Annotated in this window: 104 protein-coding genes, 1 tRNA gene and 4 pseudogenes (2 of these 109 running past the window's edge); 68 read left to right on the top strand and 41 right to left on the bottom strand. The window is 58.4% G+C overall.

Going from position 1 to position 113,783, the window contains the following annotated elements:
- From AC0V6O_RS05690 to AC0V6O_RS05700, 3 genes are all read left to right on the top strand, one after another.
- Nucleotides 1-837 carry the 3' portion of a D-2-hydroxyacid dehydrogenase gene (locus tag AC0V6O_RS05690; RefSeq protein WP_486142290.1) on the top strand. 102 nt of this gene lie to the left of the window's left edge, so the window shows 837 of its 939 coding nt (coding positions 103-939); its start codon lies beyond the left edge, outside the window; it ends in the stop codon at nt 835-837.
- Nucleotides 838-996: 159 nt separating this feature from the next.
- Entirely contained in the window at nt 997-2,652 is a 1,656-nt protein-coding gene (locus AC0V6O_RS05695) for an acetolactate synthase large subunit (RefSeq protein WP_486142292.1), read from the top strand.
- A gap of 49 nt (nt 2,653-2,701) precedes the next feature.
- Nucleotides 2,702-4,081, top strand: a complete 1,380-nt coding sequence (locus AC0V6O_RS05700; RefSeq protein WP_486142294.1) for an aldehyde dehydrogenase family protein — start codon at nt 2,702-2,704, stop codon at nt 4,079-4,081.
- 13 nt (nt 4,082-4,094) lie between these two features.
- On the opposite strand, the gene AC0V6O_RS05705 is transcribed toward AC0V6O_RS05700, so the two are convergent.
- Complete coding sequence (locus AC0V6O_RS05705; RefSeq protein ID WP_486142296.1) at nt 4,095-4,529, bottom strand: hypothetical protein; 435 nt, start codon at nt 4,527-4,529, stop codon at nt 4,095-4,097.
- The gene (locus AC0V6O_RS05710; RefSeq protein WP_486142298.1) at nt 4,519-4,800 is read right to left on the bottom strand and encodes a hypothetical protein; all 282 of its coding nucleotides are present in this window, start codon (nt 4,798-4,800) and stop codon (nt 4,519-4,521) included. The genes AC0V6O_RS05705 and AC0V6O_RS05710 overlap by 11 nt, the downstream gene beginning before the upstream one ends.
- Nucleotides 4,801-4,966: 166 nt before the next feature.
- Here AC0V6O_RS05710 and AC0V6O_RS05715 point away from each other — a divergent pair, with 166 nt between their 5' ends.
- Nucleotides 4,967-5,665, top strand: coding sequence for a S24 family peptidase (locus AC0V6O_RS05715; protein ID WP_486142300.1), 699 nt, complete (start codon nt 4,967-4,969; stop codon nt 5,663-5,665).
- Here the strand turns inward: AC0V6O_RS05715 and AC0V6O_RS05720 are convergent.
- A complete protein-coding gene (locus AC0V6O_RS05720; RefSeq protein ID WP_486142302.1) occupies nt 5,662-6,096 on the bottom strand; it encodes a hypothetical protein in 435 nt (144 codons plus the stop codon). The genes AC0V6O_RS05715 and AC0V6O_RS05720 overlap by 4 nt on opposite strands.
- Before the next feature lie 150 nt (nt 6,097-6,246).
- On the opposite strand from AC0V6O_RS05720, the gene AC0V6O_RS05725 reads away from it, so the two are divergent.
- Entirely contained in the window at nt 6,247-6,888 is a 642-nt protein-coding gene (locus AC0V6O_RS05725) for an MBL fold metallo-hydrolase (protein WP_486145525.1), read from the top strand.
- 11 nt (nt 6,889-6,899) lie between these two features.
- Here AC0V6O_RS05725 and AC0V6O_RS05730 read toward each other — a convergent pair whose 3' ends face one another.
- Nucleotides 6,900-7,295: an MAPEG family protein gene (locus AC0V6O_RS05730; RefSeq protein WP_486142304.1), complete on the bottom strand. Its 396-nt coding sequence runs from the start codon at nt 7,293-7,295 to the stop codon at nt 6,900-6,902.
- A gap of 220 nt (nt 7,296-7,515) precedes the next feature.
- On the opposite strand from AC0V6O_RS05730, the gene rpmF reads away from it, so the two are divergent.
- The 5 genes from rpmF (at nt 7,516) to AC0V6O_RS05755 (ending at nt 10,664) form a co-directional block, all read left to right on the top strand.
- Nucleotides 7,516-7,692 (top strand): 50S ribosomal protein L32, encoded by a 177-nt coding sequence (rpmF, locus tag AC0V6O_RS05735; protein ID WP_472638385.1) that lies wholly within the window; start codon nt 7,516-7,518, stop codon nt 7,690-7,692.
- Nucleotides 7,693-7,722: 30 nt separating this feature from the next.
- Nucleotides 7,723-8,823 carry a phosphate acyltransferase PlsX gene (gene plsX / locus AC0V6O_RS05740; RefSeq protein ID WP_486142306.1) on the top strand — a complete coding sequence of 367 codons (1,101 nt, stop codon included), beginning with the start codon at nt 7,723-7,725 and terminating at the stop codon, nt 8,821-8,823.
- Nucleotides 8,820-9,797: a beta-ketoacyl-ACP synthase III gene (locus AC0V6O_RS05745; RefSeq protein ID WP_486142308.1), complete on the top strand. Its 978-nt coding sequence runs from the start codon at nt 8,820-8,822 to the stop codon at nt 9,795-9,797. Before plsX ends, AC0V6O_RS05745 begins: the two co-directional genes overlap by 4 nt.
- Nucleotides 9,798-9,926: 129 nt before the next feature.
- Nucleotides 9,927-10,229 carry an integration host factor subunit alpha gene (locus AC0V6O_RS05750; RefSeq protein WP_486142310.1) on the top strand — a complete coding sequence of 101 codons (303 nt, stop codon included), beginning with the start codon at nt 9,927-9,929 and terminating at the stop codon, nt 10,227-10,229.
- Between the two features lie 3 nt (nt 10,230-10,232).
- Nucleotides 10,233-10,664: a MerR family transcriptional regulator gene (locus tag AC0V6O_RS05755; protein ID WP_486142312.1), complete on the top strand. Its 432-nt coding sequence runs from the start codon at nt 10,233-10,235 to the stop codon at nt 10,662-10,664.
- Between the two features lie 51 nt (nt 10,665-10,715).
- Here the strand turns inward: AC0V6O_RS05755 and AC0V6O_RS05760 are convergent.
- The 4 genes and pseudogenes from AC0V6O_RS05760 to AC0V6O_RS05775 all read right to left on the bottom strand — a co-directional run bounded on the left by AC0V6O_RS05760 (nt 10,716) and on the right by AC0V6O_RS05775 (nt 16,416).
- Nucleotides 10,716-14,137 (bottom strand): annotated as a pseudogene (locus AC0V6O_RS05760) (chromosome segregation SMC family protein).
- Nucleotides 14,138-14,167: 30 nt separating this feature from the next.
- Nucleotides 14,168-14,917 (bottom strand): DsbA family protein, encoded by a 750-nt coding sequence (locus tag AC0V6O_RS05765; RefSeq protein WP_486142314.1) that lies wholly within the window; start codon nt 14,915-14,917, stop codon nt 14,168-14,170.
- A gap of 150 nt (nt 14,918-15,067) precedes the next feature.
- Nucleotides 15,068-15,793, bottom strand: coding sequence for a DsbA family protein (locus AC0V6O_RS05770; protein WP_486142316.1), 726 nt, complete (start codon nt 15,791-15,793; stop codon nt 15,068-15,070).
- Nucleotides 15,794-15,837: 44 nt separating this feature from the next.
- Nucleotides 15,838-16,416: a DUF721 domain-containing protein gene (locus AC0V6O_RS05775; protein WP_486142318.1), complete on the bottom strand. Its 579-nt coding sequence runs from the start codon at nt 16,414-16,416 to the stop codon at nt 15,838-15,840.
- Between the two features lie 41 nt (nt 16,417-16,457).
- Between AC0V6O_RS05775 and AC0V6O_RS05780 the strand changes: the two genes are divergently transcribed.
- Nucleotides 16,458-17,540: an A/G-specific adenine glycosylase gene (locus AC0V6O_RS05780; protein ID WP_486142320.1), complete on the top strand. Its 1,083-nt coding sequence runs from the start codon at nt 16,458-16,460 to the stop codon at nt 17,538-17,540.
- A 13-nt stretch (nt 17,541-17,553) separates the two neighbouring features.
- On the opposite strand, the gene AC0V6O_RS05785 is transcribed toward AC0V6O_RS05780, so the two are convergent.
- Nucleotides 17,554-17,775 (bottom strand): hypothetical protein, encoded by a 222-nt coding sequence (locus tag AC0V6O_RS05785; RefSeq protein ID WP_486142322.1) that lies wholly within the window; start codon nt 17,773-17,775, stop codon nt 17,554-17,556.
- Between the two features lie 114 nt (nt 17,776-17,889).
- On the opposite strand from AC0V6O_RS05785, the gene AC0V6O_RS05790 reads away from it, so the two are divergent.
- Genes AC0V6O_RS05790 through AC0V6O_RS05810 form a run of 5 tightly spaced genes read left to right on the top strand, consistent with a single transcriptional unit; the run spans nt 17,890 to nt 22,531 of the window.
- Nucleotides 17,890-19,197 (top strand): serine hydrolase domain-containing protein, encoded by a 1,308-nt coding sequence (locus tag AC0V6O_RS05790; protein WP_486142324.1) that lies wholly within the window; start codon nt 17,890-17,892, stop codon nt 19,195-19,197.
- A 5-nt stretch (nt 19,198-19,202) separates the two neighbouring features.
- Nucleotides 19,203-20,135: an NAD(+) diphosphatase gene (nudC, locus tag AC0V6O_RS05795; RefSeq protein ID WP_486142326.1), complete on the top strand. Its 933-nt coding sequence runs from the start codon at nt 19,203-19,205 to the stop codon at nt 20,133-20,135.
- Nucleotides 20,132-20,827 (top strand): DsbA family oxidoreductase, encoded by a 696-nt coding sequence (locus AC0V6O_RS05800; RefSeq protein WP_486142328.1) that lies wholly within the window; start codon nt 20,132-20,134, stop codon nt 20,825-20,827. The genes nudC and AC0V6O_RS05800 overlap by 4 nt, the downstream gene beginning before the upstream one ends.
- On the top strand, nt 20,824-21,630 hold the full coding sequence (locus AC0V6O_RS05805; RefSeq protein ID WP_486142330.1) for an SDR family NAD(P)-dependent oxidoreductase: 807 nt from the start codon (nt 20,824-20,826) through the stop codon (nt 21,628-21,630). The genes AC0V6O_RS05800 and AC0V6O_RS05805 overlap by 4 nt, the downstream gene beginning before the upstream one ends.
- A gap of 13 nt (nt 21,631-21,643) precedes the next feature.
- On the top strand, nt 21,644-22,531 hold the full coding sequence (locus tag AC0V6O_RS05810; protein WP_486142332.1) for a DUF1295 domain-containing protein: 888 nt from the start codon (nt 21,644-21,646) through the stop codon (nt 22,529-22,531).
- 47 nt (nt 22,532-22,578) lie between these two features.
- Here AC0V6O_RS05810 and AC0V6O_RS05815 read toward each other — a convergent pair whose 3' ends face one another.
- Genes AC0V6O_RS05815 through mgtE form a run of 3 tightly spaced genes read right to left on the bottom strand, consistent with a single transcriptional unit; the run spans nt 22,579 to nt 25,055 of the window.
- A complete protein-coding gene (locus AC0V6O_RS05815) occupies nt 22,579-23,139 on the bottom strand; it encodes a hypothetical protein (protein ID WP_486142334.1) in 561 nt (186 codons plus the stop codon).
- 25 nt (nt 23,140-23,164) lie between these two features.
- Nucleotides 23,165-23,560 (bottom strand): DUF1489 family protein, encoded by a 396-nt coding sequence (locus AC0V6O_RS05820; RefSeq protein ID WP_486142336.1) that lies wholly within the window; start codon nt 23,558-23,560, stop codon nt 23,165-23,167.
- 31 nt (nt 23,561-23,591) lie between these two features.
- A complete protein-coding gene (gene mgtE / locus AC0V6O_RS05825) occupies nt 23,592-25,055 on the bottom strand; it encodes a magnesium transporter (protein WP_486142338.1) in 1,464 nt (487 codons plus the stop codon).
- A gap of 131 nt (nt 25,056-25,186) precedes the next feature.
- Here mgtE and AC0V6O_RS05830 point away from each other — a divergent pair, with 131 nt between their 5' ends.
- The 8 genes from AC0V6O_RS05830 (at nt 25,187) to AC0V6O_RS05865 (ending at nt 31,937) form a co-directional block, all read left to right on the top strand.
- A complete protein-coding gene (locus AC0V6O_RS05830) occupies nt 25,187-25,648 on the top strand; it encodes a peptidylprolyl isomerase (protein ID WP_486142340.1) in 462 nt (153 codons plus the stop codon).
- A gap of 98 nt (nt 25,649-25,746) precedes the next feature.
- Nucleotides 25,747-25,992, top strand: a complete 246-nt coding sequence (locus tag AC0V6O_RS05835; protein ID WP_486142342.1) for a hypothetical protein — start codon at nt 25,747-25,749, stop codon at nt 25,990-25,992.
- Between the two features lie 23 nt (nt 25,993-26,015).
- Complete coding sequence (locus AC0V6O_RS05840) at nt 26,016-26,957, top strand: hypothetical protein (protein WP_486142344.1); 942 nt, start codon at nt 26,016-26,018, stop codon at nt 26,955-26,957.
- A gap of 40 nt (nt 26,958-26,997) precedes the next feature.
- Nucleotides 26,998-28,329 (top strand): tRNA (N6-isopentenyl adenosine(37)-C2)-methylthiotransferase MiaB, encoded by a 1,332-nt coding sequence (gene miaB, locus AC0V6O_RS05845; RefSeq protein ID WP_486142346.1) that lies wholly within the window; start codon nt 26,998-27,000, stop codon nt 28,327-28,329.
- A gap of 138 nt (nt 28,330-28,467) precedes the next feature.
- Nucleotides 28,468-29,514: a PhoH family protein gene (locus AC0V6O_RS05850; protein ID WP_472638406.1), complete on the top strand. Its 1,047-nt coding sequence runs from the start codon at nt 28,468-28,470 to the stop codon at nt 29,512-29,514.
- 12 nt (nt 29,515-29,526) lie between these two features.
- Nucleotides 29,527-30,015 carry an rRNA maturation RNase YbeY gene (gene ybeY, locus AC0V6O_RS05855; protein ID WP_486142348.1) on the top strand — a complete coding sequence of 163 codons (489 nt, stop codon included), beginning with the start codon at nt 29,527-29,529 and terminating at the stop codon, nt 30,013-30,015.
- Nucleotides 30,016-30,047: 32 nt separating this feature from the next.
- A complete protein-coding gene (locus AC0V6O_RS05860) occupies nt 30,048-30,971 on the top strand; it encodes a hemolysin family protein (RefSeq protein ID WP_472638408.1) in 924 nt (307 codons plus the stop codon).
- Nucleotides 30,972-31,052: 81 nt separating this feature from the next.
- Nucleotides 31,053-31,937 carry a LysR substrate-binding domain-containing protein gene (locus AC0V6O_RS05865; RefSeq protein WP_472638409.1) on the top strand — a complete coding sequence of 295 codons (885 nt, stop codon included), beginning with the start codon at nt 31,053-31,055 and terminating at the stop codon, nt 31,935-31,937.
- A gap of 30 nt (nt 31,938-31,967) precedes the next feature.
- Here the strand turns inward: AC0V6O_RS05865 and AC0V6O_RS05870 are convergent, their stop codons facing one another.
- The 7 genes from AC0V6O_RS05870 to AC0V6O_RS05900 form a co-directional block, all read right to left on the bottom strand.
- The gene (locus AC0V6O_RS05870) at nt 31,968-32,840 is read right to left on the bottom strand and encodes a lysophospholipid acyltransferase family protein (RefSeq protein ID WP_486145527.1); all 873 of its coding nucleotides are present in this window, start codon (nt 32,838-32,840) and stop codon (nt 31,968-31,970) included.
- A gap of 37 nt (nt 32,841-32,877) precedes the next feature.
- Nucleotides 32,878-33,300, bottom strand: a complete 423-nt coding sequence (locus AC0V6O_RS05875; RefSeq protein WP_472638410.1) for a Fur family transcriptional regulator — start codon at nt 33,298-33,300, stop codon at nt 32,878-32,880.
- A 219-nt stretch (nt 33,301-33,519) separates the two neighbouring features.
- Complete coding sequence (locus AC0V6O_RS05880) at nt 33,520-33,954, bottom strand: Ros/MucR family transcriptional regulator (RefSeq protein WP_472638411.1); 435 nt, start codon at nt 33,952-33,954, stop codon at nt 33,520-33,522.
- A 129-nt stretch (nt 33,955-34,083) separates the two neighbouring features.
- Nucleotides 34,084-34,563 carry a GNAT family N-acetyltransferase gene (locus AC0V6O_RS05885; protein ID WP_486142351.1) on the bottom strand — a complete coding sequence of 160 codons (480 nt, stop codon included), beginning with the start codon at nt 34,561-34,563 and terminating at the stop codon, nt 34,084-34,086.
- The gene (tsaB, locus tag AC0V6O_RS05890) at nt 34,560-35,183 is read right to left on the bottom strand and encodes a tRNA (adenosine(37)-N6)-threonylcarbamoyltransferase complex dimerization subunit type 1 TsaB (protein WP_486142353.1); all 624 of its coding nucleotides are present in this window, start codon (nt 35,181-35,183) and stop codon (nt 34,560-34,562) included. The genes AC0V6O_RS05885 and tsaB overlap by 4 nt, the downstream gene beginning before the upstream one ends.
- Before the next feature lie 67 nt (nt 35,184-35,250).
- Complete coding sequence (locus AC0V6O_RS05895) at nt 35,251-35,859, bottom strand: malonic semialdehyde reductase (protein ID WP_486142355.1); 609 nt, start codon at nt 35,857-35,859, stop codon at nt 35,251-35,253.
- A gap of 43 nt (nt 35,860-35,902) precedes the next feature.
- Nucleotides 35,903-36,481: a NifU family protein gene (locus AC0V6O_RS05900; protein ID WP_486142357.1), complete on the bottom strand. Its 579-nt coding sequence runs from the start codon at nt 36,479-36,481 to the stop codon at nt 35,903-35,905.
- 147 nt (nt 36,482-36,628) lie between these two features.
- Between AC0V6O_RS05900 and AC0V6O_RS05905 the strand changes: the two genes are divergently transcribed.
- The 7 genes and pseudogenes from AC0V6O_RS05905 (at nt 36,629) to AC0V6O_RS05935 (ending at nt 46,708) form a co-directional block, all read left to right on the top strand.
- Nucleotides 36,629-39,685, top strand: coding sequence for a M16 family metallopeptidase (locus AC0V6O_RS05905; protein ID WP_486142359.1), 3,057 nt, complete (start codon nt 36,629-36,631; stop codon nt 39,683-39,685).
- Between the two features lie 213 nt (nt 39,686-39,898).
- Nucleotides 39,899-41,273, top strand: a pseudogene (locus AC0V6O_RS05910) (class II 3-deoxy-7-phosphoheptulonate synthase).
- Between the two features lie 195 nt (nt 41,274-41,468).
- Nucleotides 41,469-42,515, top strand: coding sequence for a GGDEF domain-containing protein (locus AC0V6O_RS05915; RefSeq protein WP_486142361.1), 1,047 nt, complete (start codon nt 41,469-41,471; stop codon nt 42,513-42,515).
- A gap of 120 nt (nt 42,516-42,635) precedes the next feature.
- A complete protein-coding gene (egtB, locus tag AC0V6O_RS05920) occupies nt 42,636-43,946 on the top strand; it encodes an ergothioneine biosynthesis protein EgtB (RefSeq protein WP_486142363.1) in 1,311 nt (436 codons plus the stop codon).
- 15 nt (nt 43,947-43,961) lie between these two features.
- Nucleotides 43,962-44,948 (top strand): L-histidine N(alpha)-methyltransferase, encoded by a 987-nt coding sequence (gene egtD, locus AC0V6O_RS05925; protein ID WP_486142365.1) that lies wholly within the window; start codon nt 43,962-43,964, stop codon nt 44,946-44,948.
- Between the two features lie 64 nt (nt 44,949-45,012).
- Nucleotides 45,013-45,963 (top strand): NAD(P)/FAD-dependent oxidoreductase, encoded by a 951-nt coding sequence (locus AC0V6O_RS05930; RefSeq protein ID WP_486142367.1) that lies wholly within the window; start codon nt 45,013-45,015, stop codon nt 45,961-45,963.
- 67 nt (nt 45,964-46,030) lie between these two features.
- On the top strand, nt 46,031-46,708 hold the full coding sequence (locus tag AC0V6O_RS05935) for a retropepsin-like aspartic protease family protein (RefSeq protein WP_486142369.1): 678 nt from the start codon (nt 46,031-46,033) through the stop codon (nt 46,706-46,708).
- 71 nt (nt 46,709-46,779) lie between these two features.
- Here AC0V6O_RS05935 and AC0V6O_RS05940 read toward each other — a convergent pair.
- Nucleotides 46,780-46,854: transfer RNA gene (locus tag AC0V6O_RS05940), tRNA-Gln, on the bottom strand.
- A 90-nt stretch (nt 46,855-46,944) separates the two neighbouring features.
- Nucleotides 46,945-47,799 (bottom strand): glutathione-dependent disulfide-bond oxidoreductase, encoded by an 855-nt coding sequence (gene yghU / locus AC0V6O_RS05945; RefSeq protein WP_486142371.1) that lies wholly within the window; start codon nt 47,797-47,799, stop codon nt 46,945-46,947.
- 171 nt (nt 47,800-47,970) lie between these two features.
- Here yghU and AC0V6O_RS05950 point away from each other — a divergent pair, with 171 nt between their 5' ends.
- Together AC0V6O_RS05950 and AC0V6O_RS05955 are read left to right on the top strand one after the other, a co-directional pair.
- Nucleotides 47,971-50,103, top strand: coding sequence for an NAD(+) synthase (locus tag AC0V6O_RS05950; protein ID WP_486142373.1), 2,133 nt, complete (start codon nt 47,971-47,973; stop codon nt 50,101-50,103).
- Nucleotides 50,104-50,180: 77 nt separating this feature from the next.
- Nucleotides 50,181-52,466, top strand: a complete 2,286-nt coding sequence (locus tag AC0V6O_RS05955) for a methyl-accepting chemotaxis protein (RefSeq protein ID WP_486142375.1) — start codon at nt 50,181-50,183, stop codon at nt 52,464-52,466.
- 79 nt (nt 52,467-52,545) lie between these two features.
- On the opposite strand, the gene AC0V6O_RS05960 is transcribed toward AC0V6O_RS05955, so the two are convergent.
- Nucleotides 52,546-53,139 carry an FMN-dependent NADH-azoreductase gene (locus tag AC0V6O_RS05960; protein ID WP_486142376.1) on the bottom strand — a complete coding sequence of 198 codons (594 nt, stop codon included), beginning with the start codon at nt 53,137-53,139 and terminating at the stop codon, nt 52,546-52,548.
- Nucleotides 53,140-53,221: 82 nt separating this feature from the next.
- Nucleotides 53,222-53,935: a pirin family protein gene (locus AC0V6O_RS05965; RefSeq protein WP_486145529.1), complete on the bottom strand. Its 714-nt coding sequence runs from the start codon at nt 53,933-53,935 to the stop codon at nt 53,222-53,224.
- Between the two features lie 154 nt (nt 53,936-54,089).
- Between AC0V6O_RS05965 and AC0V6O_RS05970 the strand changes: the two genes are divergently transcribed.
- Nucleotides 54,090-54,983 (top strand): LysR family transcriptional regulator, encoded by an 894-nt coding sequence (locus AC0V6O_RS05970; RefSeq protein WP_486142378.1) that lies wholly within the window; start codon nt 54,090-54,092, stop codon nt 54,981-54,983.
- 9 nt (nt 54,984-54,992) lie between these two features.
- Here the strand turns inward: AC0V6O_RS05970 and AC0V6O_RS05975 are convergent, their stop codons facing one another.
- The 5 genes from AC0V6O_RS05975 to AC0V6O_RS05995 form a co-directional block, all read right to left on the bottom strand.
- Nucleotides 54,993-55,376: a hypothetical protein gene (locus tag AC0V6O_RS05975; RefSeq protein ID WP_486142380.1), complete on the bottom strand. Its 384-nt coding sequence runs from the start codon at nt 55,374-55,376 to the stop codon at nt 54,993-54,995.
- Between the two features lie 78 nt (nt 55,377-55,454).
- On the bottom strand, nt 55,455-56,108 hold the full coding sequence (locus AC0V6O_RS05980; protein WP_486142382.1) for a glutathione S-transferase: 654 nt from the start codon (nt 56,106-56,108) through the stop codon (nt 55,455-55,457).
- On the bottom strand, nt 56,105-57,142 hold the full coding sequence (gene trhO, locus AC0V6O_RS05985; RefSeq protein ID WP_486142384.1) for an oxygen-dependent tRNA uridine(34) hydroxylase TrhO: 1,038 nt from the start codon (nt 57,140-57,142) through the stop codon (nt 56,105-56,107). Before trhO ends, AC0V6O_RS05980 begins: the two co-directional genes overlap by 4 nt.
- A gap of 6 nt (nt 57,143-57,148) precedes the next feature.
- A complete protein-coding gene (locus tag AC0V6O_RS05990; RefSeq protein ID WP_486142385.1) occupies nt 57,149-58,243 on the bottom strand; it encodes a branched-chain amino acid aminotransferase in 1,095 nt (364 codons plus the stop codon).
- A 588-nt stretch (nt 58,244-58,831) separates the two neighbouring features.
- Entirely contained in the window at nt 58,832-59,416 is a 585-nt protein-coding gene (locus AC0V6O_RS05995) for a hypothetical protein (protein WP_486142387.1), read from the bottom strand.
- Between the two features lie 34 nt (nt 59,417-59,450).
- Between AC0V6O_RS05995 and AC0V6O_RS06000 the strand changes: the two genes are divergently transcribed.
- Nucleotides 59,451-60,278: a TlyA family RNA methyltransferase gene (locus AC0V6O_RS06000; RefSeq protein WP_486142389.1), complete on the top strand. Its 828-nt coding sequence runs from the start codon at nt 59,451-59,453 to the stop codon at nt 60,276-60,278.
- A gap of 124 nt (nt 60,279-60,402) precedes the next feature.
- On the opposite strand, the gene AC0V6O_RS06005 is transcribed toward AC0V6O_RS06000, so the two are convergent.
- Nucleotides 60,403-61,059, bottom strand: a complete 657-nt coding sequence (locus AC0V6O_RS06005) for a DUF6969 family protein (protein WP_486142391.1) — start codon at nt 61,057-61,059, stop codon at nt 60,403-60,405.
- A gap of 60 nt (nt 61,060-61,119) precedes the next feature.
- Nucleotides 61,120-61,311: a hypothetical protein gene (locus AC0V6O_RS06010; RefSeq protein ID WP_486142393.1), complete on the bottom strand. Its 192-nt coding sequence runs from the start codon at nt 61,309-61,311 to the stop codon at nt 61,120-61,122.
- A 432-nt stretch (nt 61,312-61,743) separates the two neighbouring features.
- On the opposite strand from AC0V6O_RS06010, the gene AC0V6O_RS06015 reads away from it, so the two are divergent.
- The 6 genes from AC0V6O_RS06015 (at nt 61,744) to AC0V6O_RS06040 (ending at nt 67,648) form a co-directional block, all read left to right on the top strand.
- The gene (locus AC0V6O_RS06015) at nt 61,744-62,292 is read left to right on the top strand and encodes a TspO/MBR family protein (protein ID WP_486142394.1); all 549 of its coding nucleotides are present in this window, start codon (nt 61,744-61,746) and stop codon (nt 62,290-62,292) included.
- 176 nt (nt 62,293-62,468) lie between these two features.
- The gene (locus tag AC0V6O_RS06020; RefSeq protein WP_472638436.1) at nt 62,469-62,720 is read left to right on the top strand and encodes an accessory factor UbiK family protein; all 252 of its coding nucleotides are present in this window, start codon (nt 62,469-62,471) and stop codon (nt 62,718-62,720) included.
- 90 nt (nt 62,721-62,810) lie between these two features.
- Nucleotides 62,811-64,802, top strand: coding sequence for a S9 family peptidase (locus AC0V6O_RS06025; protein WP_486142396.1), 1,992 nt, complete (start codon nt 62,811-62,813; stop codon nt 64,800-64,802).
- Between the two features lie 28 nt (nt 64,803-64,830).
- Nucleotides 64,831-65,433 (top strand): DNA repair protein RecO, encoded by a 603-nt coding sequence (recO, locus tag AC0V6O_RS06030; RefSeq protein ID WP_486142398.1) that lies wholly within the window; start codon nt 64,831-64,833, stop codon nt 65,431-65,433.
- A gap of 10 nt (nt 65,434-65,443) precedes the next feature.
- A complete protein-coding gene (gene leuB, locus AC0V6O_RS06035; protein WP_486142399.1) occupies nt 65,444-66,517 on the top strand; it encodes a 3-isopropylmalate dehydrogenase in 1,074 nt (357 codons plus the stop codon).
- Between the two features lie 21 nt (nt 66,518-66,538).
- The gene (locus tag AC0V6O_RS06040; RefSeq protein WP_486142401.1) at nt 66,539-67,648 is read left to right on the top strand and encodes a glycosyltransferase; all 1,110 of its coding nucleotides are present in this window, start codon (nt 66,539-66,541) and stop codon (nt 67,646-67,648) included.
- Nucleotides 67,649-67,780: 132 nt separating this feature from the next.
- Here the strand turns inward: AC0V6O_RS06040 and AC0V6O_RS06045 are convergent, their stop codons facing one another.
- Nucleotides 67,781-69,055, bottom strand: coding sequence for a phospholipid carrier-dependent glycosyltransferase (locus AC0V6O_RS06045; protein ID WP_486142403.1), 1,275 nt, complete (start codon nt 69,053-69,055; stop codon nt 67,781-67,783).
- A gap of 61 nt (nt 69,056-69,116) precedes the next feature.
- Nucleotides 69,117-69,527, bottom strand: coding sequence for a hypothetical protein (locus tag AC0V6O_RS06050; RefSeq protein ID WP_486142405.1), 411 nt, complete (start codon nt 69,525-69,527; stop codon nt 69,117-69,119).
- Between the two features lie 84 nt (nt 69,528-69,611).
- On the opposite strand from AC0V6O_RS06050, the gene AC0V6O_RS06055 reads away from it, so the two are divergent.
- The 11 genes from AC0V6O_RS06055 (at nt 69,612) to AC0V6O_RS06105 (ending at nt 81,421) form a co-directional block, all read left to right on the top strand.
- Nucleotides 69,612-70,172, top strand: a complete 561-nt coding sequence (locus AC0V6O_RS06055) for a TetR/AcrR family transcriptional regulator (protein ID WP_486142407.1) — start codon at nt 69,612-69,614, stop codon at nt 70,170-70,172.
- 10 nt (nt 70,173-70,182) lie between these two features.
- The gene (locus AC0V6O_RS06060; protein WP_486142409.1) at nt 70,183-71,400 is read left to right on the top strand and encodes a trans-sulfuration enzyme family protein; all 1,218 of its coding nucleotides are present in this window, start codon (nt 70,183-70,185) and stop codon (nt 71,398-71,400) included.
- Nucleotides 71,401-71,645: 245 nt separating this feature from the next.
- Nucleotides 71,646-72,374 (top strand): riboflavin biosynthesis intermediates N-glycosidase, encoded by a 729-nt coding sequence (gene ybiA / locus AC0V6O_RS06065; protein ID WP_486142411.1) that lies wholly within the window; start codon nt 71,646-71,648, stop codon nt 72,372-72,374.
- A gap of 181 nt (nt 72,375-72,555) precedes the next feature.
- A complete protein-coding gene (locus AC0V6O_RS06070) occupies nt 72,556-74,058 on the top strand; it encodes a SulP family inorganic anion transporter (RefSeq protein WP_486142412.1) in 1,503 nt (500 codons plus the stop codon).
- 327 nt (nt 74,059-74,385) lie between these two features.
- Nucleotides 74,386-75,015 (top strand): 2-hydroxychromene-2-carboxylate isomerase, encoded by a 630-nt coding sequence (locus AC0V6O_RS06075; protein ID WP_472638447.1) that lies wholly within the window; start codon nt 74,386-74,388, stop codon nt 75,013-75,015.
- Between the two features lie 34 nt (nt 75,016-75,049).
- Nucleotides 75,050-76,129, top strand: a complete 1,080-nt coding sequence (locus tag AC0V6O_RS06080) for a phosphotransferase family protein (RefSeq protein ID WP_486142414.1) — start codon at nt 75,050-75,052, stop codon at nt 76,127-76,129.
- A 1-nt stretch (nt 76,130) separates the two neighbouring features.
- Complete coding sequence (locus AC0V6O_RS06085; RefSeq protein WP_486142416.1) at nt 76,131-77,201, top strand: Rv3169 family protein; 1,071 nt, start codon at nt 76,131-76,133, stop codon at nt 77,199-77,201.
- 159 nt (nt 77,202-77,360) lie between these two features.
- Complete coding sequence (locus AC0V6O_RS06090; RefSeq protein WP_486142418.1) at nt 77,361-79,385, top strand: alpha/beta hydrolase family protein; 2,025 nt, start codon at nt 77,361-77,363, stop codon at nt 79,383-79,385.
- Nucleotides 79,386-79,530: 145 nt separating this feature from the next.
- Nucleotides 79,531-79,935: a Co2+/Mg2+ efflux protein ApaG gene (apaG, locus tag AC0V6O_RS06095; RefSeq protein ID WP_472638450.1), complete on the top strand. Its 405-nt coding sequence runs from the start codon at nt 79,531-79,533 to the stop codon at nt 79,933-79,935.
- Nucleotides 79,936-80,009: 74 nt separating this feature from the next.
- The gene (locus AC0V6O_RS06100) at nt 80,010-80,804 is read left to right on the top strand and encodes a LysR family transcriptional regulator (protein WP_486142421.1); all 795 of its coding nucleotides are present in this window, start codon (nt 80,010-80,012) and stop codon (nt 80,802-80,804) included.
- Nucleotides 80,805-80,887: 83 nt separating this feature from the next.
- Complete coding sequence (locus AC0V6O_RS06105; RefSeq protein WP_486142423.1) at nt 80,888-81,421, top strand: GNAT family N-acetyltransferase; 534 nt, start codon at nt 80,888-80,890, stop codon at nt 81,419-81,421.
- Here the strand turns inward: AC0V6O_RS06105 and AC0V6O_RS06110 are convergent.
- Nucleotides 81,402-82,451 carry an alcohol dehydrogenase catalytic domain-containing protein gene (locus tag AC0V6O_RS06110; RefSeq protein WP_486142425.1) on the bottom strand — a complete coding sequence of 350 codons (1,050 nt, stop codon included), beginning with the start codon at nt 82,449-82,451 and terminating at the stop codon, nt 81,402-81,404. The genes AC0V6O_RS06105 and AC0V6O_RS06110 overlap by 20 nt on opposite strands.
- 221 nt (nt 82,452-82,672) lie before the next feature.
- Between AC0V6O_RS06110 and AC0V6O_RS06115 the strand changes: the two genes are divergently transcribed.
- Entirely contained in the window at nt 82,673-84,472 is a 1,800-nt protein-coding gene (locus AC0V6O_RS06115; protein ID WP_486142427.1) for an SLC13 family permease, read from the top strand.
- Between the two features lie 230 nt (nt 84,473-84,702).
- Nucleotides 84,703-86,043, top strand: a complete 1,341-nt coding sequence (locus tag AC0V6O_RS06120) for an amidohydrolase (RefSeq protein ID WP_486142429.1) — start codon at nt 84,703-84,705, stop codon at nt 86,041-86,043.
- A gap of 554 nt (nt 86,044-86,597) precedes the next feature.
- Here the strand turns inward: AC0V6O_RS06120 and AC0V6O_RS06125 are convergent.
- On the bottom strand, nt 86,598-86,777 hold the full coding sequence (locus tag AC0V6O_RS06125; RefSeq protein WP_472638454.1) for a hypothetical protein: 180 nt from the start codon (nt 86,775-86,777) through the stop codon (nt 86,598-86,600).
- A gap of 22 nt (nt 86,778-86,799) precedes the next feature.
- Complete coding sequence (locus AC0V6O_RS06130) at nt 86,800-88,398, bottom strand: isocitrate lyase (protein WP_486142431.1); 1,599 nt, start codon at nt 88,396-88,398, stop codon at nt 86,800-86,802.
- A 156-nt stretch (nt 88,399-88,554) separates the two neighbouring features.
- Between AC0V6O_RS06130 and AC0V6O_RS06135 the strand changes: the two genes are divergently transcribed.
- From AC0V6O_RS06135 to AC0V6O_RS06160, 6 genes are all read left to right on the top strand, one after another.
- Complete coding sequence (locus AC0V6O_RS06135) at nt 88,555-89,892, top strand: helix-turn-helix domain-containing protein (RefSeq protein ID WP_486142433.1); 1,338 nt, start codon at nt 88,555-88,557, stop codon at nt 89,890-89,892.
- Between the two features lie 167 nt (nt 89,893-90,059).
- Nucleotides 90,060-91,445: a TIGR03013 family XrtA/PEP-CTERM system glycosyltransferase gene (locus AC0V6O_RS06140; RefSeq protein WP_486142435.1), complete on the top strand. Its 1,386-nt coding sequence runs from the start codon at nt 90,060-90,062 to the stop codon at nt 91,443-91,445.
- On the top strand, nt 91,445-93,577 hold the full coding sequence (prsK, locus tag AC0V6O_RS06145) for an XrtA/PEP-CTERM system histidine kinase PrsK (RefSeq protein ID WP_486142437.1): 2,133 nt from the start codon (nt 91,445-91,447) through the stop codon (nt 93,575-93,577). Before AC0V6O_RS06140 ends, prsK begins: the two co-directional genes overlap by 1 nt.
- Nucleotides 93,577-94,941, top strand: coding sequence for a PEP-CTERM-box response regulator transcription factor (gene prsR / locus AC0V6O_RS06150; RefSeq protein ID WP_472638458.1), 1,365 nt, complete (start codon nt 93,577-93,579; stop codon nt 94,939-94,941). Before prsK ends, prsR begins: the two co-directional genes overlap by 1 nt.
- Nucleotides 94,925-96,454, top strand: coding sequence for a tetratricopeptide repeat protein (locus tag AC0V6O_RS06155; RefSeq protein ID WP_486142439.1), 1,530 nt, complete (start codon nt 94,925-94,927; stop codon nt 96,452-96,454). The genes prsR and AC0V6O_RS06155 overlap by 17 nt, the downstream gene beginning before the upstream one ends.
- 49 nt (nt 96,455-96,503) lie before the next feature.
- Complete coding sequence (locus AC0V6O_RS06160) at nt 96,504-97,478, top strand: bile acid:sodium symporter family protein (protein WP_486142441.1); 975 nt, start codon at nt 96,504-96,506, stop codon at nt 97,476-97,478.
- Here the strand turns inward: AC0V6O_RS06160 and panB are convergent.
- Nucleotides 97,475-98,348: pseudogene (gene panB / locus AC0V6O_RS06165) on the bottom strand (3-methyl-2-oxobutanoate hydroxymethyltransferase). The gene AC0V6O_RS06160 and the pseudogene panB sit on opposite strands and share 4 nt — an antisense overlap.
- 145 nt (nt 98,349-98,493) lie before the next feature.
- Here panB and AC0V6O_RS06170 point away from each other — a divergent pair.
- The 4 genes and pseudogenes from AC0V6O_RS06170 to AC0V6O_RS06185 all read left to right on the top strand — a co-directional run bounded on the left by AC0V6O_RS06170 (nt 98,494) and on the right by AC0V6O_RS06185 (nt 102,886).
- Nucleotides 98,494-99,900 (top strand): sodium-dependent transporter, encoded by a 1,407-nt coding sequence (locus AC0V6O_RS06170; RefSeq protein ID WP_472638462.1) that lies wholly within the window; start codon nt 98,494-98,496, stop codon nt 99,898-99,900.
- 129 nt (nt 99,901-100,029) lie between these two features.
- Nucleotides 100,030-100,905, top strand: coding sequence for a recA-like protein (locus AC0V6O_RS06175; RefSeq protein ID WP_486142444.1), 876 nt, complete (start codon nt 100,030-100,032; stop codon nt 100,903-100,905).
- Nucleotides 100,799-102,446 (top strand): annotated as a pseudogene (locus AC0V6O_RS06180) (DUF6504 family protein). Before AC0V6O_RS06175 ends, AC0V6O_RS06180 begins: the two are co-directional and overlap by 107 nt.
- A 116-nt stretch (nt 102,447-102,562) precedes the next feature.
- Complete coding sequence (locus tag AC0V6O_RS06185; RefSeq protein WP_472638464.1) at nt 102,563-102,886, top strand: PilZ domain-containing protein; 324 nt, start codon at nt 102,563-102,565, stop codon at nt 102,884-102,886.
- A gap of 88 nt (nt 102,887-102,974) precedes the next feature.
- Here the strand turns inward: AC0V6O_RS06185 and AC0V6O_RS06190 are convergent, their stop codons facing one another.
- Nucleotides 102,975-103,700, bottom strand: a complete 726-nt coding sequence (locus AC0V6O_RS06190) for a carbonic anhydrase (RefSeq protein WP_486142446.1) — start codon at nt 103,698-103,700, stop codon at nt 102,975-102,977.
- Nucleotides 103,701-103,999: 299 nt separating this feature from the next.
- On the opposite strand from AC0V6O_RS06190, the gene AC0V6O_RS06195 reads away from it, so the two are divergent.
- From AC0V6O_RS06195 to AC0V6O_RS06210, 4 genes are read left to right on the top strand one after another with little or no spacing between them, the layout of a single operon-like run.
- Nucleotides 104,000-105,244, top strand: coding sequence for a putative DNA modification/repair radical SAM protein (locus AC0V6O_RS06195; RefSeq protein WP_486142448.1), 1,245 nt, complete (start codon nt 104,000-104,002; stop codon nt 105,242-105,244).
- The gene (locus AC0V6O_RS06200) at nt 105,241-106,737 is read left to right on the top strand and encodes a UdgX family uracil-DNA binding protein (RefSeq protein ID WP_486142451.1); all 1,497 of its coding nucleotides are present in this window, start codon (nt 105,241-105,243) and stop codon (nt 106,735-106,737) included. The genes AC0V6O_RS06195 and AC0V6O_RS06200 overlap by 4 nt, the downstream gene beginning before the upstream one ends.
- A gap of 1 nt (nt 106,738) precedes the next feature.
- Nucleotides 106,739-110,332 (top strand): error-prone DNA polymerase, encoded by a 3,594-nt coding sequence (locus tag AC0V6O_RS06205; RefSeq protein WP_486142453.1) that lies wholly within the window; start codon nt 106,739-106,741, stop codon nt 110,330-110,332.
- 9 nt (nt 110,333-110,341) lie between these two features.
- The gene (locus tag AC0V6O_RS06210) at nt 110,342-111,082 is read left to right on the top strand and encodes an extensin-like domain-containing protein (protein ID WP_486142455.1); all 741 of its coding nucleotides are present in this window, start codon (nt 110,342-110,344) and stop codon (nt 111,080-111,082) included.
- Here the strand turns inward: AC0V6O_RS06210 and phoB are convergent.
- The 4 genes from phoB to pstA all read right to left on the bottom strand — a co-directional run.
- Entirely contained in the window at nt 111,079-111,768 is a 690-nt protein-coding gene (gene phoB, locus AC0V6O_RS06215; protein ID WP_472638471.1) for a phosphate regulon transcriptional regulator PhoB, read from the bottom strand. The two genes, AC0V6O_RS06210 and phoB, sit on opposite strands and share 4 nt — an antisense overlap.
- A 99-nt stretch (nt 111,769-111,867) precedes the next feature.
- Nucleotides 111,868-112,536: a phosphate signaling complex protein PhoU gene (gene phoU / locus AC0V6O_RS06220; RefSeq protein WP_472638472.1), complete on the bottom strand. Its 669-nt coding sequence runs from the start codon at nt 112,534-112,536 to the stop codon at nt 111,868-111,870.
- On the bottom strand, nt 112,537-113,283 hold the full coding sequence (gene pstB / locus AC0V6O_RS06225; protein WP_472640893.1) for a phosphate ABC transporter ATP-binding protein PstB: 747 nt from the start codon (nt 113,281-113,283) through the stop codon (nt 112,537-112,539).
- A gap of 38 nt (nt 113,284-113,321) precedes the next feature.
- Nucleotides 113,322-113,783, bottom strand: partial view of a phosphate ABC transporter permease PstA gene (gene pstA, locus AC0V6O_RS06230; RefSeq protein WP_486142458.1) — the 3' portion only. 804 nt of this gene lie beyond the right edge of the window; only the last 462 of its 1,266 coding nucleotides appear in the window; its start codon lies off the right edge, out of view; its stop codon occupies nt 113,322-113,324.

The raw sequence follows: 113,783 nt of genomic DNA on the forward strand, positions 1-113,783 counted from the left end.
GAGGCAGTGCCTGAGGCAGAAATCGGCTGGTTCGACATGTATGATCAGGCCGCGATGGCCGATACATTGCGTGCGGCGAAGAAGTTGAAATGGCTCAATTCGATTTATGCTGGGCTGGATTTCCTGCCGCTGGATGTCCTGATTGAACGCGGCGTCACCGTCACCAATGGGGCCGGAATCAACGCCATTACAATCGCCGAATATGTCGTGATGGGCATGCTCAATATCGCAAAGGATTATCGCTCTGTCATGCGCGCGGCGGAGCGGCGTGAATGGCTGCTCGATAGTCCGGGTAAGCGGGAGCTGCACGGATCAAAGGCTTTGCTGCTCGGCTATGGCGCGATTGGCAAGCTGATCAAACCGCGGCTGGAAGCATTCGATGTCGATGTAAAGGTGGTGCGCCGCTCCGGCGGTGAAGGTGTGCTGACACCGGATGAGTGGCGCGCAAAACTGGGCGAGTTTGACTGGATCATCCTGGCGGTTCCAGCAACGTCTGAAACAGACGGTATGATCGCCGTGGATGAACTAGCCGCGATGAAATCCGACGCGGTCATTGTGAATATCGCGCGCGGTGCGGTGATCGACCAGCCGGCTTTGATCGAAGCGTTAAAGGCGAAGACAATCGGCGGTGCGTTTTTGGATGTCACCACTCCGGAGCCGCTGCCCGAAGATCACGTACTGTGGACGCTCGACAATGCGCATGTCTCTATGCACTTATCTGGCCGCGCACAGGATAAAATGTTCATTCGCAGCGCGGCGCGCTTCCTCGATAATCTTGCAAAGTATCGCCGCGGAGAGCCGGTTGCGCCGATTTTTGATCCAGTGCGCGGGTATTGAATCGCCCTAGCAAGATTTTTGACCGAGCTACTTTGCAATACTGATAGAAGGCCGTCACTATCGTGTTGTAACGCAGAGCCATCGCAGCGCGAATAGCACAGCGAATGTACGCATGCTGGCCGTATTGGGCGAGCCGGGTGCGATAGGAGACAAGCGCCAATGCCTGAGACAAAAAAAGCCTCTGATCTTTTCATCGAATGTCTGGAGGCGGAGGGTGTTGAATATATCTTCGGCGTGCCAGGTGAGGAAAATCTCGATTTTCTAGAGAGTCTTTCGAATTCCAATCAGATCAAGCTGGTGCTGACCCGGCACGAGCAAGGCGCTGGTTTCATGGCAGCGACCTATGGCCGGCACACGGGCAAGACCGGGGTGTTTCTGGCGACCTTGGGGCCGGGCGCGACCAATATGGTGACCGCGATCGCCTATTCACAGCTTGGCGGGATGCCAACGCTGGCGATTACCGGTCAAAAGCCGATCAAGAAATCCAAGCAAGGGCGGTTTCAGATTCTCGACGTGGTCGACATGATGGGGCCGATCACGAAATACGCTTATCAGCTGCATGCCGGCGACAATATTCCGAGCCGTGTACGTGAGGCGTTTCGCCTAGCCGAAGAGGAAAAGCCTGGCGCGACGCATCTCGAGTTACCTGAAGATATCGCTGAAGAACCAACCGATGCTGTGCCTATCGCTCGCTCTGTTGCGCGTCGGCCGTCGGCTGAAGCCAAAGCTGTGCGGATGGCGGTGGAGGCATTGGATGCCGCGCAGCGCCCAGTGTTGGTGATTGGTGCCGGTGCCAATCGCAAGATGACCAGCAATATGCTGGGCGAGTTTATCGAGAAGGTGCAGATCCCCTTTGTCACAACACAAATGGGCAAGGGCGTGATTGATGAGCGGCATCCGCTGTTCCTCGGCTGTGCCGCCTTGTCCGCGGGTGATTTCTGTCACCGCGCGATCGAGGATGCTGACCTCATCATCAATGTTGGCCATGATGTGATCGAAAAGCCGCCGTTCTTCATGAACGATAGCAGCGCGACCGTCATCCATGTCTCAACGAAGACCGCTGAAGTGGACCCAGTCTATTTCCCGCAGATTGAAGTGATCGGCGATATCGCCAATGCGATCTGGCAGATCAAAGAAGGGGTCGCCAAACGCGATGGCTGTGCGTGTGATCGCATGCTGGAATATCGTGCAGCAGAGGTTGCCCATTCCAAGCCGCTAGAGGCGGACAATCGCTTTCCAATTTTCCCGCCACATCTTGTGCGTCAGGTGCGCCAGAGCATGCCTGATGATGGCATCATCTGCCTGGACAATGGAGTCTACAAGATCTGGTTCGCGCGCAATTACACCGCTTATCTGCCCAACACGGTCTTGCTCGACAATGCGCTAGCCACAATGGGGGCTGGCTTGCCCTCAGCAATGATGAGCGCAATGCTTTACCCAGAGCGCAAAGTCATGGCGATCTGCGGCGACGGCGGCTTTATGATGAACAGTCAAGAGATGGAAACGGCGGTTCGTTTGGGGCTCAACATGACTGTGCTGATTCTGCGCGATGATGCCTACGGGATGATCCGCTGGAAGCAGGCGAATATGGGCTTTAAGGATTATGGCCTCACCTATGGCAATCCCGACTTTGTGAAATATGCGGAGAGCTACGGAGCGCATGGTCACCGCGTGACAAGCAGTGAGCATCTGACCGATGTGCTTGCCCATACGCGCGATACACCAGGGGTGCATCTGATCGATTGTCCGGTCGACTACACTGAGAACGATCAGATCCTTAATCACGACATCAAGGAACTGAGCGCCAAGCTCTGATAATCTGGTGGGCCGCACGCCCGCCACACATCGTATTTAGGGGAAAGCTATGCCCGAAGTTGTAAACCCGTTCGATCTGTCGGTAATCGGCAATGTTCCAGTGGATGATTGGTCCACGGTCGATGGGTATCTGCAGACCGCCAGTGACCTGTATCGCGATCGTTCGCGCTGGCTGCCTGCGCATGAGCGCGCCGATATCTTGAAGCGAGCGGCCAAGATCATGGAAGAGCGCAAGGATCACCTCGCTTTCCAGATCGCGAATGAAGGCGGCAAGCCGCTGATCGATGCCCGCGTCGAAGTCGACCGTGCGATCAACGGTATGGAAATCGCCATTCACGAAATGGCGGCCTTGCGCGGCACCGAAATCCCAATGGGACTGACCGCGTCCAGCGTGGGCAAGCTGGCCTTTACCACGCGTGAGCCGATTGGCCCCGTGGTTGCGGTTTCAGCCTTCAACCACCCACTCAATCTGATCGTGCATCAGGTGGCACCGGCGGTCGCCACTGGCTGTCCGGTCATTGTAAAACCGGCCGGCGATACGCCTTTGTCCTGCTTTGAGTTCGTATCGATCCTGCACGAAGCGGGTCTGCCGCCCGAATGGTGCAGAGCGACCATGGTCGGCCGGGATGAGGCCGAAAAACTGGTAACTGACCGCCGTGTTGCGTTCTTCACCTTTATCGGTTCAGGCAAGGTTGGCTGGATGCTGCGATCAAAACTTGCACCCGGTGTGCGCTGCGCGCTTGAGCATGGCGGGGTTGCACCGGTGATGGTTGATGCCACTGCCGATCTCGATCTGGCTGTTCCCAGCATGGTCAAAGGTGGATTTTACCATTCGGGCCAGGTTTGTGTCTCGGTTCAGCGCGCGTTTGTGCATTCATCAGTGATCGGAGACTTCGCCGATGCCTTCACTGCCAAAGTTAAACAACTGACGGTGGGCAATGCGATCCATGAAGACGTCGAGGCCGGACCGCTGATCCGGCCGGACGAGGTCGATCGGGTGGCAGCATGGGTGGATGAAGCCCGTGATGGCGGCGCGCAGATCCTGTGTGGTGGGGAGCGGCTGGGCGAGACGACCTATGCGCCGACCGTGCTGCTCAATCCGCCCGCTGATGCGACCATTTCACAACAGGAAGTCTTTGGTCCGGCGGTTTGCCTGTACAGTTATGATGATATGGACACCGCGATAGCGCAGGCCAATTCGCTTGACGTGTCATTCCAGGCAGCAATCTTCACGCAAGAGCTCGCCCCGGCAATGAAGGCCTATCGTGAAGTCAACGCATCGGCGGTGATGGTGAACGATCATTCGGCCTTCCGGGTCGATTGGATGCCGTTTGCCGGGCAAAAACATTCGGGTCACGGCGTTGGCGGCATTCCCTTCACCATGCACGAAATGACGCAGGAAAAGATGGTGGTGTTCAACGGGGTGTAAGTGCAGCGTGCGCTCACACTTCCTCCAGCAGTAACAGCACCGCCGTTACCTGCATGTGCGGCTCTGGCGTATAATTGCTCTCAACGCTAGAAATTGTCGCATCGGCGACGAGCTGGCTGGGAATGTGAAACTCGTGTTCGGGCAGGGCGGCAATGAACTCTTCCCCGGCCTTGCAGTCGGCGATTCCGTCAAATTCCAGCACCAATTCGTGGCGGGAGCCTGAGAAGGTGATTGACGCCCAGGGTTTCTCCTCATGCGTCAATAGATTGCCGCGCCCGCCGGCGAGCGTTAGCAATGCCTCGCGCACTCGGTCGCTGGTTGTGCGCCGGGGGCGGTAACGCCGTGCTCGCCAGGCTGCCCGCGCGCTCTGCGTGGCAGGCGGAGTGTCGATCATGTCCGTAGGAACATCAATGTCGCCGCTATCGGCGGATTTGGTTTCAATAAGCATGGACGATATCCTGGCTGAGGTTTTGAGCGAGTTTCATGCCGAATGTTCCGGCGCGATAGGTTGGGGCTAGACCGTCGCCGGGCCGGAAACTGCCGGGTATTGCCTTGAATTCTGCCACAGCTTCTTCCGAGCTGGTTACCGTTCCGACATAGTCCGACATCCATTGGCGGGTGCGCGCCTCCGTGGCGGCGCGCGGCGTGCGCCCCATCCGCAAATCGAGCACAAAGCGCGGGTCATGCGCGGCGAGCCGCCCAAATTTCGTAGCTGGCATATCGTGGTCCCTCAGGAACTTTTCGATCACTCTGATCAGCATGTGATTTCCCCTTCATCTGATTTTGAAAGAGCGAATCATCCTGTCTCGAATCGCTCAATGTTCATTAAATGTTCCACTTGATTTCCTACTTGTCTAGGAAAAATCTTGTGTGTAGGAAGGAAAAATGAGGAACTCAGAAAAGAACATCCCGATCGACCCGCGTCAGCGCCTGCAGAACTTGTCAAAGGAGCGGAGCGCGAGCCTTGCGAATCTGTCGAAAATGCTCGGGCGTAACGCGAGTTACCTTCAACAATTCATCACCAAGGGCTCGCCTAAGAAGCTTGAAGAAAATGACCGCCGCGTTCTGGCGCAGTTTTTCGGTATTGCTGAGACAGAACTGGGTGCTTTGCCTGGTGATTCGAAGGAAAATTCCTACGGTTCGCCTGCAGCAGCACAATTGGACCGGAGTAGGAGTGCAAAGGTGTGGGTTGATGTGCCGCGGCTTGATATCGGGGCCTCTGCCGGGGCGGGTACTTTGCCCGATTCAGAAGAGCCCTATGATGCGTTCCAATTCTCGCGCCGCTGGCTCACCGAGCAAGGGCTCGAAGGGGCCAAGCTCTCCGCGATTACGGTGACCGGCGATTCGATGGAGCCGCTGCTGCATGATGGTGACGAGATCCTGGTCGACCGTGCTGAGCGTCCTTTTAGAGACGGTGTGCATGTCGTGCGGCTCGGCGACAATCTGATGGTGAAACGCGTCGCCAGCGCCGGGCCAGGGCGGCTCGCACTGATCTCACAAAACCTCGCCTACCCGCCGATCGATGTGGCGGCGGAGGAATGCGAGATTATCGGACGCGTGGTTTGGAAAGGCGGCCGGATTTAGGAGTCAGGCTGTGCGAATACGGATCTTTTCCCGTCAGGATATTTGGAAGCTAGATAGTGATCATTCATCCAGTCGTCATAGCCCAATAGTTCGCCTTCACGACGTTCCTTCTCAATATCCCATCCGTGGCCAGACATTAGCTCAATCATCGCGTCGATGCGCCACTCCTCTTCCGGCAAGGCAAACAAAATGCGATGCAGATGATAATTTCTATCCTCATCAGGTGGTATGACATGATCTCTCCTCACCAGTCGGCCTGACGCAACATGCCGATCAAATAGTCTCAGATACCGTTGAACAACGGGAGGGAAGAGGTCCTTCGCGTCAGAAAAATGTGCCAGAGGTTTCTTTCCGGCAAGCATCAGGCCCAATTCCCGGTTCGTATGGATGGTGTAGGGCAGTTGAGCGAGGAATGTCGGTAAGGTGGGCATCGGTTCACGTTATCAGACAAATCGCTCAAAGCGATATAAAGTGCTTCCCCAGCGGCTAGGGGCTGCGCGCGCGACGCAGGTGCCCGCTTGCAATCTTGAGTGCACACCGCCACATCTTGAGCCATGACCGAACAGCCCAAAACTCTACCTATGAAAGCCGCGATTATTCCGGTGACGCCGTTGCAGCAAAACTGCTCGCTGATCTGGTGCACAAAGACGATGCGCGCGGCCTTGATTGATCCAGGCGGCGATCTGCACAAGCTGAAAGACGGAGTGGCTAAAGCTGGTGTGACGCTGGAGAAAATCCTGATTACCCACGGGCATCTCGATCATTGCGGGCAGGCTGGTATGCTGGCTGAGGAGCTCGGACTTCCGATCGAAGGGCCGCACAAGGATGATTTGTTCTGGATTGAGCAGCTCGACAATGACGGCGCGCGCTACGGCATGGAGGCCAAAAGCTTTGAGCCGACCCGCTGGCTGGAGCACGGTGACACAGTGACCGTGGGCGAACTGACATTGGATGTGATCCATTGTCCCGGCCACACGCCCGGTCATGTGGTGTTCTTCCACGAGTCGAGCCGGTTTGCGATTGTCGGCGATGTGCTGTTCCAGGGTTCAATTGGGCGGACCGATTTCCCGCGTGGCAATCACCAGGACCTGATCGATGCGATTACCCAGCGCCTGTGGCCATTGGGTGAGGATGTTATGTTCATTCCTGGGCACGGCCCGACTAGCACCTTTGGCCAGGAGCGCAAGACGAACCAGTTCGTGAGCGATTACATCCTGTCCTAGGCGCGCAGCCTTTAGATCATCCGCAGCACAACAAGCGTTGCGGCGACCGCCAATCCCAGCTGCGTGAGCAGTGTGATGATCGTGCCGACAAACCGGCCTTTGGCCAAGCTGCCGCCATCCATGCCAAACCCGTGCGCCACCCGGCCAAGCATATAAATACCAGCAACATAGGCGAGCCATGTTCCGCCTCTGCCGGAAAGCTCAATCGCGGCGATCAGGATCAACACGAAGGCTGTGTTTTCGACAAAGTTTAACTGCGCGCGCATCCGACGCTGGACTTGTTCATTTCCGCCATCGCCAACAAAAACCTGCGTTGCGTTTCGCACTTGCCCGATCCGTATTGATAGCCAGATGTTCAAGATTGCCGCCGCAGCCGCGGCGGCCAGAGTTACCGGAAGCGTAATCATAAATAGTTCCCTCAAAACCTGTTATCCGTGTGCTAGGCGGGTCAAGAGCGGCTTGCAACGTGCGATTTTTACGCTATAGCGCGCGGCTTGCCCGGCGGTACTGGCTTGGATTTTCGTACGAGGGAAAACTTGTGCGGCACGATGGCTTACCCTAAGGGATCATCACATTGATGCGTAACACTGCGCAAAGACACAGTTTATTTGAGAAACAGGTGCCGGAATGGCTGTCCCTAAGAGAAAAGTATCCCCACATCGCCGCGGCAATCGCCGCGCACACGATTCGCTGAAAGTAGAAGCGCATCACGAATGCAACAATTGTGGGGAGCTGAAGCGTCCTCACAACCTGTGTCCGCATTGCGGATTCTATAACGGGCGTGAGGTTGTCGCAGTCGTTTAAGGCGGCAGTGACTTTGACGGAGAACCAGCCATGAGCCTGCCGCGTATCGCTATTGATGCGATGGGCGGCGATGAAGGCGTGCGCGTAATGGTTGAAGGCGCTGCGCTGGCACGCCGCCGTCATGAAGATTTTCAATTCTTGCTGGTTGGTGACCAGGCGCGGATCGAATCCGCGCTAGAGGCGCACCCGGCTTTGCGCGGCGCGTCTGAAATACTGCACTGCGAAGATGTGATCGGCGGGGATGAATTGCCCAGCCGCGCGATTCGCCGCGCAAAGACCACGAGTATGGGCCTGGCAGTCAATGCCGTGAAAGCTGGCGACGCTGGCGCCGCTGTCAGCGCAGGCAATACCGGCGCTTTGATGGCGATGAGCAAGCTTGCCCTGCGCACCATGCCGGGCATTGGACGACCCGCTCTGGCGGCTCTGCTTCCGACACTTGAAGAACACGACGTCGTGATGCTCGACCTCGGCGCAAACACAGAGGCGAACGCTCGCAATCTGGTGCAATATGCGGTGATGGGCGCGGCCTATTCGCGGATCGTCAACGGCTTTGAACGGCCTAGAGTCCGCCTACTCAATATCGGCACTGAGGAAATTAAAGGCACGGACGCTTTGCGCGATGCGGCCGCCCGCTTGCAAGAAGCGAGCGAGGCCAGCGACGGCGGGCTCGCGCTGCAGTTTGACGGGTTTGTCGAATCCGACAAGATCAATCGCGGCGAGACCCATGTTGTCGTGACCGATGGCTTCTCTGGCAACATCGCCTTGAAAGCGATCGAAGGCTCTGCTCGCTTCGTCACCGACCTGCTACGCAATGCATTCACCAGCTCGCTGCGCTCCAAGATCGGCTTTCTGGTTTCGCGCCCCGCGACGGAGCTGCTGCGGCATCATCTCGACCCGAACAACCACAATGGCGCGGTATTTCTGGGCCTGAATGGCGTTGTCGTGAAAAGCCATGGCAGCGCGAATGCAGCTGGCGTTGCCAATGCCGTCGCAGTGACCGCCAGCCTGCTTAAGAACAACCTGACACAGCGTATTTCGCAAGGTTTGGCAGAGCTCGGCGAGGATGCGCTCAAAGAAAACGGTACTGGCACCGCGAAGGCGGTAAAACCCGATAGCGAGGCCCCTGCGTGACGCGTTCCCGCCTGCGCGGCACGGGCTCGGCATTGCCGGCGAACGTGGTCACCAATGCAGAGCTTGCCGCGCGCGTAGACACCAGCGATGAATGGATTGTTGAGCGCACCGGCATTCGCCAGCGCTACATCGCGTCGGACTACGAAACGACCTCAACTTTGGCGATTGCAGCGGCGCGTGCCGCGCTTGATGATGCTGGCATGCAGGCGAGCGAGATCGATCTGATCGTGTTGGCCACGGCCACGCCGGACAATACATTTCCCGCAACCGCGACCAAGGTTCAGCATGCGCTGGGCTGTAATGGCTGCATCGCCTTTGATGTCGCGGCGGTCTGCTCCGGCTTTCTCTATGCACTCGCGACTGCCGATTCGATGCTGCAATCGGGCATGGCGAAGCGGGCTCTGGTGATTGGGGCGGAGACATTCAGCCGAATTCTGGATTGGGAAGATCGCACCACCTGCGTGCTATTTGGCGATGGGGCGGGCGCAATCGTTATTGAGCGCGATGATGCAAACTCCAGCGATAAAGATGATGCGGCTGGCATCATTTCCACGCGCTTACATGCGGACGGCGCGCAGCATGATTTGCTGTATGTTGATGGCGGGCCGTCAACGACGCAGACTGTTGGGCATTTGCGTATGAAGGGCCGCGAGGTGTTCCGCCACGCGGTCGTCAATCTGGCCAATGTTTTGCATGAGGTGATTGAAGATGCGGGTATTTCGGCTGACGATATCGATTGGGTTGTCCCGCATCAGGCCAACGCTCGAATCCTTGATGCAACCGCGCGCAAGCTTGGCCTGCCGGCTGAAAAGATCGTGGTGACGGTTGATCAGCACGCGAATACGTCTGCCGCTTCGGTCCCACTCGCGCTGGATACTGCGCGCCGCGACGGCCGGATCAAGACAGGCGATTTGGTCATGTTAGAGGCGATGGGCGGCGGCTTCACTTGGGGCGCTAGCCTGATCCGGATTTAGTCATTCCGGCATTCGACATTTAGACAATGTGCACAATTTTGCAGCAATACTCACCACCAAGTTGCGAAAATTGCGCGATAACTCTACGATAGGCTACGCTTTGTGGTCGCACCTACAAGGAGGATTTGCATGATGCGTTCTGTGGGCACTCTTACCCGCGCCGATCTGGCCGAAACGATTAACCGCCGTATGGGCTTTAGCCGGTCCGAATCGCTCGACATGGTTGAGGCAATTCTCGACAAGATGTGCGGTGCTCTTGCCGATGGTGAGAATGTGAAGATTTCTGGCTTTGGCAGTTTTGTTCTGCGTGACAAGCGCGAACGGATTGGCCGCAATCCCAAGACCGGTGTTGAAGTGCCGATTACGCCGCGCCGCGTAATGACCTTCCGCGCCAGCCAATTGCTGAAAGAGCAAATCGCAAAGGGTGTATAATCGATGACTGACTTTGACGATGGCAAGGACGAAAGTGCGCTTCGGACTATCGGCGAGGTCAGTGATGGATTGGGCATCAAGCCTCACGTGCTGCGTTATTGGGAGCAGCAATTTACAGCTCTCAAACCCCTGAAACGCAGCGGCGGTCGGCGTTATTATCGACCTGAAGACGTTGAATTGGTTGAGAAGATCAATCAGCTCGTCAATGAAGAAGGTTACACGCTGAAAGGCGCACAGGCGGCCTTGCGAGCGAGTAACAGCGCTGGTGGAGATCGGCGCGGCCTTGATCGCCGGGTTGGGGATCGCCGCGCCGATGGTGACGATAGCAGCGAAGGCGGCAGCAGGGCTGCGGCCGCTCCTGCTAAGGATTTCAGCGAAGCAATTGCCAAGCTGAAATCGATCCGCGCGCGCCTTGCGACAGCCATCGAAGCTTAGTCATTGATTGAAGTGTTGCAGCGCTAGCCCGCGCGCTCAAATCTGCTCCAGTTACTCCGCGACCATCAGAGCCGCTTCACCCAGATCTACGCTGACTAGGCGTGAGACGCCTTTTTCCGCCATCGTCACACCGAACAGGCGATGCATCCGGCTCATCGTCACGGCATTGTGAGTAACGATCAGATAGCGCGTTTGCGTGTTTTGAACCATCGAATCGAGCAAGTCGCAGAAGCGCTCAATATTCGCATCGTCCAGCGGCGCATCGACCTCGTCGAGCACGCAGATCGGCGCTGGATTCGTCAGGAACAGAGCGAAGATCAGTGCCGTTGCGGTCAGCGCCTGTTCCCCCCAGACAGCAGTGATAAGGATTGCAAGCGCTTGCCTGGTGGCTGCGCGTAGATCTCCAGGCCGGCCTCCAGCGGATCGTCGCTATCGATCAGAGCCAAATGCGCCTGACCGCCTTCAAACAGGCGGGTGAACAGCTCGCGGAAATGCCCGTCGACCTCTTCAAATGCGGTGCGCAGTCGCTCTCGCCCCTCGCGGTTGAGATTGCCGATCGATCCGCGCAGGCGGTTTACCGCCTCGGTCAGTTCCGCTTGTTCGTTGGCGCTGCTGCCATGCTCGGCTTCGAGCTTTTCCAGCTCTTCGGCGGCTACCAGATTGACCGGGCCAATGCGTTCACGGCTGGCGCTGAGGCGTTCCATCTCATTACCCTCAGCGGTCGCATCGAGCACGGTTTGCGCTTCAAATTCAAACCGTTCGGCCAGCATCGGCGGCGGGCATTGGAACCGTTCGCCAGAGATCCGGGCCATTTCGCCGCGCCGTGCCTCTTGGCTTTCCGCCCGCGCTGCCAGAGTGGCGCGGCCTTCGCGCGCCACCGTCAGCGCTTCGCCTGCTTCTGCCAGTGCGTTGTCGCAAGTGGACATCGCCGCCTGACATTCTGCCAGCGCCGCCTCGGCCACCGCCAATTCCTCGCCCAGCCGGGTGCGCAGCGCATCACCTTGCTCAATCTCTTCGATTAGAGATGCGGGCTTGTCTGCGAAGACTTTGCGTTCTTGCTCGATCTCTTCAAGCCGCCGTCCGGCCTCGGCCATCCGCCGTGCGGCTTCGCCAGAGCGTGCCTCCCAGTTCGCACGGTCGGCCTGCTGGGCCGCGTTGCGTTCGCGCGTTACGGCCAGGCCCTGATCATGCGCAGCGAGCTCGGCCATCGCCGCTTGGACTGCGGAACGCGCCGCTTCGTGTTTCGCCTGAGCCGCCTCTAGACCCGCGCGGCCAGTGTCGGGCGAAGGCAGGGTGTCGCGTTTTTCCTTGGCGCCGGTCAGATCGCTTTCGGCTGCGCTTGTTTGCTCGCCAAGTTCCGCGCGAGAGCTGGCCAATTCTGCAAGCCGCGCGGCGATCCGTTCTTTGGCGGCTTCGGCTTGGTCAAGACGCCGCAGAGCATGGCGTTCTTCTTCGATGGCGCCCGTGATCTCGCGTTCTTGAGCGACCAGATTAGTTTGCAGCGCCGTCAGTTCCTCGCGTGCGCTGCGTTCGTTGCCTTCTGCGTTTTCCGCGGCATCTCGCAATCCGGGCAATATGCCTTCCAGCTCAGTGAGCCTGTTTGCGGCCTCCAGCTTGGCTGCCTCGGCTGCGCCTTCGCCGCGCGCAACAAATCCGTCCCAGCGGCGCAAATGGCCTGCCTTTGTAACGAGCCATTCGCCGGGATTGAGCGTTCGGCTATCGTCTTCGTCCGCAACATGGACCAAGGCAAGGCGCGCGCGGAGCTCTTCTGGGCAATGGGTGAGGTGGTCGATCAGGCTGTCTTTGACTGGCTTTGGAGCGGAACCACCGGCCCAAAACCTGCCTTCTTTGCCTTCTCCGGGAGAGCCAAGGGGTGATTTGGAATCGCGGCCCAGCACAGCGGCCATGGCGCGCTCATAACCGCGTTCAACCGCAACCTTTTCGAGCGCTTGCGGCAATCCGGCGCTGTCCTTGGTACGCTTGGCTCTTGCATCGCGGTCGCGCGCTAAAGCGGAATATTCGCGTTCGATCCCGGCCAATTCTGCTTTCGCTGCCGCAAACGCTGCCGCCGCATCATCGCGCGCTATCTGTAGATCGGACTTGCGGGCTTGGTTGGCCTCCAGCGTCTCGCGCAGCTTCGCAAGCGCCTCATCTGCTGCAGCGACATCGGCCTTGGCCGTCTCGACTTCGGCCTCTGGATCATTCCCAGAGGTCAGTTCGGCCTGCTGCCGTTCCAACCGCTCCTGCTCGCTCCGCAGGCGCGCAAGCCGGGTCTCCGCCTGCTCAATCGCGGCTTCTGCGACGCGCCATTCCGCCTCGACTCCGGCATGGTCTGCAGTCGCTTTGGCCAGAGCGAGCTCAGCTGTTCGGCTCGCGCGTTCCGTATCCTCTGATTTTGCAGCCATGGCCGGGCGCAGTTCTTCATCCCGTTTTAGCGCAGCATCGCTTGCCGCCATTTCACGGGTCAGGCGCTCCAGAGCATCGGCAGCATCGCTGGTCATCCGATCCGCATCGCCGCGATCTTCTTCTAGCCGGACGCGCTGACGCTCAAGGTCGGCGAGCCGTTGCTCCGCCGCTTCCAGCTTCTCCGCCAGAGCAGCCATGCGGTGACCATGCGCGCTGCTGTCATCACGGCGATCGGCCAGCTCATCACGGGCCTCGGCCAACTTTGCTGCGGCCTCTGCTTGTGCCTTTTGCGCGATATTGGATTGCTCTTTCGCGGCTGCGACCTTGTCATCCGCGCCCTGAGCCGCTGCACGAGCTTCCTTTGCTGCGTCGGCGGCATCGCGCCAACGTGCGAACAGTAGACGCGCCTCTGCGATCTGTATCTGATCAGTCAGTTTCTTATAGCGTTCGGCCTGCTTCGATTGCCGCCGCAGCGAAGCCATCTGCGTGTCGAGACCCGCCATCAAATCTTCGAGCCGGGCCAGGTTCGCTTCGGTCTGGCGCAGCTTGCTCTCGGCGTCCTTGCGCCGCACGTGCAGGCCGGCGATCCCGGCGGCCTCTTCCAGCATTTGCCTGCGCTCGGTTGGCTTTGCCGCGATCACTTGCGCGATCTTGCCCTGGCTCACCAATGCCGGAGAGTGCGCGCCGGTGGCGGCATCGGCGAAGGTCAGCGAGACGTCTTTTGCGCGGACATCGCGGCCATTAACGCGGTAGGCGCTGCCTGCGCCGCGTTCTATCCGGCGGGTGACGATCAGCTCTTCGTTATCATCGTCCGATGCATGTAGAACAACCTCAGCGAAATCTCGCGGCGGGCGCGAGCTCGTGCCCGCGAAGATCACATCTTCCATCCCGCCAGAGCGCATGCTCTTGGGCGAGTTTTCGCCCATTACCCAGCGGATCGCCTCCAGCAGGTTTGATTTGCCGCAGCCATTGGGGCCAACAACGCCGGTTAAGCCGGGCTCGACGCGCAATTCAGCAGGCTCAACAAAGCTCTTAAAACCACTGAGCTTTAGCCTGCTGATCTGCATATGCGGCGTGCCCCCGGCTATCCCGCTCGATTAACGAGCGCCGGCGCGTTGCAACGCGGGTTCAAGTTGATCCCAACTAAGGGCTTCGACCCGGGCGCCGTTCAAGAAGAAAGTCGGCGTGGCATTGACGTTCAGTTCTTCCGATTGCGCGGCGGATGTGTCTGCGATGGCTTGGATCCGTGCGCCATCTGCGAGGCAGGTGCGTGCCTGATCCGCGCTGAGGCCGCGTGCAGAGAAGAAGTCGATCAGGCCAGCGGCCTCTGCGATGCCGATAAAGCGTTGATCCACAGGCATTTGACCAGCAGCCTGATAGGCGGCGTTGTTACCCTGGACATTGCCCATAATGGCGGACAGCGAGGCCCATGCCTGGTCGGCCAGCGGCATCATGTTTTCTTTCTGGCCGCAGCGCACCAGAGTGGCGATGGTGAGATCAACCGGGTCGCGTACCAAATTGCGTATTTCAAAGCTGACCACACCGCTAGTGACGTATTTTTCCTTGAGCGGGACAACGCCGGTTGCGGCGAAGCTCGCGCAGGCACCGCAGGTGTGTGAGGCGAATTCAACCAGCTTCAGCGGAGCCTCAGGATTGCCGACTTGATAGCCGCCTTCTTCGGTTACGACGACGGTGTCGGTCCATGATGTGCCCTCTGGCGCCGGGATCGCGGCAATCGGCTCGCCGGACAGAACATCGTCACTGGCTTCTGTGTCATTGCAGGCAGCGAGCGCCAGCGCCAATGGAGCAGCGCAGCCAAGGGCAAGAATGCGGCGGGAAGAGGTCATGTGTTGGTTGTCCTTAAGTCTTGTCGAGAAGCGTATACGAAGGGGAACAGGCGGAAAAGTCCCCTGAGGGCCACCTGTTCACAAATGTGTGGGTTTGCCGTCAATAGAGGCATTGTAGAGCCTGAATTGTCCCGAAATTACACAATTTTGTCAGTCAAAATGGCTTTCGCCCAGTTCAGGCTCTTTGTCAGCGTTAGTTATGGCCTTGAAATGCGCAGTCAGAATAGGCTCCAGCGAACGCCATTCGTGCACATCCTTTTGCAATTCACCGTCGATCGCAAAGCTCGGCGTGCCTTCTATACCAAATTCTGCGGCATCGTCGGCTGTGTTCTGCATCAGTCGCACAGCCATCGCATCGTCGGCCAGACAAGTGTCGACTTCGATCGCGGAATAGCCGCGCTGTTTGATCATCTTGTCGGTCAGGCCAAGCGCGCTCGACATGTTCACGCGTGCTGCGCGGTCTCCGCGGCCCCAGATCGCCTGCTGAGATTGAGGCGCGCCCGCGGCGCGGGGCAGCCAGTCCCTTTGCGAGCGCATAAACATCGTGTGGTTGCCTTTGAACTTCTCAGGAGCCCCGCAAGCGGCCAGCATAGAAATGGTCAGGTCCAGCGCATTGCGAATGTAGGGCCGGATCTCGAACCGCAATTTGCCTGGTGAAATGAATGCGATGTCGAGCACCGGGTCGCCTTGCTTTGTAAAGGTGGCGCAGTGTCCGCAAGTGTAGCTGACGAATTCGCTGAGCAGCGTTTCGGCCTCTGGATTGCCCATGATATGGCCATCATCCGTTTGTTCAGCGGCGGTGTGCCACGGCCCTGATCGTGTCTGTGTCTCAGAATTCAGTTCTTGCGCTGTGGCTGGAGTGCTTGTCGCACTCATCGCCAATGCAAAGCCTACGCTAAGGCCAGCAGTCTTAAGCAATTTCACTTTTCGTCTTTCCCATTTTTCTCGCCGTCACTGAGGCTGCGGGCGAGCGATTCCAATACTGTGCGCAGTTCAGGATCGCCAATATCGCGCAGGCTGTCTCCCAATTCCATCGGGATCGGCTTCAGCGATGGCGGCGCTTTCGCAGGCTCTTTGGCATGGGTTGGCTTAACCGCGCCTTGCCGCAGCTTGATGCGAGAGACGGCCTGATATCCGAAGAATCGGTTCACGCGCTCCATAATTTCCGGGATCACCTGCTGGATCAGCGGAGCATGGGCGGGCATAACCACCAATTGCAAAATGCCGTCCGCTTTCTCGCCTGGCGGGAAACGTAACGCCTCCGGACTGCACACCTTGGCATGATGCGGGCCAACAATCTCTGGCCAGCGGGTGACGACGGAACTTTGTACAAAGCCAAACCGGCGAAAAGCGGTGCGGCCAATTTCTGGCATCAGCTCGCCAATCGGCTTTGCACCCATGCCGCGTTTGCGCGTGTATTTGCGCCCCGCAGTCTTGCGCGGGGTTTTGGCCGGATATTTCCCCGGCTTTTCACCGCCTGATGATGCGTCTTTGCTCAATGCCCATTCCGATCTGGCTCAGCCTTTGCCATAGCCTTGGCGTGACCGCTAGCGACAAGCATCAATCTTCCCCGAATGTGGGCGAAATATCTGGCGATTTGCTGGATTGGTACGATACGCATGCGCGCAAGCTGCCGTGGCGCAATCTGCCGGGTAATGCGCGGCCTAAAGATCCCGCCTGGCCATACCGCGTTTGGCTGTCGGAAGTGATGCTTCAGCAGACGACAGTGGCGGCAGTAAAGCCTTATTTTGCCAAGTTTACCGAGACCTGGCCGAATGTTGAGGCACTTGCTGACGCGAGCGAAGATGACGTCATGGCGGCATGGGCTGGACTTGGGTATTATTCCCGTGCTCGCAATCTGGTGAAATGCGCAGCCGAGGTCGTTGAGCGTGGTGGATTTCCCAGCACTGAGGCGGAACTGCTCAAATTGCCCGGGCTGGGCGCTTACACAGCGGCGGCGGTTGCAGCGATTGCCTTTGGCAAGCGGGCCGTGGTGGTTGATGCCAATGTAGAGCGCGTAGCTGCGCGCCTGTTCAATATCACTGAGCCTCTGCCAGCAGCGCGCAAGGCCATTCGCGAGTGCGCGGATCAGATCACGCCGGATACGCGGGCAGGTGATTTTGCACAGGCGATGATGGATTTGGGATCGAGCCTGTGCACCACGAAAGTGCCAAAGTGCTTGCTGTGCCCACTTGCTGATCATTGCGCCGCGCGAAGGGCCGGGGAACCAGAACGTCTGCCGGTAAAGCCAGCCAGGAAGGCCAAGCCAGAGCGTATCGGCACAGCCTATTGGATCGAGCGAGGCGATGGTGATGCGCGCGAAGTTTGGCTCGTCAAACGCGAAGGCACCGGAATGCTCGGGGGAATGCGTTCGCTGCCCGACAACGGCTGGAGCGCTCGCAATGACGGCGATCGCGCGCCGCCGTTGAGCGGCGACTGGCGCGACCTTGGCGCTGTTCGGCATACATTCACGCATGCCCACTTAACCCTGACGCTCGAACGTTACGAAGGCAGTCAAGCGCCAGTCGGCAAAGGCGAATGGTGGCCGCTTGAGCGCTTGGAAGACGCTGGCCTGCCGACCTTGTTTGCCAAGGCCGCGCGTCTGGCGCTGGCGCAGGACTAAGCCGCCGAGAGGATTAAATAATACCGCCGCCCAGCATCAATCGAAGAGAAGCGATCAGCAGCACAATCAGGCAGAAATTGCGGCCGCTGTCTTTGGATGAAAGCGCGCCGACGACAATCCCGATCACAATCAATGGCAATGCCAGCCAATTGGCCCAACCCAGGAACGGGGTCGTGGCTGGTATGACGATGACCAGTGAGAGCAGGCCGATGAGAATAGAAGCAAAATTCAGCATGTGTATTACATGACTATGACACCTTAAAATTTCAAGACCCAAATCAAGTCTTAATTGACCACCTACCTTATCTCGCGCAAACAGCGCACAATCAAAGTTTGGAGAGACCCCCTCATGGCATTTCGCGAATTTCACTCTGGTCCGACCTCGCGCCGGGCCTTGCTGCGCGGCGGCACTTATCTGGCCGCTGGCAGCGCTCTGGCGACATTGCCGTTTGGCCGGATCGCGTTGGCCCATGATGTAAGTGAGAGCTGGCCGAATGTGTCGGCGATGATCAAGAATTATGTCGATACCCGTAAGGTTGCCAATATGATGGTGACCTTCGGCAATGCTCAGGAAGACCACGCGCACACGGTCGGCGGCGGGACATTGTCTCTGCAAAGTGACAAGCAAGTCGATGAAAATTCGCTTTATCGGATTTACTCCATGACCAAGCCGATCACGGGCATGGCGACCATGATGTTGATCGATGAAGGTAAGCTGGGTCTGGACCAGCCGCTGGGTGAAATCCTGCCAGCCTTTGCCGAAATGCGGGTGCTGAACGATCCCGAAGGCGCGCTTGACGATACGGTGCCGACCGAGCGCCCGATCACGATCCGGCACCTGCTGACGCACACAGCGGGCATTGGTTACATCATCACCAGCAAGGGGCCTCTGCTAGAGGCATTTGCTGAGCAAGGCCTGGTTGGCGGACGCGTGAGCCGTTTCCCTATTCCGGGCCTTCCCGAGGTCACACCCGCGCCGAGCCTGGAGGTTTGGGCGGATCGTTTGGCTGAGCTACCGCTGATGGCGCAGCCGGGCACAAAATGGATTTACTCTGCCAGCTTGGATTTGCTGGGCCGGGTGATTGAGGTTGCTTCCGGCCAGAGTTTTGAGAGCTTCCTGCAAACGCGCATCTTCGATCCGTGCGGCATGACCAGCACCTATTTCACTCTGCCAAAGAGCGAAACAAGCCGGATGACCGATAATTACGGGATCGCGGGCGGCTTCCCTATCCCAATCGATCCGGCGGCCAATTCGATCTATCTCGATGTGCCAACTGTGCCATCGGGCGGGGGCGGACTGATCAGTTCGCCCAAGGATTATGACCGATTCCAGCGTATGCTGCTGGGCATGGGTACACTCGACGGCACCAAGGTCATGAGCGAAGAGGCGGTGCGCATTGGCACCTCCAACCTGCTGCCGGACACGGTCGACACCTCGGATTCGTGGATCGCTGGAGAAGGGCACGGTGCGGGCGGCCGCAGCGTTGGCACTCAGTTTGGCTGGGGCGGTGCGGCGGGTACGCTCGCGAGTGTCGATTTCGGCACGCAAATGCGCGTCGCCTTGTGGACGCAATATATGCCGACCGAAGCCTATCCGATCCGTAAGGAATTCTTGGCCGCACTCGAAGCCGATATGCCAAAAGCGGCAGGCGGTTAAACCGGATGCACAAACCCGTCACCGCGCCGAGCGTTCTCACCACTGGCCCGATTGCTTTTGCAGGTTCGCCGATAGACCGCGCGGATCATATACGGGTCAATAAAGAGGCGCTGGGCGCGCGGATGGATTGGCACGCGAAGGTGCTGATGCTCGATGGCCTGCTGCCGCAAATTGACGAGATGGGCAGCTTGATGTGGGGCACGCTGGCGGATGTTCCGCAAGAGGCGGAATTGGTGTTCCTCGGCCTGATGGATGACAAGGCTTGCTTTGCCGCTGTGCCAGAACAAGGCGCGACGGGCCCAGCCTATGCCATGCCGCGTGCATGGCAGGCGATCCAGCGACTTTCCCCGCCTGATCTGGCGATTTACGGCGGCGCACGCAGCCTGGTTGACTGGCATGCACGCCACCGCTTCTGCGCCAATTGCGGGCAGTCAACCAGCCCAGCGAAGGGTGGCTGGCAGCGCAATTGCGCACCGACGGACGAAGGCGGCTGCGGCGCGCAACATTTCCCGCGCACGGATCCAGTCACCATCATGCTGGTAGAGAACGAGGGGCGCCTTCTCCTCGGACGTCAGCCTCGGTTCCCGCCGCGCAGTTTCTCTGCACTGGCTGGCTTTGTTGAACCGGGCGAGACCATAGAAGAGGCGGTCGCGCGCGAGGTGCATGAAGAGGCGGGCCTGCGCGTGCGCGATGTAGAATATATCGCGACCCAGCCTTGGCCGTTCCCCAGCCAGTTGATGATCGGATGCTATTCGCAAACCGACGAAACCGAGATCACGCTCGACGTCGAAGAACTAGAGGAAGCGCGCTGGTTCAGCCGCGACGAGGTAGCGCAGGCTTTGGCCAATCCCGGCAGCGAGGAGACCGCGTTTTCCGCGCCGCCGCCCGCCGCGATTGCGCATAGTCTGCTCAAATGGTGGCTGGAGAAATCGCAATGAGTGCACCGGATCAACTGACCATCGACATCTATTCCGACGTGATGTGCCCCTGGTGCGCGATTGGCTATGGCCAATTGACCAAGGCCTTGGATGAGCTGGGCGGAGAGATCGAGGCGCAAATCCGCTGGCGTCCGTTTGAGCTGAACCCTGACATGCCCGAGACCGGCGAAGAGCAAGAGGCGCATTTGCAGCGCAAATATCGGCGCTCCGCCGAAGAAGGCGCGAAAATGCGCGGGCAGATGAAAGCAATTGCCGAAGGGGCAGGGGTCTCGCTCACCTATAAGGGTGAAGACGCAGCCAATGCGCCGCCGGCCATGATGTGGAACACGCGCGCCTGCCATGTGCTGTTGACTTGGGCACTGGAGCAGGCCGGGCCAAAGGTGCAAACCCAATTGAAGCTGGCTTTGTTTGCCGCTCATTTCAACCACCGTCGCAACCTGTCTGACCGCGAGGTCCTGCTCGATATCGCTGCGAGCGTTGGCCTGCACCGAGAGGCTGCTAAGGCGGCCTTGAGCGACGAGGCGCTGATCGCAGCAGTCGAGGCCGAAGAGCGCCAAGCGTGGGATCTCAACATTTCGGGGGTCCCGGCGATGATCGTGAATGGCAAGTTTATGATCCCCGGCGCGCAGGCTCCGGACGTCTATGTCAACGCTCTGCGCCGAGTGGCGGAGAAATCGCGGGCGGCAGTTTGAGTGATCTTTCGCCCAAGACCGCCGTCATCACCGGCGGGGCTAGCGGCATCGGATTGGCGCTCGCCAAGCGGTTGGCGGGGCAGGGCGCGCAAGTCATCATCGCCGACCTTCCCGGATCAAAGCTCGACAGTGCTGGTAGCATCGCAAACGTCACGGCTCGCGGCTGCGACGTATCAGATCTTGCTCAGGTTGAAGCGTTAGCGGCGACCGCATCCGAGCAGTTTGTGACCATTGATTTGGTGATTAACAATGCTGGACAAGGCGGCGTTCATGGGCGATTATGGGAGGTGGAACCAGAGGCCGCACGCGCGCATTTCGATGTCAATTTCTGGGGCATTTGGAATGGCTGCAAAGCATTTGCCCCGCTTCTGGTTGAACAGGGAACACCATCGGCGATTTATAACACGGGTAGCGAGAACAGCTGGTTTTGCGCGGTTAAGCAATCGGCCGCCTATGTCGCGGCAAAACATGCGGTGTTGGGCATGACAGAGAGTCTGCGCGGCGACCTACCCGATCATGTGCATGCCGGCCTGATCATTCCCGGCTGGGTCTTCACGCCATTGGGGCCAGAACGCTTCATGAAGTACGGAATGGAGGTCGACGATTATGTCGATATCATATTGCCGCAAATCTTTTCTCGCCAACGCTTCGTAACTAGCCACGGATACAATGAGGTTCGCATTGGCGAGCGGATGGACGCATTGCATGAAAGCTATGCCAAATTTGCATTGCCAGCGGACAAAGACGAAAAGCACGACGTGCAATTGATGATGGCGGCGCTTCGAAAGGCTGCTCAAGATTAAAGGAAACCGGGACGTGGGGAAATCTGCAAAAAGCCTGATGGTGACGGGCATTGTGGCTGTCATTGCATTTGGTTTTGCTGCCTTTGCGGGCAGTAATAGTGTCGAGATATTCGGATATTCGGCGTTTTTCCTGTGCGCGATCCTTGCAATGGCGGTGAACTGGCTGGTTTTCATTCCGTCGGCGGCGACGCAGTCAGACAAGTTTTACGACACCATCGGCGCGGTCACTTACCTTTCGGTAACGGCGTTTGCCTGCTGGGCGGCCTGGCCGCTTGATTGGCGCAGCATTGTGATCGCCGCAATGGTGGCGATCTGGTGCATCCGGTTGGGGAGCTTCCTTTACATCCGCATTCACGCCATGGGGGGGACCGACAGCCGGTTTGAGAAGATCAAGGTCAATCCTGCGCGCTTCCTCGTCGCATGGACGCTGCAGGGCTTGTGGGTTCTGCTAACCGCGTCGGCTGCTCTGGTCGCGATCACGGCAACGGACCGCGCGCCGATTGGCGTGTTCTTCTGGCTGGGCGCCGCGGTTTGGCTGCTCGGCATTACGTTTGAAGCGGTCGCCGATGCGCAAAAGAATGCGTTTAAGAATGACCCTGCGAACAAGGGCAAGTTCATCAATGTTGGCCTGTGGAAGTGGTCGCGCCATCCCAATTATTTCGGCGAGATCACTTTGTGGACCGGCATCTTGATTATGGCGCTGCCGGTGCTGTCTGGCTGGTCTTGGTTGGTGGTAATATCGCCAATTTTCGTGACGCTATTGCTGACCAAGGTGAGCGGTATCAACCTGCAGAACGCACAGGCCAAAGAGCGCTGGGGCGATGATCCAGCCTATCAGGAATATCGCAAGAACACGCCGGCGCTAATCCCGAGCCCGCCAAAGCTATCCAAAGCCAGCTGACTAACTTCAGTCACAATAATTTAGTTTGCCGAGTAGGGCGCTGAAACTCAATTTTTGCTATCTTTGAGTTTGGCATATGCAGTCCACAAGTATGAGAAGAAAATCGCTCCGCTGCCTAAGACGAAGACCCAATCCCCCATTGTCGAAGGTTGGTTCGCCAGAGAGAAATAGAGGGCTGCCGTGCCTAGGCATAGACCCGAAGCAACGACGGTCCATGACATTAATGCTCTTGCGGCTTTGCGCGCTTCGGAGGGGCTGCGCGGAGGGGTAACGTCCTCTCTTCCTCTGACCAATCGATTGGGCGCATAAGCATGCCAAAAAATGGATGCGCCTATGAAAACCATAATTGCTGCTACGGTCGGATACATGGTCCATTCGGGCAGCTGGAGGACCACATCGAGCACTGCATAAGTGAATACAAAAACTAAGCATAAGAGCACCACCTTCCAGTGAGCTTTTGCGCTGTTGCGCCTCATCTCATCTTGCTTAAGTGATTGATACTCTTCCGAGGTTACGAACTTTCCGCCTGACTTTCTCGACGGATAATACAAGTAGCCATCCTCAAACGGCTCAAATTGTTTGTCGAAAAGATATTCTGAGGCGAGCATATTGCGTCTTTGACTCACTTCGTATTCAAATCAGCCCAAGCCGCTCCAGCTTACCAGCGAGCTTGCCCGGCAATACGTCGCCAGCATCCTCTCCCTCAGCCAGATCGGCGGGTGCATTTTCTTCTTTGAGATAACGCCAGCCCTGATGCGCACGTTTGCGTTGTTGGTGGACCCGGATCAGCTTCGCCTCTAGCTCAATGTGCCAGCGCCCATCACCAGTCTCAGAGAAACAAATGATTGGCGAGCGCGCGACCAGCGAATGGTTCAAAATCCAGAAGAGTGATCCGCCCACCATTTCCGCATGGCGAGTTGGGCGATATTTTGTCGTCAGCAATTTGGGATTGGGGCTATTCTCATACCAACCGGCGAGGTCATCCCAGCTTTTCGCGCCGAACGCGATCTTGGTCATATGGAGCGGCATGAAGGCTAAGATAGGGCGCTGAGCGAATTGCTCAAGCGGCTGGCACCAGTCCACTAACAACTGCGAGGCCGAGGAACGCCAAAAAGCCCATTGAGTCGGTGATCATCGTCACAAACACACTGCTCGCGACCGCAGGATCCTGATCAAGCCGTTCGAAAATCACTGGTACCAGCACACCGGCTAGACCCGCGACCACGATATTGATGATCATGGCTGCGGCGATCACCGTGCCCATCATCGGGTTGAACAGGAAGGCGGCGGCAATTCCGATCAGCACGGCGATTGTCGCGCCGTTGAGGATCGCCACCCGAACCTCGCGCCAAACGGTTCGCCAGGTGTTGGCGCGGGTCAGCTGATTGGTCGCAATCGCGCGCACGGCCACGGCCATAGTCTGCGTGCCCGCATTGCCGCCAATGCTCGCCACGATCGGCATCAACACGGCCAGGGCGACCAGTTTCTCAATCGCCGCGCCAAAGAATGCAATGATCGCGCTCGCGACAATCGCCGTGCCGAGGTTTGCGACCAACCAGCGTACGCGGCTGGAATAGGCCTCTCTGATTGGTTCGTTAATGTCGCCATCGCCCGCGCCGGAGAGCAGCAGAGCGTCTTCGCCGGCTTCTTCAGAGATAATGTGGACGATGTCATCCACCGTCACCTGGCCGACCAGACGCCCGCTTTCATCGACAACAGCGGCGGAAATCAAGGCGTATTTCTGAAACATCAGAGCGACCTCTTCCTGATCTGTCGTTACCGGGATCAGCGTCTGGTCGCGTTTCATCAGATCGGTCAGTTTGATGTTGCGCGGAGTCGTCAGGATCCAATTGAGCGCGCAGGTGCCCACAGGATGGTGGCGCTGATCGACAACGAATACTTCCCAGAAATCATGCTCCAGATCGCCATTTTTGCGCAGAAAATCAATCAGATCACCGACCGTCATATGCTCCGGCACCGCCATAAAATGGCGGTTCATTAGTCGCCCGGCGGTCTCCTCTGGATAGGACAGCGCGCTGGTGACGGCGGCCTGCGTCTCCGGCTCCAGCTCAGCGATAATGGCGCGCTGGTCGTCCTCGTCCAAATCTTCCAGCAGCTGAACCGCATCATCGGTTTCAAGCTGCTCCGCAATGCTCGCAACCGCTTCCGGCTCGAGCGCCTCCATCATGTCTTCGCGGACGTGATCGTTGAGCTCGGCCACCACCTCGCTCGACATCAGATCGCTCATCGCGCCGGCTAGGCCCTGCCGTTCGTCAGAATCGAACAGTTCGAGCAAATCAGCAACATCGGCTGGATGAAGCGGCTCGACCAGTTCGTGTAGAGCGGTGTTGTCTCCGCTTTCAAACGCTTGCCGCACAGAGCGGACGAAGCGCGGCTTCAGCCGGTTTTCTTCATCGTGCCGTTCATCATCGATCCGGTCGTCCGGGCGCGCGCCATCATCGCCGCCATCTTGCGGCAGATCAGCGACCAACAGGTCTTCATCAAGGCGGGTATCATCAGACATTGGCGCAAGGTCTAGGCTGCGCTGCTTCAAAAGCAAGCGTGTAGGGGCGGCTGGCCCACCGCTATGCTGGGGGGTGACTCGGTTTCAGATATGCGTATAGCGAGGGCCAAATTCATCAGGAGACACTTTACATGGCCGAAACACTCACATTCACTCTGGACTGCGGCGATGGCAAAACCGGCGATGTCGTCATCAAACTGCGCGCAGACCTGGCACCTGGTCACGTTGAGCGCATTTCTGAACTGGCGGCGGAAGGCTTTTATGACGGCGTCATTTTCCACCGCGTGATTGATGGCTTTATGGCGCAAGGCGGCGACCCAACCGGCACCGGCATGGGTGGCAGCGACAAGCCTGACCTGAAGGCAGAGTTCAACTCAGAACCGCACGTTCGTGGCACCTGCTCAATGGCGCGCTCGCAAATGCCAGACAGCGCGAACAGCCAGTTCTTCATCTGCTTCGGCGACACCGAATTCCTCGACGGGCAATACACCGTCTGGGGCCAAGTGACTGAAGGTATGGACTTTGTCGACGCCCTGCCAAAGGGGGAGCCACCTGCGAACCCGGGCAAGATCGTCAAAGCGACCGTCGCTTAATGGTGAGGGCGGGCATTGGCTTTTGCGTCATTGCCTGCCTCTCCGCTTGTGCGGACCAGCGATCTCCTGTTGTATTCGATGGTCAGACAGATCGGTCGATGGACAGGGTCGTGATTTGTCTAGAAGGACAAATTGAATTCGACGATGTCGATCCGATTTTGACGAGGCGTTCTGGCAGTAAGGCTGCAGCGCGGTCTTACTTTCTTGCTGAAGGTTTAATCATTCATTTCTTCGACCGCCGCGGTGATGTTGAATTGATCCGGGTCCGAGGAAACCGAAAGCTGACCGATCTGGAAAGAGATGCGCTGATCCGTTGCGCGCCATATCCCCGCAATCCGCTTTGATTATCGCCGGGAGGAAATAGAGATTGTTCTTTCGTTCTATCTTGGCATTTTTGATCGCGACGACACTCTCCGGCTGCGTCACCTATCCTAACATCACGCAATCGCGCAGTCCGTGTCGGATGGATCCGGGCGGATGGTGCGGCTTTGTGCGCGAAGCAGCGGAGGTCAGCTACCCTTACGCTTTGGCCGCGACCAATGCCTATGAGGGAGACGATGACACGTTTTCCACATTGGGCGGTTCATTGGTTCGTCTTGAGCGGTTGCCTGTCGAAGAAGACGACGGCGATACTGGGTTTGACTATCAGATCTTTGGTCAGTTTAAGCAGCCTCTGAGCAGCGCAGAAGGCGATGCTGGTGGACGCCAGCCCGATGCCTATATCATGGCGTTTCGCGGCACTGACTTTGATGGCCTAGCTGATATTTTCTACGGCACAGTGCGCGACGATCAGCTAGAGCTGGCGCACAAGTATTTTGATCTTGAGCGAGCGCGGTTTGCCGAAGATGCTGAATGGATCGCCACCGGCCATTCGCTCGGCGGAGCTTTGGCAGCAGAAATCTCGATTCGCCACGCGGATGTTAAGGCGTGGATGTTCAACGTCTCGCCATTTTACCGGGGCAAGTCGATGACCAATGATAGCAATCGCACGGTGATCAATGAACGCGGTGAGGCGCTCAGAAGCCTGCGCAAATTCCGCGCTGCGCCGGCCTCTGACTTGTTTGTGATCAATTGCTGGCCGCAAGCCGGACGCTTTACCAAGCACAAAGTCCGCCCGCTGGCCGACTGCATCACTTGGATCGCCGCTTATGAGAGCAAGGATGCTCTGAGCGTTGTAAGGGCAAATGAGGTTCGCAAACCGGCGGTTGAATGCGGGGAAGATGGCAAAGAGCACCCTGGCCCAGGCACCGCGCAAACTGAGCCGTGCGTGCATATTGCCCGCCGTAAAGAGGATGCCGACGACGAGTGATTGAACGCGGGGCGTATTCCCGCTAGACGCGCGGCCAATCATGAAACCGACCAACCCTCCTAAAACGTACCGCGTCAAAAACTTCGGCTGCCAGATGAACGTCTATGATGGCGATCGGATGGGCGAATTGCTGAGCGAGCAGGGCATCACCCCTGCGCCAGAGGGCGAGGACGCTGATCTGGTCGTGCTCAACACCTGCCATATTCGCGAGAAAGCGGCGGAGAAGATCTATTCCGATATTGGCCGCCTGACCAAGGGCAAGACGCAGAAGAAAGCTCCGATGATCGCGGTGGCTGGCTGCGTCGCTCAGGCAGAGGGCGAAGAGATCATGGCGCGCGCTCCGGCGGTGTCCATGGTGGTTGGCCCGCAGGCCTATCACCGCCTGCCAGATATGCTGGACAAGGCCGTTAAGGGCGAACGCGCGACCGACACCGATATGCCCGCGATTGCGAAATTTGGCGCTCTGCCAAAGCGGCGGCGAACCGCGCCCAATGCGTTTCTGACGGTGCAGGAAGGCTGTGATAAGTTCTGCACCTATTGTGTGGTCCCTTATACGCGGGGAGCGGAAATTTCGCGCCCGTTCAGCGATTTAACTGAGGAAGCGCGCAAGCTGGTAGATGCCGGTGCGCGTGAGATCACGCTGCTGGGGCAGAATGTGAACGCTTGGAGCGGTGAGGATGATGCGGGCAGGGCGGTCGGCCTTGCCGGGTTGATCCATGAAATTGCCCGGATCGATGGGCTTGAGCGCATTCGCTACACCACATCGCACCCCAACGATATGGATGATGCGCTGATTGAGGCGCATGGCGAAGTCGAAAAGCTGATGCCCTATCTGCATCTGCCCGTGCAATCGGGCAATGATAGGGTGCTGAAGGCGATGAACCGCTCGCACACGGCAGAGAGCTATCTCAAACTGTTGGAGCGGTTCCGCAAAGTGCGCCCCGACATCGCTCTGTCAGGCGATTTTATCGTTGGCTTTCCCGGCGAAACCGATACCGAGTTTGAGGACACGCTCAAGCTGGTCGACGAAGTCCGCTACGCGCAGGCTTACAGCTTCAAATATTCGCCGCGGCCCGGAACACCGGCTGCGACCATGGACAATCAGGTCGCGAAAGAAGTGATGGAAGAGCGGCTGGCCCGCCTTCAAGACGCGCTCAGCCGCGATCAAATGGCCTTCAACGCCGCGAGCGCAGGCAAGACCTGCGATGTCCTCGTTGAGCGAAAAGGCAAACTGCCAGGCCAATGGCTTGGCAAATCGCCGTGGCTGCAAAGCGTGTGGTTCGAAGGCGATGTGCAAATCGGCGATATGGTCCGCACGGATATCGTCGAAGGCCGACCTAGCTCACTGCGCGGCGAGCTGGTCACAGGATAGCGCATTCCGCGCATACGGGACGCCAGCTCTGTGTTGCACTTGTGCGACTTTCCCCATTGGTCGTGGTGAGTGCGCTTGCCATCGCGCGCATCCGGCTTACTTTCACGACTCAGGCAATTGGCACAGATAAAGGATCCTATGGGCCGCAGACCTTCCGATACAATCGATCCGGCCGCATTGCCCGGTTCCATCAATGCTGATGATGCAGTGGCGGCTGAGGCCCACGGCGCAAAGGCTGAACTGAGCTTCGAAAATCAGTCGCTGCTCGGCCCCTTGTTTGGACAATTTGACGCCAATTTGGTGCAGGTCGAAAATCGGTTGAGCGTGATGATCCATGCGCGCGGCGATAAGGTGCTGATCGAAGGGCCAGAGGACAATGTGGCGCGGGCGCGAGAGACGCTGACCACGATGTATGATCGGTTGGCTCAGGGGCAGGAGCTGGATGCGGGCGCGATTGAATCGCTAATTGCGATGTCGCACGAACCCACGTTGGAGGGGATTATCTCAGGCGAAGAGAAGAATACGCCGATCATGATCCGCACCCGGCGTAAGACTATCGTGCCGCGCTCGGCCAATCAGATCCCCTATATGAAGCAGTTGTCGCGTGATGAGCTGATCTTTGCGCTTGGCCCGGCGGGCACGGGCAAGACCTATCTCGCGGTGGCGCAGGCCGTCAGCCAACTGATCTCTGGCAGCGTTCAGCGCCTGATCCTGTCGCGGCCAGCGGTGGAAGCGGGCGAAAAGCTCGGCTTTCTGCCTGGCGATATGAAGGAAAAAGTCGATCCCTATCTGCGCCCGATTTACGATGCGCTGTATGATTGCATGCCGCCCGAACAGGTGGAGCGCCGGATCGCCAGCGGAGAGATTGAGATTGCGCCGATTGCCTTCATGCGCGGGCGGACTTTGGCCGATGCGTTTGTGATCCTGGACGAGGCACAAAACACGACGCGCGAGCAGATGAAGATGTTCCTCACCCGGTTTGGCCAGAACAGCCGGATGGTGATCTGTGGCGATCCGCGCCAGGTCGATATTCCCGGCGGTGACCGCATGTCCGGCTTGGCCGATGCGGTTGACCGGCTAGAGGGCGTGGACGGCATCGCCGTTACCCGCTTTACCGCAGCGGACGTGGTGCGGCACCCAATCGTGGGCCGCATTGTCGAGGCCTATGAAGGCCCGGGCGCGTAAGCCTGATCCAATATGCAGCTCGACATCGACATTGAAGATTGGCCCGCTGGTGAGTGGGAGGCGCTTGCTGAGCGTGTGGCGGAAGCGGTTCTTGGTCTGACCGAAGAGCTCGCCAATCCGCGTCTCACCGTCAGCCTGCTGTTCACCAATGATGCGGAGGTCCACGCGCTTAATCGTGAATGGCGAGATCGGGACAAGCCAACCAATGTGCTGAGTTTCCCCATGCTGGCGCGGGATGAACTGCTGGCGCTTCCCTCCGAAGGCCCGCCAGAAATGCTCGGCGATCTTGCCTTGGCGCACGAGACCTGCGCGCGGGAAGCGGCGGACAAGGGCATCAGCGTGGAGCATCACACAGCGCATCTGATCACCCACGGCCTGCTGCATCTGGCGGGATATGACCATGAAACATCCGATGAAGATGCCGACGCAATGGAGGCTCTGGAAATTGCAATCCTTGCAAAAATGGGTATCGCAGACCCATATGCTACGCCCAGCACTTAAGGAGCATTCCCGCGAAGGGCCCAAAACTGACAATGCCCGATTCTCAATCCCCCGCCGGAGACGCGGACAGTAGCAGCGGGCTGTGGGCCCGTTTCCGAAAACTCATCGGCGCCGGCGACGGCGATCGGTCTTTGCGCGCGCAGCTTGAAGAGGCGATCGACGAGCACGAAGACGAGAACCACGATGACGACCGCGAGGACAGCGGCAATAGCAACGGCGATCTCTCGCCGGTTGAGCGCCAGATGCTGCGCAACTTACTCCATTTCAGCGAGCATGACGCCGATGATGTTGCGGTCCCGCGCGGTGAGATCATTGCGGTTGATGCCGCGGTAAGCTGGGAAGAGCTGGTCGCAAGTTTCAGCGAGAACGGGCATTCGCGCATGCCGGTCTACCGCGACACGCTCGATGAAGTGATCGGCATGATCCACATCAAAGACGTCTTTCCGTATTTGGCCAATGGCAAGCAGCCGCCCAAGGATTGGACGACGTTGATGCGTCAGCCGATCTATGTGCCACAAGTGCGCGGCGCGCTCGATGTGCTGGCCGATATGCGCGCGCGGCGCGTCCACCTAGCGATTGTGCTTGATGAATTCTCCGGAACCGACGGCCTCATCACGATTGAGGATTTGGTCGAGGAAATTGTTGGCGACATCGAGGATGAGCACGATGAAACACCAGAGGCGCTGATCGTTGCGATTGGCGAGGGCATGTGGGATTGTGATGCTCGCGCGGAGCTTGATGATGTGGCCGAATTGGTTGACCCTCAGCTCGCCGAGGTTGAGGAATCAGTCGACACTCTGGGCGGGCTGGCCTTTGTACTGGCAGAGCAAGTGCCATCCGTGGGCATGCGGCTGGAACATCCCAGCGGCTGGCGGATTGAAGTAACAGCAGCGGACGAAACGCACGTCAAACGCCTGCGTCTGCACGCCCCAATACGTGAAGAAATAACAAGCTAGCTAAGAATTATTCGCAGTTAGTTCGATTTTTTGCATCTTTTTTGCTGGTCATGCGTAGCTCCTTATAACAAGGAGTTAGACATGCCATCCCGCCGACTACCCCCACTTCGCGCACTCGAAGCCTTCATGCGAACTGTACGCCTTGGTTCTGCCCGTGCCGCCGCCGAGGAGATCGGGCTCAGCCCATCGGCTTTGTCGCGCCGGATTAGCAATCTGGAAGAATTTGTCGGCAAGAAACTGTTCACACGGGCGCGGCAATCGATGCAACTAACCGATGAGGGGCAGGCGTTCTATGAGGCGGTGAACCCGCATCTTGAATCGCTGGCACGCGCAGTTGAAAGCCAGTCCGACAATATCTCGCTGCTGCGCCTGCGGCTCGGTGTACTGCCTCTGTTTGGCAGCCAGCGCCTGTTCCCGAGGCTCGGTGAACTGCGAAAGCGGCACCCTTTGCTGCACATCGACATCGACACAGGGCCCCATTTGGAAGACCGGGTGGGCGACACTCTGGATGCGGCGATCATCCTCTCACGCGGACCGGACACCAGCCTGCATGCGGTGCGGCTTGACCACAATTTGGTGCATGCAATCTGTAGCAAAGAACTTGCTGCAACGATTGGCACAAAGGTCGATCAGGAAGCGCTCGAGAAGCAGACTTTCCTCATCCATAACGAACTGCCCGCGAGCTTTGAGGCGTGGAAGAAAGCGCTGGGCATGGAAGATATGGATCCATCTGCCATCGATCATTACGATTCCGGTCAGCTTATGCTGGAAGCCGCCGCCCAGGGCCTAGGCGTTGCGATCATGCATGACGACCACTTGCGCCGCGCGGCGGACAGCCGCTTGACCGATCTTTACGGCCTCGAGGTTGAAAGCCCGTACAGCTATTGGTTTGTGTGTAAGCCAACGGCGCTGGAGCTTCGCCCGGTGCGTTTGTTCCACGATTGGTTGGTGCGCGCTGGCCTGTAAGGGAGCGTATTTCAGCCGGTGCTGTTCGGCTTAGTCTGCCTTCTCAGCCGGCTTTTCGCCTTGCGCCTCGGCGATCCGTTGTGCCTCTTCTGGCGCTTCGTAACGGATTGGATCAACAGTATGGCGGAAATCGCGCAGCGGCTTGCCCAGTGTCTCCAGCAGCGCTTCTTCAATGCGGCGCCGTGCCTCGGCACCAATCTTCTTACGCCCGCGATAATCCTCTGGACTGAACGGCTCCAGGAAATTGAGCCGCAGCTTGAAGGTGCCGCGCCGTGCCAGCACGCGCTTGGCATTGTTGAGGCCGGTTTCATTGCCGATCCAGCCAATTTCCTCTGCGACCTCGCCGTAGTCCAGCAAAACAGGCTGCACCATGACGCCAGGTGGTGGCGGCTCCAGCACGCTCAGCATGCTTGTCTTGAAGGGCAATAATGATTGTCCATCCGTGGTCGTGCCTTCGGGAAAAACTGTGACCGCCCAATTGTCCGACAACGCTTCTTTCAGAGCGTTGATCTGCTCTGCCACGCCCATGCGGTGTTCGCGTTTTACAAACACGGTTCGATTGAGCGATGCGAGCCAGCCGACGAGAGGGGCTTCGGCCAATTCCGCCTTGGCGACGAATGCCGTTCCGCATGCCCCAGCCATGGAAAGAATGTCGAGCCATGACATGTGGTTTGCAACGTAAAACACATCGCGTTTTAAATGCGTGCCGACCACTTCCACCCGGGCGCCTGATGCCCAGGCGGCGTAGCGCAAAAAATACATCGGGATGGGCGAGCCGTATGCGAAGATGCGCCAGATGTAATGCAGTGGGACGCAAACAATCAGGCCGGCGGCGAGTAGTATCGCTCGATAAGTGAGCCGCAGCCAGCCCATTGGTGACAGCGGTGTGGTTTCGCCGCGCATTGCGGCCAGGCGGCGCTCCCGATAGAGCGTCTCGCGTTTAGTCGTCACGAGAGAGACGTACCCCGTAAAGCTCCATCCGGTGGTCAACCAGGCGATAGCCCAACCGTTCGGCAATCTGGCGTTGCAACGATTCCACTTCTGGATCGACGAACTCAACCACTTTGCCGGTTTCTACATCGATCAGATGGTCATGATGCGCCTCTGGCACAGGCTCATAGCGCGATCGGCCATCGCCAAAATCGTGCCGGTCAAGAATGCCAGCTTCTTCAAACAGCCTTACCGTGCGGTAGACGGTGGCAATTGATATCTTTGGGTCAATCGCAGATGCGCGTTGGTGCAGCAATTCAACATCGGGATGATCATCGCTTTCCGAAAGGACGCGCGCAATGACGCGACGCTGTTCGGTGATGCGCAACCCTTTTTCCGCGCATAATTGTTCAAGGTCGATCTTTTGCTGCACTTGTTACTCCGCCAGCTGTGCCGCCGCTGTTATTGCTATGTTAGCCGCTATTTGCGCCGTTTCCTATTGGATATACGCGCGGCTAGGATCCGCTTTAAAGTGGGCGGGCGGATTGCTCAAGTCAGGCCGGGATAGGGCGGGTATAACCTTTGGCGTGCCCCAATTGGAAATCAAGCGGGCCAGGGCGGAGTAGTCCAACCCAGGCCCGCTTTTGGATCATTACTTTTTGCGCCGACCACGTCCCTTTACAGGCTTGCGGCCGAGACCAATTTTCTTGGCCAGATCACGGCGTGTTTCCGCATAGTTAGGCGCCACCAGCGGATAATCGCCCGGCAGTTCCCAACGCGTCCGATATTCATCAGGTGACATATCGTGTTCTGTTGAAAGGTGCCGCTTAAGCATTTTCATCTTCTTGCCGCAATCGAGGCAAACGATGTGATCTTTCTTAACCGAAGATCGAATTGATACCGCTGGATCAGGGCGCACTTCTTCCGGTGTGTCTGGTTCACCAAGACCCGAGAGGGCCGAAAATACGTTTGTGATGAGCGAAGGCACATCATCAACCGACACGTCATTATTGCTCACATGAGCGGCCACGATATCGCTGGTCAGCGTTATCAATGTTTCCTTCATCTCAATTTCTAGATCTTCCATTAGAGTTCCTCATCTCTTTTTTGTTCGGATTTTTCCGATAAATTCGACATGAACCAGCTCCTGTTACATTGCAACCAATCGAATAGATTGTTCGCAACTAAATCAAGATGAGAAACCTCCAGATCAGCACTAGATTGTGCAGCCGAAAGTAATCGCGTCAACCCGTTCTCCGTTTGTCATACGGTAGTATTTGGGCCGCTCGCCGATCGGTATAAAGCCGAGCTTGCTGTATAGGTGTACCGCTGGATTGCCCCGCCGCATTTCGAGAAAAATCCGCTCTGCACCGCGGTTTTGCGCGGTTCTGAAGAGCTGTTCAATCAGGATTTTGCCAAGGCCGCTGCCGCGATTTTCAGGATGCACTGCGATCAGCAGCAGCTCCTCTTCGCCAGCGGCTGCGCGCGTTAGGACAAAGCCGCAAGGGCGCCGGTCGCCCGCGCTTCCGCCTTCATCCAATATCGTCCCATTCTGGTCCACCAGCAAAGCATGCGTGTTAGGCAAGGTTAGTGCATCGGTGATCTGGCGGCGATTCCATGCCTCGCCGTAAGTTGGATCAAACGCCGCCTCCATAACGGTCATGATGTGATCGATGAGGCAGGTAGGCGCGTTCATTGCGGCGCTCGCACTGCTTGTGGTTTGGCATCAGGTGCACGGCCATAGATTGGCGAGAGGTCCGTGGTCAGCTGTGTCTCATGCAGCAGGTCTGTCTTGCTGGCATCAGGTAGCAGGTTGAGGGCGCGCTTACCGTCAGAGAACATCGCAGCGAGTTCTTCGGCGCGGTTGCCCACAATCGCGTCATGCTCGCAGGCGAGTTTGGCGGCTTCGGGTGCAAGCGAGCGAACCTCGTCGCAGCCTCCGTCTTGAGCAAAGTTCTGGATAAACCACTCGCCGTGTCCGCCGTTCATACACACGGTCACACCGCGAAGAGAGGACTGCCAAGCGCGAACCGCAACCAACGCCATTGTTGGATAGCCGAGCACTTCGGCTCCCCACGCAAAACCGAGCGCGCGGGCGGCGGCAATGCCAATACGCACACCGGTGAAACTGCCTGGGCCAAGCGAGACCAGAATACGCTCCGCTTGGCCTTTGCCCGGCAGTTCGGCAATCATTGGGACCAGACGCTCCGCATGCCCGCGTCCCAGTACAGCATGCTCATGAGCGAGCAGTTTTTCCCCGTCAAACAGGGCAATTGAGCAGGCTTCACTGGCCGTTTCTATCGCTAGGGTGCGCATGGGATTGCGCGATGCCCTAGAGCTGCGCTGCCTGCAAGTCTTAGAAATTGCGGCTCAAATGCAAGCGTCAGACAATTGTGTTGAACTTGCCAAAGTCGGGGCGCGGGGAGCGGTCAAAGATGCTTTCCGGATCGCCATATCCGATCGAGCAAATCCAGTCGGCTTTGACGCGCGGGCTGTTGGCGAAAAACTCTGACGTCACACCGTCTAGATCAACGCCGGACATCGGCCCGCAATCAAGGCCAATCGCACGGGCCGCCAGCATCAGGTAGGCGCCCTGCAGAGCGGAATTGCGCTTTGCCCCGTCGATCCGTCCGGCCTCATCGCCTTCAAACCAGCTTTTCGCATCAGTGTGCGGGAACAGCTCTGGCAAGTGCTCGTGAAAATCGATGTCATAGCCAATGATGACGCAGGCAGGCGCGTTGATGACCTTTGGCTTGTTATCATCCATCGCATGTTTGGCGAGGCGCGACTTTGCATCATCTGAGGTGCACCAGATGAAGCGCGCGGGATGCATATTGGCTGAGGTCGGCGCCATTTTTAGCAGGTCGTGGATCTGATGGATCTGTGCTTCACTGACCGGTTTGCGCAGCCAATCATTATAGCTGCGGGCTTCGCTGAACAGCTGGTCGAGAGCGTCATCGCTGAGCACGGTGCCGTGAAATTGCTTGGTCATGGGGAGCTTTCAATCAGGGAACGGGGAAGAGCAAAGAAGGCGCTTAGGCTGCGCGAACTTCGGTCACTTCTGGCACATAATGTTTCAGCAGACCTTCGATCCCTTGTTTCAGGGTTGCGGTGCTGGATGGGCAGCCTGCGCAGGCCCCTTGCAACGTGAGATAGACAACGCCGTCACTAAATCCGCGATAGGCGATATCACCGCCATCGCCAGCGACCGCTGGACGAACGCGGGTTTCGAGCAGTTCGTTTATTGCTGCGATGATCTCTGCATCGTCTTCTGATTCTTCGACCACATGCTCCACGTCGGCGGGAACCGAGATATCGCCAGCCGTCGCGGCATTGAACAGCGGTGCCTCTGACACAAAGTGATCGAGCAGGATGGCCACTACTTGCGATTTCAGCGATCCCCAATCCGCGCCGGGAGCTGCCGTGACGGTAATAAAATCGCTGCCGAAGAACACGTTGATGGTCTCGCCCGTGTCAAAGATCGCTTGGGCAAGCGGGCTGGCCTCTGCCGCCTCTGGGCTTGAAAACTCGCGTGTCCCCGCGGTCATCACTGTGCGACCGGGCAGGAATTTGAGGCTGGCGGGGTTCGGGGTCGTTTCGGTTTCTATGAACATGTTGTGGTATTTAGGGTGGCTGCGACGTCGTCACAAGGCGTGGAATCGCGCAAACTCGATAATAAAACCGCGCAAAATGACGCACAATCGCGTCTTATTATGCAGCATTCACTATCCCTTCACACCATGCTTGCCTATATTCTCCCGATGAACGCGATTTTTCGGGCGCCAAAGGCCCTTTTCCTGCTTGCTGCTTCGGCGGCTTTGACATTCCCAGCGACGGCGCAAAACATAGAGCCCAACAGCTCTGGCGAAGCGCCGCCTGCTACGATCAGCGTGCCGAGCGCTGATCCGATCATCCCTCAGCCCAAAAAGCTGCAAGGCGCCGATGAAGTCCCGTGGCTTTATGAAGACAGCAACATTCCGGTTGATCGCGAATGGCTGTTTGGCAAAATGGACAATGGCCTACGCTATGCTGTGCGCAAGAACGGCGTACCGCCCGGACAGGTGTCGATCCGCGTGCGGGTCGATGCGGGCTCTTTGCACGAGCGCGATTCCGAACAAGGTTATGCGCACTTGCTGGAACACCTGTTGTTTCGTGAGAGCAAATATCTGGGCCAGGCCAAGGCTATCGAAACGTGGCAACGGCTAGGGGCAACCTTTGGCAGTGATGCCAATGCGGAAACCAGCCCAACGCACACTGCCTATAAACTCGATTTGCCGGGCGTAACCCGCGCGAAATTGGCGGAGAGTTTCAAGCTGCTTTCCGGCATGATCCGCGAGCCTGTGCTCAGCGACGAGAATGTCGCGGCGGAATTACCGATTGTGCTGGCGGAAAAGCGCGAGCGCGGCGGCGCGGCAGAGCGTGTTGGCGAGTTCACACGCTCAGTCCTGTTTGCCGGACAGCGTTTGGCCACTCGCACACCGATTGGCACTGAAGAGACGCTGCGCGGCGCGAACGGAGCCTTCGTTCAGGATTTTTACGACCGTTGGTATCGCCCGGAAAACACTGTGATAGTGGTGGTCGGTGATGCCCCGCCAGAAATTTTGGCGGGCCTGATCGAGCAATGGTTCGCCGATTGGGAAGGGACCGGCGAGGCTGGTGTTGCGCCTGATTTCGGCGATCCCATGCCACCGGCAGATGCGGCCAATACGCAAAGCGAAAGTGGCCCCATTGGTGAGATCGGCGTGATGGTGGAGCCTGATCTGCCGCGCAGCCTGACCTATGCCGTGATGCGGCCTTGGCGACAGGTGAAAGACACCATCGTCTATAATGAAGGGCTAATGATCGATGCGATCGCCCAAGCGATCATCAATCGCCGGCTGGAATCACGTGCGCGCTCTGGCGGCAGCTATCTTTATGCGCAGGTTCAGCAGGACGATGTCTCGCGATCGACCGATGCTACGTTTGTGACATTTGCGCCGCTGTCTGAAGACTGGGATGCCGCGATGACCGATGTGCGCGGCGTGATCGCCGATGCTCTGGAGAGCGGTCCAACGCAGGAAGAGATCGACCGCGAAGTTTCTGAGTTCGATATCGCCTTCGCCAATCAGGTGGAACAACGCACGGTGATCGCCGGATCGAATCTGGCCGACACGTTGATCAATGCGGTCGACATCCGTGAGACCACGGCGTCTCCGGAAGTGGTGCTGGATGTGTTTCGCGGGACCAAGCCCCGCTTTACGCCAGACGAAGTGCTCGCCGCGACCCGCAAGCTGTTCCAAGGTGACGTTGTGCGCGGCATCTATGTAACGCCGTCCGCTGGCGAAGCCGATGAGAGTGCGGTTCGTGTGGCGCTGGAACGCGCCGCGACCAGCGATGGCAGCTCGCGCTTGGCCGCCAGCACTGTGTCGTTTGAGGAGCTTCCCGCTGTTGGCGAGCCGGGCACAATTGCTTCGCGTGCCCCGATTGGCCTGCTCGACATTGAGCAAGTCGACTTTGATAATGGCGTTCGCGCGCTGCTGTGGTCCAACAATGCAGAGCCAGGGCGCGTCGTCGTCAAAGTTCGCTTTGGCGCAGGCTACCGTGCATTTGATGAGCAAAGCGCGCCCTATGCCGCATTGGGCACGACCGCATTGGTTGGGTCGGGCCTGGGCGAATTGGGTCAGGAAGAGCTGGACCGTTTAGCGACGGGCCGCAAGCTTGGCTTTGAGTTTCAAATTGACGATGCGGTGTTCACGTTCACTGCGCGCACGCGCTCGGCCGACGTAGCCGATCAACTCTATCTGTTCGCTGCAAAGCTGGGCATGCCGCGCTGGGATAAAGACCCCGTGATCCGCGCCCGCGCTGCGGCTCAGCTGGCGTATAACGCCTTTGCCACCAGCCCTAACGGTGTGATCAACCGCGATCTCGAATATCTGCTCACCAATCGCGATCCGCGCTTTGCCACGCCTGCGCCCGATGCGTTGGCTGACCTTACGCCTGAGGGTTTCCGCGAGGTGTGGGAGCCGCTGCTTTCACAAGGGCCGGTTGAGGTTTTGATCTTCGGTGAATTCGATCGCGATGCGACGGTGGAGGCCTTGCGCACCACCTTTGGCGCGCTCGATGCACGTGATCCAGTACCCGCAGATGTGGCCGCGCGTGTGCCAGAATTCCCAGTTGGCGCTGGCGAAACGACGGTTCTCAACCACCGCGGTGACAAGAATCAGGCAGCCGCCGTGATCGCTTGGCCAAGCGGTGCGGGCGTCCAAAGACTTCGCGAATCTCGCCAGCTTGAAATCCTGATTCAGGTCTTCAACAACCGCTTGCTAGAGGCGATGCGCGAACGCGCGGGCGCCAGCTATGCCCCGCAGATACTTTCCAATTGGCCGACCGATTTGGAGAGCGGCGGGACGATCACGGCCCTTGCGCAATTGCAGCCGCAAGACGTGCCGGTGTTCTTCAGCGAGGCGGATAAGATCGCGCGCGATCTCGTAAACACGCCGCCGACCACTGAAGAGCTGGACCGGGTGACCGAGCCGCTGCGACAATTGTTCAGCCGTGCATCCACCGGAAACACATTCTGGCTTTATCAGCTCGAAGGCGCCACCACCGATCGCCGCCGGATTGCTCTGCTGCCGAGCCTGCTCAATGACTATTCGCAGACCACCCCGCAGGTTATGCAAGTGCTAGCTGGGCGATATTTTGGACGTCAGCCAGGGTGGCGATTGGCTGTAATCCCCGAGGGCACCGACCTTGCGGAGGCTTTGCCAGTGCCAGCAGGAGAGGGCGCTCCTGCGGCGGTTGTCGCACCCGCTGCGCGCCCTGAGGTGATCGGGCGATAGGCAGTCGTAGGCCGCCGTTATGAGCAGTTTTTGACCGAATTCGAGCACCGACCAATCGGTTGAAGCGATCACAGCGACGTGAAATAATGTTGCCGCCTGGGGTATTGCGGCTTTACACCTGTAATGAAGGGGCGGTAACGGCGCTCCGCACAGGCGAGGGTGCAAGGCAGTACGGCCAAGCCATTTGCCATAATTTTGGAAGAAGAATTCGACGTGTCAAACAATTGGTCCCCTGAAAGCTGGAAGTCTCACGAAGCAAAGCACTTGCCGAAGTATGAGGATTTGTCAGAGCTTGCTGAGGCAGAGGCGACATTGGCGGCCTATCCGCCGCTTGTTTTCGCCGGGGAAGCACGCGCGCTGAAATCGGATTTGGCAGACGTTGCCAATGGAAAGGCGTTCCTGCTGCAAGGCGGCGATTGCGCGGAAAGCTTTGCTGAGTTTCACCCGAACAACATCCGCGATACCTTTCGTGCACTGCTACAAATGGCGGTGGTGATGACCTTCGCCAGCAAGCATCCTGTGATCAAGGTCGGCCGGATGGCGGGCCAGTTTGCCAAGCCGCGCTCGTCCGACACAGAGACAGTCGGCGATGTGACCCTGCCGAGTTATTTTGGTGACAACATCAACGGGATCGAATTTGATCCGGTCCAGCGTCGAAATGATCCGGGCCGTATGGTGCGTGCCTATTCTCAGGCTGCGGCAACGCTCAACCTGCTGCGCGCCTTTGCGGGCGGTGGCTATGCCAACCTGCGCCAGGTCCACCAATGGACGCTCGACTTTATGGGGCGCACGCCGTGGACCGATAAGTTCGCACAGATGGCCGATCGAATTGGCGAGTCGCTCGATTTTATGGAGGCATGCGGGGTTGATCCCGCAACGGTCCCGCAATTGCAGGGCACCAGCTTTTACACCAGCCACGAAGGCCTGTTGTTGCCGTATGAGCAAGCGCTCACTCGGCAGGATTCGCTGACTGGTCAATGGTTTGCGACCAGCGCGCACATGCTGTGGATTGGCGACCGCACCCGTTTTCCAGTGCAGCGCGCATATCGAATTTGCGCGCGGCATTGGCAATCCGCTGGGCATGAAGTGCGGGCCGAGCCTGGAGCCTGATGCTCTTATTGAATTGCTCGATATCTTGAACCCGGCGCGTGAAGCGGGCCGGATCACGCTGATCTCTCGCTTTGGCCACGACAAGGTTACCGAAGGCCTGCCGAAGCTAGTCCGCGCGGTTGAGCGCGAAGGCCACCCAGTGGTGTGGAGCTGTGATCCGATGCACGGCAATGTTGTGAAGTCTGAAACCGGATTTAAAACGCGGCCATTTGATCGCATTCTTACCGAGGTGAAGGGCTTCTTTGACGTACACCGCGCAGAGGGCACGCATCCCGGCGGTATCCATATTGAGATGACGGGTCAGGATGTGACCGAATGCGTCGGCGGCGCCGTGGCGATCACGGATGAGCGCTTGGGCGATCGCTATCACACGCATTGCGATCCGCGCCTAAATGCGGAGCAGTCGTTGGAGCTGGCATTCTTGCTCGCTGAAATGCTCAATCAAGAGATCGTTGGACGCCAAGCCAACGCAGCGTAGGCGCTTGCCATTCTGATCAGGTTTTCGCCGGTTCAGCCGAGGTATCAAGAGTTGTGCTTGCCGCGCTAAGCGTGCTGAGCCGCCGGTTACGTGGAAATCCTGATGCTGCCACAGCGAAGCGGTTGACCCTTACCCGCTAACCCCCGCGGTTATGGATCGAGGGCACATCACGGGGCTGGCATGCTAGCCGGGGAAGTGGGAAATAACGCGCTTCTTGCCGCCTGCATATTATTGGGTGTGGTCGCGATGGTGTTCGTCGTGGCCACCGTGAATGCACGCCGCGAAACCCGCTTTGCCGCTCGCATTGCCCGCGATCGCGGTGAGCGAATGAGCGAGCTCCTGCGGACAGTGCGCATGGCTGAAAGCATCGCTGATCTTGGTATCTGGCAATATAATCCGACGAATGGCGTACAACAATGGTCCGATGGCATGCGGGCGCTGTTTGGTATGGCCAAGGATGAAGAATTCATCGATGGCGACGCGGAAACCCTCTTGTTCGCCAATGACATCGATCTTGTTGGCCAAGTGGCTGCGCGCAGCAAAGAGATTGGCCCTTATGAGCTGTACTACGATATACACGGCTATGATGGCATGCCGCGCTCGATCTCGGTTCAGGCCTGCAATCTCCAGAATGGCTCTGGCGAGGTAGCGCGCGTTGTCGCCGTGGTTCGCGACGTGACCGACCAGGTTCAGCGCGAACGCAAGCTGGAACGGTCACGGGTGTCTGCCCTGCAGGAGGCAAGCGTTGCTCGAAAGTTGGCAGAGACCGATCCGCTTACCGGGCTGGCCAATCGTCGCCGGGTGATGGCGGTGCTCGACCAACAGGTGGTGCATTCTCAGAAGAACGGCCAGCCGCTTTCACTGATCCTGTTTGACATTGATCACTTTAAATTGGTCAACGACACTCATGGCCATCCGCATGGTGACCGGGTGCTGCAAGAAGTGGCCAAAATAGCCATGGAACAAGCGCGTGAAGGCGATGTTGTTGGCCGGGTCGGAGGTGAGGAATTCGTCTGGATCGTCCCCGGCGCTGACAATACCTATACGCGGATCATTTCCGAACGTTTGCGACTGGCGATTTCCATGGGTACCGCGATTGGTCAGAAGCCCCCGGTAACGGTCAGCGTGGGTTTCACCACCCTTGTCTCTGGCGACGCACCGCTTAAACTGTTCGCCCGCGTGGATACGGCGCTTTATGATGCGAAGGGCGCGGGGCGCAACCGCGTGCGTATGGCGGCCTAAGCATCGCGGGCAAGCGTGCTTGCAACCCATTGTTGCGGCCTGCGCCTTTTAATTTTCACAGGTTTCGGGCATTGCGCCATTGCTGAGCGGTTGGAAACGTTCGCAATTTGGGAGGCGCGCGTGTCGCTGACATCGCCAGATCAGAATTTACGCAAGGCTGAAGCTCGCCCGCCATTGGTCGAGCAATATTGCTCCACCCGGGCATTGATGGAGGCAATGACCGAGCGTCTGTCGGATGCCGATGCGACGGTGCAGTCGATGGAGGACGCCTCGCCGGCGAAATGGCATTTGGCGCACACCAATTGGTTCTGGGAGACTTTCCTGCTGCGTGACTATGCGCCGGGTTACTCGCTCTACAACGAAAACTGGCCTTTCCTGTTTAACTCCTATTATGAGGCGGAGGGGGAGCGGATTGCCCGCTTTTCTCGCGGCGCTTTGTCGCGGCCCACACTAAAGGAAATCCGCGATTGGCGCCGCGCAGTGGACCAAGCGATGGAGCCGCTGATAGCTGATCCAAAGCACGCCGATCTGGTCGCGTTAGGCATCGCGCATGAGCAGCAACATATCGAACTGCTGCTGACCGATATCAAACATGCATTACTTCAGAATCCGCTTGGCCCCGCGATGTGGGATGGTTCGCCAGAGGCCGCGATGTCCGCCGGCGGTGCGGGCGGCGTGGCAGATGCAGGCTGGAATGAGCATCCCGGCGGCATTGCTCTGATCGGACATGATCACGAAGAGAACGCCGGATTTGCGTTCGACAACGAGGGGCCAAGACACCGCGTATTGCTGGAGCCATTCGCTATGTCGCGGCGCCTGGTGACAAACCGTCAGTGGGACGAGTTTATCGCCGATGGCGGCTACACCGCCGCATCTTTGTGGCTCTCAGACGGCTGGGCCTGGGCGCGCGAGAACGCCATCGCCGCTCCGCTCTATTGGCGCGAGCGAGACGGCGCGGCTGAGCATTTCACCCATCAAGGCTGGCAGTCGCGCGATCCGGATGCGCCGGTCACCCATATTTCCTATTTTGAGGCGGATGCTTTTGCCAGTTGGGCGAATATGCGCCTGCCGACGGAATTCGAATGGGAGGCGATTGCGCGCGGCCAGGATGGGGAGGGGAGCGCGCCTGCTCATGATGCCTCGTCCGGTAACCAACTGGACGGTGCCCATGCTCCGGCTCAGTATGGCGGAGAGGCGCTGTTCGGTGATTGCTGGCAATTCACGCGTTCGGCCTATCTGCCGTATCCGCGCTTTGCGCCCGCCACCGGCGCGGTCGGCGAATACAACGGCAAATTCATGAGCGGTCAGTTCGTTCTGAAAGGCGCTAGCTGCGCGACCGTGCGCGGGCATTCGCGCGCGTCCTATCGCAATTTCTTCTACCCGCATCAGCGCTGGCAGTTTACCGGTCTGCGCCTTGCCAAAGATATTTAGTACTGAGGATAATTGATGAGTTCTCAAGAAGGCATTGCGCTCGTGAACCGCGATGATGATGGGGTCGATACCGCGTTTCGCAGCGATGTTCTGGCCGGACTGTTGCAGCCGCAAAAGGCAATTTCTGCGCGCTGGCTGTATGATGATGCCGGGTCGCAATTGTTCGAAGACATCACTCAGATCCCAGAATATTATCCAACCCGCGCCGAGACTGAGATATTGCAAAGTCGAGGCGCAGAGTTTGCTGAGCTGATCGGGCCGGGCCGGGCGGTGGTGGAATTTGGCTCGGGCAGCTCGGTGAAAACACCTCTGCTGCTCTCCGCAATTGATCCCAGCGCCTATGTGCCGCTTGATATCTCGGGCGATTTTTTGCGCGCGGCGGCAGCTGATTTGGCGGCGAAATTTCCTGGTTTGCCCGTACACCCGGTAGAGGCCGACTTTATGCGGCAGGTTGCGCTGCCCGATGCGGTCTCTGGACAGTCGAAACTTGGCTTTTTTCCTGGTTCGACAATTGGCAATATGGTGCCGCGTACTGCGGTCGATCTGCTGCGCAATATGCGTGAGACATTGGGTGAGGGCGCGCGCCTGCTGATCGGTATGGATCTGATCAAGGATCGCGGGGTCTTAATCGATGCCTATGATGATGCCGCGGGGGTGACGGCGGAGTTCAACCTAAATTTGCTGCGCCGGATTAACCGAGAGCTGCGCAGCGATATTCCAACGCAAGCCTTCGCGCATGAGGCGCGCTGGAACGATGATTTTGCGCGTATTGAAATGCATCTGGTCGCGCAAAGCGACCTATCTTTCACGGTATCAGGCAACCGTTTTGCGATGACGCGGGGCGAGACCATCCACACCGAAAACAGCCATAAGTTCAATCGTCGCACGGCGAACATGCTACTGCTGGCCAGTGGATGGGACCCGCAGCAGCGCTGGCTCGATAGTGAGGAGCGTTTCTCGCTGATCCTGGCAGAGGCTAAGCCGCCAAAATCGGCCCCTTAAGCGCTTTCTAACAGGCCTATCATTTCCTTCGAAACCGAAAGGCGCGCCCGCGCGTTACCTCGCCATGGCACATTCAATTGAAACCGTCGCAATCATTGGCGCTGGCATGGCTGGGCTTAGCTGCGCTGCGCAATTGGCGGCGGCGGGCAAGCAGGTCATGATCTTTGACAAAGGACGCGGCCCCGGCGGGCGTATGTCTGCCAGACGCGCAGAGATTGCTGGCGAAACGGTCGGCTTTGATCACGGGGCGCAGTTCTTCACCGCGCGTGATGCCGCCTTCAAAGAGGCCGTGCGCGAGTGGCAGGAGCTGGGCGTGGCCGCGTCTTGGCCCGCGGCAGGTGAAGATGCCTTTGTCGGTACGCCGGGGATGAATGGCCCGATCCGCGCGATGGCCAGCGCGCTTGGCGTCGAGTGGGGTATGCGGATTGAACGCCTGCACCGCGACGGTGACCGCTGGAACCTGGAAGCAGACGGCAAGAGCTTTGTCGCAGATGCGGTTGTTTGCGCGGTTCCGGCTGAGCAAGCGAGCGTCCTGCTGTCCGAGGTGGCACCAGAACTGGCAACGGCCGCATCGCAAGTGCAATCCGTGCCGTGCTGGGCCGTGATGGGGGCGTTTGAGCAAAAGCTAGCCATTGAGGAGGACTGCTTGCGCGATCCGGCGGCGGGAATCTCCTGGGCCGCACGCAATTCGGCAAAGCCCGAAAGAACCGGGCGCGAATGCTGGGTGCTGCACGCCAACCCGGTGCGCAGCCGCGAATTGCTCGACCTGCCTAAGGAGGAGGTGGCCGAGATTTTGCTCGCTGATTTCTTCGCGCAGACCGGGGCTGCACCTGCAAAAGCAATCCATTTGACCGCGCACCGCTGGCTCTATGCGATGGCGCAGCCCGTCGCGGGTGAGCCAGCGCGCTATGACGCGGACAAACGGATCGGCATTGCTGGCGATTATCTGCACAGTCCGCGCGTCGAAGGCGCGTTTCTATCTGGGCGAGCCTTGGCGGCGAAGATGCTCGGCTAGGGGTGCTGGCGGCGCGCAGGCCCTCGTTCATGGAAAAGCACTGCACTTGCTCCTATGTTTAGTGGCAATGAGCCTCGACAACCTCTTCACCAATATCGCTGGCGCGTTCACCGCCATTCCGCGCTCGGAATTGCTGATGCTTGCGGTCGCGGCGGTGATGGCCGGTGTGCTCGGCTCGCTGATGATCCGCCGCGAGGTCGCGTTTGGCAAGTTTGTGCGCGCGGGCAGCACTTTGGTGCTCGTCGGAATTTTGTGCACCGTCATCATTCAACTGTCGCGCTTTGACCCTCGCATTGAAGTGGCCGTGCCGCAGCTTGGCCTGCCTCAGCAAGTGGTGGAGGGCGGGGAGACCCGCGTTCCGATCGGCGAAGATGGGCATTTTTGGCTGCGCGCCGAGCTGAACGGTGTGCCTGCCAACTTTCTGGTTGATACCGGCGCGACGTTGACCGCGATATCGCAGGGTCTGGCAGATCAGGCGGGGATAGAACCGCGCACGGGCGGCCTACCGGTGACGATTGGTACAGCGAACGGGCCGGTCGAGGCAGAGCTAGGCACGATAGACGAGCTGCGCTTTGGCAATGTGGCTGCGCGCGGGCTCGACGTGGTGATCGCGCCCAGTCTGGGCAATACCAATGTGATCGGCATGAACCTGTTGTCGCGGCTCGCATCCTACCGGGTTGATAATCAGACCAATGAGATGATCCTGGAGCCAAACAATCCGCAGGAGCCATTGGAGCTGCGCTGAGATACTACGCAAATGAACGTGTATCTAGCGCCAGGTGCGGCGCTCAACTTCAACGATTTGGGTAAGGAAAATGGCTGGGGTGGTAGGGATCGAACCTACGAATGCCGCTACCAAAAAGCGGTGCCTTACCACTTGGCCACACCCCAGCAGAGCGCGCTATATAGCGCCGCCATTTTATATGTGAAGGGGCGCGAGGCACATTTTTACCTGTGCGCCCCTTTTGTCGCTTCAGCCAGTCAGATTGCCTTGCCTTCAAAGTCTGCTGCCGAGTGACGCTCTAGCAGCTGCTCATTTTCTTCGCCCCAGACTTTGTTGACGATCCGGCCCCGCTTCACGGCCGGACGAGCGGAGATTTCCTCCACCCAGCGGGCGACATTCTTATACTCATCAATCGATAGGAAGGTCTTGGCTTCATTGTAGATTTTGCCTTCGACGAACGGTGCAAGCCATGGGTAATTGGCCATATCTGCGATGGTGTATTCATCGCCGCCGAGGAAGCGGTTTTCAGCTAGGCGCTGGTCAGCGACATCGAAAATCCGCTTCGTTTCCATAGCATATCGATTGATCGGATATTCGTATTTCTCCGGGGCATAGGCGTAGAAATGGCCAAAGCCGCCGCCGATGAACGGGCCGGTTCCAACCTGCCAGAACAGCCAGCTCATCACTTCTGCGCGCGCCGCCGGTTCGGTGGGCAAGAACGCGCCGAATTTCTCCGCGAGATGCACCAGAATGGCTGCCGATTCGAACACGCGGAAAGGTTTGTCGCCGCTCTTGTCCAGTAAGGCAGGGATTTTTGAGTTCGGGTTGATCTCCACAAAGCCGCTGGTGAATTGCACGCCTTCGCCGATGTTCACGGTGTAGGCATCATATTCTGCGCCAGTGTGGCCCGCTTCCAGCAGCTCCTCCAGCATGATCGTTGCCTTCACCCCATTGGGCGTCGCCAGCGAGTACAGCTGAAACGGATTGTCGCCCTGCGGCAACTCCTTCGTTTCGCGCGCACCGGCGGTCGGGCGGTTGATGCTGGCGAAACGTCCGCCATTTTCGCTGTCATTGGTCCAGACTTCTGGCGGGGTGTAGGTGGGATCGGCCATTCTATGTGCTCCTTAGCTGGGAGGGGTGTCGTTCTGACCCGTGCGCTATGAAGTGGGGCATGTTTGCGCCGCGTGCAACCATCGCGAATGCGACAGCGGGTTCATTTTCGCTGCTAGTGAGAATAGCGAAACTTTGCGCACCTTAACCCAGCCGTATCTCTCATGCCTTTGATGCGCGGTGATAAGCCGCTAAAGGGTGCGCCAGACACTATCTTGGAGCGTGCCCACGTGACAGCCAGTAGCCATTCTTTTTACGACATGCACAGCCACGGATTTGTGCGGGTGGCGACTTGCACGCCGTGTTCGCGCCCGGCCGATGTGGCTTACAACACCGCCGGCGTGATCGCCGAGGCGAAGAAGGCGCATGCGCAAAACGTCGATCTGGTGGTCTATCCAGAGCTTACCTTGTCGTCCTATGCGATTGATGATCTGCTGCTTCAGCAGGCTCTGCTGGTGCGAGTGGAAGAAGCGCTGGGCGAGGTGATCCAGGCCTCGCGCGAACTTTCGCCAGTGCTGGTGATTGGCGCGCCCCTGAAACGCGGGGACAAGGTTTACAATTGCGCCGCAGTGATTGCGAATGGCGAATTGCTTGGCGTGATCCCGAAAAGTTACCTGCCTAATTACCGCGAGTTTTATGAGAAGCGTTATTTCTCGCATGGGCGCGGCTGCGAAGATCTATGGATCGCGGTGAACGGAGAGGAAGTGCCATTCGGTACGGATGTGGTCTTTGCCGCCAGCAACCTTCCGGGCTTCACATTCGGCGTGGAAATTTGCGAAGATTTCTGGGCGCCCAATCCTCCGGGCACAATGGCTGCGCTCGCCGGGGCTCAGATACTGTGTAATCTTTCCGCCTCGCCGATCACCATTGGCCGTGCGGATGATCGCCATTTGCACTGCCGATCCAGCTCTGCCCGGTCGATTTGCGCCTATGTCTATTCGGCCAGTGGTCACGGCGAAAGCACCACCGATCTTGCATGGGATGGGCAGGGCGTGGTTTACGAACTGGGCGGGCTGATGGCTGAAAGCACGCGCTTCGATCTGGAACCAGAACTGTGCGTGGTCGATATTGATACTCAGCGGATTGCGGCAGAGCGGGTGCGCAACCAGACCTTTGCCGACGCGGCAGAGGCGCATGGCCGGCCGGAGGACAGCTATCGCCGGATTGTGTTCGACCATGCTGGCGTTGCCGAAGACAGCGCGCAGGACAAGGGCCTGATCCGTCCGATACGCCGCTTCCCATTTGTGCCGAACAACGCAAAGACGCTGGACGAGGACTGCTACGAAGCGTTCAACATTCAGGTCGATGCCCTGATGCGGCGGATCACCGCGACGCGCGCCAAATCATTGATTATCGGCATTTCCGGCGGGCTTGATAGCACCCATGCTCTGATCGTGGCGGCGAAAGCCTGCGACAGGCTGGGCATGCCGCGCACGGCCATTCGCGGCTACACGATGCCCGGCTTTGCCACCTCTGACAGCACGAAGTCGAACGCCTGGAAGCTGATGGAGGTGATGGAAATCACCGCTGAGGAGATCGACATCAAGCCAGCAGCCACGCGGATGCTGGAGGATATGAAGCACCCGTTTGCGGGCGGTGAGCCGGTCTACGATGTGACGTTTGAGAATGTTCAGGCCGGGCTGCGCACCGATTACCTGTTCCGATTGGCTGGGCAGCATTCCGGCTTTGTCGTCGGAACTGGCGATTTGTCAGAGCTGGCGCTGGGCTGGTGCACATATGGCGTTGGCGATCATATGAGCCATTACGGCGTGAATGCGGGCGTGCCGAAGACGCTGATTCAATATCTGATCCGCTGGACGATCCAGACGGAGCAATTCAGCAATTCCTGCAGCGATGTCTTGGGCGCGGTGCTGGGCACCGAAATCTCGCCAGAGCTGGTTCCAGCGGGCGATGATGGCGCGATCCAAAGCACAGAGGAGCGGATTGGGCCGTATGAGCTCAACGACTTTTTCCTGCACCACACCATCCGCTATGGCCAGCGTCCGTCGAAAATCGCGTTTCTGGCCTATCATGCGTGGCGCGATGCGCAGGCGGGTAAATGGCCCGATGGTTTCCCGGAAAGTCGCAAGAACGAATATGACCTTGCCACAATTGCCGGATGGCTTGAGAGTTTCGTCAAACGCTTCTTCGCCTTCAGCCAGTTTAAACGCAGCGCCTTGCCCAATGGGCCAAAGGTCAGCTCGCAAGGTGCATTGTCGCCGCGCGGCGATTGGCGCGCGCCATCGGATGCGGTGGCCGACGTGTGGCTGGAGGATCTCAAAGCCGGGCTTCCCAGCCTGAAATGATGGCTAATTCGCTGTTAACTTGTCTTTAGGCCATCTCGCGTAAAACCCTAAAAAAATAAAAGAAGTTGGGGTGAGACATGGCAATCGAGATATGGCTGGCGCTGGCATGCGTGCTGGTCGTCGGAATGCAGATTGGTTTCCTGTTTTTAGAGGCTGGGTTCGTCCGCTCTAAGAACAGCATCAACGTGTCGATGAAGAACCTCGCGGACTTCGTCGTGGCTGTCTTGGTGTTCCATATCTTTGGCGCGGCGGTTATGTTCGGTGGCGGTTTTGGCCTCATTGGGTTTGACGCTGGCTTGCTGGGCTATTCGGGCGAAGGCTCGATTACTCTCTTCCTTTTGTTTCAAGCTTTGTTCTGCGGCACTGCGGCGACCATTGTCTCTGGCGCGGTTGCAGAACGGATGCGTTTTTCCGCCTATATTCTGATGACCTTGCCGCTGACGGCGTTGATCTATCCCGTGATCGGCCATTGGGCCTGGGCTAGCTATTTACCTGGCGGCAGCGGGCAGGGGTGGCTGCAACGATTGGGCTTTATCGATTTTGCGGGAGGCAGCGTCGTACACCTTGCCGGCGGCGCAGCGGCACTAGGCATTTTGTTGGTTGTCGGCGCGCGTGATGGCCGCTTTGATCGCGGTGAAGACGATGCCGCCATGCGGGCCATCCATGGCCACAGCCCGATCCTGACCGGCGGCGGCGCGCTGATCCTCTTGGTTGGCTGGCTTGGCTTTAACACCGGTACTTTGGAGCCGGGTAGTGATGATTTTGCGCGTGCTTTGTCCAACACCTTGTTTGCAGGCGCAGCAGGGGCCTGTGCGGCGGCGATCGCGGGATATTACCGCGATGGCTACTACCGCGCCGATAGGATGGTCAACGGCCTACTTGTTGGCCTGGTCTCAATCACCGCTAGCGCGCCGTATGCGCATTCTCTGGGCGCTATCGGTACGGCTGCCTTGATCGCAGTGGGCAGCGTATTTTTCGCCGATTGGCTGGAACGTAAACACCGCGTCGACGATGCGGTCTATGCAGTCAGCGTGCACGGGTTCGGTGGTTTCTTTGGGACATTGGCGGTTGCCTTTATCGTTCCCGCAGATCGCCTCAGCCACGGCATTGTCACACAGTTCGGCGTGCAATTGCTGGGCGCATTCAGCATCGGTGTTTTCGCCTTTATGGCGATGGGGCTGATCGCAAATGCCATGCACACACGCGGCAAATTGCGCGTGCCGCTGGAAGATGAGCGGCGCGGGCTGAACCTGTCGGAACATCGCGCTCTGCTGGGCAATGCAGAGCTTTCACGGACCTTGAATAAGATCAACAGCGGTGAGGCGGATCTCAGTACGCGCCTTGACGTCGATCCGTTTGAAGAGGGCGGCGATATTGCCGGAGAACTGAACGCGTTTCTCGACCGGGTGCAAGCCACCGAAAAAGTCGCAGCGGACAAACTGCGCGCTGAGCAAAATGAACTTGCGAGCATGGTGACACAGGAACGCAACCGTGCGGACACCACGACGGAGGTCTTGCGCGAATTTCAGAGAGACTTCGCCGCATTGGTGCAGCAGTTGAACGCCCAGGCGGGCGATCTTGCTGCCGGATCTGAGCGGCTGGCCGCCCATTCGCAGGAATCGGGTGAACAAGTCGATCATGCTAGCGCTCAGGCCGATGCGACGCTGAGCATGGCGGAGCAGATGGCCAAGGGAGCTCAGTTGCTTAGTGAGACCCTGGAATTGGTCGGGACACGTGTTGCCAATGCCAATGAGGCCGCGACACATGCCGATCAGGCGAGCGATCGCGGCGCGCAAATCGCTGGTCAGCTAGAGCTGTCCGCGAAGGAGATCGGCAAGCTGGTAGCAATGATCAAATCGATTTCGGACAAGACCGGATTGCTGGCTCTAAACGCTCGGATCGAGGCGGCGCGCGCGGGCGAAGCGGGCAAGGGCTTCTCCGTAGTGTCGAGCGAAGTGGCGCAATTGTCGAAACAGACTCAGGAAGCCTCCAGCGAAATCTCTACTATCGTTGGTTCGCTGTCAGATCTTATCGGCGAGTCCATTGCGCAATTCCGCGCAATTGATGCCTCGATTGAAACCGTGGGTGAGATGGCCGCGGTTGCGGCAAGCTCAGTTGAACAGCAACGCACGACCAGCGCGGAACTGACGAATTTGATCGAGGGGGTGCGCCGCAAAGCGCTGGATAGCGGCAGTGCCGTGGCGCAAGTGTCAGAGAACTTTGCGCAGGCAAGCCAGACAATTGATAAGATCGACAACAGCTCCGGCCAATTGGAGGCCTTGGCAACGCAGATCGATCGAGAGATTGAGAGCCTGCGCCAGCGTTTTTCAGATGATGGTTTGTCAGCCGAACCAGCTGAGTAACCTGCCAGAGACCTGAACGCAGACGCGCCGGACAACCGCTAAGTCATCCGGCGCGCTTGCTGGTTTCCGGCAGTTTAACTCAGGCACCAATCGTTTCGATATTGGCGTGGGCGGCGGCTATCTTCTCCTCGCCATCCCGGCCCATGACCCCATCGGCCGCTATGATCTGAACATCCGAGATGCCGATGAAACCGAGGAAAACCTTGAACCAAGGGGTCATCAGGTCGAAATCGCTGCCCACTGGCGTGCCACCGGATGCGACCGTGATATAGGCATTCTTACCTTCGAGAAGTCCGACCGGGCCGTTTTCTGTGTATTTGAAAGTGGTCCCGGCGCGGGCGACCAAATCTGCCCAGGCTTTGACCGATGCGGGGACTCCGAAATTGTAGATCGGCACTGCAAAGACGATGGTGTCGGCTGCCTGAAGCTCTTTAATCAGAGTGTCGGCAATGCTGGCAAGCTGCGCCTGTTCCGGCGTGCGGTCAGCCATTGGCGCGAGGTTGGCGGCGAAGCGGTCCGAATCGATGAAGGGCAGGTCATTATGGCTAAGGTCGCGGGTGGTGACGGTGGCGTCGGCAGCTGCGCTCAGGCGTTCGACTAGCTTGTTGCCAAGGCCGCGTGAAATCGATTGATCGCCTTGGATGCTGGCGGATATGTAAAGAATATTGGTCATTGGAACTCTCCTGAGAAGTGATCTTGCAAGGGAAAAGAAGAGCTGGCCGCTGGGGGAAATTCACGGCCAGCTCTCAAGGAATTTAGGCGGCGTCTACGAGGACAATTTCGCTGTCTTTAAGGGCGGTGATCGTCACCTGGCCAAGCTGGGTCATGGCAACGCCGTCACGCGCTTCGGCCTCGACATCCTCCACGCGGACCTTGCCGGTGGCAGGGACTAGATAGAGGTGCCGTGAAGGGTCAGCGACTTTGTAGGTGAGGCTTTCGCCAGCCTTGATCGTCGCGCCCAGCACGCTTGCATTGGTGCGGATCGGAAGCGCGCCATCGTCATTGGCGGCATCGTTTTCTGCCCCGCTTGCAAGGGTCACGAATTTGCCCGCTCGGTCGCCTTTGGGGAAGGGCGCTGCGCCCCAATTTGGTCTGCCGCCGCGCTCGGTCGGGATGATCCAGATTTGGAAGATTTTGGTGTCGACATCCTCGCGGTTGTATTCTGAATGCTGCACGCCGGTTCCCGCGCTCATCACTTGGACATCGCCGGCCTCTGTGCGGCCCTCATTGCCCATGCTGTCGCGGTGGGTGATCGCGCCTTTGCGGACATAGGTGATGATTTCCATGTCTTCATGCGGGTGAATGGGAAAGCCTGTGCCGGGAGCGATTGTGTCGTCGTTCCAAACCCGAAGGCTGCCCCAATTTACGCGGGCGGGATCGTGATAGCCGCCAAAGGAAAAGTGATGGTGAGCATTCAGCCAGGCGTGATTGGCTGCGCCCAGTGAATTGAAGGGACGAAGTTCGATGATAGGTGCGCTCATTACCTGTCTCCTATTTGTGCCGACCAGTTGATGTTTGGATCAGCATGTTTGCGTTGAGACGGGAGATAGGTGATGTTCTATAATCGCATAAGTGCGATAAAACTTGCCAAAATGTTCGGATTATTTGAACATACTCGTTATTATGCGTTTGGGTGACCCCACTCTTGATCAATTGCGCATCTTCCTGGCTGTAGTGGAAGAGGGCAGCTTTGGCGGCGCGGCGCGGCGGATGGGCCGGGCGGTGTCGGCGATCAGCTATGGCATTGCGCAGCTGGAGGCGCAGCTCGCTGTAAGCCTATTTGCGCGCGAGGGGTCGCGTAAGCCTGTACTGACTGAGGCAGGCAATGGCTTGCTGCCCGAAGCGCGAGCGGTCTCCGACGGCGTTGATGCACTGCTAGCCAAGACGCAAAGCTTGCATGCTGGACTGGAGAGCACGGTTTCGCTGGTGCTTGATGTGATGGTACCCGGTGATGTGACCGCGCGAGTCTTGCGCGATTTTCGCGCTATGTTTCCAACGGTTGCCTTGCGGTTGCAGATAGAGGGGCTGGGCGCGGTGGCGGCTTGCCTGATTGACGCGGAAGTTGATCTGGCTATTGGCGGACCGGTGATCGGCGACCATCCTGATCTCGAACGCCAAGTGATTGGCGGTGTTGATTTAATTCCTGTTGCAGCTCCGAATCATCCGCTCGCTGCGCCCAACATCAAGCCGGGCGAAAGCCGTAAGCACCTCCAATTGGTGCTGGCCGATCGCTCCCCCATGACAGACGGGCGCGAGTTCTCAGTGCTCAGCCCAAAGACCTGGCGTCTGGGTGATCTGGGCGCGAAACACGCTTTGCTGAAAGAGGGGCTGGGCTGGGGTAATATGCCGCGCCACCAAGTTGAGGGCGATATTGCGAGCGGCATTTTGGTGGAGCTCGACCTGCCGGAAAGACCCGGAGACATTTATCCATTCAGTGCTTTATGGCGCCGGGATGCGAGGCCGGGCCCCGCAGCCAGCTGGCTAATCGATGCGTTAAAGCGGCAATTGACTGCTTGATGGATCAGATCAGCGGTTGGCGCGAAGCCAGGTCAGCGCATCAGGCTTGGTAACGAAGAAATCGACATCGAGTCCGCTGCTCAGGCGTTTGTACTGTAAGCGGACCAACGGAGACGCCCCCAGAATTGCGACACGCTTAAGCCCTACTTTGTGGGCAAGCAGCAGGTGATCGCGAATGGCTTCTCCTGTCGCTTGGTCCTGCGGCACAAAATCGGTGAAATCGACCAGTGCGTACATAGGAGAACGCGCCTCTATCAATGAGGCAGCTTTTCCGTTCACATCATCGAAGTAGTCTTGGAACTGGTCAACTGTCCAAAAGCCACTGATTACCGAATGCAGCTCGCATTGGTCTTCCAACAAAGTGACGGAGTAGAAAGGTTCATTATTTGCCATATGAGCCTCATTTAACCAAGTAAGGTAAATTTAGAGTAAAAACCCATGCCAACCTTAACGGTTTGCTAATATGCTGAATCAGCAGACAGGGTTCTCATTTGGCCCGAAACGCGTTGGTTGATCGCCTGCTTTCCAGGGATCAAATTTTGGCATGATGCTCTTGAATATATCAGAGACGAGATGCGCCTCCAACCATTTCTGCAAATGCGGGACCTGCTGCGTATCGAACCATTCACGGTCCGTATTGGCGAATTGCCGAATAAACGGAAACAGCGCCATATCGCTGAGCGTGCGGGTGTTGCCGCATAGAAAGGGCTGAGTGGAGAGCCGCGTATCGAGGTCTTGCAGGATCGCGAGCCCCTCTGCGCGGTGATCAACATCGCCTTCCTCATCCTCATAACGTGATGGATATTTGTAGCGATCGAGGTGATGCTTAAACACGCTGTCATTGCGCGCAATCAGGTCCGCATCATTGCCCGCCAGCCATCCCTCTGGATCATTCTTGCCCAGTGCCCAGCGCATGATTTCAATGCTCTCCTCCAGCACTGGACCATCGACCGTGATCAGCACAGGCACAGTCGCTTTGGGCGAGATTTCAACCAGGGCAGGGGGCTTATCAGACAGCTTCACCTCGCGCAGGATCACGCCGATCTCCGCCACCCATAGGGCCATTCGCGCGCGCATCGCATAGGGGCAGCGGCGGAAAGAATAAAGGATCGGCGGATGCGTCACTTCGGATCGCTTAGCGTATCTGGCGCTAGGCCGCCGGGAAAGTTCGCCTCCCAGCTTTCGCCTGCGTCAAAACCGTCTTCGCCAGCGTCTCGCGCAGAGGTCTCGATCGGTTTGCCAATATGCGCTTCGCCGCGCTGCTTTGCGAGTTCCTTTTGCCGTTGACGCTCAACATAGCGGGCGCGCTGCTCATCATTGCGAGCATCGATGCAATGCGGGCAGCTGATCCCTTCAGCATAGTCGGGCGAGGCCATTTCCTCCGCGCTCAGCGGATGACGGCAGGCAAAGCATTGTCCGTATGATCCCAGCTCCAGCCCGTGTTTCACCGCAACACGCTGATCAAATACGAAGCATTCGCCGTGCCAAAGGCTTTCGTCCTCTGGCACGTTTTCAAGGTATTTGAGAATGCCGCCTTTGAGGTGATAGACCTCGTCCACGCCTTCGCTGCGCAGAAAGCTGGTCGATTTTTCGCAGCGGATGCCGCCCGTGCAATACATCGCGACCTTGGGCGTTTTGCCTTCGCCTAGCAGTTCTTCGCGGCGCTCGCGAAACCATGCGGGAAAATCGCGAAAGCTTGGGGTCTTGGGATCGATCGCACCTTCGAACTGGCCGATGGCGACCTCATAATCATTGCGCGTGTCGATCACGATGGTGTCCGGATCGCTGATCAAATCGTTCCAATCGTTCGGATCGACATAGCGGCCCACGCTGGCGCGCGGATCAATTCCCGGCTCGCCCATGGTAACGATTTCACGCTTCTGCCGCACTTTCATCCGGTGAAACGGCATACTCTCGGCATGGGAGTATTTGACGTCAAAGGTCTCGCAATCGGGCAGAGTGCGGATGTGCGCGAGTACGGCCTCGATACCCTCTGGCGTTCCCGCGATGGTGCCGTTCACGCCCTCCGGCGCGAGCAGAATGGTGCCGCGCGTGCCCGCCGCATCGCAAGCCGCCTGCAGCGGTCCCTGCAAAGCCGCGGGATCGTCAAAAGGCGCAAAATTATAGAGCGCTGCAACTTGGATGGGGGTGTTGGTCATGGGATGTTATCCGACCAGTTTCACCCAGCCATGCGTGTCGGCCACGCTGCCGCGCTGGATGCCGACCAATTTCTCGCGGATTTTGCTGGTCACCGCACCGGGGCCGCCATTTCCGATTACGAATTCGCCATCCGCGCTGTCGACCTTGCCAACCGGGGTAACGACCGCCGCCGTGCCGCAGGCCATCACCTCAACCAGATCGCCGCTGGCCGCATCGCTGCGCCATTGCTGGATTGAATAAGGTTCCTCACGCAGGTTCAACCCCTCTTCGCCCAGTAGGGTGATCAGGCTGTTACGGGTAATCCCGGGCAGAATTGTGCCGGTCAGCGGCGGAGTAATCACGCTGCCATCGCGCATCACGAAAAACAGGTTCATGCCGCCCAGTTCCTCGACCCATTTCTTCTCAACCGCATCGAGGAACAAGACTTGATCGTGGCCGCGTTTGAACGCCTCGCCAGTGGGCACCAGGCTGGCGGCGTAATTGCCGCCGGTTTTCGCCGCGCCCGTGCCGCCAGGGGCCGCGCGGGTGTAGTCCGATTGCCAGATGCTGACCGCTGGCGAGCCGGATTTGAAGTAATTGCCCGCTGCGCTCAGGATGACAATAAACTTATATTGCTTGGCCGGACGTACGCCCAGAAATGCCTCGGTCGCGAACATGAAGGGGCGGATGTAGAGCGAGCCGCCCTCGACGCTGGGGAACCACTTGGCATCTGCCGCGACTGCTTTGTTCACGGCCTCAAGAAACAATTCCTCGGGCAATTCAGGCATCGCCATTCGCCGCGCGCTGTCGTTAAACCGCCGCGCGTTTTCCTCTGGACGGAATAGCGCAAGCTCGCCATCCGCCAAGCGGTAGGCCTTCATCCCTTCGAAGATTTCCTGCGCATAGTGCAGCACGCTGGCCGCTGGATCGAGCGCAATTGGCTCACGCGGGCCAATCCGCGCCGAGTGCCAGCCGCCGCCAACACTGCCTTCTGCGCCCTCGTCATAATCAATCGTGACCATGTGATCGGTGAAGACAGTGCCGAAACCGGGATCAGCGACGGCGGCTTCGCGCGCATCGTCAGCCAGTGGCGAGGGGTGAGGGATTGTGTCAAATTTCATGGTGCGCGGATAGTGTGCCTAGGCGGTTTCGGCAAGAAGGAGTCTTTCGTTTTCGCCCTCAAACGCCGGGCGCGAGGCCTGCGGCCTCGAACCATTCCAAGCCATTGGCATGGCACCAAGCGTCCTTATATGTAGTGAACGGCTTGGTGACAGAGCACGGTCGCTTTGGCGACCGCAAGGGCGCAGGCCCGTCCGCAGCGATGCGATCTTTGATCGTATGAGCGAGGATATCACGATCGCGGATGCGAATGCGTAGACCTAAAACGTGAGAAGGGCAGCGCCGCCTAAACGGAACTGCCCTTCGCATGGTCAGCGGCCGGAAGTGCCGCTCACAAAGCCTTACTCGGCGTTTGTTTCCGCAAGGGAAATTACCGAATATGCTCCGTAGGGATCTTCACCGACCTCGCTACTGAACCATGAGACATCGGATCACCTCCTTTCGCGCTATTAAGCCAAGACCCGCCGTATCATCGGGGGGCCGAGTACTGCGTGTGCCGCTGAACTCGAGGATCAATCTGAGTCGTTTTGAGCTTGAACACAAGTCTTGTAAAAAACTTTTCCCACGTCAGAATGTGCGACCTCGCGAAATCACCTACAATCCTCGATCACGCGGGTCACCTCAGCCCAAGCGGGTAAATAAAGTGCCGACATACCAGCGGTCTCCAGGGCAAAACGCCCCTTTGATAGTGCAATCGCATCGAGCAGCGGATCACGCGGATCAAGCTCGGCGGCGACCAGAGGCTGCCCACTGTTGCGGGTGGTGGCGCGCAAATCGCTGCTGCGTGTTTCGGTGCGAACTCGCATTTGAGCCGCGCTGGCGGCAGGGCCAAAGCGGCCAATCCCCACTTTGCGTGTGTCCAGATCGCAGCGAATGATCGCCTGCGCGTTTTCAATGCTGTTGCCGAACAGAGCGAAGGTCTCATTGCGCTCTACGATGTAGCGCCAATTGCCCTGCGTCTGCGGAGCGTCGAGAAAGGCCAATCCGCCAGCCAACGGCGGCAAGCTTGCTGCCGGCTTTGGAGGTTCTGGCAATGGGCTAGGCGCGGGTGCAGGCGTGCTGGTCGTGGCCGGAGCGGATGTTGCGACGCTGGGCGGTTCTGAGGATGGCACGCAGGCGGCAATGGTAAAACTGAGAGCGACGGCGCCGATGGCATTGAGGTAGATTGCTTTCATGCCGCATCAATGCGCGCTAACGCTGCACGCGTCTATGAAGAAAACGCCGAATTCCGCATCAAATTCATCGCAAACAGGCGAGCCGCCAAGTTTGGGCGATAAAGAGCCTGTGCGTGGAGGCAGAAAGCCTAAGAAGCGCCGGGTTGATCACTTGTTGGCCGAGCGCGGTCTGGCGGAAAGCCGCACGCGAGCTCAGGCACTGGTGATGGCGGGCGCGGTGTTCGTTGGCGAGCAGAAGGTGACCAAACCGGGGCAGCAGATTGCCGAGGATGTGGTCCTGGAGGTGCGTGGGCGCGATCATCCCTGGGTCAGCCGCGGCGGGATTAAGCTTGCCCATGCGATTGAGCATTTCGGGATTGATCCGAAAGGCGTGACGGCGATGGATGTTGGGTCATCCACTGGCGGGTTCACCGACGTACTGCTGGCGAATGGTGCGGCGCATGTCTTTGCGGTGGACAGCGGGACCAACCAGCTCGCCTGGAAGCTGCGTCAAGACGATCGCGTTACCGTCTATGAGCAGACCAGCGCGCGGGTGCTGACGCCGGATCATATCGCTCAGCCATTCAGTTGGGTCGTGTGCGATGCAAGCTTTATCAGCCTTGCCAAAGTGCTGGAGCGGCCGCTGGAATTGGCGGCAAAGGAGTGCCAGTTGGTGGCGCTGATCAAGCCGCAATTTGAGGTGGCTCGCGCCGAAGTGGGCAAGGGCGGGGTGGTGCGCGATGCGGCGCTGCACGCCCGCGTTTGTGACGAGGTTCGCGAATGGCTGGAGCAAGCAGGTTGGAGCATTCAGGGGATCGTCGAAAGCCCGATCACCGGCCCGCAGGGCAATGTTGAATTTCTGGTGAGTGCGAGAAGAACGTAACTGGCTTGGTGGCGCGGCTCGGGCCGAAGGCCAGCAAGGGCGTATGCCCGCCCGCAGCGGCGCGGATTTGTCCGCAGATCGCGAGGAAATCGCACACTGGATGGCGTGCGGAAAACAAAAACTTCTACTCTAGATCGAGCGCGGAAATCTTCTCGTCTAGATCAATCGGGATGGAGCTCAAAACTTCGACCCCGCAGTCCTTCTCATATCCCTTCTTGCCATGTTCGGCGACCAATTCGGCCTGCCGTGCATCGCGCTGGCGCAGCAGTTCGGCAATCTCTTCGCGGTAAAGCGCGACCATGGCGGTGACGAGCCGATTGACCAGCTCATCCTCCTGCGTTTTGTCGACATTATAGAGCTTCAGATGTTTGATCATCGTCTCTGCGGGATAGAGAAATTCGTTGGTGACAAAGCGATTGGTGGTGAACCAAGACATCGGGATGCCATTTGTATCAATCGACAGCGCGACCAAATGGGTCACATGCGCTTTGGCTTTCTCGCCTTCTGGCGGCATCACGGCAACCTGGCTGCCCTTGATCAGCTGATCACGGTGCAGAAACAGGTGGAAATGGCCATGTTCGCCTGCGTCTCGCTGTCCCGGAGCATGCACGTGGTAATACCAACGTGATTTTGTTTTGGCGTCGCGCGCATCCTTATCCGGATAATGTTTCCAGAAATGCACGTTCTCGGCGGGCAGAACACGCGCCATCAACGGCCGCTGTTCGCCGGCCATCTGCGTGATCGTCTCAATAACGGTGAGGGCAGCTTGCTTAGGTGTCATGATCTCTGTCTAAAAAACAAAGAGACCGGCGACAACCATGTTGTCACCGGCCCACAATGTTTAGCTTTGCTGAGCTGAATTATTCAGCAGCGGCACAGCATGCAGCGGCACAGCAAGACGCTGCACAGCAGGACGCTGCACAGCAAGCAGCGGCACAGCAACCTTCAGCCGCACATGCAGATGCTTCACAACCTGCAGCAGCACAGCAGCCAGCGGCACAGCAACCAGCAGCACAGCAGCCAGCAGCTGCACAGCAAGCCACTGCAGTGGTGTCTGCGTCGGTGCTTGCGTCTTCAGCAGGCGCTGAACACGCAGCAGTAGCGATTGAAAGGCCGCCAGCGATCGCCATCATCGATGCGAGTTTGGTCTTTTGCATAAAAATTTTACCTCATTGGGTTGAGCGCCCCACTCCAACGTTCCTCACCGTCGTGCGCTCAAGAATCACGGCAGGAATGTGGCAGGCCTAGCAGATGCTTTTGATGTGTCCCAATGGTTTTGTTGATAATTGGGTAATAAATTGCGCTGAGGCGCGTTTCTTCCCCGACGATTTGCCGCTTCTGCAACCGGGTATGATTGGCGCGCGGCATGGCGATGTGTATCCCGGCTGGCTCTGATCGCACCCGCGAGATCGCGCCGTATTCTGTCCGAATTATGGCCTTTTGCGCGGCTCTCTCGAGGATGGATATGAGTTTTCTCGCTTCCAAAGCGCAATTGCGGGCCAGTTTGCTACGCTGGTCGTTGTTTCTGGTGCCCTTGGTCGTCCTGCTCGGTTTCGTTGCGGGTCAGTTAGGCAGCCCGAACACGATTTGGTTTCAAGGTCTGACCAAGCCGAGCATTTTCCCTCCACCCGCCGCATTCGGGATCGTATGGACCATCCTCTATATCATGATAGGCTTTGCCTTGGCTTTGATCGTTAGCTCTTGGGGAGCATATGGCAGGGGCCTCGCCGTTGGATTGTTTGCGGTGCATTTTGTGCTGAACTTGACGTGGACACCGGTCTTTTTCGGCGGTCAGAATATCGTCGGTGGATTGATCGTTCTCAGCCTGGTTTGCGTGACATTGCTGGCGGTGATCTGGGCCTTTTATAGGGTCCGTAAGCTCGCGGCTCTGCTGTTGCTGCCCTATCTTGCCTGGGGCACATTCGCGACTGTGCTTAACTATCAATTCATGGTGGAGAACCCGGATGGCGGGATGTCCGGTGAAAGCGCTGCTGCCCAGCGGATTGAGTTGTAAGCATTTGATTTTTGCACGCCATCCGGCGCGCGATATCCTCGCTCACGCGATCAAAGATCGCATCGCTGCGGGCAGGCATGCGCCCTTGCGGCTGCTACGCAGCCGAGCTCCGCGACCAAGCTAGACAACTTCACTCTACCCTAGACAAATCCCGCTCGCTTCACCATCTGAAGCCCATGCAAAGTGAAAACCCGATCATCGCCGACTTCGTCAAACTCGCAAACAGCGCCGCTGGCACAATGGCGGGCATGACGCGCGAGGCCCGCGAGGGCGCGCGTGAGAAAATGCGCGAGGCCTTGGGCGGGGTTGATTTTGTCAGCCGTGAAGAGTTTGAGACGGTCAAGCTGATGGCCCAAAAGGCGCGCGAGCAGAACGAAGCGCTCGAGGCGCGGATCAAGCAGCTCGAAGCCAAGCTCTCCAAGAAATAATCTGCCCAAAAATTCCGGCCCCGGCGGGATTGCAAGCCAGCGGCGTTCCTTTAAGCCTGCAGGTATTCAACCCGCTATGAAAGGCCGTCCATGCTTCGCACATCTCTCCTTGCCGCCACTGGCGTAATTGCCCTCTTGCCTGCTGCCGTATTGGCGCAAGACGCAGAGGAAAGTTTCGGCGGTGCGAAGGGGGCAGACCTCTCTATCGAAGCAATCGAACCCGATGGCAGCGATGTTTCCATCGGCCGCGCGGGCGAGCATCCGGCGGATATTGCGCGTTATCTGCTCGCAAATGGTCCGGGGGCAGCCAACCTTTCGCCCGATGGTAAAACAATCGCCTTCAGCTGGGATGTAACCGGGCAATCGGAATTGTGGGTGATGCCCGCCAGCGGCGGCGTGCCCAAACAAGTGACCTTTAAGACCGGGGTGAGCGCGCCGGTGTGGACGCCCGATGGATCGCGCCTGTTCTATGCCGCCGACCGAGATGGCAATGAGCAGCCGGGCTATTTCACCATCACCCCAGACGGCAAAGAAGAGACCGAAGTTTTGCCAGCGGCACGCGGCGATTTTCGCGTGTTCGGTGATTTTGCGAGCGATGGCAGCTTTGTCTACGCCTCCACTGCGCGCGGGGCGGGTGTGTTCGATATTTATCGCGGCACCATGGCTGGCGAGAGCGAGCTGATTGTCGAGAGCGAGTTGGGCCTCATTCCGGAATCGATATCGCCAGATGGGAAATACGCCATCGTCACAGAGACGGTGGGCGAGGATGCCGACAATCTCTATTTGCTCGATCTCGTGACTAAGGAGATGACCACGATTTCCAAGCCGCCGGTCGATGATCGCGCGAGCCATACGATCGGCGGATTTGACTGGTTGCCAGACTCCAGCAGTGTTGGATTTTCAACCAATAAAGACCGCGAATATGGCGCTTTGAGCGTTTATACGATCGCTGACGCACAGTTGCGCACTGTTGAGCCATCTGAGGCTGATATTGAAAACTTCCAAACATGCGGCGTGGAGGGGGCAATCGTTGCCTACACAGAGAATCGCGATGGCTTCGATGTTCTAAAACTGCGCAATGCCAATGATGGCGGCGAGCGATCCGTTCCCAACCTTCCCGAAGGCAAGTATTCGCTCGATTGCGAAGGCGAGGCCGTTCCCAAGCTGATGGTGCGGGTCAATGGCTGGCAAACGCCGGGCGAGATTTGGATGGTTGATCCGCTGGAAGGGACGGCGGACAAGGTCTTTGCCGCCAATCTTGCCGGGCTTGATCCAGACCGTCTGATCCGTCCCAAAGTCGTACGCTATCCAGCTCGCGATGGCGTGCAATTGCAGGGGCTGCTCTATCTGCCAGAGGGCGCGAGCACGGGCGAAAACGCGCCGCCGGTCGTCTTCTCTGTGCATGGCGGCCCAACGGCTCAGTCGCAGGCCACCTTTGATGCCGTTGCGCAATATCACGTTGCGCGCGGTGTCGCGGTGTTTGAACCCAATGTGCGCGGCTCAACCGGGCTAGGGCGAACCTATACGACGCTGGACGACCGCGAGAACCGCTTGGATTCGGTGCGCGATCTGGTTGATCTCAAAAACGCTCTGGCCGCCGATGGCTTGATCGATGGCGACCGGGCGGCGGTGATGGGCGGCTCTTATGGCGGCTATGCCGTCAACGCAGTGCTGGCGGAATATCCGGGTGAGTTTGCCGCCGGCGTCTCTCTGTTTGGCGTGGCAGATTGGGTCACCGCGTTGGAGATCGCCTCGCCTGCACTGAAAGCTTCTGACAAAATCGAATATGGCGATATTGAAGAGCCACGTTGGCGCGAATTCTATACGATAAACTCACCCATACGAAAAGCCGACCAGATCAATGTGCCGGTGCTCTATTCGCACGGGGTTATGGACCCCAGGATCGACATTATGGAGACCGAAACCATGGTGAAGACCCTGCGCGCAAACGGTGTGCCAGCGCCCTTCATCCGTATCCCAGACGAAGGCCATGGCTGGCGCAAACTCAGCAATCAGCTGTTCTATTTCCGCAAGCAAGCGGAGTTCATCGAGAAACATCTGGGACTGAGCGAGGGGCAGTGACGCCCCGCGCGCTGCCCAGCAGACTTCCATGAATATCAGAGCGCCTGCCATCCTTGTTGCCTCGCGCGCTCATGGGGAAAGCGCGGCCATTGCGCGCATGCTGACCGAGGAGCACGGGCTCGTCGCTGGCTATGTCGCAGGCGGGCGCGGGCGGCGGCTGCGCCCGGTTATGATCCCGGGCAATTCGATTGAGGCGGAGCTGCGCTCCAAATCGGACAACCAATTGCCGTTTGCGCGGATCGAACTGTCGGAAAGCCGCGGGCCGTGGATGACAGAGCCGCTGCCAGCCGCCGCGATCACATGGGTCTGCGCACTGACGGCGACCGCTTTGCCAGAGCGCAATCCTTATCCCAGCCTCTATCAAGCGTTGAATGCGCTGCTGGGCGCGATATGCCACGCGCCATCAGCGCGCGGCTGGCTGTCTGTTCTGGTGACCTATGAGGCGATGTTGCTGCGAGAATTGGGATATGGCGGCGGCAAGCCCGACCCAAGCGGCGATTTGGCCGAGCAAATGGCGCAATTTAAGACGCTTGAAGCGCCGCTTGCGCGATACGTGCTTGCCGAGCGTGACCGCGATGTTATGGCCGCGCGAACGCTGCTTTCAGAGCGGCTGGCCCGAATGATGACGTGAAAGTTTGCTAATGAAGATCGTAGTTTTGCCCGGTGATGGGATTGGCCCAGAGGTGACCAAAGAGGCCTTGCGCGTGCTTGATGCGCTCTCACTGCCCGGGCTTACCTTGTTTGAAGGTGATATTGGCGCGGTCGCTTACAAGCGCCACGGCCATCCTCTGCCCGCAGAGACGCTGGAGATGGCCCGCGCGGCCGATGCGGTGCTGTTTGGCGCAGTGGGTGATCCCTCTTGCGACAGTCTAGAGCGGCATTTGCGCCCGGAGCAGGCGATTTTAGGTCTGCGTAAAGAGCTTGATCTGTTTGCCAATTTACGCCCGGCCAAGGTGTTTGACGGGTTGGAGGAGCTTTCCCCGCTCGCGCCAGAGCAGGCCGCTGGCTTTGATCTGCTGATCGTCCGCGAGCTGACCGGTGACGTCTATTTTGGCGATAAGGGTGAGCGCGTGAACGACGCGGGCGAGCGTGAGGGGTGGGACATGATGTCTTACTCCGCCAGCGAGGTCCGCCGGATCGTGGCCACCGCATGGAGCGCGGCGAAGACACGCGGCGGGCGCGTGACCAGCGTCGACAAGGCTAATGTGCTGGAAACCAGCCGCATTTGGCGCGAAACCGTACTGGAATATGCCGCGGAGCAGGGCGTCAAAGACGGAAACAGCATTGCGCTCGATCATATGTATGTCGACAATGCCGCGATGCAGCTCGTCACTGCGCCATCGCAATTTGACGTGATCGTCACCGGTAATCTGTTCGGCGATATTCTGTCCGATCTCGCCAGCGCGGCGGTCGGTTCAATCGGCCTGCTACCCAGCGCATCCATGGGATCACGCGAAACCGCACATGGCACGTTCGGCCTGTACGAGCCGATCCATGGCAGTGCGCCCGACATTGCCGGGCAGGGCAAGGCCAATCCGATGGCGACCATCCTGTCAGCGGCGATGATGCTGCGTCATTCCTTCAGGCTGGAGGCAGAGGCGGCGCGGATTGAGGCGGCGGTGGCAAAGGCGCTGGCCGATGGCGTTCGCGGCGGCGATTTGGGCGGCTCGCATGGCTGCGAGGCAATTGGCAGCGCGATTATCGAGCGGCTTTGAGCGCTAAGGGCTGCATGCGATATGACGGCCACGCTGGAACTTGCGATTATCCTGCCGACGCTGAACGAGCGCGGCAATCTGGCGCCTCTAGTGGAACGGATTGATACCGCGTTGACCCCGATTTTGGGGGCGGGCGGCTGGGAAGTGCTGATTATCGACGATAACAGCGCCGATGGCACGGCGGATGAGGCACGCGCCATTGCACTGGGCGATGCACGGGTGCGCGTGATCCAGCGGATTGGCCGGCGGGGCCTAGCCAGCGCGGCGATCGAGGGGTTTTGCGCCACCGCTGCGCCTTTTGTCGCCTTGATGGACGCCGATCACCAGCATGATCCCGAATTGCTTGGACCTATGCTGGATGCTGTTCGCGGTGGAGAGGCTGATGTGGCGGTCGCTTCACGCTTTGCTCCTGGTGCAAGCACGCAGGACTGGGCAGCGCCGGAGCGAGAGCGTCTGTCCGGCTTTGCCAATGCGATGGCGCGGCGTTTGACCGGGGCCGATCTAACCGATCCGATGAGCGGCTATTTCCTGCTGCGCAGTGAGACGGCGCGCGTGCTAGTGCCGCGCCTTTCCGGCATCGGGTTTAAGATCCTGCTCGACCTGCTCGCGACCTCTGGCAAGACGCTGAGTGTAAAGGAATTTCCGCTCAAGTTTGCCAAGCGCCGTGAGGGCGAAAGCAAGCTTGACCGCGCGATCCTGTTCGACTTTTTGGCCGGGCTTTATGACAAGACTTTGGGGCGTGTAATCCCCACCCGTTTTGCGCTGTTCGGCACGGTCGGGGCGCTGGGCGTGATCGTGCATATGGCGGTGCTGGCGCTGTTGCTGCTGTGGCTGGAAGAAGCCTTTACTATTGCGCAAGCGGGCGCTGTTTTCGCGGCGATGAGCTTCAATTTCTGGCTCAACAATTGGCTGACCTATCGTGATCAGCGGCTGCGTGGGCCGGGCGCGGTACTGCGCGGATGGATGGGCTTTTGCGCGACCTGCGCGGTGGGCGCCTTTGCCAATGTCGCGGTGGCGACGCTGCTCGAAAGTCAGGGCATTTATTGGGCGCTGGCTGCGCTCGCCGGGATACTGATCGGATCGGTGTGGAATTACGCGCTATCCAGCCGGTTCGTCTGGGGAAGGTATTGAAAGGTCTGGTGATTTAGTACCAACCGGATGCGCAGCATCCGCAAGGCCGACTGGCCGCCCGCAGCGACGCGATCTTTGATCGCGTGAGCGAGGAAATCGCACGCCGGATGGCGTGCGGAACACAAAAACGCCCTATCTCCACCCCTCAATCCAGGTCCAATGGACGAAGCTCATCGGGCCATCGAGTGGGGCGGCGGTCAAGATTTTGAAAAACAATGCAAACATTGCTGCGCTGCCGATCAGGACCCCGTAACTTGCCCAGCGGAATTTGCTCCGCGATAGATCGCCGAGTGTCAGCGCCAGCGCGCCGAGCAGGAACAGGCTGGGCATGAAATAATGGTAGTAGAATTGGATCGGCTTGTTCGCGATAAGCCACAGCCCGAGGCTGGCGGCATAGCCAACAACAACCGCGATCTTGGCCCAATTGCGAGTGGTAGCGCCACTGAGCGCGCACCACATAAGCGCGGGCAGGCCAAGCAGCATGGTGAGCGGGTTGCCGATCAGCAGCACGCCGCGCTGCGCATTGTCAGTAAACTCGTACAGATACCAAATGCCGCGCGTGTTCAGCGCCCATTGGTCCCACGTACTTTGATAAGGATGCGGCTGTTTAACCGAGGCTTGCAGCTCGATCATCTCACGGTGGAGGCCGATCAGGCCCTGCTCGGCAAGCGGCGAATTGAGCAGGCCGTAAGCGGGCAGATAGGTCGCGCTGTAGACGGCGAGCGGGACAATGCCGAGCCACAGGAACGCCTCGGCTAGCGATATGCCCGGCACCGGAATGCCGCGTGTGCTGGTGAGCAGTCGCTGCCGTCCGGCGGACAGACGCGCAGCGAAGAAAGCAATGCCCGGCAGCACCGCAATCGGCACTGCATTCCATTTGGATGCCATCGCCAGGCCTAGAGCCACGCCACACATTGCCAGATGCCAGCGTCCACGCTCTGCCTCTCTGATCGCGGCGGTGAATTGCCATGCCGCGATGCACAGGAACGCGGCCATAAACACATCCAGCATCGCGATGCGGGCATGGATGAACAGGTGAAATCCGCTGGCGACCAGCACGCCAAAGGCAATCGTGGCAAACCGGTCAAAACTGGCCTGCCACATGGTGCGCATCGCCGCGAACAGGGCCAAAGTGCCCGCGATCATCGGCATGATGCGCCAGCCCAGCGCATTGTCACCAAACAGTGCAATCCCCAGCGCAATCAATTGCTTGCCTAGCAGCGGATGCTCACGATTGAGATAAACGCCGTCTTCCAAAATTGCGCGCGCAGCGGGCAGATAATGGATCTCATCAAACATTGGGCCTGAGGGGATCGTCAGCCGGACCCATGCCAAAGCGGCGAACACAGCCGTGATGCCCAGACAGGCCAGCCATGGGTCGCGCGGATGGGGAGGGGCTTCGCTCATTTCGGAGGAGCGATTAGCGGCGCCCCTCCTCAGCGGCAAGTGTTTGGATCAGTACATATCGTCAGGCGGTACCCGTTTCCGCTTGGCTTTCCAGCCAGAACAGGCGTGCGACCATTGCCAGCAAGGCAATGCTGGCCGTGGCGAGTATTGCGAGCGTCCACAGCGGCACATTCATGCCCATGGCGCGGGCGCGCGGTGCGATGAAAAACAGCGCGACACCCACGGCAAGCAGCAGATCCCACCACACCTGCACGCCCCACATATTGTGCGTGTGATTGGTCCAAACGGGGAGTAATCCCTCGCTGTAAAGCGTCACCCCGCTATAGGTAAGGAATGCGGCGCACAGCGCAGCGGCGATGGCCGCGCTGCCAATCTTGCGGTCCGCCATCACGATATAGGCGGCGACACCGGCGATGGAGATCAAACCAGCGGCGGCCAGAATTTCGAGTGGGGACATTTCAAGCGGGTTCATGGGTCGATTCTCCGTGCATATGTAGCAAGTGCTACAAGTGCTACAAGTGCTTGTAACGTAGTGTAGCGTTCGCTACAAGAGCCTATGTCAAAAATCATATCCAAGCCGCAAATGTCGAAGGAATCGCTGCTGCCGCTGCTGGCGCAGCATATTTTGGAGCAAGGCCTTGGCGGGGCTAGCCTGCGCCCCTTGGCGAAGGCGGCCGGCACCAGCGACCGGATGTTGATTTATCACTTTAGCAATAAAGAACAGCTGCTTACCGATGTTCTGGAGCATATCGCCGGGATCTATTCCGCTGCGCTGGATGCGGGTGTGGGCGATGAAAGGGCGGTAACGCGGCAGCAATGCGTGGCCCGCATCCTCACTCAAACGCGCGAGCCGATGATGCAGCCGTTTATGGCGCTGTGGTGGGAGATTGTGGCGGGCGCGGCGCGCGGCACCCCCGGCTACCGTGAGGCGGCGGAGAGCATGATGGCCGAGCTGCTTGGATGGCTCGAGACGCAAATGCCGGCCGATGATCCCGACCCTGTGGGCGGGGCGCGCTATCTCCTGACCCTGATCGAGGGCAGTTTGATGCTCGGCGTGGTCGGCCATGCGCGCACGGCGCGTGAAGGACTGCTTGCGAGTGACCTCGCGCCAAACTAAGCGTGTCGCCATGAAAAAGACCACTGGAATGGACCGCGCGGCGACGCGCAATTGGCGGCCTGCAACGCGCGCAGTGCGCGGGGGAACCTGGCGCAGCGAGCATGGCGAGACGAGTGAGGCGCTGTTTCTCACCTCTGGCTACACCTATGATGATGCGCAAACGGTGGCAGATCGGTTTGCGGGTGATGCTGAGGGTATGACCTATTCGCGCCTGCAAAACCCGACCGTGGCGATGCTGGAGGAGCGGATTGCGCTGCTCGAAGGGGCGGAGGCCTGCCGCGCTCAGGCAAGCGGAATGGCGGCGATGACAGCGGCTTTGCTGTGCCAAGTTTCCGCCGGGGATCATGTGGTGGCGGCGCGCGCGGCGTTTGGTTCGTGCCGCTGGCTGGTGGATGAACTGCTGCCGAAATTCGGGGTTGAAACCAGCGTAATTGACAGCGCGGATGACGCCGCGTGGGAGGCCGCGATCCGGCCGAATACCAAGGTATTCTTCTTTGAGACGCCGGCCAATCCGACATTGGATGTGGTTGACCTTAAACATGTTTGCGCTGTGGCAAGGGCACATGGCATCACCAGCGTGGTCGACAATGCCTTTGCCTCGCCAGCGCTGCAACGACCGATGGAATTTGGCGCCGATGTGGTCGCCTACAGCGCGACGAAGCTGATGGACGGGCAGGGCCGCGTGCTCGCCGGGGCGATTTGCGGCAGCGAGGAATGGATCAATGAGACGCTGATGCCGTTTCAGCGCAACACAGGTCCGACGATCAGCGCGTTTAACGCCTGGGTTGTGCACAAGGGGCTGGAAACGCTGCAATTGCGGGCGCACAAGCAAAGCGAGCAGGCCGTGGCGCTCGGCGAGTTTCTGGAGCCACGCATATCGAAGGGCGGTGGACGCATGTTGCACCCGGGCCTGCCGAGCCATCCGCGCCACAATCTGGCGAAGGCTCAAATGGACGCGACCGGGCCGATCTTCGCCTTTGACGTGGGTACGAGGGCGCGCGCCTTTGCCTTGCTTGATGCGCTCGAACTGATTGATATTTCGAATAATATTGGTGATGCGCGTTCACTGATGTGCCACCCCGCCTCGAGCACCCATGCCGGGATGAGTGAGGAAGGCCGCGGGGAAATGGGCGTGACCGAGGGGCTGCTGCGGATCAATGTCGGTCTGGAAGATCCAGCCGATTTGATGGAGGATTTGGATCAGGCGCTGGCGGCAGCGGGGATTTGACAGCGATATTTCCAACCTGAAATTTGTGCGGATTGTGCCCCAAGAACAGACTTTCAGCTTACGACCCAGTTGCTGAATTTCAGGTGTCCAAAGCACCTGCTCACAAATTGTAATTTTTCGGGAGACGGACTCAGCAAGTCTGCGGTCAAGGCGCTATTGCTAAAGGCAGAAAAAGAAAGCCAGTTTTAGAATTTAGCGCTACACTAAGCCAAGAATTTGTAGTTTGTCAGGAGTTGCATGCAGACGTGAACGATCTGGATGAAAGCATAGTAGCCGCTCAGAGTTTCTTCGCTAACCGCAGAGATGTGGGTTATGAATCGAAGGAAGAACTTATCGATATTGCACTTAACCAAGGGATACCCGCCGAAAGGTTATTCTATCTGAGGCGGCGAGACAAAGAAACCATATCTGCCATCCGCAATAGGAATGAAAAGCGCTTCACGTTCTTCTGGGAGACCAAAAGTCCATTCTCGCAGTGGCATAAATCGAACTTTGTGTCCGAGCATGTGTCTTTTCATCGTGGCATTTCAGGAGAGCAAAGAGATTACCTGAAAGAAAGCCTGCCTTCAGAGATAGAGTTTAACTGCGCAGAGCAGTTCATGATGTATCACAAGGCTATCGTTTTTTTGGATAGAGGAATAGCAAATCAAATCTGCAAAACTTCAAACGCTCGAGAGATGAAGAGCTTGGGAAGACAGATCAAAAATTACGATGATGACGTTTGGAAGTATCATCGGAGCAACGTCGTTTACACCGCAAATGCACTGAAGTTTGAGCAAAATCCAAAACTAATGGACGCGCTTCTTGACACCGAAGAAACTACACTCGTGGAGGCGGCACCTGACGATAGCATTTGGGGAATTGGACTATCCGCTGATCTACCTGAAGCCCAAGAAAGAGATACGTGGGAGGGAAAGAATCTGCTGGGTGAGCTACTCACGCTTTTGCGGATGGAGATCATGAACGACTATTAGTGCGTCTAAGTTAATTGTCCGCTTTCACCCCCAAAGAGTGTACTATAGTCTTCCAAACCTGTGTCTGCTGAGAGCTGATGGTCTTAATCCTTCGCTTGTGCGTTGCAGCATAAGCAACTAAAGGCGCGGCAATTCAAACGGTGAAGGGGGTCTTCGCCGCACTCAAGCTTTGGAATTCTTTATGGCTGCCGATGCCACTTTCATGGGCAACTTTCGGCGCGATTGGCTGCCTCAGCCGCGCGCAGACATCCTTGCCGGCATCGTTGTTGCCCTAGCTCTGATTCCAGAGGCGATCGGTTTCGCCCTGATCGCTGGGGTTGATCCCAGCGTGGGCCTGTATGCCTCAGTTGCGATTGCCATGGTGATCGCGCTGACGGGTGGACGCCCCGGCATGATCTCGGCAGCGACCGCTGCGGTGGCTGTGGTGGTGATCCCGCTGGTGAAGGATTATGGCCCGGAATATCTGTTCGCAGCGACCATCTTGATGGGCATTTTCCAGGGCATTGCGGCCCTGCTGCGGCTTGATCTGTTGATGCAATTCGTCAGCCGTTCGGTCATCACCGGCTTTGTGAACGCGCTTGCGATCCTCATCTTTCTTGCGCAAATTCCTCAGCTTACAGGCGTGGGGTGGGAGACCTATGTGATGGTCGCCGCAGGCCTGGCGATCATTTACGGCTTCCCGCGCATTTCGAAAGCCGTGCCAAGCCCGCTGGTTGCCATCGTCCTGCTGACGGCGGTGACGATCTATTGGAACTTGCCGGTCAATAATGTCGCAGGGGAGGGCAAACTGCCCGAAGGCCTGCCCGTGTTCGCCCTGCCTGATGTTCCGCTCACTTGGGAAACGCTCAAAATCATCGCGCCCTATTCGGCGACTATGGCAGCGGTTGGTCTGCTGGAAAGCCTGCTGACGGCGCAAATCGTCGATGACATGACCCACACCGACAGCAACAAACAGCGCGAGAGTGGCGGTCAGGGGATCGCCAACATCGTGGCTGCCTGTTTCGGTGGGATGGGCGGCTGCGCCATGATCGGCCAGTCGGTGATCAATGTCGCGTCCGGCGGGCGCGGGCGTTTGTCGACCTTTACGGCGGGTGCCTTCCTGCTGTTTTTGCTCACCGTGCTGGGCAGCTATGTCGGCCAGGTGCCAATGCCTGCGCTGGTCGCAGTGATGATTATGGTGTCGATTGGCACGTTTAGCTGGAACTCAATCCCGAATCTGCGCCGCCATCCGCCAAGCAGTTCAGTCGTTATGATCGCGACCGTTGTGGTTGTGGTGTGGACGCATGATCTGGCGCTGGGCGTGCTGATCGGTGTGCTGCTGTCAGGCATCTTCTTCGCCGATAAGGTCCGCAACCTGTTTTCGGTTGAGCGGGTTCGCCGAGAGCACAGCTCCGTCTATGTCGTTACTGGTGAGATCTTCTTCGCCAGCGTCGACAAGTTCCAAAATGCGCTTGGCCCGGAAAGCCAGTATGAGGACGCCGCGCATTATGTCGTGGTAGACGTGTCAAAGGCGCATTTCTGGGACATTTCGGCAATTGGCGCACTTGAGAAGGTGGTCGATCGGATGCGCCGCAATGGTCGGCATACCCGGATTGTTGGCCTGAATGCGGCGAGCGCGGACCTGTTCGACAAGTTCGCTCTGGAAGACCGCACCGGCTTGGAGATTGGCCTAGCGCCGCATTGATTTTGTCGCCTCAAGCGCCGGCGCGCGCATCCGCGCGCTTGGCTTTCCTCGCTCACGCGACCTGAAGGTCGCGTCGCTGCGGGCGGGCACAAGGCCCTTGCGACGCCTGCGGCGTCGATCCAGTCCAAAACTAGTGGCTTGGTCGCGGAGCTCGGTCGGCGTCTAGCCGACCGCAAGGCCGACCGGCCGCCCGGAGCGACCGTAGGGAGTGAGGAAATCGCGCTCGCGGATGCGAGTGCGCAAAACAAAAACTCTTGCCGCCCACTCTTGCTCTGCCAACGACCGTGTGCAACCCATTCTCCCTAACAAGGACGGGAGAAACATCACATGGCAAACCGCGTTGAGCTCACCTTCGATTTCGTCAGCCCCAATGCCTATCTGGTGTGGTGGCCGCTGCGTGAGGTGCTGCGCCGGACCGGGGCAGAGATTGATGTGATCCCGGTCTTTCTCGCCGGAATGCACAAGCTGACCGGCAATGCCCCGCCGTTTATGCGTGATGCCGATGTGAAGGGTAAGAATGAATATGCGATGCTGGAAATGCGGCGTTTCATCGCCAAACATGGCCTGAGCAAGTACCGCATGCATCCGCAATTTCCGTTCAATTCGATTACATTACAGCGCATGCTGTATGCCGCCGATCAGGATGGGCGCGGGGTCCAATTCGTTGATGCCATGCTGAAGGCGATTTGGGAGGAGAACGTCGACTTTACCGACCAAGCTGCCTTGGGTGCGGCACTGAGCGCGGCAGGTTTTGACGCGGCGGATCTGTTTGCGCGTAGCCAAAGCGACGAAGTGAAAGAAGGGCTGGTCCAGAACACCTCGGCAGTGGTTGAGCGCGGTGCGTTCGGCATTCCGACTATGTTCGTTGGCAAAACGGGCGCTGATCCATCCACGTTTGAAATGTTCTTTGGCAAAGAGCGCCTGGACCAAGTCGAAGAAGAATTGGCCAAGGGCTAAGTATGGCATTCTGGATAGTGAGAGAGCGAGCAGTTTGACCAATTTCCCTTCTCATCCCGACGCGGTGACCATCGATTGGCTGAGCGAGCAATTGCGCGGCGCCGGCTGCTTGGATGATGATATTATCGATCGACTCTCGTGGGAGCCTATTGGCACCGGCCAGGTCGGAGATAGCGTGCGGTTCACTCTGCAATGTTCCGGCGGATCGAAAGGGACGACAACGCTTGCAGCCAAGTTCCCCGCTGTTGATCCGAAGAGCCGCAGCACTGCGGTGATGATGGGGCTGTATTCAAAGGAAGTGCATTTCTACCGAGAGTTCGCCAACCAGTTGGCTGTGCGCACCCCGAAGGTCGTGGCCGCAGAAATCACGGCGGCCGGTGATGAATTCATCCTCTTGTTTGAAGATCTGGGGCCGGCGCGCATTGGCGACCAAATTGCAGGTTGCACAATCGAGGACGCACGCGAAGCGATCCGTCAGGCAGCAGCCATCCATGCGTCTAGCTGGCAGAATGCCGCCATGCTTAACGCTGAATGGATCCAGCCACCCCCTGAGTTGAACCAGCAGCTTTTGACGATGTATCCGCAGGCTCAGGCCGTTTTTCGAGAACGCTATGCAAACGTTCTTGAGCCGGAGTTCATGGAATTGTGCGAACAGCTTTCGCAGGAGAGTGACCGGCTGTTTCAGGACGATGCGCCGCCGCAATGCATCGTGCATGGCGATTTCCGGCTCGATAATATGCTCTTTGACATTCAAGGCGGGGCAGAGCCGCTCGCGGTGCTGGATTGGCAAACTGTCACGACCGGTATGGCGATGACAGACATCGGCTATTTCCTTGGCAGCGGGATCGGCAATCACTTGCGCAGCGCCCATGAAGATGAGCTTCTAGATCTCTATCTCACTGAAATGCGGGCACGCGGTGTCGCGCTGTCTCGATCTGATATCTGGCACCAATACAGAGTCGGAGCGTTGCACGGGGTGGCCACTTCAGTCTTCAGTGCGGCATTTGTTGAGCGGACGGAGCGCGGTGACGCCAACTTCCTCTCGATGGCACGCGGCGCCTGTGCGCTCGCACTCGCTCACGATAGTCTTGCAGCGCTTAAGGAAGGAAACTGAGATGGTTTTGACGCGAGGGGACGAATTTCCGCTGCACCAGACACCGGAACCGATTGCCTATTCGGGCACAGACCGAAATTTCTACGACCGTTATTTCTTTAATGGATATGCGCCCGATGGCAGCGGCTTTTTCGCCCTGGCATTCGGAATATATCCGCATCTCGACATTGCCGATGCGCATCTCAGCTTCATCAGGGGGAGCACGCAATATTGCCTCCATGCGAGCTGCGAACTCGGCATGGAGCGCCTTGAGCTTAGGGTTGGTCCGATTGCGATTGAAGTGATTGAGCCGCTTCATCAATTGCGGGTGACGATTGATGAAACCAGCGGGATCGCTGGCGAATTTACGTTTACCGGCCGGGCGTTTCCTATTGAGGAGCCGCGCTTCACCCATCGGATCGGGCCGCGTGCTCTCTTGGACTATACCCGGATGACCCAGAACGGGCGCTATCAAGGGTGGCTCGAAGTTGATGGGGTGCGCGAGGAAATGGCGTCCGGCACATGCGGCACGCGAGACCGCAGTTGGGGCGTTCGCCCGATTGGTGCGCGCGATCCCCAGCCAACGCCGGGCAATCCCATCCCATCCTTCTTCTGGCAATGGACGCCGATCAATTTTGAACATGGATCGCTGTTCTTCCACGTGAATGCCGATGTTGAGGGGAAGGCTTGGAACAGACGTGCCGCATGGGCTGCAGATGGTGCGGCGATTGACGAACTGGTTGAGGGAGATGGTTTGCTGTCATTCTCAATGCAGGATGGCACGCGCTGGCCAGCAGGTGGCTCTTTGGCGGTTGATGCACTGGGGGCACCCGCGTCGCTTGAGTTCGAACCCATTGGCAGGTTTCAAATGAAGGGTCTCGGCTACACCCACCCAACATGGGGTCATGGCCACCATAGAGGGCCGCTCGACGTTGGACGCGAAGATATCGATTTGGCGGCGATTGATGCTACCGCAATGGAGAATCGGCATGTGCAGATGCTCTGCAAGGTAACTGGTGATGCGGAAGGCATGGGAGTGTTTGAACAGCTGGCAATGGGTCCGTACGCTCCGCTTGGTCTGAAATTGCCGTAAGGGAATTTCACTAGCCTTATCTTGGCAAGAGCGAGTTTGACCTCACTCATAGAGAATTCGCAAAGGATCAAACGCCTCATCTATTTAGGCTTGTCTTTTGATTTGCGTTTTATAGACTTGAACGCTCGCAGCGGGGGCTGCGCGCATCAGGGGCGTATCATGGTAAGAAGTTTTGGGTTACTCGCGGCATTCGGGCTGCTGTGCTCGCCTGCGCTTGCGCAGGATGAGGTGTCGGATGCGCCAAATGCGCAAGAAAGCGCTTCCGCGCCAGAGGCCAAGACACCGAAAATTGCGCCCTCAAGAGCAGAGAAAGCCTCTGCTGTTCCGCCTACAATTCCGACGGAAAATTTCGCAGGGCGCTCGCTGTTTTGGAACGCTAAACTGTCGCCAAATGGTTCACGCATGTCTTTTCTGCGCCGGTCAAAGGAAGGGCAAGGTCAGTTCGCAATCCTCCGGCTGGCCGACATGGATTTCGATCGCGTTATCGCGATGCCCAAAGATTATGATATCGAATGGTATCGCTGGGTGACGGATGAAAAATTGCTCATCTCTGTCTCCACGGCCGGCAAATTTTTCGGCGACGAGGTGCGTTACACGCGCCTGATATATATGAACCCGAATGATGGCAGTTTTGAGCTGTTGTTCAAAAAATACGATGCTGTTCGCGGGGACGATGTGATTCACGTGGCCGAAGACGGCTCTCACATTCTCGTGGCGATGCAGCGCACGATCTACGACTATCCGTCAGTGATGCGCCATGATTTGGGCGGCGAAGGTAGAATCCGGGTTGTCCAGAAACCACGCGACGGTGTGTGGAATTGGGTGGCCGATAATAATGGCACGGTGCGGATGGGCACGGGCTGGCTGCGCAAGCGACTGCGCGTGTTTTACCGCTCTGATGCGCAGTCGAAACTCAAAGAAATCGCCCGGATTAAGCGCGAAGACGATGAGGATGGCTATTGGGATGCGGTTCAGATCGTTAGCGGGTCAGATCAGGGCTATGTCTTGTCCGAGGGCGAAAATGGACGCGTTGGCCTGCGCCTGTTCGACTTTGCCAAGCGCGAAGACGTTGAAACCGTCTATGAGCACCCGGACTGGGATATTGATACGGTAACTCTGCGCAAGGGAGAGCCCTTCGCTGCCTTCTACACCGCCGACCGCGATGAAGTGCATTGGTTCGATGAAAAGGCGGCCAAGCAATATGCGGGTCTGCGAAAAGCACTCGGTGATTTGGAGATTTGGGTAACATCGCGTTCAAAGGATCATTCGCGCATGTTGGTGTGGGCGGGTAGCGAGTCCGATCCCGGCGTGCTCTATCTCTATGACCCCGACGCCAAGCGCCTCGATCAGATTGCTGAATACCGTCCAAATCTCGATTTTCGCATGCTCGCAGCGCCCAAGCCGATTGAATATAAGGCCCGCGATGGCGTGAATATTAAGGGGTATTTGACCCTGCCGATGGGCCGCGAAGCTAAGGACCTCCCGCTCATTCTTATGCCTCACGGCGGACCATACGGCGTGCGGGATAAACTCGCCTATAATGATGAAGTGCAATTGCTCGCCAATCGCGGATATGCGGTGCTGCAGCCGAACTTTCGCGGCTCTGGCGGATATGGTGATGCGTTCTTTGAACTGGGCGCGGGTCAGATTGGTCGCGGGATGCAGGATGACCTTGATGATGCCATGGACTGGGCGGTGAAAGAGGGCATCGCCGATCCATCGCGCGTTTGCGTCGTCGGTAGCTCCTACGGAGGCTATGCCGCGATTTGGGCGGTGCTGCGCAATCCAGATCGCTATCGCTGCGGAGCAAGCTGGGCTGGAGTCACCGACTGGGACAAAATGATTAAATACGATCGCCAGTTCTTCGGCCGTCAGAGCTTCAAACGCTGGCGAGAGCGGGTGCGCGGGGAAGGGGTGGAAAGCCTCGACAGCGTCTCACCGTACCGGCTGGCTGAGGGCCTGAAGCGGCCTTTGCTGCTGGCTCATGGTACGGAGGATTCCGTCGTCCCGATCAGGCAATATCGGATGTTTGAAAAAGAAACACGCGAAGCGGTCATGCCGCCCACCACGCTCGTAATTGAGGGTGAGGGGCATAGCTTCTCCAAGCCCGAAAACGAAAAGGCTTGGTACGATGCGCTGGAAGGGTTCCTCGCAGAGCACAATCCGGCCGACCCTGTGAACTAGGTTTTTTAAGGAGCTAAGGCCTCTCGCAGCGGTCCTGCGCACTAGCCCTAAATTGCGGCAATTCGCGATGAATTTGGGATACAGGGGGGATTAAGCGCGTTGGTGCTCTTGTGAAGGGCCTGAGAATCGTTACCTTGAGAGACCTATGAAAGAGCTGTTTCAACACGCTGCAGTGACAGACGGAGTAACCGTCAGGGTCGCTGTGAATTTTCTACCTGAGCAATCGCAGCCGGAGGCGGGCAAGTGGTTCTGGGTCTATCATATCCGGATCGAAAACGGCTCTCACGAGACGCTGCAACTGCGCACTCGACATTGGCGGATCACCGATGCACGCGGCATGGTGAACCATGTCGATGGTGAGGGTGTGGTTGGCGAACAGCCGAAGCTCGCACCGGGCGAAAGCCATGATTATGTCTCTGGTTGCCCGCTGACGACGCCGCATGGCTCGATGGAGGGTTTCTATACCTTCCTGCGCGGTGACGGATCGCCGATCGAAGTACGCATCCCGTTCTTCCCGCTGGCCGCACCGGAAACGGCGGATCGTTCCTAGGGGCTTGACCTTAAGCTCTAATTACGACGCAGCGTAAGGTTGCGCAGCCGCAAGCGGCTGGTTAGATCGGCTGGGTGAAACGGACCCATCTCCCCCTCAATGCGCTGCGCGTTTATGATGCAGCGGCGCGGCATCTCTCCTTTACCAGGGCAGCCGACGAACTGGCGGTGACGCCGGCGGCGGTAGGTCAGCAGATCCGCGCGCTGGAGGATCATCTCGGCGTGGTGCTGTTCCGCCGGACCAGCAAGGGTCTGGAGCTGACGCCGGAAGGTGAGGCGGGTCTCGATCCGTTGAGAGAAGGGTTCTTGCAATTTGAACAAAGCGTTCAGGCGATGCAGGCGGGCCAGGCCTCTGACCGCTATACCATTGCGGTCCCGCGCGAGTTCTATGCGCAGTGGCTCGCCCCGCGACTGGCCGAATTTCAGGCCGGGGCGGATGGGGTTCAATATATCCTAGTCTCCGACGAAAATGCCGACTTTACAGAGGCAAACCTCGATCTGGCGATCCGCCTGGTCGATGGCCCCGGCGATCTGGAGGGCGCGCAACTGGCCCCGGCTCAGCGGGTGACGGTGGCCGCGCCGAATTGCCGTGATGCATGGATCGATTGGCCGGGAGCATCTCTGCCGGAGGATACAAAGGCGTGCATTAAAGCGGGCAATCCGGGTCAGGCGCTCAGCTCAGCCTTGGCGGGCATGGGTCGTACGGTTTTGCCGCTGCCACTGGTGGCGGAGGCGCTGGGCGATGGTCGGCTGGAGGCGCTGGAGGAACCGAGCGAGAGCCAGCGGGCCTATTGGCTGCTCGCGCCGCTGCCGCAATGGCGCCAGAAAAAGGTGAAGGCGTTGGTAAAACACCTTGCCGATGGCGCTTGATCGGGCCGCGGGTTTTTAGCTTTATGACCTAGCCCGCCTGCGTCCTTGCGGTTTACGCTGCGAACCGAGATAGAGCTTCTGCCATGACTGAAGTAACTACGCTCACCACAAGCCGTTTCACCATGCGGCCTTTGCGTAAGGCGGATTGCGCCGCGCTATTCCCTACCTTCGCGGATGAGCAGCAGAACCTCTACATGTCCCGCGCGCATTTCACCTCTGAGGCGGAGCTGTGGGGCTGGCTGGCCGATCCTGATTGGAACGGTCGCACATGGATCGCCGAAGACAGCGAAGGCGCGGTCCTGGGCCGGTTTGTCGCCATGCCCGCGCATGAGGATGGCGTGCAGGAAATCGGCTATGTCACGGTTATGCACCGCCAGGGCGAGGGCATCGCCCGCGAATGTATGGAGGCGCTAGTGAAGCACTTGCTACATGAGGGCCTGCGTAAGCTGACTGCAGAAGTGGATGTCGATAACGAGCCGTCGATCCGGCTGCTGGAACGGCTTGGCTTCACCCGTGAGGCGCATTTGCGCCAGCATGAGACGACGCATATCGGCCTACGCGATGTGCTGCTTTATGGACTACTCGCGCGGGACCACACTACCCAACATCAATCCTGAGTTTCAGCACGCCGTCATCGCGGCTGTCGAAAAGCTTATAAGCCTCCGCGCCTTCGCTCAGGTTGAATTGGTGGCTGAACAGACCGTCTGCCTTCATCCGTCCCGATTGCACCAGGGGCACCAGATGTGGCCACATATTCGTGACATCACAAATCCCGCCGCGCACGGTGATATTCTTGAACATGATCAGCGGCAGAGGCAGCACATCATCAGGCTCTGGTATGCCCACAAAACTGGCATTCCCGCCGCGTGCGGTCAGCGGAAGTACGGCATTGATCGCGCCCTTCGCACCGCTTGCTTCAAACACTGATTGAGCGCCGCGGCCACCAGTGGCCTCCATCACTTGCGCATGCAGCTCAGGTCCGGGGGCGAAGGCGGTGGCGCCCAGTTTCTCCGCCATCGCGCGGCGTGCAGGCACGGGATCAATGGCGATCACCTGGCTCGCCCCCAGCAATAACGCCAGCTCCACCCCGATCAGGCCAATGGGGCCCAGACCAACCACCGCGACACTGCCGCCGGGTTTTGGCTCTGCCCGCATCAGCCCAAAATAGGCGGTCGCCATGCCATCGGTCAGCAGCAGCGCCTGCTCCGTTGTCAGGCCATCGGTGGAGAACAAGGTCGCATCAGCATTGGGCACGTTCACATATTCTGCCTGGCCGCCTTGCAACTCTGTGCTGAGGCCAAAGGCGGTGGATTTACGGCACGATGCGGCATTGCCAGTGCGGCAGGCTGAACAGTGGCCGCAGCCTGTCCCGCCAGCGGCCAGAACTTTGTCGCCAACCTTAAAGCCGTGAACGTCGCCGCCCGCCTCAACAACTTCACCAATGAATTCATGGCCGACACAAAATTTAGGAATATCAGTACTATATTCGGTGTTTCCGATATGTGCGCCGTGATACATATGCAGGTCGCTGCCGCAGATTGAGCAGTTTTCCACCTTGAGAATTACGCTGTTGTCGCTGCGCAATTCCGGGTCGGCATAGCTCTCATAGCGAATGTCTCGCGGTCCGTTGAACACCAGCGCTTGCATTGATTTCTCTCTCCCAGAATTCTGATGGCTTCACCCATTGCTGGATCACCGGCTGACCGCAAGGCGGATCATACGGATCGGCCCGCAGCGGTGCGAACTTGCCCGCAAATCGCGAGGATAGCCGAGGCCGCGGATGCAGTCACTGTCGCCTTAAGTCAAAGCAGATATTGCGATTTCGCTTGATATTCTGCGCCACCTTTGGGAATTCACTCGCAACGAACATGCTGTCGCTTCCAACATATCACGCCATGGCCGCCATGGTTCTCACGGTCCTGATGTTTGTTGGCTTTGTCCGCGGGCGGATGTCGATAGAGATCGTCTCGCTGCTGACCATAGCGGTGATCGCGGTTGGCCTGTATTTCTTTCCATTGCCCGGCACACGCGAGATTGACGGCCTGGCCATCGCATTTGGCGGGTTTGGACACTATGCGCTGATCACGATTTGCGCGCTGATGGTGATGGGCAGGGGCCTCGTCGTCACTGGCGCGTTGGAGCCTGCGGCCCGCGTGTTGGAGCGGGTGTTTAAGTTCAACCTTCAGTTGGGTTTATTGGTCTCGCTGTTGATCGTCCTGTTCTTGTCGATGTTCGTCAACAACACGCCGGTACTGGTGTTGATGATCCCGATTTTCGCCGCGCTGGCGGCACGCGGGGCTTTGCCCACATCCAAAACTCTCATGCCGCTCAACGCCGCGTCGCTGATCGGCGGGCTGGCGACCACAATCGGCACGTCGACCAATATTCTGGTTGTTTCGATCGCGGTTGATCTGGGCATGCGCGAGATGGGCGTGTTTGATTTCACACCAATTGTGCTTGGTGCTGCCCTGATTGCGCTGCCCTATATGTGGCTGGTGATGCCGCGGCTGCTGAAGGACAACAAGGTCGCAGCGGATCAGAATGTCCGGCGGTTTCACACGCGCCTACGCATCGCTGGCGATAGCGATCTGATTGGCAAGGATGTGACTGATATTCTGCCCAAGCTACCGGATGGGATCATTTTCCACGGCGAGCAAAAGGGGCCAATACAGCCGCAGCAGCGCATCCATATTTCAGGCACGCATGAGGCGCTGGAGGATGCGGTTCGTGAGCTTAAGGGTGAGCTTGCGCCAAATTGGGTGCTCGACCGGATTAAGCGCAGTTCCGCTGCGCTGGGCAGCGATATTCTCGTCTTTGAAATGACCGTGACGGCGGATTCCCGCCTGATTACGCGGACATTGCCATCCTCTGGGATTGCCGATCTTTACGGTGTCGCGGTGCTAGGCATTCATCGTCCAGCGCGCGTTCTGGGCGGGCCGGATCAATATTCCGATGGCGGCGATCTGCGCATTACAGAGGGCGACGTGCTGCTCGTGATGGGCATTCAGGAAGATCTGGAGGCGTTTTCGCGCGCGGACAGCCTGCTGATGCTAGATGGCGCACGAGAGATGCCGCGCCGCTCCAAGGCTTTGCTGGCGGCTGCGATCATGGGCTTTTCCGTGTTCACCGCCGCGATTGGGATTTTCCCGATTGCGATCTCCGCGCTCGCAGGCGCGATTTTGATGTTCGTCACCGGCTGCGTGAAATTTGACCGCGTCGGCCGGGCGCTATCTGGGCAAGTGATCGTGCTGGTCGCGGCCAGTATAGCGATTGGCCGGATTATCGATGAAAGCGGCGCTGCCGCCTGGCTGGGCGAGGCCCTGTCATTGGGGCTGGTGCTACTACCGCCCGCTCTGGTGCTGGCCGCGATCATGGCGTTCGTCACGATACTGACCAACTTTGCCTCCAATGCGACCGCCGCAACCGTTGGGACGCCGATTGCCTTTAGCATTGCGGCCCAGCTTGGCCTGCCGCCAGAACCGCTGGTGCTGGCCGTGCTGTTCGGGTGCAACCTGTGTTACGCGACCCCGATTGCCTATCAGACCAATATGCTGATCATGGCGGAGGGGAATTACGACTTCGCCGATTATGTCCGCACTGGCGTCCCGCTGGTGGTGTTGATGGTGGCGACTTTGTCGGTGCTGCTGGCGATAACCTATGGTCTGTAGGATCGGCCGATTGGCGATTTCCTACTCCGGTGAAAATATGCGACACCGCTCGGCATGATTTTGATGAACCTCTTTGCTCAGCGATTGATCGCTTTTTTCGATCAAACAGGCATGGTTCAATCGAACAGATTTTTGGCCTTATACTGTGTTCCAGCCGTTCCAAGCGTGCTTCACGCACGGCGAACGGAATACGGCGGCGATACAATGACACGTACAACGGGAGTGATACGATGGTTCGGGTAATTCGGAAAAGCACGGAGGCCTTGGGGTTGGTACTGGGTGCGATGGCGCTGGCCGTACCGGCGCAGGCGGATGAGCTGCGCGATGCGGTGAACGAGGACATGCCGGGCCTGATGGAGCTCTACAAGGACCTGCACGCCAATCCGGAGCTGTCGTTTCAGGAGTTCGAGACCGCTAAGAAGCTGGCCGCCCGCGCGCGCGACCTTGGCTTTGAGGTGACAGAGGGTGTCGGTCAGACCGGCGTTGTCGCGGTGATGCGCAATGGCGAAGGGCCAACCGTGATGCTGCGCGCGGATATGGACGGCCTGCCCGTGACAGAGCAAACCGGACTGCCCTATGCCTCCAAGGCGAAAGGCGTGCCGGCCTCTGGCATCGAGAGCGGCCTGATGCATGCCTGCGGACACGATACCCATATGGCGGCCTGGATTGGCGCGGCGCAGCTGCTGGCCGAGCGTAAGGACGAATGGCAGGGCACTTTGGTGATGATCCTGCAGCCGGCGGAAGAGCTGGGGCTGGGCGCGCTGGCTATGCTGGAGGATGGCCTGTTCACCCGCTTTCCAAAGCCTGACTATGTGCTGGGCTTTCACGATGCCGCTGGCGCACCAGCGGGCGCTATCGGCTATGCGAAGGGCTATGCGCTGGCGAACGTGGACAGCGTGGACATCACGGTGAAGGGTGTTGGCGGGCACGGCGCCTATCCGCACACTACAAAGGACCCGATCGTGGTCGCGAGCAGCATTGTGATGCGTTTGCAGACGCTCGTCAGCCGCGAGAAGAACCCGCTTGATCCCGCTGTGGTAACCGTCGGTAGCTTCCTGGCCGGGGCTAAGCACAACATCATCCCTGATGAGGCGAAGCTGCAATTGACCGTGCGCTCTTACGGCGCGGAATCGCGCGCGGCTCTGCTAGAGGGGATTGAGCGGATTGCCAAAGCCGAGGCGATGGCGGCGGGCATGCCGGAGGACCGGATGCCGGTGGTGAGTGTGCAGGACCCGTATCTGCCCTCGACCTACAACACGCCAGAGTTCACCGAGCAGGTAATGGCAGGCCTGTCGAAGCGCTTTGGTGAGCGAGTGTTCGAGACCCCGCCAGTGATGGGCGGCGAGGATTTCGGCCAGTTCTACCTAGCTGATCCGGAGAACATCGAGTCGCTGATCTTCTGGGTTGGCGGTGTGCCGCAGGATCAATGGGCCAAATCAGAGGCCGGTGAGCTTGAGCTGCCTTCGCTGCATTCGCCGTTCTGGGCGCCTGATGCAGAAGCGGTGATCTCTACCGGCACTGAAGCAATGACGGCGGCGACGCTCGATCTGCTGCCGCGTAAGGGCGGGTGATTGGTGAGGGGGAAGCCGCTGGTAATTGCCATGGCTTGTGCGGCCATTACGTCTTGCGCAGGCGAGAGTTCTAGTTGGTGCACGGCAAATGTCTGTTTTGTGGGAAGCCAGTTTAGTAGCTTGTCTCGCTCAGAACGGGACATCGATTTCGATTTCTACACGCTGAAATTTCGGAACGTTCCTATCGGTGTATATGAGGGCAATCACCCCATGCTTCCCCCCATTAGCAAGCCTGAGGTTGTGGATGACAAGGAATGGCAGGTCGGCTGTACATATGAGGCTTGCAGCGCTTGGATAGAGGCTCCTGCTTCTCGAGTATCGCAATTCACGGTGTTGAGTGTGCCAGTGGCGGATCGTGCAGAGCTCTCCGCCGTTCTTGAGCACGTACTCGTGCGGACAGAGGTTCGGTGAAATTGGCGTGCTTCGCCGCTTGGTCTTGGAAGTTAGGGTGAGGGAAACCCAAATGCTACGACCGCCGAAGTCCTCTCCCAAACTCCGGCGGCCGTAGTCTCCTCCCCAGGAGACTGGTAAACTGGGTGCGCTAAACTGCTTTCCTACTCAGGCGTTGGTGCGTAAGTCCCGAGGCGGTGATGCAACGCGTTGATCTTGGCGAGCTCGTCGCGATCTTCGGTGCTCCGAGCATGGCTTTCGAGCGCACGGCGCAGCAGCTTCATGTCGGCAGTTGAGAGCAGCGCGCGGGCGCGGGCCGGTTCTGGGCTGGTAGTGTCGGTCATTTTCACTCTCCTAGGCTGCTGTTCAAGCAGCCGCGAATTGGTTCATGGTGTTGTCCTTGCCGCCCGCTTTAAGGGCAGCTTCGCCGGCGAAGTATTCCTTGTGATCATCGCCGATGTCGGAGCCGGCCATGTTCTGGTGCTTCACGCAAGCGATGCCTTGACGGATCTCTTCGCGTTGAACGTTCTTGACGTAGCCGAGCATGGCTTGCTCACCGAAGTACTCACGCGCGAGGTTGTCGGTCGACAGCGCCGCCGTGTGATAGGTCGGCAGGGTGATGAGGTGGTGGAAGATGCCAGCGCGCTTCGCAGCATCAGACTGGAAGGTGCGGATCTTCTCATCGGCTTCAGCGGCAAGCTCAGTCGTGTCGTAGTCGACACTCATCAGTCTGTCGCGGTCATAGGCGGAGACATCCTTGCCCGCTTTAACCCAAGCATCAAACACCTGTTGGCGGAAGTTCAATGTCCAGTTGAACGAAGGCGAGTTGTTGTAAACCAGCTTTGCGTTCGGGACGACTTCACGAATCTGGTCCACCATGCCGGCGATTTGCTCAACGTGAGGCTTCTCGGTTTCGATCCATAGCAGGTCCGCGCCGGCCTGAAGCGATGTGATCCCGTCGAGAACGCAGCGGTCTTCACCGGTTCCGGCGCGAAATTGGAACAGGTTCGATGGCAGACGCTTGGGACGCAGCAGCTTGCCATCACGGCTCAAGAAAACGTCGCCATTCTGGATGTTTGCCGGATCAACCTCTTCGCAGTCTAGGAAGGAGTTGTACTGATCGCCAAGGTCGCCTTCTTCCTTGGTGTAGGCGATCTGCTTGGTCAGGCCAGCGCCAAGGCTGTCTGTGCGGGCGACGATGATGCCGTCTTCGACGCCCATTTCGAGGAAGGCGTGGCGGCAGGCGCGGATCTTCTGGGCGAAGTCTTCGTGCGGGACCGTAACCTTGCCGTCCTGGTGGCCGCACTGCTTCTCGTCAGAGACCTGGTTTTCGATTTGCAAAGCGCAGGCACCTGCCTCGATCATCTTTTTGGCCAGCAGATAGGTTGCCTCAGCATTGCCGAAGCCAGCGTCAATGTCTGCGATGATCGGAACGACGTGCGTTTCATAATTGTCGATCGCATGCTCAAGACGCTTGGCCTCCACTTCATCGCCAGCATCGCGCGCCGCATCAAGGGCGCGGAACATGCCGCCCAGCTCACGCGCATCAGCTTGCTTTAAGAAGGTGTAGAGTTCTTCGATCAGCGCCGGAACGCTGGTCTTCTCGTGCATGCTCTGATCGGGCAGAGGGCCAAACTCGCTGCGCAAAGCGGCAACCATCCATCCTGACAGGTAGAGGTAGCGCTGTTTCGTGCTGCCGAAGTGCTTCTTGATCGAAATCATCTTCTGCTGCGCGATGAAGCCGTGCCAGCAGCCGAGTGACTGCGTGTATTGGGCGGGATCCGCGTCATAAGCATCCATATCGGCGCGCATGATCTTCGCAGTGTATTTCGCGATATCAAGTCCAGTGGGGAAGCGGTTTTGGATCGCCATGCGGGCGGTCGCTTCTGCATCAATAGCGCCCCAGCTTGGGCCGTTGGCGTTGATGGTTTGCTGCATTTTTGCGGTGGTTGCTTGATAAGTCATGTCTGTTCTTTCGGCTTCACTATGGGGAGATTTATGCCATTCTATATGCCGGACAGAGACGCGATTCTCCAGTAAACCTTACAGACAATCGTGTCTGTATCGGCTCAAAAATCGTAAAACTTGTGTGAGGATGTAAAGTAATTTACAAAGCCTCCTATGGCTGATAATTCTCTTCTCGCCGGTCCTGCTTTGCGCCGATTGCGTAAACGTGAGGGCCTGACGCAGGCCGCTATGGCCACCTCGCTTGGTATCTCGCCAAGCTATCTCAATCTTATTGAGCGTAATCAGCGTCCGCTGTCCGCACGTGTGCTGGTGCAGGTGATTGAGCGGTTTGATTTTGATCCACGCAGCCTGCGGGAGGATGAGGCAATTGGCGGGCTGGATGGCCTTGCGCGCCGGCTCTCCGATGAACGCTTCAGCGATCTTGGGATCGACCGGGAAGAAGTGCAGGAGTTTCTTGCCGCTGCGCCTCAGGCTGCGGCTGCATTTGCGCGGCTGTTTGATGCAGGCGGCGTTGTGGCGTCGCGCGGCGATGACCCTGACAGGCAGGCCCGCGAGGCGGTGGAGCGCTGGCAGAACCATTTTTCCGACCTTGATCACGCAGCCGAGGATTTGGCCGATCAACTCAGGCTGTCGCGTGCTGAAATCAGCGTGGCTTTGAATGAGCGTTTGCGCGAGCGGCACCGTCTGTCGGTGCGCATTCTGCCAGCTGAGGTGATCCCCGGCCAGGTGGCCCGGCTCGATCTGCATGCGCGCCAGCTGCAATTGTCTGAGATGCTACCGGGTGCGGCACGGCGGTTTCAAATTGCACGGCAAGTTGGCGTGCTGGAGCAGCGCGAGGCGATTGATGCGGTTGTTGAAGGGGCGGGGCTGACCAGCCGCGAGGCGCGCGATGCCATGCGCAGTGCGGTCAGCGATTATGTCGCTGCCGCCCTGCTGATGCCTTACGGACGCTTTCTGAGAGCGTGTGAGCAGACCGGCTATGATCTTACGGTTTTACAGCGGCGTTTTGCCGTCAACTTTGCGCAGGTTGCCCAGAGGCTCACGACCTTGCAGCGGGTGGGCGAACGGGGCCTGCCTTTCTTCTCTGCGCGGCTTGACCGGTCCGGAGAGCTTGCCGGGTTCAGCGCTGGGGCGAGCGGGGCGATGTTCCCACTGGACGGAGCGCGCTGGCCCGCCTGGGCGCCGTATTCAGCGTTTGAACGCCCGGGTACACTACTCACCCAGCCGGTGCTGTTCAGCGAAGGCGAGGCGGCGCCCAAGCACTGGTTCACCATTGCACTCACGGTTGATGGCGGCGGCGTCACCTGCTCGGCGCGCCAAGCGATAGTGCTTGGGCTTGAAGCGCGCTTTGCGGGCGAATTGGCACAGGCGCGCGGCGTGTCTTTGGCAGAGGAAGACGCGATACCATTGGGTGTGAATTGCTCGCGCTGCAGCAGGCCGGATTGCTTGACCCCACAGACTACGCGTTTGGCGGCTCAGGCAAGGGTTTGAACCTCCCACAGCTAAGCGTAAATACATAGTGCGTTCTTCACATCTCATTAACCGTGTAGATCGGCTCAAGAGGCGGCTTAGAGCAAGCGCTGTAAAATTTACCGACACTTAAGGTCTCGCGCGTAAAGCCGCGCTTGCAATTGCAATTACTGCGAGCTTCGAATCTGATGATCCGCTTGTTTAAGCATTATATCCCCCACGCCGTGCTGCTGCTCGGTCTGCTAGACTTTGCGCTTCTGGTGCTGGCTAGTGAGCTCGCCTGGCAGCTACGAGCCTCGCAGATCGGGATGGATCCAGGGCCTATTGCTGGGCGCTGGTTGCCACTGACGGGCTCAGCCTCCGTGGTATGGATCGCAATGATCTCTGTCGGGGTGTACGGACCCTATGCGCTGCGCAGCCTTCGATTTGCAGGCGCCAGACTGCTCGTGGCGATCAGCCTTGGTATCATTGCCCTAGCGGTGATCGATTTTGTGCTGGCCGCTGATACCTTCTGGCGTTCCACACTTTTTTACACCATGTGCTTCGCCATCGGCCTGCTGGTGGTGGACCGGATGTTCCTTAACAGCTTCCTTGGCTCGTCGGCCTTTCGCCGCAGAGTGATGGTGCTGGGTGCGGGCGACAGGGCGCAGCGACTGCGTGAGCTGGGTGATAAGCCGGAAACTGGCTTTGCGATCGTCTCCTACATCGCGATGAACGAGCCGGAGCGGGTGGTTGAAGAAGCGATTGCGCGTGAGGCGATCCATGACCTTGGCCGGTTTGTCGAAAACCTGGGCGTGAGCGAAGTTGTGCTCGCCTTGCAGGAACGGCGCAATGCGCTGCCACTTCCGGATCTTTTGCGGATTAAGACCAAGGGTGTGCACGTCAATGATTTCTCTAGCTTCCTGGAACGTGAGACGGGCCGGGTTGATCTGGATACGGTCAATCCCAGCTGGTTGATCTTTTCCGATGGATTTTCTTCTGGACGAGTGATTTCCAGTGCTTTCAAGCGGTTGTTTGACATTGTTGCCAGTCTTTTGCTGCTTCTACTGACCTTCCCAATCATTGCGATTTTCGCTTTGCTGGTGAAGCTGGATAGCAAAGGACCTGCGTTCTTTAAGCAGGAACGCGTTGGCCTCTATGGTGAGCCGTTTTATCTCATCAAGCTGCGTTCGATGCGCACGGATGCGGAAAAGGACGGCGCGAAATGGGCTGAGGAAAACGATCCACGGGTCACCCGCCTCGGGCGCTTTATCCGCAAGGTTCGGATCGACGAGTTGCCGCAAACCTGGAGCGTTCTGAAAGGCAATATGAGTTTTGTCGGGCCGCGTCCCGAAGTGCCGAAATTTGTTGATGATCTGCAGGAAGAGATCCCGTTCTACGGCGAGCGGCATATGGTCAAACCCGGCATTACCGGATGGGCTCAGATCAATTATCCCTACGGCGCATCGACCGAAGACAGCCGTAAGAAGCTCGAATATGATCTTTATTACGCAAAGAACTATACGCCATTTCTTGATTTGGTGATCCTGTTGCAGACCGTCCGCGTGGTGCTCTGGCCAGAGGGTGCTCGCTAATGGCTGAAGGCGAACTTCTCACTTTGATCAGTTTTGCAGGCTATCTTGCCGGGGCCGTGTGCTGCGCGGTGGCGGCCTTGTGGGCGACCCGCAACGGAGATCGTTCGCGTTCTGACCGCGCGGCTGCGCTCAGCGCTATCGCCTTCACCGGCATTTGGTGCGCATTAGCGGCTGCACAGGGTCCGCTGGAGCCGGCTGTTCGGCTGGCGGAGACTGCGCGCAATTGCGCATGGATATTTCTGATATTTCGTCTGTTCGCCAATGATGGGCGCGACGAGAGCCTAAAACCGACTCGGCCCGTGATTATCGCGCTGGCGCTGGTTCAATTGCTGCAGCCTGTGCTGCTGCTGATCGAGGCGCGGATCGCATCTGAGCCAGAGCTGCTTGACGTGACGTTCGAAGTCAGCGCGGCGCTTAACATGCTTGTCGCGATTGGCGCTCTGGTGCTGCTGCATAACCTATATGTTGGCGCATCAATGGCGGCGCGCCGCGTTTTGCGCTGGAGCGGGGTCGCGCTTACTTGCCTGTGGGGCTACGATCTCAACCTCTACACGATCGCTTATCTCAGCGGTGAGGAACCCGGCCTGCTGCTTGCCCTGAGAGGGGCATTATCCGGCGTAATGATCGGCGTGCTTGCGCTTGGGGCCAATGCGCGCAGTGCTGATCTGGAATTCCGCCCTTCGCGCGCGGTAACATTCCAGACTTTGTCGCTTTTGGTCATCGGTTCCTATCTCGTCCTGATGATCTTTGTGACCAAATCGCTCTCTATGCTGGGTGGAGATTTGGGTCGTGCGACGCAGGTGATCTTTCTGGTCTTCGCAGGTATGGCGGCGGTCTTATGGTTGCCCTCAGAGCGTGCCCGCGCGTGGCTTAGGGTTATGGCGACGAAGCATCTGTTTCAGCATCGCTATGATTACCGAGAGGAATGGCTGCGTTTCACTCGTACCGTTGGCAGCGCCTCGGTAGGTGTAGGCGTATCGGGCATGCCGAGTTTTCAAGAACGGGCGATCAGGGCGATTGCCGATATCACTGACAGTCCGGGTGGACTGCTGCTCGCGCCCAATGAAGAGGCGCAATTGGAGTTGGTGGCGCGCTCCAACTGGCCAACTATCGCGGTGCCAGCCATCGCCGCAGATTATGAGCTTTCAAGCCTGCTTGAGCAGCATAACCACATCCTGGATATGGATGATGTGCGAGCAGGCAATGACCATTTCGGTGAGGTTGCTTTGGTGCCTGAATGGCTGACTGAGGCAGAAGATGTTTGGGCACTCGTCCCGCTTGTCCATTTTGACCGACTGGTTGGCACGATTGTGCTGGCGCGCCCTCGGATCGAGCGGCGTCTCGATTGGGAAGATTACGATCTGCTCAAAGTTGTAGGGCAGCAGCTGGCCAGTTATCTCGCCGAGCAATCAGGCCAACAGGCACTGATGGAGGCAAGCCGGTTTGATGAGTTCAATCGCCGGATCGCCTTCGTGATGCACGATATCAAAAATCTGGCGAGCCAATTATCGTTGCTCGCCCGGAATGCGGAAAAGCACGCGGATAATCCGGATTTTCGGGCAGATATGCTCGTCACTTTGCGCAATTCATCTGACAAGCTCACAAACCTGCTAGCCCGCCTTGGCCGCTATGGCTCTGGGCAGTCGCAAGAGCGCAGGTCGGTTGATCTCGCTGCAATGGCCAAGGGCCTGGCAAAGCGTTTTGAAGTTACACACCCGCTGCAGCTAACACGGGCTGATCCCGCCGTCGTGATGGCCGATAATGAAGGCTTAGAGCAGGCGATTATGCATCTGATCCAAAACGCGATTGATGCGAGCGATCCGGAAACTCCGATCTACCTCGATGTGTCGAGCGATGGCCTGAATGGTCAATTCGACATCATCGATACCGGTTCTGGCATGTCGCCCGGTTTCATCCGCAATGGCCTGTTCAAACCCTTCGTCTCCTCGAAAGAGGGCGGTTTTGGCATTGGTGCATTTGAAGCGCGCGAGATCGTGAAGGCAATGGGCGGGCGCGTGAACGTCGAATCCCGCGAAGGACTGGGCACACGGTTCAGCATCATCCTGCCGTTGCGCGAGGCGGCCGAAATTCTCGCGAAGGAAGAACAACCTAAATCAGGCGAGGTCGCATAATGGCCGATAAGAAACCCACTCTATTGATCGTCGAAGATGACGAGGGCCTGCAGGCTCAGCTCAAATGGGCCTATGATGATTTTGAGGTCGTGATTGCAGGCAATCGTGAGGCCGCCATCACGGCACTGCGCAGCGAAATGCCTGCGGTCGTGACGCTCGATCTTGGCTTGCCGCCTGATCCTGATGGCACGAGCGAAGGCTTTGCCGTGCTCGATGCGATCATGGAGCTGAAGCCCGATACCAAGGTGATTGTGGCAAGCGGCCACGGCGCGCGGGAAAGCGCGCTGCAGGCGATCGAACGCGGCGCATACGATTTTTACCAAAAGCCGGTTGATATTGAAGCGCTCGGCCTGATCGTTCGCCGTGCCTACAACCTGCATTTGATCGAACAAGAGAACCGCCGTCTGGTCGCCAGTGCTGGCGAGGAAAAGACGGTCCTTGGCCGCCTGATCACTGGCGCACCTGAAATGGTGAAAGTCGCGCGCACGATTGAGCGCGTTGCGAGCACCAGCGTCTCTGTCATGCTGCTTGGTGCGAGCGGCACGGGCAAAGAGCTGCTAGCGCAAGGGCTGCATGATGCGAGCGACCGCGCGAACGGGCCGTTCGTTGCCATCAATTGCGCAGCGATCCCTGAAAACCTGCTAGAAAGCGAACTGTTCGGGCACGAAAAGGGCGCGTTTACCGGCGCGGTCAAAACCACCGAAGGCAAAATCGAAAGCGCCGATGGCGGTACGCTGTTCCTCGACGAGGTTGGCGATATCCCGCTGCCATTGCAGGTCAAATTGCTGCGCTTTTTGCAGGAGCGCACGATCGAACGGATTGGCGGACGCAAACAGATTGAGGTGAACACTCGGATCGTTTGCGCCACCCATCAAGACCTAGAGAATATGATTGGCGAGGGCACATTCCGCGAGGACCTGTTCTATCGGCTGGCCGAAATCGTTGTTCGCATCCCGAACTTGGCAGAGCGTCACGGCGATGCCATTCTGCTGGCGAAGGCCTTCCTCAAGCGGTTCTCTGCTGAGATGAACCCAGCGGTTACGGGTTTTGGCCCTGATGCGCTGGCCTCGATTGATGCGCATGATTGGCCCGGCAATGTCCGCGAGCTGGAAAACCGGGTGAAGCGCGCGGTCATCATGGCTGACGGCAAACTGGTAAACGCTGAAGACCTGGATTTTGACAGCGGCGAAGAGGAAGATGCCGAAGTGCTGAACCTTAAGGCGGCGCGCGAGCAATCGGACCGCCGGATTATCCGCCATGCCTTGGCGCGCAGCGAGGGCAACATCTCAAGCACGGCCAAACTGCTCGGGATCAGCCGACCGACTTTATATGATCTGCTCAAACAATATGATTTGCAGGCCTAAATCTGGCCTCAGATCCCCTGCGCTGGGCTGGCTGTTGGCCGGGTGCGCGCTGGCGCTGGGTGGCTGCTCGCTGACCAGCGAAGATGATAGCGCGTCCGCAGAAGCGGCGATCGAGGGCAGCGATGAATTCGTCACTTTGGTCAAAGATGCGCGCGCGGCGATGCGCGAAGGTGACCTACCCCAAGCGGGCGGAATGCTGGATCAGGCTTTCGCAATCGATGCGGAAAATCCCGCACTATGGGTCGCGATCGCTCGTCTGCGTTTTCGCGGCGGAGAGCATTTGCCCGCATTGGAAGCCGCAGAGCGTGCGCTAGAGCTGGGTCCGCAATCATCCTTGGCGCTGCATTTGCGCGCTCAGATGGTGCGCGATGCGCATGGTTTGATAGACGCATTGCCCTGGTTCGAGGCTGCTCATAAGGCGGCTCCTGAAGATGTAGAGATCCTAGCTGATCTGGCGGCAACCTTGGGCGATTTGGGGCGCAATCGCGATATGCTAGCAGCTGTTCGGAACCTTGCGAAAATCGATCCCAAGCATCCCAAGGTGCACTATCTTCAGGCACTGCTGGCGGCGCGTGCTGACAAACCGATCCTTGCGCGCTCTTTGCTTGAACGCAGCGGTATGGTGAGCCGTAATGTCCCAGCCGCATTGCTGCTGGACGGACTGATTGATCTCAATGAAAGTGCCTATGACAGTGCGGCATTGAAACTCAGCGCCTTGGCAGAGCGGCAACCCGGCAATATCCGTCTGTTGGAGCTGGTTGCGCTGGCTATGCTGCGCGGTGAGCGTGAGGCTGAATTGGTTGAGCGCTTTGCCCCGCGCACCGCCTCGCTAGATGCATCGCCCTACCTGCTCGGCATCGTTGGCCGCGCCTATGAGAGGCTGGGTGACCGCGAGGCGGCGGCACCATTGCTGGAGCGGGCAGTCGAAGGGCGCGTTCGGGGGCTCGTGGTGCTCGGCAGCACAGCCGATGGCAGAGCGGTTTTACCTGCGCTAACTCGGCAGCTGCGCGATATGATCGCACAAAATGATTTGCCAGGAGCCGCGCGGCTCGCCAATTCGCTCCGCCGTCAATTTCCAGGGTCGGCCGATGTGCACTCACTGATTGGGGACGTTGGCCTCGCGGTTAATGATCCAGAGCAAGCGTTGGAGCTTTACCAAGTGGCTGCGCAAATCCGAAGGCCCTGGCCGCTGACCCAGCGGATTATTGCGGCTTACCGAATGACCGGTGATGACCTTGCGGCTGACACTCTGTTGGTGCGGCATCTCGCTGGCGAGCCAAACAATGCTGAGGCGGTGCTGATGCTGGCAGAGCGCAGCGCAGCAGCAGAAGACTGGTTAAGAGTGGCGGTGCTGCTTGACTATGCGATTGATCTGGGCGCGGGCAATGACCCGCATTTGCTCGTCCTAAGGGCTGCTGCTGCGCGCGGGTTGGAGCGTGAAGACGAAAAGCAAGGCTTCGCGGAATTTGCTGAAAGCCTGCGTCCGGGCGCGTTTGCGCCGCCAGCAGAGTAAGAGCGCACTCCCCTCGACAAAGGCTAAAGGGGAGGGCAGAGCGCGCGCGATGAAGTCGCGACCATCCTTATTGGCGGATCCGATGATTGCCGTGCTGATCTTGGCGACGGTCTTGGCCCTGGTGCTTCCTGCGGCAGGGGCGCTGCGCGAGACCGCTCAGACGGTGTCGAACACAGGCATTTTCGTACTGTTTCTGGTCAATGGCATGCGGATCGCACGCGGCGAGATTGCGCGGGGCCTCGCGAATTGGCGCTTCTTCGCGCCGCTGTTCCTATGGGTGTTTGGAGCGATGGCGCTTTCAGGCCTCGGCTTCTCACTGCTTGCGCAATGGGCCTTGCCGCCACTGGTCGCGCTGGGCTTTCTCTATCTCGGCACATTGCCATCCACCATTCAGTCCGCGACCTCTTACACCAGCCTGGCGGGCGGCAATGTCGCGTTATCTGTGGTCGGCGCGGCGCTCATCAATATTGCCGGTGTGTTTCTGACTGCGCCTTTGTTTGCGGCGCTGGGAGGCGGAAGTGTTGCGGATATTGGCAGCGAGACGATTGTTCGCATCGGCTTGATCCTGATCTTGCCATTTCTGATTGGCCAGGCACTGCAGGGCTGGACGATCGGTTGGCTGAAGGAGCGTAAGGCCCAAGTCGCATGGCTTGACCGGATGGTGATCGGCATTGCGGTCTATGTCGCCTTTTCCGGCGCTGTGGAGCAGGGCCTCGCGACCATGTTCGGCTTTGCTGAGTGGGCCGCATTGCTGGGCCTTGTCATTGCGTTTTTGATCGTCGGCACGGGCGGAGCTTGGCTAACCGGCGGGCTGTTCCGTTATCCCCGGGCAGATCGGATCGCGTTTCTGTTTGCCGGGGCGCAAAAGAGCGTCGCCATCGGCGCGCCTCTCGCCGCGATCTTGTTTCCGCCCGATGCCGCTGGCTTCGTAATCGCGCCGCTGCTGCTCTATCATCTACTGCAACTGGTCTGCGCTGCGCCCTTGGCCAGCATGCTTGCAGGCCGCCAGGACAGCGTGGGCTAGCTCTTTGGCTGGTAGGTTTGCTCAGCGGTTGGGAAGCTGCGCGCGCGCACTTCCTCGGCATAGGTCGAAACCGTCTTGTCGATCACTTCTGCGATGTTTTCATAGCGTTTGACGAAGCGCGGCACGCGTTCAAACATGCCCAGCATGTCTTCGGTGACAAGCACTTGTCCATCGCATTGTGCGGATGCTCCGATGCCGATCACTGGTACTTCGAGTGACTGGGTCAGCGAAATGGCAATCGGCTCAATCACACCTTCAACCACGACGGCGAAAGCGCCAGCCTCCTCCAGAGATTTGCCATCAGTGATGATCTTCTCGTGTTCGTGCTGACTGCGGCCGCGCGCTGCATATCCGCCCAGCACATTCACTGCCTGCGGGGTCAGGCCGACATGGCCCATTACAGGGATCCCGCGGTTGGAGAGGAAAGCGACCGTCTCAGCCATCGCTTCCCCGCCTTCGAGTTTAACAGCGGCGCATCCTGTTTCGGCCATGATCCGGCTGGCTGTGTCAAAGGCTTGCTCTTTTGATGCCTCGTAGGAACCGAACGGCATATCGACCACGACGACGCTGTGATAGCTGCCGCGTACAACCGCTGCGCCATGTGCAATCATCATCTCTGGCGTCACCGGCAGGGTGGAATCGAGTCCGTAGATCACCTGGCCCAGCGAGATCTCCGACCAGCAGCAGGTCGCAGTGCGTATCCAGCAACTGCGCCTGACGCGCGGTGTATGCAGTCAGCATAACCAGCGGTTCTTTGGTTGTGCCGTCCTTCTTGTGGTCGCGAATGCGCGGCACAGTAAGGCGTTTCCTGGGCTTTGGCGTAGGAGTGGCGCGGCTGGTGCTCGTATCAAGCTGAAATGTAGTCGACATGGCGCTAGTCTCTAGCCGCGAGACGCGGGCTTGGCAAAGCCCGCCGTGGAGCGTTTGTAAGAGGCGTTTACGCCGCCGCAATTTTCTTGCATGACTTGCGTATAACAATTTGCGCCGGATCGGCGCGTGAGAGGGTAATACATACATGGTTGCTTCTTCCGGTTCGAGCGCGCGTGAAGGTTGGTCCTCGCGCACAGCCTTTATTCTGGCCGCAGTGGGGTCGGCTGTTGGCCTTGGAAACATGTGGCGCTTCCCTGCTGAGGCGGGCGAAAATGGCGGCGGGGCCTTCGTTCTGTTCTACATTTTCTGCGTGCTACTCATTGGTCTGCCAGTGTTGCTGTCTGAAGTACTGGTTGGCCGCCATGGTCAGGCCTCTGCGCCGGAAAGCGTGCGCCGTGTCGCGGCGGATTCCGGAGCTTCGAAAGGCTGGGGCATTATTGGATCGATGGGCGTTTTTGCCGCCTTCCTGATCCTCAGCTTCTACTGCGTCGTGGGCGGTTGGGTGCTCTATTATGTTGGCGTCTTTGCGAGCGATTTGGTGCAAACCGGCCTTGCTGGGGGCGCTTTTGAAGGGCGCGCTGCGAGCGATATTGAAGGGTTGCTTCCCGGACTGTTCGGCAATGGCAGTCTGATGGTTGGGCTCAACCTTGGGTTTCTGGCGCTGACCCTGTTTTTCGTGGCGCGCGGTGTTTCCAGCGGGATTGAGTGGGTGGCGGTATATCTGATGCCGCTGTTCTTCGTGCTGTTTCTGGCGATCACGATCTACGGCGCATTCACCGGCGAGTTCAGTCAAGCTGTGAGCTATCTATTCACCTTCGATTTCTCCAAATTAACCGGCGAAGTCATGTTGGCGGCGGTTGGACAGGCGTTCTTCTCATTGTCGCTTGGTGTGGCCGGGATGATGACCTACGGTGCCTATGCCAGCCGTGAGACGAACCTGGGCAAAACCTCAGGTATTATTGCGGGCGCAGATACAGCGGTTGCTTTGCTCGCTGGTCTGACAATTTTCCCGATTGTGTTCGCCGCTGGCCTTTCTGCTAGCGCTGGGCCGGGCCTGATGTTCGCATCATTGCCAGTTGCGTTTCAGCAGATGCCATTTGGCTCGCTGATCGGCCTATTGTTTTTCATCATGATCTTCTTTGCGGCGCTCACCAGCTCGGTGTCGCTGCTTGAGGCACCGACCGCTTACACGCTTGAGAAATTCAAGCTGCCGCGTCCGGTTGCAACCGCCATCGTCGGGGTCGGTGCAGCAGTATTGGGCATCCTCTCGGCCTTGTCCTTCAATGAAATGGCTGATTTCCGGCCACTGGCGTTCATCCCGATCTTTGCAGAGGCGAATTTCTTTGATGCCCTGGATGGTGTGACCGCAAAGCTGTTCATGCCGATAGGCGCGATCCTGACCTGTATCTTTGTTGGCTGGATTGCGGATGCGCGGCTGATTGATGATGAGAACGGGCTGGACGGCCTGCTTCACCAAATCTGGCGCATTCTCGTGCGCTTTGTTTGTCCGATTGTGCTGACCATCATTTTGGCATTCGGCCTGTTTGGCTAAGCACTGGTGATTTTAGGAGGGAGGGCGGCCTGGCTGGCTGTTCTCCCCCTTGCAATCTTTTTAACACTGTGGAACATAATGAGAACAAGTGAGTCGTTCTAAGCGACCCGCTTGGGCAAAGATGTTCCTATGACCAGTGCTGCAAACCCTTCCAGAGCGACCGTGCTCCATAGCTCTTCTGTGGGCACTGCTGTCTCCGGTATCTCTTCGGCGCGCTTGTCGGTTGGAATGGCGGCCTGCGCCGTGCTTAAGCCCGTGAGGGCGAGCGATATCCTCGCGCAATCGCGCCGCCGCGAGGCGCGCTGGCGGCCGGGTCTATCGGCTGCATCACATTCAGAGGTGTTCGCCAGCGCTCAGGATGCGAGCGGAGCGGGGGCGGCATTGGCGCTGGCCCGCGATGCTTTGGCGGCTCAGGCAAGGGTGCGGCGCAGCGACCCACTGGCAGAGGTGGATGATCAGCGTCAGATCCTGTGGGTGCAAGACCGCGAGGCGATCCGTTTGACTGGGCGGCCTTATGCGCAGGGCTTGCCGCCTGATCAGCGCCGCCGAGTGATTCATGTGGCGGCAAAGAGCGCTCAAGACGCGCTGTTTGCGCTGGAGGAGGGGCTGCGTTGCCGCGATCTTGCATTCGTGATTGGAGAGATCGCTGGCAATCCGCGCGCGCTCGATTTTACCGCATCTCGGCGTCTTAGCCTCACGGCTGAAAAGCATGGGGTGCCGCTCTGGCTGGTGCGGCTTGATGCGAGCGCTGACCTGTCCTCTGCGCGCATGCGCTGGCGGGTAGAGGCTGCGCCATCGGCTGCACCGCGCTGGAATGCGGATGCGCCCGGCGATCCAGCCTGGCAGGCGGAATTGTTCCGCGCCCGCATGCATCCCCCCGAAGAATGGATTTTGAGCGATGAGAAAGGAAACCTGCGAGCAACAGAGCCTCGTAAACACCCCGCCGCGGCGGATATTGGCAATTTGGCTCGCCCAACTGTCGGTCGATCGCTGGCGGCGCTGTAACGCGATTACGCGCGGTGAGGATGCAGATGCGGTGCCCACCGCTCTGATTACAGAAACCGCGCATGGCCCACGCATTGATGCGGTCAATGATCTGGGGCGTGCAGCAGGGGCAACCCCTGGCATGATGCTGGCCGATGCCCGCACCTTGTGCCCGGATATTGCGGTTACCCCGTCTGATCCAACTGGAGACCTCGACTTTCTGGAAAAGCTGGCCTTGTGGGCTCAGCGTTGGGGGCCGTGGAGCGCGCTGGACCCGCCCGATGGGGTGCTGGTCGATGTGAGCGGGGCGGCGCATCTGTTTGGCGGAGAGGCCCGGCTGATCGAGGATGTGCACACGGCCTGCGCGGCGCGGGGACTGGCCGCGCGTTCTGCGATTGCACCAACAGCGGGTGCAGCATGGGCGCTTGCGCATTTCGGAGCCAAGATAGGCTATTCTGAGTGTATCCTTGCGCGCCAAGATGACGCGATGCGAATGCTGGCCGATCTACCGGTTGCTGCCTTGCGTCTCGATTCTGAATGTGCTCACCGTGCTCAGGCGTTTGGGGCTGAAATCTCTGGGTGATCTCGCCGCAATCGCAAAGGGCGGCTCTGGCTTGGAGGGCAATGTGAGTGAAGCCTCTGGCCGGGATGCCTTGAAGCGCCGTTTCCGCAGCAAATCGCCCACCGCAAACCCCTTGATCCGGCTCGATCAATTGCTGGGTAAAGTGCCAGAGCCACTGCTCCCTGTGATCGCGCAGACAATGCCGCTGGTCCAGCGGCGTTTGATGGAGCCGATCCGTCATCGTAGTCTGCTGGATCAGGTACTGTCTGATCTTGCCGCCGATATGGCGCGTGAGTTGGAGGGTAAAGGCGAAGGTGCGCGCAGACTTGAACTTGGGCTGTGGCGGGTTGATGGCGAAGTGCTGGTGCGAAAGCTTGAATTGGCGGCGGCCACCCGTGATGCAGCGCATATTACCCGGCTGTTCACCAACAAACTTGAGGATGTTGACGCTGGCTTTGGGATTGAGATTGTGCGCCTGCGAGCCAGTTGGTCGGAGCCTCTGGCATTGGGGCAGGGTGACATTGAAATCGCCGCTGAGCAGCATGGCACATCGCTGGCCGCTTGCATTGACCGGCTTACGGTACGGCTTGGTCCAGAGGCGGTGCGCAGGCCGATCCCGCGCGCCAGCCACATTCCAGAACGCGCGCAGGTTTGGGTGCCCCCGCTTGATCACCAGCCAGCTTCGCAAGGCACATTAGATTTCTATCATAGGCCATTAAAGATGCTTGATAAAGCAGAGGTCATTTCTGTGCTTTATGCCTCACCTGATGGCTGTCCTCAGCGGTTTCGCTGGCGCGGAAAAGTGCGCGAAGTTGTGCGTGTGGAGGGGCCTGAACGGATTGCGCCAGAGTGGTGGCGAGAGCGCTCCAGCGTGCGTTTGCGTGATTATTACCGGATCGAAGATGCCAAGGGTCAGCGCTATTGGATTTATCGCCACGGCTTGGTCGATGATGGCCGTGGAGGCATGCCTGCATGGTATTTGCAGGGGATGTGCGCCTAGCTCGCTGGCTGCACAATACCGACCAGGCATGCGCCGTATTAACTGTGTTTGCTGCACCCCCTCAGCGCTTCAGTTATTATTCGTTTACGGTTTTTGGCTACTTAGGCAGCATGAATATGCACAGCATCCCTCGTACGGCCGATAGAAAGCCGCTTAGCCTGATGGTCAAGAGCCGCGTTCGCTCGCGCGTGGTGTTTGTTGATCTGATCGACATCTCTGAAGGGGGCTGTAAGATCAAAGCCAAATCTGGTTTTGCAAACATCGGCGACCGAGTGGTGATGAAGGTCGATGGTATTAACGCGCCAATGGGAACCATTGCTTGGATTGAAGGCGAGTTCGCTGGTGTTGCCTTTGAGGGCCAGATGCATGCAGCGATCATTGATCACCTGTGCAAGCAGAACGGCGTAAGCCTGAGCGATTTTGATCCGAGCAAAAAGTAAGCTCGCGCACGGCAACTTTACATCGCTAAACACAAAAAGGGGCTAGCATATGAATGCCGCCCCCTTTCGTTTATGTGCTTGCTAAAACCTACTTAGACGGCGCAACCAGTAGGCGATTGCCGAGTGGTTGAATCGAGCGTGCGGTTGGGCCAAGAATGTTGGTCATCGCTGTGATTTGCTCTGCGCTGGCCGTCATAGTTTGCTCTGCAACGTGCCAGTTTACCCCTTCTGAACATGGGGGCGTGGTTAGCGAACCCATGTAACGGAAAACCGAGAGATCCTCTGGGATCATCTGTGAGGCGTCAACGGTAATGGCTGTGCCATCACCTGATCTAAGCGCGGCTGCGACGTTGTTGAACGCAGGGTTGGCCTGGCCTTCTTCAAACATCACGCCCAGAACGCCCAATTCACCCGTTTCGGTAGCGTGCACGAAGTGTGCAACCAAAGGATAGCGCTTGCCGCTGATCGCGTGTTCTGATGGGGTGTGGAAGTGGACCTGCAATAGGTTGAAGGTCTTGTTGCCCGATTGCATCATTAGGCCAGCCGAGAAATCGAGTTGCAGCTTTTCTTCTGAGATCGCCAGCGTACTAGCGACATCACCGTAATTGGTGGTGACGGTGATATCACCGGTTGCTTTGGCTTCGGCGAGGTCAATTGGCGATTGCATAAGGCCCGCATCGCACAGCGCATATTGACTGTTTTCAAGGCTCCAACGCTCAGGTGCCTCACCGTCGCCAAAATTCCAGTCCTTCGCGACTGTAATGGCAGGCACGCTCAGTAGAGCTGCTGCGGTGAGAGATGCAAAAAACTTCATCGGTTACTCCCTATTGCAGGACATGTGATACGTCCCGCTAACAATTGGAAACGGCATGAAAGCCGTGTGTTGCGTCCGATATTACGGGCAGAATTGCTCGTTAGAAGGGATCGGACTTGTGCAAAATACTCACTACGGATGAGGAGGTTCCCGTATCAGAGTGTTTTTATCTGATTTCTTTCATGAGCCATGGGCCGTATCTTTCAGACATGCATCACTACCCGCTCAATTTAAGGTTGCAAATTCCTCACTATTGTTGAATCCAATTGGAACATATAAGGAACAAAAGGAATGTTCCGATGGCCCAAAAATCGCTCTTAGAAAAGCTCGAAATTCTCGCTGATGCGGCGAAATATGATGCCTCTTGCGCGTCTTCGGGTACGGCGAAGAAGAACTCGCTGGACGGCAAAGGGATCGGCTCAACCGAGGGGATGGGCATTTGCCACGCTTATGCGCCAGATGGCCGGTGCATTTCATTGCTCAAAATATTGCTGACCAATCACTGCATTTTCGATTGCCACTACTGCATCAACCGCAAGAGCTCGAATGTGCGGCGCGCACGCTTCACCCCGCAGGAGGTCGCGGACCTGACGCTCAATTTTTACCGCCGCAATTATATCGAGGGACTGTTTCTCTCATCAGGAATCATCAAAAGCTCCAACCATACGATGGAGCAGATGGTCGAGGCTGCCCGGATCCTGCGCGATGAGTATGATTTTCGCGGCTACATCCACTTAAAGACTATTCCAGAGGCGGATCCAGAGCTGGTGCGTCAGGCGGGGCTTTATGCTGACCGTGTCTCCATCAATGTTGAATTGCCCACGACCAGCGGCCTGACCCGCCTCGCGCCTGATAAAGACGAGCGGCAGATCGAAGGGGCGATCGCTAAGACGAAGGTCGACATCATCGAGGCGAAGGATGCGCGCAAGCGCTTTCGCCATGCGCCGCGTTTTGCCCCGGCGGGTCAATCGACCCAGATGATTGTTGGTGCAGACCGGGCGTCTGATGCGGATATTGTTGGCAAGGCGAGCCGGCTTTACGATTCCTTTGGTCTGCGCCGGGTTTATTACAGCGCCTTTTCGCCGATTCCAGATGCCAGCGCAGTTTTACCGCTGCAACGCCCGCCCTTGCTACGCGAGCACCGGCTGTATCAATCCGATTGGCTGATGCGGTTCTATGGCTATGCGCCGGGCGAGGTGTGCGAGGCGACGGATGCGGATGGTAATCTGCCGCTCGATATTGATCCCAAGCTGGCCTGGGCGCTCAAATTTCGTGGGACATTCCCAGTGGATGTGAACCGTGCGGGCAAAGAGATGTTGCTGCGCGTGCCAGGGCTGGGGCCGACAGCGGTTCGGCGGATCATTACTGCGCGGCGTCATCGGACCTTGCGGCTTGATGATGTGGCGCGGCTGACCCAGTCAATCGCGAAGGTGCGCCCCTTTATTACCGCGCTTGATTGGCGTCCGACGACACTGACAGACCGGGCGGATTTGCGCAGCCTGCTCGCGCCCAAGCAGGAACAGTTGGAGCTGTTTGCGTCATGAGCGGGCAGGCTCTCTCAACACGGGCACGGTCCGTTGGCGCGCATTACGCGGTGCAATTGTCAGCGCCCGATGATTTTGCGTTTTGGCGGGACCAGGCGCGCACGCTGGTCCAATGCGAGGTGCCGCCAGATAGAGTGTCTTGGGTTGAGCCGGGCGGGACGGGCGATCTGTTTGCCCAAGGCGGCGCGTTCGGGTTGACTGAGCGTCCGCCTGAGCCAGACCGAGATTCCCGGCCAGCGCGGGCGAGCAAACGGTTTCTGGGCCTGGCGCGCAATGCGGCGCTGCATTCCGATCCAGAACGTTTTGCGCTGCTGTACCGGCTGCTGTGGCGGCTTCAGAGCAATCCGCGCATGATGGAGGACAAGACCGACCTCGATGTGCGCCGGGTGGAGGAGCTTGATAAGTCGGTGCGCCGCGACAGCCATAAAATGCACGCCTTCGTCCGCTTTCGCCAGGTCGAGAATGCCGCGGTCCCAGAGGGAAAAGACGCGCATTATGTCGCCTGGTTTGAGCCTGATCATCATATCGTACGCGCCAATGCGGGCTTTTTCATGCGGCGCTTTGCCAATATGAACTGGTCAATTCTGACCCCGCGCGGATGCCTCCACTGGGATGGCGAGACCATGCGGGAAAGCGGCCCCGCACGGCGCAGCGATGCGCCGGATGGTGATCCGATCGAGGAACTGTGGAAGTCGTATTACGCATCGATCTTCAATCCGGCGAGATTGAAAGTCGGCGCGATGCTGTCTGAAATGCCCAAAAAATACTGGAAGAACATGCCGGAGGCTGCGCTCATTCCTGATCTGATCGCCGGGGCGCAGGCGCGCGAGGCGAGCATGGTGACTGCGGGCGCGCGCGAGGCGCGTGAACGTCCGGATAGCCTGACTGAGCTTGCTCAGGCGGTCGGCAATTGTCGTGATTGTCCGATTGCCGATTGCGGAACGCGCGCGGTTGTGGGCGAGGGTGCACAGCGCGCGCCGCTCATGATCGTTGGCGAGCAACCGGGCGACCAGGAGGATCTGACGGGCAGACCGTTTGTGGGGCCAGCGGGCCAATTGCTGGATGCAGCTTTGGCGCAGGCCGGGATTGATCGCAGCGCAGCCTATGCCACCAATGCGGTGAAGCATTTCAAGTTTGTTCCCAAAGTTGTTCAGGGCGGCAAGCGACGCATTCACCAGACCCCGACAGCCAAAGAGATCGACACCTGTCGTTGGTGGCTGGAAAGCGAACGGGCAATCGTGAAACCGCGTATCATACTGGCCTTGGGCGCATCGGCGGCGCGCGGATTGCTAGGTAAGACGGTGAGCCTGAAAACGGCGCGCGGCATTCCCATTACCCTCGAGGATAAGGCGGAGCTGTGGGTCACCGCGCATCCAGCCTATTTGTTGCGCCTGGACGGCGGCGCGCGCGCAGAGCAGGCAGCGTTATTTGCCGCTGATCTGGCGAAAGTGCAGGCGCGCCTAAACGCGTTCACTTCTGGGACGCAGGTATGACATGCCCGACGCACCTCTCACCCCAGACAAACGGACAATTGAGTTCGATCCCGATCTGATCAGTGCGCCAGATCGCGCCGAATTCGTCGAGCTCGGATTGGTCAGCTGCTTCAGCTTTCTGCGCGGCGCATCCGATGCGGTGGACCTCACCATGGCGGCCCGCACGCTCGGCTATGATGCGATCGGGATTGCGGATGTGAACTCTTTCGCTGGAGTGGTGCGGGTGCACAGTGAGGCGAAGACGCTCAAATTACGGCCCGTGATTGGTACGCGTATCGAAACGGTCGAGGGTCTTGCGTTTCTGGCATATCCGAAAAATCGGGCTGCTTACGGGCGTTTGTGCCGCTTGATCAGCGCCGGGCGGATGCGGACGCTCAGCGGTGAGTGGCAAGACAAGGGCGTGTGCGAAATCGACCTTGCGATGCTGGCTGAGCATTCTGAGGATGTGCAACTGATCCTGCTGCCGCCGCGCAATTTGGCGAGCGAATTTACGATAAAGGTGATGAGCAACATTATCCCCTTTCATCACCCCGAACTTGATCCGGGGACCAGCTGCTTTTCCGGACAGAAAGCAGAGAAAGTGGGATCCCGGCTCGGAGGCCGGGATGATGAGGTACAAGGTACTTTGCCTGACCTTCTTCCTCATCTCATCACCCAACTCCCCACGCTTGATCACATCGCTGCCAGCTATCTCTATCGCGGTGATGATGTTGCGCGGATTGATCGGTTGGACGCTATGTCGCGGGCCAATGGACTGATGCTGCTTGCCACCAATGATGTGCATTACCACGCACCTCAGCGGCGGCCCTTGCAAGATGTGATGACGGCGATCCGGCATAAAGTGAAGGTCGCCGAGGCGGGGCATTTGCTGCACGGCAATGGCGAGCGTTACCTTAAGCCTCCACAAGAGATGCAGCGGCTGTTTGCCCGCTGGCCGCATGCAATCCGTGCCGCATGTGAGGTGGCGGATGCTTGCAAGTTCAGCCTCGATGAACTGCGCTATGAATATCCGGAGGAAATCTATCCGCAGGGCATGACACCGCAAGCGTTCCTCGAAAGCGAGACGCAGTGCGGGGCAGAGCGGCGCTATCCATCCGGCGTGCCTGACGCTGTGCGTCAGACGTTGGAGCGCGAGCTTGCTCTGATCGGTAAGCTTGATCTGGCGCGCTATTTTCTCACCATCAAGGACATCGTCGATTACGCGCGCAGTGTTGACCCGCCGATCCTGTGCCAAGGGCGCGGCAGTGCGGCCAATTCGGCTGTGTGCTTCTGCCTTGGAATCACCAGCGTTGACCCAGCCAAGCATCAGCTCTTGTTTGACCGCTTCATCTCTGAAGAGCGCAAGGAACCACCTGATATTGACGTCGATTTTGAGCATGAACGACGCGAAGAGGTGATCCAATATATCTATAAGAAATATGGCCGCCATCGCGCTGGATTGACCGCTACGGTCATCCACTATCGCCCACGCATGGCAATCCGCGAGGTTGGCAAAGCGATGGGGCTGTCAGAGGATGTCACCAGTGCGCTCGCACGCACGGTGTGGGGTGGACATGGGCGCGAGATTGGCGAGGCTCACGTTGAGGAAATCGGCATGACGCTGGATGATCCGCATTTGCGCCGTGTGCTGGCGCTGACTGAGCAGATGATCGGCATGCCGCGCCACCTGTCGCAGCATGTCGGCGGCTTTATCCTCACCGAAGGCGCGCTCACGGAAACGGTTCCGATTGGAAACGGCGCGATGCCGGATCGCAGCTTCATCGAATGGGACAAGGACGATATCGAGGCGCTTGGTATTCTAAAGGTTGATGTGCTGGCGCTGGGGATGCTGACTTGCATCAAGAAATGCCTTGATTTGCTGGAGGATCACCATGGCCGCACCCTAACGCTGGCCACGGTGCCGCGCGAGGATCCAGAGACCTATGCGATGCTGCGCAAGGGGGATTCGCTGGGTGTGTTTCAGGTTGAAAGCCGCGCGCAGATGAACATGCTGCCGCGCCTGCGCCCGCGCGAGTTTTATGACCTTGTGATCCAGGTCGCGATTGTTCGCCCCGGTCCGATCCAGGGCGATATGGTGCACCCTTATTTGAAGCGCCGCCGGGGCGCAGAGCCGGTGCGTATCCCCGCGCCTTCATCCCAACATGGCCCGCAGGATGAACTTTCCTCTATTTTAGAGCGGACTTTGGGCGTGCCGATCTTTCAGGAACAAGCGATGAAGATCGCATTGGATGCGGCAAAATTCTCATCAATCGAGGCCAACCGATTGCGCAAGGCGATGGCGACCTTCCGCAGCCGCGGCATGGTGCACGAGCTTGAGGATATGATGGTCGGGCGGATGGTTGAACGCGGTTATGATGCCGATTTTGCACAGCGCTGCTTCAATCAGATCAAGGGCTTTGGCGAATATGGTTTTCCAGAGAGCCACGCCGCCAGCTTTGCGCATTTGGTCTATGTCTCGAGCTGGCTAAAATGCCATTTCCCCGCAGCCTTTGCCTGCGGCTTGCTCAACTCGCAGCCGATGGGTTTTTATGCTCCGGCTCAGATTGTGCGCGATGCGCGTGAGCACGGCGTTGCGGTGTTGCCCGCTGATGTGAATGACAGCCAATGGGATTGCACACTTGAGGATAGGGCGGGGCCACCCGCTCTGACGCAAGAGAACGAAACTGGCCGCCTAGACAAGCATATCGCACTGCGGCTTGGGTTGCGGCAAGTTGATGGCTTTCCAGAGCATATTGCAGCGCAGTTGATTGCGGCGCGTGAAGAGGGCGGGGCTTTCAAAGATGTCGCAGAGTTGCAGGAGCGCGCTCGCCTTTCGCCTGCGCATGTTGAGCGGCTTGCCAGCGCAGATTGCTTTACCTCGCTTGGCCTTTCGCGCAGGCAGTCCTTGTGGGATGCGCGCAGTCTTATTGCTGCGCCTGATCTCCCCTTGTTCAAGGCTGCGGCCGAGCGGGATGAAGGCGCAGAACGCAGCGCCACTCAATTGCCGAAAATGCCTCTGTCAGAAGAAGTGGTGGCAGATTACCAGACCACGCGCCTCAGCCTAAAAGCGCATCCGATGTCGTTCCTGCGTCCCGGTTTGGCAGAGCGCGGCTTTGTACGGGCCAGCGAACTCAGAGACCGAAAATTCCGCAGCATGGTTCAGGTTGCAGGTGTGGTCTTGATCCGTCAACGACCGGGCAGCGCCAAGGGTGTGTGCTTTATCACGCTGGAGGATGAGACCGGTGTGGTGAACCTGGTCGTATGGCCCGACCTTAAGGAAAAACAGCGCCGCGTGGTGATGGGCGCGCGCTTGATGGAGGTGCGCGGGCGGGTCGAATATGATGATGAGGTGATCCATGTGATCGCGCACCATATGACCGACGCGACAGAGGCTCTGTACGGCCTATCAGACAATATGCTGAACGCTCCTGTCGCGCGGGCAGACCATGTGAACTCCCCTCTGATCAGCCGGAAACCGCCAGCGGAAAAGCTTACGCTGAAAACGCGCGATATGATTGATGATTTGCCGCCCAGCGGGCCGTTTGGTCAAACTCCAAACGTCACGGGCCATCCGCGCAACCACCGGATATTGCCGAAGTCGCGCGATTTCCACTAAGGCCTTGATATGCCTCGCAAGCGCAAACTCACTAAAATCAACCGCCGGATCGGGCAATTCCGCAGGGAACGGCGGTTCATCCTGCTTGCGATCCTCGCTGCTGTGCTGTTCGCGGGATTGATATGGCTGAAAGCGCATCCAGAGCACGATCCCACCGCGCCGCTTGATCTGCGCCACCCGATTGGTTGGGCAACGGCGGGCAAGCTGGCGGCGCTGAAGGACGATGTGCCTCAGTGCCGCGCTGTGCTGGAGCGAAGCGCGATCGCCTTTGATACGCTTGCTGTCACGGGCGAGGGGGCCTGCGCCCGGCCCGATCGCACACTGCTGAGCGCATTTCCGCTTTCCCCGGATACACCAGCGGTGACTTGCCCCATGGCGACTGGATTGGAGATGTGGCGCGTGCGAAGTGTAGAGCCTGCTGCGGTCGCAATATTGGGCAGTGAGCTTGCCGCAATCGAGCATTTGGGTGCCTTCAATTGCCGGCGGATGCGCGGCGGCAGTTCAAACGCCTGGAGCGAACATGCGACCGCCAATGCAATTGATATTGCCGGATTTACTCTGGCGGATGGTCGAACAATCAGCGTTCTACGCGATTGGCCAGAAGACAGCGATGAAGCGCGTTTTCTGCGAGAAGTTCGTGACGGCGCATGTGGGATCTTCGCAACCGTCCTATCGCCGGACTACAACGCAGCCCATGCCGATCATCTCCACTTTGACCAGGCCTCGCGCTGGTCGGGCGTGTGTCGCTAGACCGCTTCCATCGCATAGCCCGCAGAGCGGACTGTGCGGATCGGATCTTTCGCGCCTTCAACCTCTATGGCTTTGCGCAGCCGGCGGATGTGCACATCAACCGTGCGCAGCTCGATATCCGAGCCTGTACCCCAAACACCGTCGAGCAATTGGCCGCGGCTGAATACCCGGCCTGGGCTTTCCATAAAGAATTTCAGCAAGCGGTATTCGGTCGGGCCAAGCTGTAGCGATTGTCCGCCACGCATCACCTTATGCGCCACGGGATCGAGCATGATATCGCCGACCTCCACGGTTTCACCGGCCAGAGCAGGGCGAATGCGCCGCATCACCGCAGCCACCCGGGCCAGCAATTCGCGCGGGCTGAACGGCTTGGTCAAATAATCGTCTGCGCCCGTATCCAGCCCGCGAACGCGATCATCCTCAGCCTCGCGGGCGGTCAGCATAATGATCGGGACATGGGCGGTCTGCTTATCACGGCGCAACCTGCGACAAACCTCAATCCCGCTGGTACCCTCAATCATCCAATCAAGGATCACGAGGTCTGGCACATCTTCGCTCGCGAGCATCAATGCCTCGTCGCCGTCGCTGGTTGAGCGGACGTCATACCCTTCATTCTGGAAACGGTATTCGAGCAGCTCCGACAACGCCGGATCGTCTTCAACCAATAGCAGTTTAGTAGCAGACATGTCCGAGAACCCTCCCGTTCCCAAGGATGCGATACAGCGTTCTATCTGTCACTTTCACTACAACTTCGTGTCAATTACGAAAGTATTGTAAGCTAGCGCCTATTGATCGTCGTCAGGCGGATATTCGCCGGTCGCAGCGTAATGCACCATCTCGGCGACATTGGTTGCGTGATCGCCGATCCGTTCCAGATTGCGGGCCACGAACAGCAGCTGAGCTGCACTGGAAATGGTCGCAGGGTTCTCGACCATGTGGCTTACAAGATTACGGAAAATGCTGTTGTAGAAGGCATCAACCTTGGCGTCGGTTGCGATCACTTCGCGGGCCAAGTCTGGGTCTCGCGCAGCGTAAGCGGTCAGCACATCGTGCACCATCTCGCTCGCCACTTCGCCCATGGCTGGCAGCAGGGTGAGCGGTTCAAACCGGTCTTTGCCGTCAATCTCGCCCACGCGCTTCGCGATGTTCTTGGAATAATCGCCAATGCGCTCAACCACGCCGGCGATCTTCAGCGCGGCAATCACTTCGCGCAAATCGTCCGCCATTGGTGCGCGCAGCGCGATGATCCGTACAGAGAGCTTGTCCACTTCTGTTTCAAGCGCGTCGATCTTCTTGTCGTTGGCGACCACTTTTTTGGCGATCTCTTGGTCGCCGCGTACCAGAGCATCGAGCGCACCCTGAATGGCGACCTCTGCAAGACCGCCCATTTCGGCGATCAGGCCGCGAAGCCGGGTGATGTCCTCGTCAAAGGCTTTGACTGTATGTTCTGCCATTTAACCGTACCGTCCCGTGATATAGTCCTGAGTGCGCTTTTCTATCGGGTTGGTGAAAATATCGGAAGTCGGCCCGTATTCGACCATTTTGCCCAAGTGGAAAAAGGCGGTGCGTTGAGAAACGCGCGCGGCCTGCTGCATGGAGTGGGTGACGATCACGATCGCATAGCGACCGGATAACTCGTCGATCAGTTCTTCGATTTTGGCTGTCGCGATCGGGTCCAGCGCAGAGCATGGCTCGTCCATCAGGATCACTTCTGGATCAACCGCAATGGCGCGCGCGATGCACAGGCGCTGCTGCTGACCGCCGGAAAGGGCCGTACCAGATTCGTCTAGGCGGTCCTTTACCTCATCCCACAGACCGGCGCGGGTGAGAGACTTTTCGACCACCTCGTCAATGTCGGGTTTCTTTTCCGCCAGGCCGTGAATCTTCGGTCCGTAAGCGATGTTTTCGTAAATCGACTTCGGAAACGGATTTGGTTTTTGAAACACCATGCCGACGCGCGCGCGCAGTTGAACCACGTCCATAGCATTACCGTGAATGTCTTCGTCTTCGAGCTCTATTGTGCCGGTAACGCGCGCAACCGGAATGGTGTCATTCATGCGGTTGAAACAGCGTAGGAAGGTCGATTTGCCGCAACCGGACGGCCCGATGAAGGCCGTGACATAGTCGGGTGAGATATCAATCGACACCTCATCAATGGCTTTTTTCTCGCCGTAATAGACCGACACATCACGCGCGCGCATCTTTGCGTTCGTGTCTACCAATTTCTCGTGAATGACAGTCACCAGGTCTTCTCGAATTTGTTGCGGAGGTAAATGGCGAGGCCGTTCATCAACAGGAGGAACAGCAGGAGCACAATGATAGCCGCACTTGTCCGTTCGACAAAGCCGCGGTCGATTTCATCGGACCAGAGGAAGATTTGCACCGGTAAGACAGTTGCCGGAGAGGTGAAGCCATCAGGCGGCGTCGCCACAAACGCGCGCATGCCGATCATCAGCAGCGGCGCGGTTTCGCCCAGAGCACGGGCCATGCCGATGATTGTACCAGTCAGCATGCCAGGCAGGGCCAGTGGCAGGACGTGATGGAACACAACCTGGACAGGCGAAGCTCCAATGGCGAGCGCACCGTCGCGGATTGATGGGGGGACCGCCTTAATCGCATTGCGACCCGAAATGACGATCACTGGCATGGTCATCAGCGCCAAGGTCATGCCGCCGATGAGCGGCGCCGATCGCAGGTTCGG

This window comes from Erythrobacter sp. JB2-19, from assembly GCF_057365005.1.

What these genes read in the sequence shown, in the direction of transcription:
- AC0V6O_RS06005 (WP_486142391.1), bottom strand. Translation starts at nt 61,059, where the DNA reads ATGACACCTAAGCAAGCTGCCCTCACCGTTATTGAGACGATCACGCAG.
- AC0V6O_RS05990 (WP_486142385.1), bottom strand. Translation starts at nt 58,243, where the DNA reads ATGAAATTTGACACAATCCCTCACCCCTCGCCACTGGCTGACGATGCG.
- AC0V6O_RS05695 (WP_486142292.1), top strand. Translation starts at nt 997, where the DNA reads ATGCCTGAGACAAAAAAAGCCTCTGATCTTTTCATCGAATGTCTGGAG.
- AC0V6O_RS05900 (WP_486142357.1), bottom strand. Translation starts at nt 36,481, where the DNA reads ATGTTCATAGAAACCGAAACGACCCCGAACCCCGCCAGCCTCAAATTC.
- AC0V6O_RS05880 (WP_472638411.1), bottom strand. Translation starts at nt 33,954, where the DNA reads ATGGAAGATCTAGAAATTGAGATGAAGGAAACATTGATAACGCTGACC.
- nudC (WP_486142326.1), top strand. Translation starts at nt 19,203, where the DNA reads ATGCACAAACCCGTCACCGCGCCGAGCGTTCTCACCACTGGCCCGATT.
- AC0V6O_RS05970 (WP_486142378.1), top strand. Translation starts at nt 54,090, where the DNA reads ATGCGTTTGGGTGACCCCACTCTTGATCAATTGCGCATCTTCCTGGCT.
- AC0V6O_RS05975 (WP_486142380.1), bottom strand. Translation starts at nt 55,376, where the DNA reads ATGGCAAATAATGAACCTTTCTACTCCGTCACTTTGTTGGAAGACCAA.
- AC0V6O_RS05870 (WP_486145527.1), bottom strand. Translation starts at nt 32,840, where the DNA reads ATGCGCGGCGAAACCACACCGCTGTCACCAATGGGCTGGCTGCGGCTC.
- recO (WP_486142398.1), top strand. Translation starts at nt 64,831, where the DNA reads ATGAATATCAGAGCGCCTGCCATCCTTGTTGCCTCGCGCGCTCATGGG.
- ybeY (WP_486142348.1), top strand. Translation starts at nt 29,527, where the DNA reads ATGCAGCTCGACATCGACATTGAAGATTGGCCCGCTGGTGAGTGGGAG.
- pstB (WP_472640893.1), bottom strand. Translation starts at nt 113,283, where the DNA reads ATGCGCGCGCGTGATGTGTCGGTCTATTACGGCGAGAAAAAAGCCATT.
- AC0V6O_RS05765 (WP_486142314.1), bottom strand. Translation starts at nt 14,917, where the DNA reads ATGACCTCTTCCCGCCGCATTCTTGCCCTTGGCTGCGCTGCTCCATTG.
- egtD (WP_486142365.1), top strand. Translation starts at nt 43,962, where the DNA reads ATGAGTTCTCAAGAAGGCATTGCGCTCGTGAACCGCGATGATGATGGG.
- AC0V6O_RS05835 (WP_486142342.1), top strand. Translation starts at nt 25,747, where the DNA reads ATGGACAGGGTCGTGATTTGTCTAGAAGGACAAATTGAATTCGACGAT.
- AC0V6O_RS05830 (WP_486142340.1), top strand. Translation starts at nt 25,187, where the DNA reads ATGGCCGAAACACTCACATTCACTCTGGACTGCGGCGATGGCAAAACC.
- phoB (WP_472638471.1), bottom strand. Translation starts at nt 111,768, where the DNA reads ATGTCTGCTACTAAACTGCTATTGGTTGAAGACGATCCGGCGTTGTCG.
- AC0V6O_RS06015 (WP_486142394.1), top strand. Translation starts at nt 61,744, where the DNA reads ATGAGTTTTCTCGCTTCCAAAGCGCAATTGCGGGCCAGTTTGCTACGC.
- AC0V6O_RS05905 (WP_486142359.1), top strand. Translation starts at nt 36,629, where the DNA reads ATGAACGCGATTTTTCGGGCGCCAAAGGCCCTTTTCCTGCTTGCTGCT.
- AC0V6O_RS05885 (WP_486142351.1), bottom strand. Translation starts at nt 34,563, where the DNA reads ATGAACGCGCCTACCTGCCTCATCGATCACATCATGACCGTTATGGAG.
- AC0V6O_RS05850 (WP_472638406.1), top strand. Translation starts at nt 28,468, where the DNA reads ATGGGCCGCAGACCTTCCGATACAATCGATCCGGCCGCATTGCCCGGT.
- AC0V6O_RS05950 (WP_486142373.1), top strand. Translation starts at nt 47,971, where the DNA reads ATGCGCGGTGATAAGCCGCTAAAGGGTGCGCCAGACACTATCTTGGAG.
- AC0V6O_RS05790 (WP_486142324.1), top strand. Translation starts at nt 17,890, where the DNA reads ATGGCATTTCGCGAATTTCACTCTGGTCCGACCTCGCGCCGGGCCTTG.
- AC0V6O_RS06020 (WP_472638436.1), top strand. Translation starts at nt 62,469, where the DNA reads ATGCAAAGTGAAAACCCGATCATCGCCGACTTCGTCAAACTCGCAAAC.
- AC0V6O_RS06195 (WP_486142448.1), top strand. Translation starts at nt 104,000, where the DNA reads ATGGCCCAAAAATCGCTCTTAGAAAAGCTCGAAATTCTCGCTGATGCG.
- AC0V6O_RS05930 (WP_486142367.1), top strand. Translation starts at nt 45,013, where the DNA reads ATGGCACATTCAATTGAAACCGTCGCAATCATTGGCGCTGGCATGGCT.
- AC0V6O_RS05770 (WP_486142316.1), bottom strand. Translation starts at nt 15,793, where the DNA reads ATGAGTGCGACAAGCACTCCAGCCACAGCGCAAGAACTGAATTCTGAG.
- AC0V6O_RS06120 (WP_486142429.1), top strand. Translation starts at nt 84,703, where the DNA reads ATGGTTCGGGTAATTCGGAAAAGCACGGAGGCCTTGGGGTTGGTACTG.
- AC0V6O_RS06205 (WP_486142453.1), top strand. Translation starts at nt 106,739, where the DNA reads ATGCCCGACGCACCTCTCACCCCAGACAAACGGACAATTGAGTTCGAT.
- AC0V6O_RS06155 (WP_486142439.1), top strand. Translation starts at nt 94,925, where the DNA reads ATGATTTGCAGGCCTAAATCTGGCCTCAGATCCCCTGCGCTGGGCTGG.
- AC0V6O_RS05995 (WP_486142387.1), bottom strand. Translation starts at nt 59,416, where the DNA reads ATGAAAGCAATCTACCTCAATGCCATCGGCGCCGTCGCTCTCAGTTTT.
- AC0V6O_RS06110 (WP_486142425.1), bottom strand. Translation starts at nt 82,451, where the DNA reads ATGCAAGCGCTGGTGTTCAACGGACCGCGAGACATTCGCTATGAGAGC.
- AC0V6O_RS05725 (WP_486145525.1), top strand. Translation starts at nt 6,247, where the DNA reads ATGAAAGCCGCGATTATTCCGGTGACGCCGTTGCAGCAAAACTGCTCG.
- AC0V6O_RS05705 (WP_486142296.1), bottom strand. Translation starts at nt 4,529, where the DNA reads ATGCTTATTGAAACCAAATCCGCCGATAGCGGCGACATTGATGTTCCT.
- miaB (WP_486142346.1), top strand. Translation starts at nt 26,998, where the DNA reads ATGAAACCGACCAACCCTCCTAAAACGTACCGCGTCAAAAACTTCGGC.
- prsR (WP_472638458.1), top strand. Translation starts at nt 93,577, where the DNA reads ATGGCCGATAAGAAACCCACTCTATTGATCGTCGAAGATGACGAGGGC.
- AC0V6O_RS06105 (WP_486142423.1), top strand. Translation starts at nt 80,888, where the DNA reads ATGACTGAAGTAACTACGCTCACCACAAGCCGTTTCACCATGCGGCCT.
- AC0V6O_RS06210 (WP_486142455.1), top strand. Translation starts at nt 110,342, where the DNA reads ATGCCTCGCAAGCGCAAACTCACTAAAATCAACCGCCGGATCGGGCAA.
- AC0V6O_RS06090 (WP_486142418.1), top strand. Translation starts at nt 77,361, where the DNA reads ATGGTAAGAAGTTTTGGGTTACTCGCGGCATTCGGGCTGCTGTGCTCG.
- AC0V6O_RS05815 (WP_486142334.1), bottom strand. Translation starts at nt 23,139, where the DNA reads ATGCTCGCCTCAGAATATCTTTTCGACAAACAATTTGAGCCGTTTGAG.
- apaG (WP_472638450.1), top strand. Translation starts at nt 79,531, where the DNA reads ATGAAAGAGCTGTTTCAACACGCTGCAGTGACAGACGGAGTAACCGTC.
- AC0V6O_RS05710 (WP_486142298.1), bottom strand. Translation starts at nt 4,800, where the DNA reads ATGCCAGCTACGAAATTTGGGCGGCTCGCCGCGCATGACCCGCGCTTT.
- AC0V6O_RS06175 (WP_486142444.1), top strand. Translation starts at nt 100,030, where the DNA reads ATGACCAGTGCTGCAAACCCTTCCAGAGCGACCGTGCTCCATAGCTCT.
- AC0V6O_RS06085 (WP_486142416.1), top strand. Translation starts at nt 76,131, where the DNA reads ATGGTTTTGACGCGAGGGGACGAATTTCCGCTGCACCAGACACCGGAA.
- AC0V6O_RS05820 (WP_486142336.1), bottom strand. Translation starts at nt 23,560, where the DNA reads ATGCCGCTCCATATGACCAAGATCGCGTTCGGCGCGAAAAGCTGGGAT.
- AC0V6O_RS06125 (WP_472638454.1), bottom strand. Translation starts at nt 86,777, where the DNA reads ATGACCGACACTACCAGCCCAGAACCGGCCCGCGCCCGCGCGCTGCTC.
- AC0V6O_RS06170 (WP_472638462.1), top strand. Translation starts at nt 98,494, where the DNA reads ATGGTTGCTTCTTCCGGTTCGAGCGCGCGTGAAGGTTGGTCCTCGCGC.
- AC0V6O_RS06025 (WP_486142396.1), top strand. Translation starts at nt 62,811, where the DNA reads ATGCTTCGCACATCTCTCCTTGCCGCCACTGGCGTAATTGCCCTCTTG.
- AC0V6O_RS05865 (WP_472638409.1), top strand. Translation starts at nt 31,053, where the DNA reads ATGCCATCCCGCCGACTACCCCCACTTCGCGCACTCGAAGCCTTCATG.
- AC0V6O_RS06060 (WP_486142409.1), top strand. Translation starts at nt 70,183, where the DNA reads ATGAAAAAGACCACTGGAATGGACCGCGCGGCGACGCGCAATTGGCGG.
- AC0V6O_RS06160 (WP_486142441.1), top strand. Translation starts at nt 96,504, where the DNA reads ATGAAGTCGCGACCATCCTTATTGGCGGATCCGATGATTGCCGTGCTG.
- trhO (WP_486142384.1), bottom strand. Translation starts at nt 57,142, where the DNA reads ATGACCAACACCCCCATCCAAGTTGCAGCGCTCTATAATTTTGCGCCT.
- AC0V6O_RS05720 (WP_486142302.1), bottom strand. Translation starts at nt 6,096, where the DNA reads ATGCCCACCTTACCGACATTCCTCGCTCAACTGCCCTACACCATCCAT.
- AC0V6O_RS06075 (WP_472638447.1), top strand. Translation starts at nt 74,386, where the DNA reads ATGGCAAACCGCGTTGAGCTCACCTTCGATTTCGTCAGCCCCAATGCC.
- plsX (WP_486142306.1), top strand. Translation starts at nt 7,723, where the DNA reads ATGAGCCTGCCGCGTATCGCTATTGATGCGATGGGCGGCGATGAAGGC.
- AC0V6O_RS05715 (WP_486142300.1), top strand. Translation starts at nt 4,967, where the DNA reads ATGAGGAACTCAGAAAAGAACATCCCGATCGACCCGCGTCAGCGCCTG.
- AC0V6O_RS05955 (WP_486142375.1), top strand. Translation starts at nt 50,181, where the DNA reads ATGGCAATCGAGATATGGCTGGCGCTGGCATGCGTGCTGGTCGTCGGA.
- AC0V6O_RS05960 (WP_486142376.1), bottom strand. Translation starts at nt 53,139, where the DNA reads ATGACCAATATTCTTTACATATCCGCCAGCATCCAAGGCGATCAATCG.
- AC0V6O_RS05730 (WP_486142304.1), bottom strand. Translation starts at nt 7,295, where the DNA reads ATGATTACGCTTCCGGTAACTCTGGCCGCCGCGGCTGCGGCGGCAATC.
- AC0V6O_RS06070 (WP_486142412.1), top strand. Translation starts at nt 72,556, where the DNA reads ATGGCTGCCGATGCCACTTTCATGGGCAACTTTCGGCGCGATTGGCTG.
- AC0V6O_RS06040 (WP_486142401.1), top strand. Translation starts at nt 66,539, where the DNA reads ATGACGGCCACGCTGGAACTTGCGATTATCCTGCCGACGCTGAACGAG.
- phoU (WP_472638472.1), bottom strand. Translation starts at nt 112,536, where the DNA reads ATGGCAGAACATACAGTCAAAGCCTTTGACGAGGACATCACCCGGCTT.
- AC0V6O_RS05895 (WP_486142355.1), bottom strand. Translation starts at nt 35,859, where the DNA reads ATGACCAAGCAATTTCACGGCACCGTGCTCAGCGATGACGCTCTCGAC.
- AC0V6O_RS06200 (WP_486142451.1), top strand. Translation starts at nt 105,241, where the DNA reads ATGAGCGGGCAGGCTCTCTCAACACGGGCACGGTCCGTTGGCGCGCAT.
- AC0V6O_RS05860 (WP_472638408.1), top strand. Translation starts at nt 30,048, where the DNA reads ATGCCCGATTCTCAATCCCCCGCCGGAGACGCGGACAGTAGCAGCGGG.
- mgtE (WP_486142338.1), bottom strand. Translation starts at nt 25,055, where the DNA reads ATGTCTGATGATACCCGCCTTGATGAAGACCTGTTGGTCGCTGATCTG.
- yghU (WP_486142371.1), bottom strand. Translation starts at nt 47,799, where the DNA reads ATGGCCGATCCCACCTACACCCCGCCAGAAGTCTGGACCAATGACAGC.
- AC0V6O_RS05755 (WP_486142312.1), top strand. Translation starts at nt 10,233, where the DNA reads ATGACTGACTTTGACGATGGCAAGGACGAAAGTGCGCTTCGGACTATC.
- AC0V6O_RS06000 (WP_486142389.1), top strand. Translation starts at nt 59,451, where the DNA reads ATGAAGAAAACGCCGAATTCCGCATCAAATTCATCGCAAACAGGCGAG.
- AC0V6O_RS05750 (WP_486142310.1), top strand. Translation starts at nt 9,927, where the DNA reads ATGATGCGTTCTGTGGGCACTCTTACCCGCGCCGATCTGGCCGAAACG.
- rpmF (WP_472638385.1), top strand. Translation starts at nt 7,516, where the DNA reads ATGGCTGTCCCTAAGAGAAAAGTATCCCCACATCGCCGCGGCAATCGC.
- AC0V6O_RS06130 (WP_486142431.1), bottom strand. Translation starts at nt 88,398, where the DNA reads ATGACTTATCAAGCAACCACCGCAAAAATGCAGCAAACCATCAACGCC.
- AC0V6O_RS06185 (WP_472638464.1), top strand. Translation starts at nt 102,563, where the DNA reads ATGCACAGCATCCCTCGTACGGCCGATAGAAAGCCGCTTAGCCTGATG.
- AC0V6O_RS05700 (WP_486142294.1), top strand. Translation starts at nt 2,702, where the DNA reads ATGCCCGAAGTTGTAAACCCGTTCGATCTGTCGGTAATCGGCAATGTT.
- AC0V6O_RS06055 (WP_486142407.1), top strand. Translation starts at nt 69,612, where the DNA reads ATGTCAAAAATCATATCCAAGCCGCAAATGTCGAAGGAATCGCTGCTG.
- AC0V6O_RS06190 (WP_486142446.1), bottom strand. Translation starts at nt 103,700, where the DNA reads ATGAAGTTTTTTGCATCTCTCACCGCAGCAGCTCTACTGAGCGTGCCT.
- tsaB (WP_486142353.1), bottom strand. Translation starts at nt 35,183, where the DNA reads ATGCGCACCCTAGCGATAGAAACGGCCAGTGAAGCCTGCTCAATTGCC.
- AC0V6O_RS06050 (WP_486142405.1), bottom strand. Translation starts at nt 69,527, where the DNA reads ATGAACCCGCTTGAAATGTCCCCACTCGAAATTCTGGCCGCCGCTGGT.
- leuB (WP_486142399.1), top strand. Translation starts at nt 65,444, where the DNA reads ATGAAGATCGTAGTTTTGCCCGGTGATGGGATTGGCCCAGAGGTGACC.
- AC0V6O_RS06115 (WP_486142427.1), top strand. Translation starts at nt 82,673, where the DNA reads ATGCTGTCGCTTCCAACATATCACGCCATGGCCGCCATGGTTCTCACG.
- prsK (WP_486142437.1), top strand. Translation starts at nt 91,445, where the DNA reads ATGGCTGAAGGCGAACTTCTCACTTTGATCAGTTTTGCAGGCTATCTT.
- AC0V6O_RS05785 (WP_486142322.1), bottom strand. Translation starts at nt 17,775, where the DNA reads ATGCTGAATTTTGCTTCTATTCTCATCGGCCTGCTCTCACTGGTCATC.
- AC0V6O_RS06135 (WP_486142433.1), top strand. Translation starts at nt 88,555, where the DNA reads ATGGCTGATAATTCTCTTCTCGCCGGTCCTGCTTTGCGCCGATTGCGT.
- AC0V6O_RS05800 (WP_486142328.1), top strand. Translation starts at nt 20,132, where the DNA reads ATGAGTGCACCGGATCAACTGACCATCGACATCTATTCCGACGTGATG.
- AC0V6O_RS06140 (WP_486142435.1), top strand. Translation starts at nt 90,060, where the DNA reads ATGATCCGCTTGTTTAAGCATTATATCCCCCACGCCGTGCTGCTGCTC.
- AC0V6O_RS05935 (WP_486142369.1), top strand. Translation starts at nt 46,031, where the DNA reads ATGAGCCTCGACAACCTCTTCACCAATATCGCTGGCGCGTTCACCGCC.
- AC0V6O_RS06045 (WP_486142403.1), bottom strand. Translation starts at nt 69,055, where the DNA reads ATGAGCGAAGCCCCTCCCCATCCGCGCGACCCATGGCTGGCCTGTCTG.